The 114,152-nt window shown below is 68.8% G+C and carries 103 protein-coding genes and 6 pseudogenes (1 of these 109 running past the window's edge); 56 read left to right on the top strand and 53 right to left on the bottom strand.

Annotated features, from left to right (window positions below):
* Together DKT68_RS19365 and DKT68_RS19370 are read left to right on the top strand one after the other, a co-directional pair.
* A pseudogene (locus DKT68_RS19365) lies at positions 1-211 on the top strand (integrase core domain-containing protein); the annotation flags it as partial.
* Entirely contained in the window at positions 194-841 is a 648-nt protein-coding gene (locus tag DKT68_RS19370) for an AfsR/SARP family transcriptional regulator (RefSeq protein WP_236646989.1), read from the top strand. The pseudogene DKT68_RS19365 and the gene DKT68_RS19370, both read left to right, overlap by 18 nt.
* A gap of 465 nt (positions 842-1,306) precedes the next feature.
* On the opposite strand, the gene DKT68_RS19375 is transcribed toward DKT68_RS19370, so the two are convergent.
* From DKT68_RS19375 to DKT68_RS19395, 5 genes and pseudogenes are all read right to left on the bottom strand, one after another.
* Positions 1,307-2,149: a DUF4253 domain-containing protein gene (locus DKT68_RS19375; RefSeq protein ID WP_109818826.1), complete on the bottom strand. Its 843-nt coding sequence runs from the start codon at positions 2,147-2,149 to the stop codon at positions 1,307-1,309.
* A gap of 131 nt (positions 2,150-2,280) precedes the next feature.
* On the bottom strand, positions 2,281-2,493 hold the full coding sequence (locus DKT68_RS19380) for a hypothetical protein (protein WP_109818827.1): 213 nt from the start codon (positions 2,491-2,493) through the stop codon (positions 2,281-2,283).
* A gap of 120 nt (positions 2,494-2,613) precedes the next feature.
* A complete protein-coding gene (locus DKT68_RS19385) occupies positions 2,614-3,192 on the bottom strand; it encodes a hypothetical protein (protein WP_109818828.1) in 579 nt (192 codons plus the stop codon).
* A 113-nt stretch (positions 3,193-3,305) separates the two neighbouring features.
* Positions 3,306-3,596 (bottom strand): annotated as a pseudogene (locus DKT68_RS19390) (cyclic-phosphate processing receiver domain-containing protein); the annotation flags it as partial.
* Positions 3,597-3,697: 101 nt separating this feature from the next.
* Positions 3,698-4,330, bottom strand: a complete 633-nt coding sequence (locus DKT68_RS19395; protein ID WP_109818829.1) for a hypothetical protein — start codon at positions 4,328-4,330, stop codon at positions 3,698-3,700.
* A gap of 622 nt (positions 4,331-4,952) precedes the next feature.
* On the opposite strand from DKT68_RS19395, the gene DKT68_RS32065 reads away from it, so the two are divergent.
* Both DKT68_RS32065 and DKT68_RS19410 read left to right on the top strand, forming a co-directional pair.
* Positions 4,953-5,159 (top strand): HNH/endonuclease VII fold putative polymorphic toxin, encoded by a 207-nt coding sequence (locus DKT68_RS32065; RefSeq protein WP_269089863.1) that lies wholly within the window; start codon positions 4,953-4,955, stop codon positions 5,157-5,159.
* A 9-nt stretch (positions 5,160-5,168) separates the two neighbouring features.
* The gene (locus DKT68_RS19410; RefSeq protein WP_236646987.1) at positions 5,169-5,597 is read left to right on the top strand and encodes an Imm50 family immunity protein; all 429 of its coding nucleotides are present in this window, start codon (positions 5,169-5,171) and stop codon (positions 5,595-5,597) included.
* Between the two features lie 1,009 nt (positions 5,598-6,606).
* Here the strand turns inward: DKT68_RS19410 and DKT68_RS19415 are convergent.
* Entirely contained in the window at positions 6,607-7,245 is a 639-nt protein-coding gene (locus tag DKT68_RS19415; protein ID WP_236646969.1) for a class I SAM-dependent methyltransferase family protein, read from the bottom strand.
* 351 nt (positions 7,246-7,596) lie between these two features.
* Here DKT68_RS19415 and DKT68_RS19420 point away from each other — a divergent pair, with 351 nt between their 5' ends.
* Together DKT68_RS19420 and DKT68_RS19425 are read left to right on the top strand one after the other, a co-directional pair.
* Complete coding sequence (locus DKT68_RS19420) at positions 7,597-8,145, top strand: RNA polymerase sigma factor (protein ID WP_109818917.1); 549 nt, start codon at positions 7,597-7,599, stop codon at positions 8,143-8,145.
* A gap of 1 nt (position 8,146) precedes the next feature.
* Entirely contained in the window at positions 8,147-9,184 is a 1,038-nt protein-coding gene (locus DKT68_RS19425) for a CU044_5270 family protein (protein WP_109818833.1), read from the top strand.
* A 161-nt stretch (positions 9,185-9,345) separates the two neighbouring features.
* On the opposite strand, the pseudogene DKT68_RS19430 reads toward DKT68_RS19425, so the two are convergent.
* From DKT68_RS19430 to DKT68_RS19445, 4 genes and pseudogenes are all read right to left on the bottom strand, one after another.
* A pseudogene (locus DKT68_RS19430) lies at positions 9,346-9,526 on the bottom strand (mycothiol transferase); the annotation flags it as partial.
* An 80-nt stretch (positions 9,527-9,606) separates the two neighbouring features.
* Positions 9,607-9,921: an ATP-dependent DNA ligase gene (locus tag DKT68_RS19435; RefSeq protein ID WP_109818834.1), complete on the bottom strand. Its 315-nt coding sequence runs from the start codon at positions 9,919-9,921 to the stop codon at positions 9,607-9,609.
* Between the two features lie 140 nt (positions 9,922-10,061).
* On the bottom strand, positions 10,062-10,400 hold the full coding sequence (locus DKT68_RS32555) for an SbtR family transcriptional regulator (protein ID WP_330848944.1): 339 nt from the start codon (positions 10,398-10,400) through the stop codon (positions 10,062-10,064).
* A complete protein-coding gene (locus tag DKT68_RS19445) occupies positions 10,282-10,758 on the bottom strand; it encodes a MerR family transcriptional regulator (protein ID WP_109818835.1) in 477 nt (158 codons plus the stop codon). Before DKT68_RS19445 ends, DKT68_RS32555 begins: the two co-directional genes overlap by 119 nt.
* 115 nt (positions 10,759-10,873) lie before the next feature.
* Between DKT68_RS19445 and DKT68_RS19450 the strand changes: the two genes are divergently transcribed.
* Complete coding sequence (locus DKT68_RS19450; protein ID WP_109818836.1) at positions 10,874-11,923, top strand: aldo/keto reductase; 1,050 nt, start codon at positions 10,874-10,876, stop codon at positions 11,921-11,923.
* 176 nt (positions 11,924-12,099) lie between these two features.
* The gene (locus DKT68_RS19455) at positions 12,100-12,597 is read left to right on the top strand and encodes an MFS transporter (RefSeq protein ID WP_109818837.1); all 498 of its coding nucleotides are present in this window, start codon (positions 12,100-12,102) and stop codon (positions 12,595-12,597) included.
* Positions 12,598-13,301: 704 nt separating this feature from the next.
* On the opposite strand, the gene DKT68_RS19460 is transcribed toward DKT68_RS19455, so the two are convergent.
* The 5 genes from DKT68_RS19460 to DKT68_RS19480 form a co-directional block, all read right to left on the bottom strand.
* Positions 13,302-14,939, bottom strand: coding sequence for an ABC transporter permease (locus tag DKT68_RS19460; RefSeq protein ID WP_109818838.1), 1,638 nt, complete (start codon positions 14,937-14,939; stop codon positions 13,302-13,304).
* Positions 14,936-15,826, bottom strand: a complete 891-nt coding sequence (locus DKT68_RS19465) for an ABC transporter ATP-binding protein (RefSeq protein ID WP_201749105.1) — start codon at positions 15,824-15,826, stop codon at positions 14,936-14,938. The genes DKT68_RS19460 and DKT68_RS19465 overlap by 4 nt, the downstream gene beginning before the upstream one ends.
* Positions 15,827-15,939: 113 nt before the next feature.
* Positions 15,940-17,247, bottom strand: coding sequence for a Na+/H+ antiporter NhaA (gene nhaA / locus DKT68_RS19470; protein WP_109818840.1), 1,308 nt, complete (start codon positions 17,245-17,247; stop codon positions 15,940-15,942).
* 402 nt (positions 17,248-17,649) lie between these two features.
* A complete protein-coding gene (locus tag DKT68_RS31515) occupies positions 17,650-17,817 on the bottom strand; it encodes a hypothetical protein (RefSeq protein ID WP_201749106.1) in 168 nt (55 codons plus the stop codon).
* A complete protein-coding gene (locus tag DKT68_RS19480) occupies positions 17,814-18,632 on the bottom strand; it encodes a hypothetical protein (protein WP_109818841.1) in 819 nt (272 codons plus the stop codon). Before DKT68_RS19480 ends, DKT68_RS31515 begins: the two co-directional genes overlap by 4 nt.
* Positions 18,633-18,811: 179 nt before the next feature.
* Here DKT68_RS19480 and DKT68_RS19485 point away from each other — a divergent pair, with 179 nt between their 5' ends.
* From DKT68_RS19485 to DKT68_RS19505, 5 genes are all read left to right on the top strand, one after another.
* Positions 18,812-19,600 carry a hypothetical protein gene (locus tag DKT68_RS19485; RefSeq protein ID WP_109818842.1) on the top strand — a complete coding sequence of 263 codons (789 nt, stop codon included), beginning with the start codon at positions 18,812-18,814 and terminating at the stop codon, positions 19,598-19,600.
* Complete coding sequence (locus tag DKT68_RS19490) at positions 19,533-20,303, top strand: class F sortase (RefSeq protein ID WP_236646971.1); 771 nt, start codon at positions 19,533-19,535, stop codon at positions 20,301-20,303. Before DKT68_RS19485 ends, DKT68_RS19490 begins: the two co-directional genes overlap by 68 nt.
* 54 nt (positions 20,304-20,357) lie before the next feature.
* Positions 20,358-20,984 (top strand): sigma-70 family RNA polymerase sigma factor, encoded by a 627-nt coding sequence (locus DKT68_RS19495; RefSeq protein ID WP_236646972.1) that lies wholly within the window; start codon positions 20,358-20,360, stop codon positions 20,982-20,984.
* Entirely contained in the window at positions 20,981-21,712 is a 732-nt protein-coding gene (locus DKT68_RS19500) for an anti-sigma factor (protein WP_109818920.1), read from the top strand. Before DKT68_RS19495 ends, DKT68_RS19500 begins: the two co-directional genes overlap by 4 nt.
* Positions 21,713-21,840: 128 nt before the next feature.
* Positions 21,841-23,511, top strand: a complete 1,671-nt coding sequence (locus DKT68_RS19505) for a serine/threonine-protein kinase (RefSeq protein WP_109818843.1) — start codon at positions 21,841-21,843, stop codon at positions 23,509-23,511.
* A 235-nt stretch (positions 23,512-23,746) separates the two neighbouring features.
* Here the strand turns inward: DKT68_RS19505 and DKT68_RS19510 are convergent, their stop codons facing one another.
* The 4 genes from DKT68_RS19510 to DKT68_RS19525 form a co-directional block, all read right to left on the bottom strand.
* Positions 23,747-24,568, bottom strand: a complete 822-nt coding sequence (locus DKT68_RS19510) for a hypothetical protein (RefSeq protein WP_236646973.1) — start codon at positions 24,566-24,568, stop codon at positions 23,747-23,749.
* Positions 24,569-24,803: 235 nt separating this feature from the next.
* Positions 24,804-25,235 carry a hypothetical protein gene (locus tag DKT68_RS19515; RefSeq protein WP_109818844.1) on the bottom strand — a complete coding sequence of 144 codons (432 nt, stop codon included), beginning with the start codon at positions 25,233-25,235 and terminating at the stop codon, positions 24,804-24,806.
* A 34-nt stretch (positions 25,236-25,269) separates the two neighbouring features.
* Positions 25,270-26,034, bottom strand: coding sequence for an SDR family oxidoreductase (locus DKT68_RS19520; protein WP_109818845.1), 765 nt, complete (start codon positions 26,032-26,034; stop codon positions 25,270-25,272).
* A 99-nt stretch (positions 26,035-26,133) separates the two neighbouring features.
* A complete protein-coding gene (locus tag DKT68_RS19525; RefSeq protein WP_161556680.1) occupies positions 26,134-26,700 on the bottom strand; it encodes a copper resistance CopC family protein in 567 nt (188 codons plus the stop codon).
* A 167-nt stretch (positions 26,701-26,867) separates the two neighbouring features.
* On the opposite strand from DKT68_RS19525, the gene DKT68_RS19530 reads away from it, so the two are divergent.
* Positions 26,868-27,317, top strand: a complete 450-nt coding sequence (locus DKT68_RS19530) for a hypothetical protein (RefSeq protein WP_109818847.1) — start codon at positions 26,868-26,870, stop codon at positions 27,315-27,317.
* Positions 27,314-29,602, top strand: coding sequence for an RNA polymerase sigma factor SigJ (sigJ, locus tag DKT68_RS19535; protein WP_109818848.1), 2,289 nt, complete (start codon positions 27,314-27,316; stop codon positions 29,600-29,602). Before DKT68_RS19530 ends, sigJ begins: the two co-directional genes overlap by 4 nt.
* Positions 29,603-30,278: 676 nt before the next feature.
* Here sigJ and DKT68_RS19550 read toward each other — a convergent pair.
* The gene (locus tag DKT68_RS19550) at positions 30,279-30,893 is read right to left on the bottom strand and encodes a TetR/AcrR family transcriptional regulator (RefSeq protein ID WP_109818850.1); all 615 of its coding nucleotides are present in this window, start codon (positions 30,891-30,893) and stop codon (positions 30,279-30,281) included.
* A 138-nt stretch (positions 30,894-31,031) separates the two neighbouring features.
* Between DKT68_RS19550 and DKT68_RS19555 the strand changes: the two genes are divergently transcribed.
* Entirely contained in the window at positions 31,032-31,895 is an 864-nt protein-coding gene (locus DKT68_RS19555) for an NAD(P)H-binding protein (protein ID WP_109818851.1), read from the top strand.
* 199 nt (positions 31,896-32,094) lie between these two features.
* On the opposite strand, the gene DKT68_RS19560 is transcribed toward DKT68_RS19555, so the two are convergent.
* Complete coding sequence (locus DKT68_RS19560; protein WP_109818921.1) at positions 32,095-33,000, bottom strand: LysR family transcriptional regulator; 906 nt, start codon at positions 32,998-33,000, stop codon at positions 32,095-32,097.
* Positions 33,001-33,167: 167 nt separating this feature from the next.
* On the opposite strand from DKT68_RS19560, the gene DKT68_RS19565 reads away from it, so the two are divergent.
* The 3 genes from DKT68_RS19565 to DKT68_RS19575 are packed head-to-tail and all read left to right on the top strand — an operon-like array spanning position 33,168 to position 34,979.
* A complete protein-coding gene (locus DKT68_RS19565) occupies positions 33,168-33,386 on the top strand; it encodes an alpha/beta fold hydrolase (RefSeq protein ID WP_236646974.1) in 219 nt (72 codons plus the stop codon).
* A complete protein-coding gene (locus tag DKT68_RS32070) occupies positions 33,383-34,195 on the top strand; it encodes an LLM class flavin-dependent oxidoreductase (protein ID WP_109818853.1) in 813 nt (270 codons plus the stop codon). The genes DKT68_RS19565 and DKT68_RS32070 overlap by 4 nt, the downstream gene beginning before the upstream one ends.
* A 13-nt stretch (positions 34,196-34,208) precedes the next feature.
* Positions 34,209-34,979: a class I SAM-dependent methyltransferase gene (locus tag DKT68_RS19575; RefSeq protein WP_109818922.1), complete on the top strand. Its 771-nt coding sequence runs from the start codon at positions 34,209-34,211 to the stop codon at positions 34,977-34,979.
* A 219-nt stretch (positions 34,980-35,198) separates the two neighbouring features.
* Here the strand turns inward: DKT68_RS19575 and DKT68_RS19580 are convergent, their stop codons facing one another.
* The 3 genes from DKT68_RS19580 to DKT68_RS19590 all read right to left on the bottom strand — a co-directional run bounded on the left by DKT68_RS19580 (position 35,199) and on the right by DKT68_RS19590 (position 37,077).
* Positions 35,199-35,738, bottom strand: coding sequence for a GNAT family N-acetyltransferase (locus tag DKT68_RS19580; protein WP_109818854.1), 540 nt, complete (start codon positions 35,736-35,738; stop codon positions 35,199-35,201).
* A 266-nt stretch (positions 35,739-36,004) separates the two neighbouring features.
* The gene (locus DKT68_RS19585) at positions 36,005-36,421 is read right to left on the bottom strand and encodes a YeeE/YedE thiosulfate transporter family protein (protein WP_109818855.1); all 417 of its coding nucleotides are present in this window, start codon (positions 36,419-36,421) and stop codon (positions 36,005-36,007) included.
* Positions 36,421-37,077 (bottom strand): YeeE/YedE family protein, encoded by a 657-nt coding sequence (locus DKT68_RS19590; protein ID WP_109818856.1) that lies wholly within the window; start codon positions 37,075-37,077, stop codon positions 36,421-36,423. The genes DKT68_RS19585 and DKT68_RS19590 overlap by 1 nt, the downstream gene beginning before the upstream one ends.
* A 724-nt stretch (positions 37,078-37,801) precedes the next feature.
* Here DKT68_RS19590 and DKT68_RS32715 point away from each other — a divergent pair.
* Positions 37,802-38,143 (top strand): integrase core domain-containing protein, encoded by a 342-nt coding sequence (locus DKT68_RS32715; RefSeq protein ID WP_407940768.1) that lies wholly within the window; start codon positions 37,802-37,804, stop codon positions 38,141-38,143.
* Here the strand turns inward: DKT68_RS32715 and DKT68_RS31190 are convergent.
* A complete protein-coding gene (locus DKT68_RS31190) occupies positions 38,085-38,645 on the bottom strand; it encodes a hypothetical protein (RefSeq protein ID WP_161556681.1) in 561 nt (186 codons plus the stop codon). The genes DKT68_RS32715 and DKT68_RS31190 overlap by 59 nt on opposite strands.
* Before the next feature lie 777 nt (positions 38,646-39,422).
* Between DKT68_RS31190 and DKT68_RS19615 the strand changes: the two genes are divergently transcribed.
* From DKT68_RS19615 to DKT68_RS19625, 3 genes are all read left to right on the top strand, one after another.
* A complete protein-coding gene (locus DKT68_RS19615) occupies positions 39,423-39,725 on the top strand; it encodes a hypothetical protein (protein ID WP_109818861.1) in 303 nt (100 codons plus the stop codon).
* Entirely contained in the window at positions 39,722-41,362 is a 1,641-nt protein-coding gene (locus DKT68_RS19620; RefSeq protein WP_201749109.1) for an amidase, read from the top strand. The genes DKT68_RS19615 and DKT68_RS19620 overlap by 4 nt, the downstream gene beginning before the upstream one ends.
* A gap of 256 nt (positions 41,363-41,618) precedes the next feature.
* A complete protein-coding gene (locus DKT68_RS19625; protein WP_109818863.1) occupies positions 41,619-44,141 on the top strand; it encodes a M14 family metallopeptidase in 2,523 nt (840 codons plus the stop codon).
* A gap of 247 nt (positions 44,142-44,388) precedes the next feature.
* On the opposite strand, the gene DKT68_RS19630 is transcribed toward DKT68_RS19625, so the two are convergent.
* Positions 44,389-46,284, bottom strand: a complete 1,896-nt coding sequence (locus DKT68_RS19630) for a M14 family metallopeptidase (RefSeq protein WP_201749110.1) — start codon at positions 46,282-46,284, stop codon at positions 44,389-44,391.
* Positions 46,285-46,603: 319 nt separating this feature from the next.
* On the opposite strand from DKT68_RS19630, the pseudogene DKT68_RS32075 reads away from it, so the two are divergent.
* Together DKT68_RS32075 and DKT68_RS19640 are read left to right on the top strand one after the other, a co-directional pair.
* Positions 46,604-46,720, top strand: a pseudogene (locus DKT68_RS32075) (LD-carboxypeptidase); the annotation flags it as partial.
* Positions 46,721-47,010: 290 nt separating this feature from the next.
* Positions 47,011-49,539, top strand: a complete 2,529-nt coding sequence (locus DKT68_RS19640) for a LamG-like jellyroll fold domain-containing protein (protein WP_109818864.1) — start codon at positions 47,011-47,013, stop codon at positions 49,537-49,539.
* A gap of 273 nt (positions 49,540-49,812) precedes the next feature.
* Here the strand turns inward: DKT68_RS19640 and DKT68_RS19645 are convergent, their stop codons facing one another.
* Positions 49,813-50,544 carry an FkbM family methyltransferase gene (locus tag DKT68_RS19645; RefSeq protein ID WP_109818924.1) on the bottom strand — a complete coding sequence of 244 codons (732 nt, stop codon included), beginning with the start codon at positions 50,542-50,544 and terminating at the stop codon, positions 49,813-49,815.
* 791 nt (positions 50,545-51,335) lie between these two features.
* On the opposite strand from DKT68_RS19645, the gene DKT68_RS19650 reads away from it, so the two are divergent.
* The 7 genes from DKT68_RS19650 (at position 51,336) to DKT68_RS19680 (ending at position 59,301) form a co-directional block, all read left to right on the top strand.
* The gene (locus DKT68_RS19650; protein WP_146218398.1) at positions 51,336-52,499 is read left to right on the top strand and encodes a S8 family peptidase; all 1,164 of its coding nucleotides are present in this window, start codon (positions 51,336-51,338) and stop codon (positions 52,497-52,499) included.
* 4 nt (positions 52,500-52,503) lie between these two features.
* The gene (locus tag DKT68_RS19655; RefSeq protein ID WP_109818866.1) at positions 52,504-53,106 is read left to right on the top strand and encodes an RNA polymerase sigma factor; all 603 of its coding nucleotides are present in this window, start codon (positions 52,504-52,506) and stop codon (positions 53,104-53,106) included.
* The gene (locus DKT68_RS19660; RefSeq protein WP_109818867.1) at positions 53,103-53,591 is read left to right on the top strand and encodes a peptidase associated/transthyretin-like domain-containing protein; all 489 of its coding nucleotides are present in this window, start codon (positions 53,103-53,105) and stop codon (positions 53,589-53,591) included. The genes DKT68_RS19655 and DKT68_RS19660 overlap by 4 nt, the downstream gene beginning before the upstream one ends.
* Positions 53,548-56,124 carry a CHAT domain-containing protein gene (locus tag DKT68_RS19665; protein ID WP_146218399.1) on the top strand — a complete coding sequence of 859 codons (2,577 nt, stop codon included), beginning with the start codon at positions 53,548-53,550 and terminating at the stop codon, positions 56,122-56,124. The genes DKT68_RS19660 and DKT68_RS19665 overlap by 44 nt, the downstream gene beginning before the upstream one ends.
* Before the next feature lie 65 nt (positions 56,125-56,189).
* On the top strand, positions 56,190-57,143 hold the full coding sequence (locus DKT68_RS19670) for an SH3 domain-containing protein (protein ID WP_109818869.1): 954 nt from the start codon (positions 56,190-56,192) through the stop codon (positions 57,141-57,143).
* Positions 57,144-57,792: 649 nt separating this feature from the next.
* A complete protein-coding gene (locus tag DKT68_RS19675; RefSeq protein ID WP_109818870.1) occupies positions 57,793-58,023 on the top strand; it encodes a hypothetical protein in 231 nt (76 codons plus the stop codon).
* A 93-nt stretch (positions 58,024-58,116) separates the two neighbouring features.
* Positions 58,117-59,301, top strand: coding sequence for a radical SAM protein (locus DKT68_RS19680; RefSeq protein ID WP_109818871.1), 1,185 nt, complete (start codon positions 58,117-58,119; stop codon positions 59,299-59,301).
* Positions 59,302-59,409: 108 nt separating this feature from the next.
* Here DKT68_RS19680 and DKT68_RS31195 read toward each other — a convergent pair whose 3' ends face one another.
* Positions 59,410-59,592 carry a hypothetical protein gene (locus tag DKT68_RS31195; protein ID WP_161556682.1) on the bottom strand — a complete coding sequence of 61 codons (183 nt, stop codon included), beginning with the start codon at positions 59,590-59,592 and terminating at the stop codon, positions 59,410-59,412.
* Between the two features lie 153 nt (positions 59,593-59,745).
* Between DKT68_RS31195 and DKT68_RS19685 the strand changes: the two genes are divergently transcribed.
* The 9 genes and pseudogenes from DKT68_RS19685 (at position 59,746) to DKT68_RS19730 (ending at position 67,992) form a co-directional block, all read left to right on the top strand.
* Positions 59,746-60,309 carry an RICIN domain-containing protein gene (locus tag DKT68_RS19685; RefSeq protein ID WP_161556683.1) on the top strand — a complete coding sequence of 188 codons (564 nt, stop codon included), beginning with the start codon at positions 59,746-59,748 and terminating at the stop codon, positions 60,307-60,309.
* A gap of 132 nt (positions 60,310-60,441) precedes the next feature.
* Positions 60,442-61,737, top strand: coding sequence for a trypsin-like serine peptidase (locus tag DKT68_RS19690; protein WP_236646975.1), 1,296 nt, complete (start codon positions 60,442-60,444; stop codon positions 61,735-61,737).
* A 731-nt stretch (positions 61,738-62,468) separates the two neighbouring features.
* Complete coding sequence (locus DKT68_RS32080) at positions 62,469-62,882, top strand: hypothetical protein (protein WP_236646976.1); 414 nt, start codon at positions 62,469-62,471, stop codon at positions 62,880-62,882.
* A 143-nt stretch (positions 62,883-63,025) separates the two neighbouring features.
* A pseudogene (locus DKT68_RS32560) lies at positions 63,026-63,070 on the top strand (hypothetical protein); the annotation flags it as partial.
* Positions 63,071-63,254: 184 nt separating this feature from the next.
* Positions 63,255-63,779: a SigE family RNA polymerase sigma factor gene (locus tag DKT68_RS19705; protein WP_109818874.1), complete on the top strand. Its 525-nt coding sequence runs from the start codon at positions 63,255-63,257 to the stop codon at positions 63,777-63,779.
* Entirely contained in the window at positions 63,772-65,049 is a 1,278-nt protein-coding gene (locus tag DKT68_RS19710; RefSeq protein WP_109818875.1) for a WD40/YVTN/BNR-like repeat-containing protein, read from the top strand. The genes DKT68_RS19705 and DKT68_RS19710 overlap by 8 nt, the downstream gene beginning before the upstream one ends.
* A 241-nt stretch (positions 65,050-65,290) precedes the next feature.
* On the top strand, positions 65,291-65,815 hold the full coding sequence (locus DKT68_RS19715) for a SigE family RNA polymerase sigma factor (RefSeq protein ID WP_109818876.1): 525 nt from the start codon (positions 65,291-65,293) through the stop codon (positions 65,813-65,815).
* The gene (locus DKT68_RS19720; RefSeq protein ID WP_161556684.1) at positions 65,812-67,104 is read left to right on the top strand and encodes a hypothetical protein; all 1,293 of its coding nucleotides are present in this window, start codon (positions 65,812-65,814) and stop codon (positions 67,102-67,104) included. Before DKT68_RS19715 ends, DKT68_RS19720 begins: the two co-directional genes overlap by 4 nt.
* A gap of 417 nt (positions 67,105-67,521) precedes the next feature.
* Entirely contained in the window at positions 67,522-67,992 is a 471-nt protein-coding gene (locus DKT68_RS19730; RefSeq protein WP_236646977.1) for a uridine kinase family protein, read from the top strand.
* Here the strand turns inward: DKT68_RS19730 and DKT68_RS19735 are convergent.
* The 4 genes from DKT68_RS19735 to DKT68_RS19755 all read right to left on the bottom strand — a co-directional run bounded on the left by DKT68_RS19735 (position 67,987) and on the right by DKT68_RS19755 (position 71,169).
* Positions 67,987-68,721, bottom strand: a complete 735-nt coding sequence (locus DKT68_RS19735) for a hypothetical protein (protein WP_146218402.1) — start codon at positions 68,719-68,721, stop codon at positions 67,987-67,989. The genes DKT68_RS19730 and DKT68_RS19735 overlap by 6 nt on opposite strands.
* A gap of 845 nt (positions 68,722-69,566) precedes the next feature.
* Positions 69,567-70,133 (bottom strand): YceI family protein, encoded by a 567-nt coding sequence (locus tag DKT68_RS19745; RefSeq protein WP_109818879.1) that lies wholly within the window; start codon positions 70,131-70,133, stop codon positions 69,567-69,569.
* Complete coding sequence (locus tag DKT68_RS19750; protein WP_109818880.1) at positions 70,130-70,720, bottom strand: dihydrofolate reductase family protein; 591 nt, start codon at positions 70,718-70,720, stop codon at positions 70,130-70,132. The genes DKT68_RS19745 and DKT68_RS19750 overlap by 4 nt, the downstream gene beginning before the upstream one ends.
* A gap of 2 nt (positions 70,721-70,722) precedes the next feature.
* Positions 70,723-71,169 carry a VOC family protein gene (locus tag DKT68_RS19755; RefSeq protein ID WP_236646978.1) on the bottom strand — a complete coding sequence of 149 codons (447 nt, stop codon included), beginning with the start codon at positions 71,167-71,169 and terminating at the stop codon, positions 70,723-70,725.
* Between the two features lie 60 nt (positions 71,170-71,229).
* Here DKT68_RS19755 and DKT68_RS19760 point away from each other — a divergent pair, with 60 nt between their 5' ends.
* The gene (locus DKT68_RS19760) at positions 71,230-72,381 is read left to right on the top strand and encodes a helix-turn-helix transcriptional regulator (protein ID WP_109818882.1); all 1,152 of its coding nucleotides are present in this window, start codon (positions 71,230-71,232) and stop codon (positions 72,379-72,381) included.
* 357 nt (positions 72,382-72,738) lie between these two features.
* On the opposite strand, the gene DKT68_RS19765 is transcribed toward DKT68_RS19760, so the two are convergent.
* Positions 72,739-74,004: a prolyl oligopeptidase family serine peptidase gene (locus DKT68_RS19765; RefSeq protein ID WP_109818883.1), complete on the bottom strand. Its 1,266-nt coding sequence runs from the start codon at positions 74,002-74,004 to the stop codon at positions 72,739-72,741.
* A 467-nt stretch (positions 74,005-74,471) separates the two neighbouring features.
* Between DKT68_RS19765 and DKT68_RS19770 the strand changes: the two genes are divergently transcribed.
* Entirely contained in the window at positions 74,472-77,657 is a 3,186-nt protein-coding gene (locus tag DKT68_RS19770) for a penicillin acylase family protein (protein ID WP_109818884.1), read from the top strand.
* A gap of 78 nt (positions 77,658-77,735) precedes the next feature.
* Here DKT68_RS19770 and DKT68_RS19775 read toward each other — a convergent pair whose 3' ends face one another.
* Positions 77,736-78,392: a TetR/AcrR family transcriptional regulator gene (locus DKT68_RS19775; protein WP_109818885.1), complete on the bottom strand. Its 657-nt coding sequence runs from the start codon at positions 78,390-78,392 to the stop codon at positions 77,736-77,738.
* A 311-nt stretch (positions 78,393-78,703) separates the two neighbouring features.
* Positions 78,704-79,210, bottom strand: a complete 507-nt coding sequence (msrA, locus tag DKT68_RS19780; protein ID WP_109818886.1) for a peptide-methionine (S)-S-oxide reductase MsrA — start codon at positions 79,208-79,210, stop codon at positions 78,704-78,706.
* Between the two features lie 467 nt (positions 79,211-79,677).
* Between msrA and DKT68_RS19785 the strand changes: the two genes are divergently transcribed.
* Positions 79,678-80,595 (top strand): NADP-dependent oxidoreductase, encoded by a 918-nt coding sequence (locus tag DKT68_RS19785; protein ID WP_109818887.1) that lies wholly within the window; start codon positions 79,678-79,680, stop codon positions 80,593-80,595.
* Positions 80,596-80,725: 130 nt separating this feature from the next.
* On the opposite strand, the gene DKT68_RS32090 is transcribed toward DKT68_RS19785, so the two are convergent.
* Entirely contained in the window at positions 80,726-83,146 is a 2,421-nt protein-coding gene (locus DKT68_RS32090) for a malectin domain-containing carbohydrate-binding protein (RefSeq protein WP_236646988.1), read from the bottom strand.
* A 4-nt stretch (positions 83,147-83,150) separates the two neighbouring features.
* Positions 83,151-86,906, bottom strand: coding sequence for a S8 family serine peptidase (locus DKT68_RS32095; RefSeq protein WP_236646979.1), 3,756 nt, complete (start codon positions 86,904-86,906; stop codon positions 83,151-83,153).
* Positions 86,907-86,941: 35 nt separating this feature from the next.
* On the opposite strand from DKT68_RS32095, the gene DKT68_RS19795 reads away from it, so the two are divergent.
* Entirely contained in the window at positions 86,942-87,124 is a 183-nt protein-coding gene (locus DKT68_RS19795; RefSeq protein ID WP_109818888.1) for a hypothetical protein, read from the top strand.
* A 29-nt stretch (positions 87,125-87,153) separates the two neighbouring features.
* Here DKT68_RS19795 and DKT68_RS19800 read toward each other — a convergent pair whose 3' ends face one another.
* A complete protein-coding gene (locus DKT68_RS19800) occupies positions 87,154-90,108 on the bottom strand; it encodes an ATP-binding protein (RefSeq protein WP_109818889.1) in 2,955 nt (984 codons plus the stop codon).
* 419 nt (positions 90,109-90,527) lie between these two features.
* Between DKT68_RS19800 and DKT68_RS19805 the strand changes: the two genes are divergently transcribed.
* Both DKT68_RS19805 and DKT68_RS19810 read left to right on the top strand, forming a co-directional pair.
* Complete coding sequence (locus DKT68_RS19805) at positions 90,528-90,797, top strand: hypothetical protein (protein WP_109818890.1); 270 nt, start codon at positions 90,528-90,530, stop codon at positions 90,795-90,797.
* A 394-nt stretch (positions 90,798-91,191) separates the two neighbouring features.
* Entirely contained in the window at positions 91,192-92,025 is an 834-nt protein-coding gene (locus tag DKT68_RS19810; protein ID WP_236646980.1) for an MBL fold metallo-hydrolase, read from the top strand.
* Positions 92,026-92,119: 94 nt separating this feature from the next.
* Here DKT68_RS19810 and DKT68_RS19815 read toward each other — a convergent pair whose 3' ends face one another.
* On the bottom strand, positions 92,120-92,662 hold the full coding sequence (locus DKT68_RS19815; RefSeq protein ID WP_109818891.1) for a dihydrofolate reductase family protein: 543 nt from the start codon (positions 92,660-92,662) through the stop codon (positions 92,120-92,122).
* Positions 92,663-93,427: 765 nt separating this feature from the next.
* Positions 93,428-94,092 (bottom strand): annotated as a pseudogene (locus DKT68_RS32100) (IS5 family transposase); the annotation flags it as partial.
* A gap of 404 nt (positions 94,093-94,496) precedes the next feature.
* Between DKT68_RS32100 and DKT68_RS19830 the strand changes: the two are divergent.
* Together DKT68_RS19830 and DKT68_RS19835 are read left to right on the top strand one after the other, a co-directional pair.
* Complete coding sequence (locus DKT68_RS19830; protein WP_109818894.1) at positions 94,497-95,075, top strand: hypothetical protein; 579 nt, start codon at positions 94,497-94,499, stop codon at positions 95,073-95,075.
* Positions 95,076-95,479: 404 nt separating this feature from the next.
* Positions 95,480-96,061 carry a lytic polysaccharide monooxygenase gene (locus DKT68_RS19835; RefSeq protein WP_236646981.1) on the top strand — a complete coding sequence of 194 codons (582 nt, stop codon included), beginning with the start codon at positions 95,480-95,482 and terminating at the stop codon, positions 96,059-96,061.
* A 140-nt stretch (positions 96,062-96,201) separates the two neighbouring features.
* Here the strand turns inward: DKT68_RS19835 and DKT68_RS19840 are convergent, their stop codons facing one another.
* Positions 96,202-96,741, bottom strand: coding sequence for a hypothetical protein (locus DKT68_RS19840; protein WP_146218403.1), 540 nt, complete (start codon positions 96,739-96,741; stop codon positions 96,202-96,204).
* A gap of 84 nt (positions 96,742-96,825) precedes the next feature.
* Positions 96,826-97,851 (bottom strand): AraC-like ligand-binding domain-containing protein, encoded by a 1,026-nt coding sequence (locus DKT68_RS19845; RefSeq protein ID WP_109818896.1) that lies wholly within the window; start codon positions 97,849-97,851, stop codon positions 96,826-96,828.
* 757 nt (positions 97,852-98,608) lie between these two features.
* Here DKT68_RS19845 and DKT68_RS19850 point away from each other — a divergent pair.
* Positions 98,609-99,295: a cytidylate kinase family protein gene (locus DKT68_RS19850; RefSeq protein WP_109818927.1), complete on the top strand. Its 687-nt coding sequence runs from the start codon at positions 98,609-98,611 to the stop codon at positions 99,293-99,295.
* A 413-nt stretch (positions 99,296-99,708) separates the two neighbouring features.
* On the opposite strand, the gene DKT68_RS32440 is transcribed toward DKT68_RS19850, so the two are convergent.
* Positions 99,709-99,834 (bottom strand): hypothetical protein, encoded by a 126-nt coding sequence (locus DKT68_RS32440; protein WP_269089862.1) that lies wholly within the window; start codon positions 99,832-99,834, stop codon positions 99,709-99,711.
* A 245-nt stretch (positions 99,835-100,079) separates the two neighbouring features.
* On the opposite strand from DKT68_RS32440, the gene DKT68_RS19860 reads away from it, so the two are divergent.
* The 4 genes from DKT68_RS19860 to DKT68_RS31520 all read left to right on the top strand — a co-directional run bounded on the left by DKT68_RS19860 (position 100,080) and on the right by DKT68_RS31520 (position 104,282).
* Positions 100,080-101,219, top strand: a complete 1,140-nt coding sequence (locus tag DKT68_RS19860) for an MFS transporter (RefSeq protein ID WP_161556685.1) — start codon at positions 100,080-100,082, stop codon at positions 101,217-101,219.
* A 285-nt stretch (positions 101,220-101,504) separates the two neighbouring features.
* Complete coding sequence (locus tag DKT68_RS19865; RefSeq protein WP_109818898.1) at positions 101,505-102,266, top strand: cyclase family protein; 762 nt, start codon at positions 101,505-101,507, stop codon at positions 102,264-102,266.
* Between the two features lie 13 nt (positions 102,267-102,279).
* Positions 102,280-103,938 carry a thiamine pyrophosphate-binding protein gene (locus DKT68_RS19870; RefSeq protein WP_109818899.1) on the top strand — a complete coding sequence of 553 codons (1,659 nt, stop codon included), beginning with the start codon at positions 102,280-102,282 and terminating at the stop codon, positions 103,936-103,938.
* 107 nt (positions 103,939-104,045) lie between these two features.
* On the top strand, positions 104,046-104,282 hold the full coding sequence (locus DKT68_RS31520; protein WP_201749116.1) for a hypothetical protein: 237 nt from the start codon (positions 104,046-104,048) through the stop codon (positions 104,280-104,282).
* Here DKT68_RS31520 and DKT68_RS32720 read toward each other — a convergent pair.
* The 5 genes from DKT68_RS32720 to DKT68_RS19895 all read right to left on the bottom strand — a co-directional run bounded on the left by DKT68_RS32720 (position 104,180) and on the right by DKT68_RS19895 (position 109,248).
* Complete coding sequence (locus DKT68_RS32720; RefSeq protein WP_201749112.1) at positions 104,180-104,437, bottom strand: NAD(P)-binding domain-containing protein; 258 nt, start codon at positions 104,435-104,437, stop codon at positions 104,180-104,182. The two genes, DKT68_RS31520 and DKT68_RS32720, sit on opposite strands and share 103 nt — an antisense overlap.
* 37 nt (positions 104,438-104,474) lie before the next feature.
* On the bottom strand, positions 104,475-105,338 hold the full coding sequence (locus tag DKT68_RS19880; RefSeq protein WP_109818900.1) for an LLM class F420-dependent oxidoreductase: 864 nt from the start codon (positions 105,336-105,338) through the stop codon (positions 104,475-104,477).
* A 171-nt stretch (positions 105,339-105,509) separates the two neighbouring features.
* Positions 105,510-106,358 carry an ATP-grasp domain-containing protein gene (locus tag DKT68_RS19885; RefSeq protein ID WP_109818901.1) on the bottom strand — a complete coding sequence of 283 codons (849 nt, stop codon included), beginning with the start codon at positions 106,356-106,358 and terminating at the stop codon, positions 105,510-105,512.
* A 230-nt stretch (positions 106,359-106,588) separates the two neighbouring features.
* Positions 106,589-107,692, bottom strand: a complete 1,104-nt coding sequence (locus tag DKT68_RS19890) for an esterase/lipase family protein (protein ID WP_146218404.1) — start codon at positions 107,690-107,692, stop codon at positions 106,589-106,591.
* A 110-nt stretch (positions 107,693-107,802) separates the two neighbouring features.
* The gene (locus DKT68_RS19895) at positions 107,803-109,248 is read right to left on the bottom strand and encodes a glycosyltransferase family 39 protein (RefSeq protein WP_109818903.1); all 1,446 of its coding nucleotides are present in this window, start codon (positions 109,246-109,248) and stop codon (positions 107,803-107,805) included.
* A gap of 174 nt (positions 109,249-109,422) precedes the next feature.
* On the opposite strand from DKT68_RS19895, the gene DKT68_RS32105 reads away from it, so the two are divergent.
* Entirely contained in the window at positions 109,423-109,737 is a 315-nt protein-coding gene (locus DKT68_RS32105; RefSeq protein ID WP_236646982.1) for a hypothetical protein, read from the top strand.
* A 21-nt stretch (positions 109,738-109,758) separates the two neighbouring features.
* Here DKT68_RS32105 and DKT68_RS19905 read toward each other — a convergent pair whose 3' ends face one another.
* From DKT68_RS19905 to DKT68_RS19930, 4 genes are all read right to left on the bottom strand, one after another.
* The gene (locus DKT68_RS19905; protein WP_236646983.1) at positions 109,759-110,040 is read right to left on the bottom strand and encodes a hypothetical protein; all 282 of its coding nucleotides are present in this window, start codon (positions 110,038-110,040) and stop codon (positions 109,759-109,761) included.
* Between the two features lie 416 nt (positions 110,041-110,456).
* On the bottom strand, positions 110,457-110,660 hold the full coding sequence (cspE, locus tag DKT68_RS19910; protein WP_013283833.1) for a transcription antiterminator/RNA stability regulator CspE: 204 nt from the start codon (positions 110,658-110,660) through the stop codon (positions 110,457-110,459).
* Between the two features lie 803 nt (positions 110,661-111,463).
* Positions 111,464-112,630, bottom strand: coding sequence for an epoxide hydrolase family protein (locus DKT68_RS19925; RefSeq protein WP_109818905.1), 1,167 nt, complete (start codon positions 112,628-112,630; stop codon positions 111,464-111,466).
* A gap of 193 nt (positions 112,631-112,823) precedes the next feature.
* A complete protein-coding gene (locus DKT68_RS19930) occupies positions 112,824-113,483 on the bottom strand; it encodes an MSMEG_1061 family FMN-dependent PPOX-type flavoprotein (RefSeq protein ID WP_109818906.1) in 660 nt (219 codons plus the stop codon).
* A gap of 149 nt (positions 113,484-113,632) precedes the next feature.
* Here DKT68_RS19930 and DKT68_RS31200 point away from each other — a divergent pair, with 149 nt between their 5' ends.
* A complete protein-coding gene (locus DKT68_RS31200) occupies positions 113,633-113,794 on the top strand; it encodes a hypothetical protein (protein ID WP_161556686.1) in 162 nt (53 codons plus the stop codon).
* Between the two features lie 56 nt (positions 113,795-113,850).
* Here the strand turns inward: DKT68_RS31200 and DKT68_RS19935 are convergent, their stop codons facing one another.
* A protein-coding gene (locus tag DKT68_RS19935; RefSeq protein ID WP_109818907.1) for a DUF642 domain-containing protein crosses the window boundary here: on the bottom strand, positions 113,851-114,152 show its 3' end. The gene runs 325 nt beyond the window's last position; 302 of the gene's 627 nt are visible here — the last part of the coding sequence; the start codon falls outside the window, past its right edge — the gene reads right to left on this strand; the stop codon is at positions 113,851-113,853.

A 114,152-nucleotide genomic window follows, 5' to 3' on the forward strand; every position in this document is an offset into this window, starting at 1 on the left:
AACGCACCCGCCCCTACCGGCCACAGACCAACGGCAAAATCGAACGCTTCCACCGCACCATGGCCGACGGCTGGGCATTCAAACGGATGTACTCCAGCGAGTCAGCCCGCCGAAACGCCCTACCCGCGGGCTCCACGAGTACAACCACCACAGGCCCCACACCGCGATCGGCAAACGCCCACCCATCAGCCGCTTGACCAACCTCCCTGGCAGTACATCTAGCACCCGCGACATCGGCGAATACCTCGAACCCAACGCCCGCATCAGCCAAGCCGACCAACGCGTCCACACCAACGCCTCAAACCTGCGGCACGTCCTCGGCCGAACCGGCACCGCAGAGACAAAGAACGCCTACGTCATCAAATCCGCCGGACGGTACCTACTCGACCCCGCCACCGTGGACGTCGACGTATGGACGCTGCGCGACCTGATGCGCAGCGCCACCATCGCCACCGAACCGCGCCGCCGCGAACTCCTCACCGCCGCCTGCGACCTCTACAGCGCACCCCTCGCGAAAGGCAAGGACTACGAGTGGCTGCAGCCCCACCGCGAGACGATCCGCCGCTGGGGAACCGAAGCCCACCTACTGCTCGCCGACGACCTGCTCGACAGCAACCCGCAGGCAGCATCCGACCTACTCGACAAGGCCATCGGACTCGACCGCTACAACGAAGCCCTCTACGTCAAGGCAATGCACGCCCGACACGCACTCGGCGACGCCGACGGCATCCGAACCCTGCTACGCGCCCTGACTAAAGCCCTCGCCGACCTCGACGCCGAACCGCACGAAGACACCATCGCGCTCGCCACACAGCTGCGCAACAGCCCGGACGAGAGCTGACCGTCTCCCGCCAGGCCGCCCCGCGCACGGTTCAACGCCGTCCGCCCGGTCCGTTCGCGGCACGTACTGCCAGCGCATCGGCACGCCCACGTAAACCCTCGAAACCGCTACCGCTGGCGGCCGCCCTCCTGCTACCGGGTCGGACGAGCTCGATCTGGCCGCCTTAGCGTGGCGGGCAGCCGGAATGATTGTGCTCGTCCTCGTTGGCCTGGGTGTCATACGACGGCCACCGCGATCGACCTCCGCTACACCGGTCGCGTCGCAGCCGGAGCCCTCCTGCTGCTCAGAAAGTCTCTGGTTGCCGGCGCTGCGCTCGTCCTGGCATTTCCTCATCAGCACCTCGAAGCGGCGACGGAACGCACGTGACCTTCGATGACAGCAGACAGCGTCGCCGGCATCCGCTCATGTCCATGTGCGGACGTCCGTGTAGTGCATTCTTCTGTCCGGCACCGGCAGTGTGACGGCTCAGTCCCACCAGAACGACCACCAGGCCCGGTTCGTGAGGCTCTCGGCGTAACGGATGAGGGTGTCCGTGCTGGACTGCCACACGTTGTCGGGACAGAACGCAAAGTGCTCCGCAGCGACGCGCAGCGCGTGGTCTGCATCGGTGGGCGGAGCAGCGACGCTAAGGTATAGCTCGGCTGGTCCGAGGCCGACGACTCTGGCACCGAAACGCTCTTCCCAGCTGCGCAGTACTGTGCTGAACTGCGCGGTGTCGTTTTCGTAGTTCAACGGCCCACCCCACCCCAGATCGGCCGGGGCATCCGCACCGCGGGAACTGGCACTCAGCCCGAGGCGCGGCGCGGTCAACCACGAGTCGGCCATCAGATGTTCCGCGAACTCAGCAGCCCGAGTCGCGGGATCTCCCTGCAGCGTTCCGGCAGGCGCGAGCCCAGGCCACCGATTGCCAAACGGCGCCGTGACGGCCAGCCGCTCCGGCGCACTGAGCATGTCGTCGTCCTCATCCACCATCGTGTAGACAGACCACCACCCGGCCAGCAATACGTCAGCGTCATGATCGCCCGGCCTGGATTTGATGAGACCCGGGTCGAGTTCACCGGTCGTCCAAGGGCTGCCCGGCTCGTACGAACTCCCTCCGAGTAGCAGTGGCCACAGACCCGTCCAGCCATGGCGCGCCTGAAGTGATCCCCACAGACCCGCGTCGGGACGGGTGTCGCTGACCCACAGGATCGGCTCCTCGAGAACCCCGGCCTCGGTCTCGCGCACGGCTCGCCCTGACGGAAGGTCAAGGCTGAGGGAGCCGCCGCCCGAGTCGTGTCGAAGGTACGTCAACGGATTGCCTGTCATTGGACGCAGGGTACAGACCCGCCATGACAATCAGAGTCACTCGCCTCGTCCACTATCCGCTGCGCGCAGGCGAACTAGATCAAGCAGTCAAAGGGTTGGCGCATCCGTCGAGGGGGCACTCCCAAACCGGGTCAGTTCCAGGGATCGGCGTTCAGATCTTCGCTGAGCAGCCGCGCGCTCTCCCGGCACAGGTCTTCGTCGAACAATTGGTTGCCGCCGGAGTCGGTGCCCCATGTGTCGTCGGCGCAGGCAGCGATGGCGCGCCACGAGTAGCCATCAGCACGCCATTCCCTGACCTGCCGCGCGATGTCCGCGGTCAGGGTCAGTCCCCACGCCTCCAGCACGCGCCGAATCTACGCCGAGCGTCCTGATGTCGTCACCTGTGCGTCCGGATCTGCCGCAGACAATGCGCGCTACGCAGTGCCGCCACAATTCGATCGATCCTGCTTTCGGTCGTGCCGATGTCAGCGCGCATTCGACGCCTCGATGATGATGGCCGTTCCTACTGCGGGCCGGCCCTCGTGCATGGTGATCGTCATGCCCGGCCGCAGGTGCCGCCACAGGGCTGGGGACAGCGGGCCCAGGCGGACCGACCCGGTGGCACCTGGTGGCAACGCTGGCATGGACTCCACCCAGATGCGTGCCACGAGCAGATCGGGGTCGCCCGCGGCCGTACGTCGGCCGAGGTCCCACAGCGGTCGGAGGACGCCCTTGCCCGGGATCGGCGTTCGCCGGCCACCTTCGGTGGGCGACAGGAGTCGCAACTCGGCGCGAACGATCCCATGGATGCTCTCCCACTGACCCCAGTGGCACCACGCGGCGGCGTCGGCGAGCCCCATCAGCTCGGCGCTGTCGATCAGCAGATCCCACCAAGCGGTTGGTGGTCGCCAGCCCGCGTGGAGGTCCGCAAGGAGGTCAAGGGCGATCTCCCACTCGTCGTCGTCGAGGTACTCGCGTACGTCCCTCACGGTCACGCCGGCTTCGTTGACGACATCAGCCGGGACCATGGCCGCAGCCCGAGCGAGTAGATCGGCAACATCCACCCGCGAAGTATTCAACGTCGCCGCAGCATCCGCGCAACGGCTCTCACCGGTGCACGGATTTGCCGCCCAGGGTGTAACAACCGTCGGGCGGCGCGTTGGAGCCGGTCAGCTCATGCGGGGTGGACGTTGATGACGCCGACGTCAAAGGGGCACTTGTCGAAGGCAGCCCGTTCCAGAACCTCCACGACCGGCCAGACCGTGTCGTTCCCACCTAGGTCGTGGTCCAGCCACAGCTCGTCCAGGCGCCGGTCGCGGTACCGATCGAGGAGTTCAACTCCCGCGGCGCTGGTGCGTGCCACCTCGGCGCTACGGCCATCCACGAACGAACGGAGGTCATCGACCAGAGGGATTGTTCGGCGGTCATCCACGCGATGATGATGCCTGGCACCGTCACGATCTGACATCCGGATTTGCCGCAGACCGAGCGTCGCGGTACCTGACGATGTGCGCTGGAACTCGATGCCGGGTCTGCCTGTGAGTGGCTGTCGCCGCTGAACCGGGATCGTCAGGACGGCAGCTGCGCATAGTGCGCGAGGTATGCGGCGAGGCGTGGCGGTAGCGGTCCAGCATCGGGGTCGTGCAGGTGCCGCCAAATCCGGTTCTCGACCCAGAACCGGTAGGCGAACTCCTCGAACGAGGACGCGCACCGGTAGATCACTCCGAAGTCCTCATCGTCGTCATCGTAATCGAGGTCCAGGCCATACGCGTGCACGACGATCGCCGGCTCCCTACGGCGTAGGTACAGGTACCAGGTGACGCAGTCCTGTTGGTCGGACATGAAGCGGACGAGGAACGCGCCGGGCTCGACGGGACTGAACGTGGGCAGCGGACGCAGCCTGGTCCAACACCCGGTCACGGACACGGTGTCCAGCTCGGCTGCCCACCCGTTCCAGGAGTAGAACTGAGCGAAATCGTTCGGCAGCGCCACACCGACGGCGGCCAGGTTCATCTCAAGGCGAGTCAGCAGGTCCACGTTGTCGGCGTTGCGCTGTCCTCGATCGCCCAGCCATCGGAAGCCGCCGAGAGCGTCAAGCACGGACGGCACGCTCTCGAGCGGGTACCGCTCGTAGGTGTACCGGCATGGGCGGTACATCCCGAGATCCGTAGCGCACCATGAAGACGCCAAGTCGACCGCCATGAGGCCACCTTAAAGATCAGATCAGGACGTCCGCGGCCTGCCCCGCCCATGATCCCCGACGACCACATCCTCATCTGCCCCCGAGCGGGGCGTCAGGGGCCGCACCTGCGAGACCGGCGAGTCAGCCGACCGCTCGTGTCGATGTGCGCTCACTCCGGCCGAGGACCGGCTCCTCACAGACACGAGCACGAGACTGACAACAGACGCCGCACCCGCATAAACGTGCACTCGATGATCCGACCTGCATTCCTGGACGTCGCTGAAACCGCCGCAGCCCTGTTGCGTGAACCGATGCTGATCGAGCGATGGTCCACGCCCAGCGCGCTGCCCGACTTCTCCACCGGCGGCCTCGCCCGTCATCTAGCCAACCAGCTCACCCACACCGTGACCTTTCTCGCCGCAGCGCCAGGAGCGTGTTGCCGATATCCACACGTACTACGTGATTGCCGGTGAAACACCTCTCCTTGTCCACAACTGCGGCGGCGCTGTTCTGAGCCACAAGACGTTACCGAGTAGGAGCGCGGCCTTCCGCGAGGCCAAACGAGACCTGGGCATACCGATGAGTCAGCAGCCCTCGGGAACACGGGCAGTACCGATGACCACACGTGAGGGCACCCAGATCATGAACGATAATGGTCGGCCGGTCATGACTCGGGAGTACATCTTCGAGCGAGGCGGCGGCGACCGGGTCGTGATCCAAGACCATTCCTACGGCCATCAATATGGTGAGGGAGGTGTTGGTGATCAAGGATCCCACCTGAACGTCCGGCCTTGGACTAACACTCGAACTGGTAAGGTCCCAGGCACTGCTCAACACTACGAGTATTAGTGGGTGGAGATGGGCTGGATTGATGCAGCAACGAACCCTCAAGGAATTAGGGAAATTTTCGGAGAGGACATTCCGCCCTTGGTTGGGGTTAGCCTGCATGAAGTCACAGTAGGTCGTGATGGGCCAACGCTTCGACTTAGGTTGGATCTGCCAACTTACCCGGCGAGCCCGCCAGTGAAGTGGAAGCGCGGCGGATTTAATGCCGTTCAAGTCGAACTTCTTTTTGGCGGGTTGACCGATCTGTCTTTGCGCGGAATCTCCACTAACATGTTGGTTGACGTTCACATTGAAACCGATGGAGGGCTTACCCTTCAGGTTAAGTCAGAAACGGTGAACATGGCTGCAGTGGCGGCTTCGGTTACTATCTCAAGGATAGAAGCGTATCTGGACAGTGAGCGCGAATCAGCATCGGTCGAAGATGTTCGCGACCAGCTCTAGCTTCCCCTGAAGGTCGGGCACCGCCGCCAGGATGCGGGCGGTCCCCTGGCCGACACAATCCCGATGTGGCAGAGATGTCCCGGTATGTGAGCGGAAATGCAAGTTGGAGATCTCGTCCTCGCCACCGACCCGGAAACAGGCGAAACCGGCGATGAGGAAGCCGATGGACAATATGAACCTGGGCACCGGCGCCGCTCACCGGCATGTCTTGGAAGTTAGGAGTCGGCGCCCGGTTGGCTATGCTGCTGATGGGAATGACCTGCATTCGGTGGCGGTGTGGGTTAAGAATGGTGAAGTGGAAAGTGTCCACCCGCACTGAGGGCTGCTGATGATAAGTATGCAAGTGCGTTCCGAGGGTGGTGATATCGTGACGCGCGGGTCCCGGGGTGTTCGCTGGTCGCCGGCCCTTGCGCAGATCGATCAAGGAAAATTCCCGTACCTCGGCGGACTGCTTCCGTACGCGGATACCGTTTTCAACGAGCGGCAGGTGGGAAGGCTTAGGCTGGAGGTAGCAAGTCAGTCTGTGCGCGACATTTTGGGCGAGGAAACTGCGTCAGAAATTGATGCGCTTTGCCTGCATGTCGAGAATGGATCCAATCTCTATCTATGGTTTCACGGAGACTAGGCGAAACGTCCCGAAGCGGCTTCTTTGGTGCTGCCCTGCGTGTTAACTGAAGCAGATAGCGTAGATATGGATGAGAGCATTATCTTAAAGGGCCGCCAGTAAAGCAGGAAGTTCAGCTAGATGTGGTGACCTGCAGCGGGGTCAACTGTCGGCATGAGACATCCCGCAGGCGCTGCCGCCGCGCGACGGTGTGGCGGTCTGGGTTGCCGTCACACGTGCCGCCACGCGCTGCGCCCTGGGTGTGCCAGCCCGCGGGAAGCTTTCGCACCGCTCGGTGAGCGGTGCAAGGGCATCCTGAACTGCTGGCGTGAGTGCGGCGCGTGACGACAGGGGCACGGGCTCTGCGATCACCGCGCGGTCAAGTGAGCATCGGCCGTCGGCTACTCACGCGGTAAACGTGAAGATTCTGCCGTTCGGTGGTGCCTGCTGAGGTTGTCCGTGGAAGCTATGAACGCCGACAGAGAACAGCATGTCAGAGGGTGCGTGGAACGCCTCCTCGGTGAAGCCGGCGGTGGCGAACCAGCCGCGTATCGCCGGGGTGAGATCGGGATGGCGGCGAGTTCTGGTCCAGATCACGGTTGCATCGGATGCGCACAGCCGAGGCAAGGCGTCGATCGTTGCTCGCGCGTCTGCGTCGCTGATGTTGCCCAGCACCCCAGCGAGAACGACCAAATCGGCAGGGACGGCCGTGCGGTACGGGGCGAAGTCGCCCGCATCGGCTTGGGTGGCGGTGATCCCGTCGAGCCTAGCGGCGGAGATAGCCATCCGGGCGGCGGCCACGTTGCGAGGGTCATACTCGATCAGCTCTGCGCGTACCCGATCAGCGTCCGACCGCGGCGCAAGGGCGCCGATGAGGTCATGCCCTTGTCCCGCGCACACCCTGACGACCCGGAGCGAGGAGTCCGGCCGTTGGTCGAGCCAGTCGTTGATGTGTCGCTGAATGAGCCGAAGCCTCCGCGACAGCGGCGAAGTGTCGTCGTCGTAGGGCAGGTGCCAGTCGTGCCAGTCCGTAGTGGCGGTCACCGAAGCCATGCTGCCATCCGGAGGGGGAGCTGCTTCGCCGGGAGGTCAACGCACTGCGGCGAGGGAGACGACGCGGGCCACGTAGGTTGCCGTGACGCAGATTGGCAGGCATCGACGAACTAAATCCCCCTGACCTTCAAGGCGGCGAGCCGGTGTGGCGTTATCTGCGGTGCCGATCCCACGGGCAATGCTCTGACTAGGTTCTTCGGCTTGCGGACCCTTCAGGCGCGCCGGAAGAGACAGGACGGCCGGGCCTGCCTCGTTGAGGCGGGCGGCGCTAGGTCGAGTGGTTCCTCCGCTGCGAGGTGTGACGTTTTGGCTGGTGCCGGACATAAGCACGTAGGGGGTGTGATGGACGCTGCGAAGGAGCAGTTCACCGAGTTGTACGAGTGCCATCACGGTGATGTGTGGCGGTACGTCGCTCGGCGGGTGGGTGCGTCTGACGTCGGTGATGTTGTCGCGGACGTCTTCCTCGTCGCGTGGCGTCGTCTGGGCGATGTGCCGGCCGGGTCGGCGTTGCCGTGGCTGTACGGAGTGGCGCGTCTGGTGTTGGCCAACGAGGCCAGAGGCCGTCGGCGGTGGCAGGAGCTGACGCTGCGGGTGGCGGCGGAGCCTGATCAGCTGGTAGTGGTGGATCACGCGGACGGTGTTGTCAGTCAGCGTGACGTCGCGGTGGCGTTCGACCGGTTGTCCGCCGTTGACCAGGAGATTCTGCGGCTGGTGGCCTGGGAGCGGCTGGCGTCGGCCGAGGCGGCGGCCGTACTGGGTCAGCCGCGGGCGACATTCGCGATGCGGCTGATGCGAGCCCGTCGTCGGTTAAGAAGGCAGCTCGGCGTGAGCGGGGACGGGGCGGGGCGGACGTCGAGCGCGGCGCCGTCGATGTCGAATTGGGGTGGATGACATGAATGCCGTGGATGAGGTGCGTCAGGTGTTGGGCGGCTTGGACCCGGCCCGCACCGCCCCGCTGTGCGATGACAGTCGTCGCGGGCAGGTGCTGGCTCGTATCCTCGCCGACGACCGCGGAGCAGGAACCGCCAGGCGAACAGTGCCGCGACGTCGGCTCGTCCTGGCTGCGGTCGGTGCGGTGGCCGTGGCGGCGGCCGGTGGTGGGGTAGCGGTTGAGCTGTACCGCCAGCCGGAGCCGGCCTATGCCGCGACCCCGGTGATGCTCACCTACGGGCCGCCGGCGACCGCGGAACCGGCTAGTACCCGGCTTCGACGGCTGGCCGCTGTGGCGGCGCAGCAGCCGATGCCGCCGCGGCCCGCCGGGACGGTGGAGCACCTGGAGTCCACGAACTGGTTTCTGAACTCCTCCATCTCCGGCGGTAGGACCGTATCCGCTGTGGTGCCACAGCGGTGGCGGTCCTGGCGGACCGATGACGACGCGGGCCGCATGGTCAAGAAGGATCTGCCGCCGATGTTCCGTTCAGACGCTGACCGTAGGCAGTGGAAAAAGTGGGGTGGTCGCGTCGAGTCGTCCGAGAAGGTGCACGACTATGCCGCCGGGGAGTTCTACAGCGGCTTCCGCGGTGCGGTCCCGACGGACGCCGCCGCACTGCGCGGCTGGCTGAGGGCAGGCGGGTCCGCGCCGCAGGCGCCGGTGCAGTACCTGGAGGACGCCGCCCAACTCGCCGGGGTACGGCTGCTGAACCCGCCCCAGCGCGCAGCGGCGCTCACACTCCTTGCCGACCTCCCGGGCATCACGGTCACCGGCACCGTCACCGACCGCGCCGGACGCACCGGGGAAGCCTTCTCCATCACCACGAACGCTCACGGCCTGCCCGCCCAATACACCGTGATCGTCGAAGCACGCTCCGGCACGCTGCTGGGATACGAAGAGGTGCTGACCACCACCGCGGGGAAGCTGAACGTGACGATCCCCGCAGTGATCACCTACCGCTCATACCTAGTAGCCGAGTACGCCGCCCCGCCACGCTGACCCCCCGTTGAGCAGCAGCTGGCGCCGCTGCTCCGCCACGCGCATCCAGGCACCAGGCCTGTTCGGGGTTGACACCGACAGCACCCGTTCAACTGCCGAACCGCATACGTCGTCCAACTCAGCTTCCACCTCGTCAAGTGCGTGCCATCCCGGCCAGACGGCTACCCGTGTCGGTCAGCGAGCTTCGTCAGCTTGTGATGTACGCCGGCCAGTCATAGTCGTCGGAGATGTTGGTGTTCGCCCGTCGAAGGCCGATTGCCTTGTCGTGCTGCTCGCGCATGATGTCGACGTGACCGGCGTGACGAGCGAGTCGCAGGGCACGTGGACGATGATCCTGCGCAGTCTTCGCATCGCCGAAGATCTCGCTGGCCCCGGAATTCAGCGGCAAGGCCAGCGGTCAAACGGTCAACCACAAACCCTAACTACAAGACGCCCTCAATGCCCGCGGCGGTCCAGGTGGTCAACCATTCGGCGGCCTGGTCGAGGTCGGTGGTCTGTGGGGACAGGGTGAGTCGGGCAGGTGCGTCGGCGAGCATCTGTGTGAGCAGGGCGCGTCGCTCGTGCAGAGGACGGTCCAGCAGCGGTCGGCACGGCGGGGCGCTGAGCAGGTCGAAGACGACGTAGTGCGCGGGGTGGCGGCGGGCGATGTCCGGGAGCTGCACGCCAGCGGTGACTCGTCGCTGCAGGTGGGCGAAGTTGGTTCGCTCGCCTTCCCACACCACCAGTTCGCCGTTTATCTTGGGTCAGCTGATCGGTTAGTTGGTTCGTCGGCGATGTTGCGTCTTGGACATGTCCATGACGGTGTCTGTCAATATGCTCAATCTGCTGCGGCCGAGGTTTCCGTTCCCATGTGAGCGCCGAGCAGCCGCCAGAGGCGTCAGCAGGTAGCGGCGGTCCGACCCTGTGGTGGGGCGTCAAGGAGCGACCGGTGGCGGGTGGGGCAGTGGGTGGGCACTTCTGGGCGTAGGCCGTCGAAGATGATGGCAAGGTATCGCTGCCACAGGGCGAGGCGTCCGGCACGTAGCTGGTGACGTAGTTGGGCGCGCATCAGCAGGATGACGTCGGCACCGGTGACGTCAGCCCGCAGGGCGCCGTGTTCACGAGCCCGACACCCGCGCGTAGCCGATGCGGATCTCGGTCGGCTGCGCTGGTGCCGAAGGGATCGGAGCGTGACATTGGTGGTCGCCGGCGCTGTCCGGGTCGAGGAGGTCCTCATACACCCCGACCTTGAACCTGATCAGGTCCAGGCACTCGGCGAGTTTGCCGATTTGGGTGGTGACGTGGGCTTGGTGCTCGCGCATAAGCGTGAGTCGTTCTTCCTCGTTTCCGGCTCCTTGCCGGACGAGGTTGGCGTATCGGCGTAGCGCGGGCAGGGGCATGCCGGAGGCGCGCAAGATGATGCAGACGGTGAGCCAGTCCACGTCATCCTGGCTGTAGACGCGGCGCCCGCCAGGTCCGCGCCGCACAGGGTTGACCAAGAGGCCCTCGTGCTCGTAGTAGCGCAGCGCGTGCACGCTCAAGCCGGTGCGTTCGGCGACCTGGCCGATGCTCAGACTCGTGGTGACCTCAGCCATACCGTTCAGGGTAGCGGCTTGACCTAGAGCCGACTCTAGATCCTAGGGTTCCCCGTGCGGTCGACGCTTCTGTCGCTCCGCGTGATCACGGCTGAATCAGTAAGGAAGCGTCACCATGCGCTATCGCACCCTCGGTGGAACCGGTATCGAAGTCAGTGCCTACTGCCTCGGAACCATGATGTTCCAGGACGGCTGCAACTCCGACCACGACGATTGTGTCCGCATCATCCACGCCGCCCTGGACCAGGGGATCAACTTCGTCGACACCGCCGACATGTACGGACAGGGAGAGTCCGAGGAAATCGTGGGCAAGGCGCTGCGGGGGCGCCGTGATGACGTTGTATTGGCCACCAAGGTGCACTTTCAGATGGGCGAGGGCCGCAATCGCAGTGGCAACTCGCGGCGTTGGATCCTCAAGGCGGTTGAGGACAGCCTCAGGCGCCTGAACACCGACTGGATCGACCTCTACCAGGTCCACCGCCCCGACGACTCGACCGACGTCGAGGAGACGCTCTCGGTGCTCAGCGACCTCGTGCGCCAGGGGAAGCTCCGCGCTTTCGGCTGCTCGACGTTCCCGGCTGAGGAGATCGTCGAGGCGCATCACGTCTCCGAGCATCGTGGCCTCGGACGCTTCCGCACCGAGCAGCCGCCGTATTCGATCCTGGCCCGCGGGATCGAGGCCTCGGTCCTGCCCGTCTGCCAGCGCTACGGAATGGGTGTGCTGGTCTGGAGCCCACTGGCTTTCGGGTTCCTCACCGGCAAGTACCGCAAGAACCAGCCCATCGACCTCTCAACCGGCCGTCCCACAATCCGGCCGGAACGATTCGATCCCACGATCGCGGAAAACGCCGCCAAGCTCGACGTCGTCGAGCAGCTCGTCGAGCTCGCGGAAAACATCGGCTGCACCCTCCCGCAGCTCGCCATTGCGTTCACCGTGGCCCACCCGGCCGTCACCTCGGCGATCATCGGACCGCGGACCATGCCGCAGCTGGAGGATCTCCTCAAGGGCGTCGCGCTGACCCTGGACGATGCGGCCCTCGACCGGATCGACGAGATCGTGCCGCCCGGGACCAACCTGTACAACCCCAACGCTCCCTTGCCCCCGCGTTCACTGACCGACACCGCACTGCGTCGCCGCCCACTCACCGACCGCGCCGCGGCCTGAGCGAGCTGATAGTTGGTGGGCCAGATTTTGAATCGAGGGAGACGGGCGTCCCCCCGTCTCCCTCGCGCCTTCCGGGTCTTCTGGTTCGGCGAAGCCGTCAGCCTGTTCGGGACCGCGACCACGGCGACGCTGCTGTCGCTGCTCGCGGCCACGCAGCTGGATGCCGGTCCGGGCTGATGGGAATCTTAGCGGCGGCGAGCTGGTCACCGTGGCTGATCCTCGGTCTGCCAGCCGGTGCGCTCGCCGACCGGTGGTCGCCCCGCACGACGATGATCGTGAGCGATCTGGTCGCGGCCGCCGCTGCCGCGACCGTGCCGCTGCTGTGGGTGACCGGCACGCTGACGCTTGCGGCGCTGATCGCGGTCGCGTTCGTGATCGGCTCGTGTGCCGTGGTCTTCCGAGCCGCGCTGCCCCGACTCGTCATCCGAGTGGTGGATGCCGAGCAGTTCGGGACTGCGAACTCGATGCTGTACGCCACCGAATCAGCCAGCACAATTGTCGGGCCGGGGCTGGCCGGCCTGATCGCACAGGCCGTGTCCGCCGCGCTCGGCGTGCTCCTCGACGCGGTCAGCTTCCTCGTCTCGGCCGTCTGCCTCGCCCGAACGCGTCCCGCGGGCCGGGCATCCGATCATGCCGTGGCCGTGCTGGAAGATTCCTTCCTGCAGCGCATCTGAGCCGGCGTCACCGTCGTCGCCCGCGACCGTTATTTGCGGTACTTCGCCGGCCTGGCCGCGGTGCAGAACTTCGGCCTCACCGGCTTGCTGTCCCTCCAGGTCCTCTTCCTGGTCGACGAGCTCGCCGCATGACCTCTGCCTCGAACTCCTCGTGCGCCGGCTCGCTGCGGGCGCGCCACCGCCGGTGGTGCACCCGGCAGTAGAGCGAGCCGCCTTCCACGGCCAGCGCACAGTTCGGCAGCCGGCAGGTGGACTGGGGGCCGCCGGTAACGACCACGGTGGTAACCCATGTGGCGATCGGCGGGTGTCTCGCCGCCTTCCACTGACGTGAGTGCACCGCGCAGAGTCCGTCCCGAGCGCGGCCACGCCGGCAGGCAGGCACAAGGTAATTGGGAAGGATGTGGTGGTCGCGCAACGCCGATTCGGTCGTTTTGGCGAAAACGTCGAGCTGAGGGCGGCCGAGTCGGTGCCAGCGCAGGACGTGGCCGTTGCACATGCCGTTGTCGATGGCCTCCCGGCGACAGCAAGTCACGGCGCAGACGGCCTCCATGTGTTGCGGCCGGACGTAGATCAGCGGCTCCCAGCGCCACTCCGACGGAACCGCTTCCTCGAGCAGCGCTCGCGCCAGCGCCACACACCCAGGACGCGGGCAGCCGTGCTGTCTAGCGGATCCGGTAGAGCCCTGGGGCCGGTCTTAGGGACCGTCAGTCGCGTAGGTCGCGGTGCTGGTAGCCATGGGCACCGATGATCGTGACCACGGTTGCGATGCCGACCATTCCAGCGATCCCAGCCCAGTCCGGTGGTACGTCTGGGACCGAGGCGAGGTGCGCGAATGGGGATAGCTGGCTGACCCAGTGTGGTGCGCCGGTGCTGTCGACGATGACTTGGAGGAGGAATCCGCCCGCGGCGGGTAGGGCGCCGATGAGCGCGACGGCGCGGGGTAGCCAGCCGAGGGCGAAGATGGCCGCTCCCAGGCAGAGCACAGCTACCGGTACGACGTTCACCGCACCCGCGAGGGCCGCGTCCAGGTGTAGCGGTGCGCCGACGGCGGTTGCCCCCGCCCAGGTGGCGAGTCCAGCGTTGGCGGTGAGTATCACCGCACCGGAGGCCGTGACGGCGGCTTCGGTGGCGAGTAGTCGTAGCCGGGTTACGGGTTGGGCGTAGAGCAGGGTGAGCCGGCGGTCGGTTTCGTCGGCGGCGGTTGCGGCGATGCGTACGGCGGTGAAGATCCCGACGGGGATGGCAAGCAGCCCGAACATCGCCGCCGCGTAGCCCTCGACCGAGCCGAGGCCGGCGAACCCGGCTTGTGCGGCGAGGTCGGCGAATTGTGCGTTGTCGGCGAGGAAGTCGGTCATGGAGACCGCGAGGAGTCCGATGAGCAGGTAGTAGGCGCCGATGCCGGCAGTCCAGCCGGCGAGGGGGCGCAACAGACGCCGGACGGCGAATACGGGTATCGAGCCGAGTAGGGCCAACCGTGGGGCACGACCCGTCCGGGGTGCGAGCCAGCCGCCCCGGATATCGCGGTGACCGGTGGTCGCGGGGATGGTGGCGAGCAGCGCGGACGCGGCCAGGGCCAGCACCACCAGCGGCAGGACCCGGTTGGTGTCGTAGGGGCGGGAGAGCGCCATGAGTCCGAACGGGGACAGCCACCGCAGCCAGCCCAGTGCGTCGATGCCGTCACCGATCATCCGGATGAGGAGCCCTGCGCCGAGCAGCGCGGCAGCGGCGCCGGTCGCAGCGGAGCGGGCGGGGACGATCTGCGCCGCGACGGTCCCGGCGGCGGCGAAGAACACCCCAACCAACGCGACACCCGCACCATGCAGCGCGGCCCCGACCGGTGGGGTGCCGGCAGCGATGAGCGCGCCCGCCGTGGCGAGCCCGGCCAGCAGCACGGCGGCGACAACCGTGGTGACGTGGCGGATTACGATGGTGGTCAGGGGGATCCGTCCGGCCAGCAGCAGGTCCCAGCGACCGGCGTCCTCCTCGCCCCGGGTTATCCGGGTAGCGGTGAGCAGGCCCCATACTCCGACCAGGACGGCGAGGACGGTGCCGGTACGCCAGACCGTGAAACCGCCCGACGTGTTCAGGGCGACAGGTTCGCCGAACAGAGTGCGGATGGCCGGGTTCTCGGCCAGTGCGGCAAGCGCGGCGGCGTCCAATGCGTCGCCGACGGTGCTGGCGTACGTGATGGCGACCATCGCCGACATGCCGGCGACGAGGAGTATCACGATGCCCGCGCCGCGCCGCATCTGACAGACGGCCAGCCAGGTCACCGCGCGACCGGCGGCCGGACGTACGGTGACCGGCGGTACCTGCGGCGCCTGCGTGTCGACGGCGGTCACCGAGACACCTCGTTGTAGTAGTCGAGGAAGATTTCCTCGAGTGTCGGTTCGTGAATCTCCAGGGCTGTCACGTCCGCTGTGGCGAGGGCCCGGAGGACGGGTGCTGGTGGGCCGGTGAGGGTGAACCGCAGCCGCACGGGTCCGACCACCTCGATGGTCTCCACGCCGGGCACCCCGGCCAATTGGGGTGCGGTGCCGGCGAAGGTGACCTCGACCTGGCTGCGGTGCAGCCGCCGCAGGTCCGCGACGTCAGCGATTTCCACGAGCCGGCCGGCGCGCAGGATCGCCACCCGGTCACACACGGCCTCGACCTCGGCGAGCTGATGAGAGCTGAGGAACACCGTCTGTCCCCGATCGCGGGCCTGCGCGACCGCGCGTTGGAACTCCCGTTCCATCAGGGGGTCCAGGCCGCTGGTCGGCTCGTCGAAGACCAGTAGCGGTGCGCGGGTGGCGAACGCGGCGACCAAGGCCACCTTTTGCCGGTTGCCGGTTGAGTACGTTCGGCCGGGTTTCGACAGGTCCAGCGCGAACCTCTCGACCAGGTCGTCGCGGTATTCGCGATCGACGCTGGCGCCGGTGCGACCGAGTAGTTCGAGGGTTTCGGCGCCGGTCAGCCCCGGCCAGAGCGCCACGTCGGCGGGCACGTACGCCAACGACCGGTGCGCTCTGCGCACGTCTTGGGCGTCGGTGTCGAAGATCCGGGCCGAGCCCGTTGTCGGGCGGGCCATGCCGAGTAGCAGCCGGATGGTGGTGGACTTGCCGGCACCGTTCGGGCCGAGGAACCCGAACACCGAGCCGGTCGGCACGGTGAGATCGAGTCCGTCGAGCGCGAGGACCCGCCCGTAGCGCTTGGTGAGTTTTTCGGTGCGAATGGCAAACGTATCCACGGCAGTCCTCTTCGGTCGACGCGACAATGCGACTGCCGACCAGACTTCCCGGCGCTCCACAATGAGCGTACGCCCGAAAAGCCACCGGCAGGAAGGGTCTCGGCGGGCGGCAGTCAGCGCCGCAGGTCGTCCGTCTCGTAGGCGTCCGGTATGCCGTCGGCGTCGGTGTCACGTTCCTCGACCGCGCAGATCCGCTCGTAGTGGCGGTTGCGGACACGTAGCACGACAGTCGCCAGCAGGGCCGCGACCAGTGATCCGAGCAGGACGCCGATCTTGGTGTGCTCGTCCCGCTCGCTGCCTGTGCCGAAGGCAAGCTCGCCGATGAGCAGGGAGACGGTGAACCCGACCCCGGCGAGCAGGGCGAGCCCGAACACATCCCACCAACTCAACCCTTCGGCGAGCCGGGCCCGGGTGAACCGCTGCACCAGCCAGGTCGCCCCGGTGACCCCGATCGCCTTGCCCGCGACGAGTCCCACCGCCACGCCCAGGGCGACCGAGTCGGTCAGGGTCGCGCCGAGACCACCGGCGCCAGCGATCGAGACCCCGGCGGCGAAGAACGCGAAGACCGGTACCGCAACACCGGCCGACAGGGGCCGGAAGCGGTGCTCGAAGTGTTCGGCCAGACCGGGGCCTGGTCCTTCGGCCCGGCGGATCACCGGAACCGTGAACGCGAGCAGGACTCCGGCGACGGTGGCGTGGATGCCGGAGGCGTGGACCAGCGCCCAGGTGAGCGCGGCCAGGGGCAGCAGCAGCCACCATGATCGCACCCGCTTCTGCACCAACACCCCGAACAGGGCGAGGGGGATGAACGCCAGGCCGAGGGGGATCAGGTGCAGTGAGGTGGTGTAGAACAGCGCGATGATCAGGATCGCGATCAGGTCGTCGACCACGGCGAGAGTGAGCAGGAAGGTTCGCATCGCGGCCGGTAGGTGGGTGCTGATCGCCCCGAGGACGGCGAGGGCGAACGCGATGTCGGTGGCGGTCGGGATCGCCCAGCCCGCCACGGCGCCGTCCCCCGTACTCGCGTTGAACGCGACGTAGATCAGGGCGGGCATCGCCATCCCACCGACCGCTGCAGCGACCGGAAGCGCCGCCCGGCGCGGGTCGCGCAGGTCACCCGCGACGAACTCGCGTTTCAGCTCCAGCCCGGCGACGAAGAAGAAGATCGCGAGCAGCCCGTCGGCCGCCCATTGGCTCAGGGTGAGATCCAGGTGTAGCGCGGCGGGACCGACCTGCACGCTGCCGAGGGCGCGGTACGCGTCGCCCCAGGGGGAGTTCGCCCAGATCAGGGCGAGCACCGCGGCCCCGAGGAGTAGCACCCCGCCGACCGTTTCGGTACGGAGGATGTCGCCGACCCGGCGGACCTCCGGCCAGCTCCCACGACCGAACAGGTGCTGGTTGGGGCTACCGGACGTTCCCATACGGCTCCTGAGGGGGTCGGCAAAGACATCGCCGACCAGACTTCCCGGCACACCTGACCCGTACTGTAACGACCGCCCATCAGTCCGACGATCACGGCCCACGCTGGCCGCCCATCGCACGGCCAGCCCGTGAACAGGTGGGCGACCTCAATACCTGATCATGTCCCACGGGTACCCAGGTGGGCGGTCCCGTCCCAGTGAATGCCGCGCCGCTGTCAGCTGCCGGCCAGGCGCCAACATCCGCTCAATCGGAGAATTCTTCTATCGACATTGACATAATGCCATCAATCGGACCCGCAGAGGCCCGCTGCGAAGCGGATTTGGCTACCCCTGCGGGGGGCACGTTGACCGAGCGCGGCGATGGCCGGGCCAGAGTCGGAGAGGTTCCGTCTTGTCCCCTCCTCAACGTCGCGCTCGACCACCGGCGAACGGCAGGGGCGGCTGGCTGAACAGTCGGCCGGTACTACTGTTCGCGTTCGCGTTCGCGGTGATGGCCGACCCGGTCTCCTCGGTGGCGTACGCGATCGAGGCGGCGTTGCGGGCGTTGAACGCCGACCTGTCACTGCTCATCCCGACGATGACCCTCGTCGTGGGCCTGATCGGACTGGTGATCCTGAACTACCACCAACCAACCCGAGACCGTCGAGGCCCGGAAGCCGATGGATGCGCTCGTCGAGTTGGTCGATCACCGTGGCTCCAGCAGGACCGCCGAGCAGGTAGCCGACCAGATGCGTCGTCTCGGCCCGGGGCATCATCCCGGAACCGACCGGCGCCCAGAACCTGCGCAACGCGAATCGGGTCAGCCGCCGGGCACGCGCCGACCGGAGTAGCCGGTCCCGGGCCTGCGTCGCGTAGAGGGCGATGTGCCGCGTCTCCTGCCGCATAAGCCGGCCCAGCACGTCGGTGAGGATCGGATGCTGCTCACGCTCGGCGAGTCGTGAGTACCCGGCATGCGTGGACCACTCGTTGACCGCACCCCAGGCCATGTGAACGGCGACGAAGTCAACGCCGATGAGGTTGGCGGCGAGCGCCTGCTGGATGGGCGCCCAGCGGTCGCGCCAGCCGAGCCCCGCCCGGACGGCGGCGATGTGCGCGTTGCCCGTCGGGATGTCAGGGGCGTCGAGGACCTTCGCCAGCACCTCGCCGTGCAAGTACTCCTCGTACGCCCACATGGTGAGGAACGTGGTGACCCTGGGGTCGGCGTGTGACGGGGTGACGAGCAGGTCCCGCGGGTAGCAGACGGTGTGGCTCTCGATGTCGCACATGTACCGCAGGCAGCGCAGCGCCTCCGGCGACAGCGGCCGGTCCCGGAACCCGCCGTAGTCGACGTCGCGATCATCGATCTTTGCGGCTGCGTGCTTATAGGAGTCAAGCTCGATCGCCATACCTGTTCTTCGGCGCGGACCGGTACGTGGACTGCTCTCGACCGCAGCGGAGGAGTGGCTCGCCGCCCGGGCCGGGAAAGAATCCGGTCCGGCACCAATCCGGCGGGCGACAGGCGACGAATCCCTCCCGACAGCACCTGAGCATCAACGCCGAACCCAGGCGGAGACGGAGATCTGTTGTGAGATTGTCCCGAGCCCTGCTCGCCCTGCCAGCGGCCGCGCTGGTCCTTGCGTTCCCGGCCGTCGCGCACGCCGACGAGAGCGTGCAGGTCCAGTTGCAGGACCTCAACGAAACCGGTGCCACCGGGACCGCGACGCTGACCGCGACCAGCGGCGGCGACCTGAAGGTCATGATCCGGTCGAAGGGCATGACGCCGAACTCGCCGCACGCCCAACACGTGCACGGCGCCGCCAACGGCATGGACTTCCACTGCCCGGACAAGTCCGCCGACACCAACGGCAACGGCTACGTCAGCACCGAAGAGGGCCTGAAGATGTACGGCGACATCTTCATCTCGTTGACTACCACCGGAGACACGACCAAGGCCAGCGGCCTGGCCGTGGACCGGATGCCAACCGCCGACGCGAAGGGCAACCTCAGCTACGAGCGCACCATCCCCGCCGCGGACCTGCCCACGGGCACGATCGAGCACCTGAAGGACCTGCACCTTGTGCAGCACGGCATCGACGCCAACAAGAACGGCAAGTACGACATGGAAGCGCTCGGCGAGTCGACGTTCGCCAAATCCATCGGCGTCAACGGCATCCCCGCCGAGGCCACCGACCCCGCCACCTGCGGCATGGTCAGCGGTGCCGCCGCCGGTTCTGTACCCGCAGGGGGAGTCGCCACCGGCGACGGCAGCACCTCCGGCGGATCCCCGATGATGATGTACACCGTGGGTGGCCTCGCGCTGCTCGGCGCCGCCGGCGCGGTCGTCGCGCGACGCCGATTCGCCGACGAACGCTGAGCCGGAAGCAATCGTGATGGACACCGGCGAGGCACCAGTGCCGGCCGGCCGCCGCCAAGGGCGCTACGCGCTCCTGGCGGTGGCCGGCATCCTCACCGTGACGGCCGCCCTGACGATCGGTCTCGCGGTCGCCGGCCGGGACGGGGACCCGACCCGACCTGACGCATCCGCTGCGGCATCAGCCGCGAACGCATCGCCTGTCCCGGCAACCCGGCCGGGTGAACTGACCTCGGGCCCGCTGATGGCCAGCTCACCGCCGACGCGGGTGTCGATCCCGTCGCTGAAGGCCACCGCGGCCACCGTCGCCCTCGGCCTTCAAACGGACGGTGCGATGCAGGTGCCGGACAGCGCCACCGACGTAGGGTGGTTCACCAAGGCGCCGATGCCCGGCGCGCTCGGCCCGGCCGTGCTGGCCGGCCACGTCAACTGGAAGGGTCGTCGCGGGACGTTCTTCGACCTGGGCAAGCTGGCCGTCGGTGCCGGGATCGCGGTCAATCGTCAAGACGGCAGCACCGCGATGTTCACCGTCACCAAGGTCGAGCAGTATCCCAAGGACCGATTCCCCACCGATGAGGTGTACGGGGCGACCGACCACGCGGCGCTCCGCCTGATCACCTGCGGCGGCGAGTTCGACGACACCACGCAGCACTACCGCGACAATGTCATCGTCTACGCCCGCCTTGCTCACGCTCATCCCGCCTAAGACGCCGAGTACGCGTCGGCGGCGCACCGAGTCGTCGCCAGCACAGGAGAGGACATGCCGAGAATGAGCGGTGACCCGGAACAGGCGCGGCGGTTGCGATCAGTGCCGCCGGACGCCGCGACCCCACCGAACGCCGACGAGCTGTTGCCGCGAGTGGCGCGGGGTGACGAGGCGGCGTTCGCGGCGCTGTACGACGCCGTGGCGGGCAGGGTCCTCGGGCTGGCCCGCCGCGTGGTGCGCGACCCGGCGCAGGCGGAGGAGGTGACGCAGGAGGTGATGGTCGAGGTGTGGCGCACCGCCGGCCGCTTCGACGCCGGCCGCGGGTCGGCCTCGGCGTGGGTCCTCACCATGGCCCACCGCCGGGCGGTGGACAGGGTGCGCTCCGAGCAGGCCCACACCAACCGTGCTTCGCGGGTCAGCGCGAGTGAGACGCACGTTCCCTATGACGAGGTGGTCGAGGACGTCACCGCCCGATTGGAGCGCGAGCAGGTCCGCAGGTGCCTGGGCCGGTTGACGCCGGTCCAGCGGGAGGCGGTGACCCTGGCCTACTACGGCGGCCACACCTACCGCGAGGTCGCCGAGAAATTGCGGACGCCGCTGCCGACGGTAAAGACACGGATGCGCGACGGGCTGATCCGGATGCGCGACTGCTTGGGCATCGAGATGGAGGGAAGGGCATGAACGCCGATGTTCACACCCTCGCTGGTGCGTACGTCCTCGACGCGGTCGACGACCTTGAGAGGGCGGCGTTCGAGCGGCACCTGGCCGAGTGCGAGCCGTGTCGCGTCGAGGTGGCCGAGTTGGGGGAGACCGTTTCACGACTTGCCGACGACACCGTCGTCGAGGCCACACCGCCGGGGTTGCGGGAGCGGACCCTCGCCCAGGCGGCCCGGACCCCGCAGCTGCGCGTCAGCGCCGCAGGTGCCACCGACAGACGGCATGCAGGCAGGTGGCGTCAGCTCACCGTGGCCGCCGCCGCGGCCGTCCTCCTGGCCGGCGGCGCAAGCGCGGTCACCTGGACCGTGAGCAACGATCGGATCAGCGACGAGCAGGCCAGCAGCGACCAGGCCCGGCAGATCGCCGCCGTACTGGACGCCCCGGACGCCCGGGTGTTCGAGCGCCAGCTGCAGCCCGGCGGCGCCGCGACCGTGGTGATTTCCCGCGACCGCGACCGCGGGGTGGTGCTGCTGCGCGACCTGCCCACTCCCGGCCCCGGGCGGATCTACGAGCTGTGGCTCATCCGTGACGCGGAGCCGGCCCGCTCGGTGGGGCGACTCGCCGAGGGGGTCAGGGGGTCGACCACGGTCATCGGTCCGGTCGCGCAGGCGGGCACGTTCGGGGTGTCCAACGAGCCCGTCGGCGGCTCCGTCGCCCCGACGCGAATCGTGGGTACGGTCGAGCTGAGCTGAGCCCTGGCCGGCCACGGTCACACCGTCGGCCGGCCCGGCCCGTTTCGGTACGACACTGCTCAATACGACAGTCGGTGTGCCCCTCATCACCGACCCATCCGTGCGGCGCTCCGCTCCGAATCACTCACATGGATGACGAGCTGCTCGCCGGCCGGTACCGCAAGCTCCTGCTGATGGGGGACGCCGCGACCCTCGGATGCGTCTGGCTGGCACGCGACGAGGTGCTCGACCGGCACGTTGCGCTCCAGCAGATCGCTGTACCGGGATGGGCGAGCGACGCCGAACGGTCACGGTTGCAGGAGCGCACGCTCGGCGAGGTTCGCGGACTGGCCGGTCTGGATCATCCGGGCGTCGTGGGGATGTGGGACGTGCTGAGCACCGACGGTTACCTGTGGCTCGTCATGGAGCACGTACCCTCCCGGGCCCTGTCCGAGGTGGTCACCGCCGACGGCCCGCGCGCACCCGCCGAGGTGACGCGGATCGGCCTGCACCTGCTCGCCGCACTGAGCGCCGCCCATGCGACGGGAGTCGTGCACGGGGAACTGAGCCCCCAGAACGTACTCCTCGCCGACGACGGGCGGGTCATGCTCGGCGGGTTCGGCCTGTCGATATTCGACAGCCGTAGCCCAGCGACCGTCACCGCGCCGACCCTGTCGACGGTCCAGTACGTCGCGCCGGAGCGCGCCCGCGACGGCAGGTCCACCCCCGCCACCGACCTGTGGGCCCTCGGCGCGACGCTCTACCTGGCAGCGGAGGGCCGCCCACCGTGGAGCAGGTCCTCGACCCTGGCCACCCTCGCCGCTCTGGCCACCGAGTCACCCGACCGGATGAGCGTCCTGCCGCTCGAACCCGCGATCACGGGTCTGCTGCTGCGTAACCCCCGTCAGCGTCTGTCCGCTCAGGAGGCACGCGACCAACTTGAGCAGGTTGCCGCGGCGACCGTACCCATCGAGCCTGTGCCGGCGCCCCTGTCGCGCCGCTGGCGGCGCGTGGCCGACACCCTCCGTCGCCGGCCGGGAGCCTCCGCCACCCCGGTCTTGCCGGTCGCGCAGGACGGAATCGACACCACGGTAATTCGGGTCAGGGCGTCAGCCCCTCGCGACCGGACGACCGCCTGGGCGTTCGCTGGCGCCGCTGTGGGCCTGTTGGCGGTCGTGGCCGTTGTCGTCACGGCAGCCGGTGCCGTGATCGGCGGCCTGCGCGGCCAGGACGGCGCGCCAGCCTCCGCACCAGGCGGTGCGGCGGCCGGCGCGATGGAGCCAACCGAGGCGGCACCACCCACCCACCTGTGCCTGAACGACGCCGCCTCCCGCGACGCCGAGCCGCTGCAGGAGCCCACCGCGCCGCTGCCGTACGCCCTGCCAGACGGTTGGGCGTGGCATCAGGACCCGAACGGCTTCCTGGTAGCGGTGCCCGTGGGATGGACCCGGCACACCGAGGGCGAAACGGTCTGCCTCCGCGACCCCGCCGAGGTGCGGGCCATCGCTGTCGACCCGAGCGCCACAGTTTCCTCCATACCGTCGACGCGGTGGGAGGCTGCGGAGCGCGACGTGCTGAAGACTGGGGCACTGCCCGGCTACCGGAAGATCAGCATCGGGCCGGTCATCCGCCCGGGCGGCGCCGCAGAGTGGGAGTACACCTGTGACCAGCCCGGGGGTGAGCGGCTGCACGCCCGCCAGCTGCTGGTCAACGACAGCAAGACCCGCGCCTACAGCCTGTCCTGGATCACCCAGGACAGGCAGTGGAGCGTGACCGAGCCCTTCCAACGACTAGCCTTCGCGAGCTTCCGTCTCGACTGACCCCGCCCGGTGGTCAGCGCCGACGGGCGCTACGTTGTCCTCGCCTCGTGCGCGACCAACCTGGTGAGCGGGCGCCGGAGCCGCTACGACGTCTTCCTTCGTGTATCGCGTCATGGGCAGCACCATTCGTTTGCTGAAGGAGCTCGGGTTCGTGCGTGAAGGACGTTGCGGGAAGTGTGTCGCGAACGGCAACCTCACGTCAGGGTGTGCTGCTCACAGCCGGTCCCATCGACGTCTACTTCACCGCACTGAGGCGCTCAGCCTCGGTATGCCTCGAGCAGTCGCAGCCACACCTCGGTGATCGTCGGGAATGGCGGGACCGCGTGCCACAGTCTGTCGATGGCACCTGGCTGGCGACCGCGATCGTCGCCGAGTGCAGCAGGTCGGCGATACCCGGCCCCACGAAGGTGACGCCAAGCAGGTGCTCGCCGTCCAGGTCGACGACCATCCGGGCGCGGCCCTCGTACCCATCGGCCCAGAGCGCCGCCCCCGGGACCCGGACCATATCGACGTCCACCACCCGGACCCGGTAGCCGGCGCGTTCAGCTTGCTCCGCTGTCATCCCGACCGCACCGACCTCCGGGTCGGTGAAGATGACCTGAGGTACGGCGTACGTGTCGGCGGTGGTCTGATGCGGTCCCCACGCATTGGTGTCCAGGGGACGGCCGGCGGCCCGCGCGGCGATCACGTTGCCGACGATGCGAGCCTGGTACTTGCCCTGGTGAGTGAGCAGCGCGCGGTGGTTGATGTCGCCGATGGCGTAGAGCCAGTCGCCGTCGACCCCGACGACGGCGTGCCAGACAGCGTCGACCGGCTGGGTCGGGACGACTTGGTAGGACTCGCCGGTCGGCAGGAGCATCCCGAAGTCGGTCCTGCCCATGCGATCGGCGTATGCCTTCAGAAAGACGAGGAACTGCCCGACGGCGCGCTCGGCGTAGGTCTGGGATACCTCCTGTCTGGTAGGGAAGTAGCGGGTGATCTTGTTGAAGACTTCGGCTGAGACGAGAGTGCAGGGATCTGCGGCGATCGTGGCCGGCCTGTCTGCGGTGATACTCAAAACCCATCCTTCATCCTGCGCGGATCAGCGGTAGGTGCCATCGCGTCACCTTCGGAGCTAAATTGCGTCGGTCTATTCGCTGTCGTGGAACGATCATGATTCGCTGTGGACTCGCGGCGGGCCGTGCGGAGGTCCCCTCACCCGCCTCCAGTAGCGACAGAGCATGCTCGTCCGGTCCGGTGGCCCGGGTACAGAGGCCGGCGAGCTCTGCTGGGGACTCATCCCGCTGGTCCGCTCAGCCCGCCGTCCGCGCCCGGCGGCTGCGCGCGCGGTGGCGGCCGTCCCGCAGCAGGGTCAGTGCGATCACGAGGAGACCGAGTAGGGCGACGACCGCGTTGGCGGTGGTCAGGTAAATCGCCTCGGTGCGGCTCGCGTGGTCCAGGTGGGTGAGGTGGAAGAAGAAATGCGGAATGGCGAAGGTCGAGAAGGTCAGCGCCGCGGGGATGGTGAACACCGCGCGGGGTACGACGAGGGCGATCCCGAGGACGACCGCGAGGCCGAGGGTGGCTCCGCCGAAGTCGCGGGCGTAGTGCTCGCTGAACGGCGGGGTGAGGGTGACGGTGGGGAAGTGGTCGTAGAAGTTTCTGGGGAAGACCTGGTTCCAGAAGCCCACCACGAGCTCGTCGAGGAAGAGGATCGCCAGGGCGATGCGAATCAGGGCGGTCATCGCGCTCCTCGCTCCCGCCCCTGACTGGTCGCGCTCATCGGCGCGACCTCGCCATGCGCTGGGTGGCCGGACTGGCCAGCCACTGGTCGAAGGTCTGCTCCCCGCGCGGCCCAGGTCCGGAGGGCAGCAGCCCACCCTGGATGAATTCCCGTCCCGTTTGGCCGGGGAGTCGCAACGGCACCACCGGCCGGTGCGATCCACGAGCGCGCAGAAGCCGGCGGACCATGTCCGGCATCCGGCACCGCTCGGGCCCGGCGATCTCCGGGGCCAGACCGACCGGGCCGCCGACCACGAGGTCGACGAGGCACCGTGCGACCTCGTGCGCGGCCACGGGTTGGCTGATCATCTCCGGGACGACGGCGACCGGCCAGCGGTGGTGGATCAGCTGTGCCGCGAACTCGTGGAACTGGGTGGAGCGCAGCACGGTCCACGGGATGGGCCCACTGCGGACCAGTTGCTCATGCCGCCGTTTGCCGGCGTAATAGCCGAAATCTATCCGGTCACTTCCGACAATCGACAGGGCGACGTGATGGCGGACCCCGGCGCGCTCCTCCGCAGCCAGCAGGTTGCGGGTAGCGGTCCCGAAGAACGCCTCGGATCTCTTGCGCCGGGTCGTGGGAGCGTTGCTCACGTCGATCACGGCGGACTCACTGGTCAGGGCGTCGTCCAAGCCGGTCCCGCGTACGAGGTCCACACCCTGCGAACGAGCGAGCACGACCGGCTCATGACCGGCATCCTGGACGGCGTCGACCACCAGCCGGCCGATCCACCCGGTGCCACCGGCCACAGCGATGCGCATGATTCCACCTCTCTGAGGGGCGATCGTCGGTATCACTGCGGCGACGCCAGAACCATCGTATTTCGGCTCAAACCCGGGCAACTGAGACATTATTGGGGTTCAATGTGCTGAACCTTCGCGGTGGTTGTCGGCGCGCCCGTACAGACCCCGCGCCTGCACGACAATCGCGAGAAGAAGGCCGATCACAACGGCGGCGGAAGTGGCGTAGAAGACGGCCACTCCAGCGGGTGTGACACGTAGCGCGAACGGGTTCCGGGCACCCGTGGCGGTCGCTCCCACGGAGAACTCCGCTGAACCGGTGGCCGGATGCCCGTCCGTGAAGGTCACCCGCCAACGCATCACATACGTGCCCTGCGGCATGCCCGGCTGTAGCCGCCGGCTCAGCGTCCGGCCCTCGATCCGGGCCGGGACCTGCCCCCAGTCCCGCCCCGAACGATCGACAATCACCATCTCGCCGACCGTGGTGATGTCGGCCGGAAGTACCACCTGAACATGCTCCGGTGAGGTGTCGAGCATCGCTCCGTCCCGCGGCGTGGCCGCGCTCCCCGTTCCGCCGTGCGCCGATGCGGGCGCGGGCGCCGCAAACAGCGATCCGGCGACGAACAGGAACAAAAGGGCCAGTCCGAACGTCCAGCCCGCTGACCAGGCTCGGGCTCTGCTGTTCATCCGTACGCCTTCCGGGTTCATCGGCCAGCTCGCTCGCCGGCCCACCAACGAGGACCAGGTGACTCGCGAATTCGTGACAGCTCAGGCGGGCTCAGGTCGTGTCACGAACGGCGTGGCTGCTCGGTCCTAGCTGCGGCTGGGCGACGACCGGAGCAAAGGAGAGTGCTGTGACCCTCACCGTCCGAATCTTCCTGGCGATCCTCTTCCTGGACTCCCTGGTTGTGGGGGCCTGGAATGCGATCTCGCCGGCGAGCTTCTACCAATACTTCCCAACGGTGGATCTCACCCCGCCGTTCAGTAAGCACTACGCGCGGGACTTCGGGGGCGCCACGCTCGCCATCGCACTCTTGCTGGGCATCGGCGTGGCGATGCCCAGGGCGCATTTCGTCATTCCGGCGGCACTGGCCTACTCGACCTTCTCCGTGCCGCACTTCTTCTACCACCTCGCGAACCTGGAGAACGCCACCCTCGGCGAAGCCATCCTCCTCACCACGGGCAACGCCGCCGTGGCGCTGCTCGGGCTCGTCATCGTTCTGCTCATCGTGCTGCGCGACCGCCGAGCACACCACGGCGGCCTCCGGCCATCCCTCATCACAGCCGGAGGCAGGAAGCCATGACCAGCACGCGACCCTCGAAGGTCCTGGTGCTCGGCGGCGGATACGCCGGCATCATGAGCGCCAACCGGCTGGCCGGCAGCCGCGGCGCCAAGGCCGAGATCACACTGGTGACCCCCCTGCCGCACTTCGTCGAACGCATCCGGCTGCATGAGGTCGCCGCCCGACCCGGCTCCGAGTCAGCGACCCGATTCAGCGTCCGATCTCTCCTGCACCCCTCGGTCCGGCTGCGCCTCGGCACCGCCACCCGGATCCACCCGGCGCAGCATCAGGTCGACATCCTCGACACGACATCCGGCACCTCCTGGGTCGAGGCGTACGACAAGCTCATTTACGCGGTCGGCAGCGGGGAGACCTCCGACAACCTGCCGGGTGTGAGCGAACACGCCTACACGATCTCCAGCATCGAGCGCGCGCACGCGCTCCGGTACCGCCTCGACGCGCTTTCAGCCGGTGCTTCGGTCCTGGTCGTCGGCGGCGGAGCCACCGCGATCGAACTCGTCACGGAGATCGCCGTCGCCCGGCCGTCACTGCGGCTGGCGATCGTCACGTCCTCCGTGATCGGCCCGACCCTGTCGCCGATGGCCCGCGCGTACCTGCGACGGGCGCGGGCCATGCGCACCGTCGAGATCGTCGAAAACACCCCGGTCGCCGAAGTGACCGCCACCGGCGTCACTACCCGCGCCGGAGAAGAAATGGCCGCTGACTGTGTGGTCTGGGCAGCCTCGTTCGGCGTCCCCAGCCTGGCACGGCACAGCGGCCTCGACGTCGACGTCGCCGGCCGGCTCACGGTGAATGCAATGCTACGCAGCCCCGCCCATTGGGACATCGTCGGCGCGGGTGACGCCTGCGTCATCACCGACACCAATGGCGCCAACCTTCGCATGGCCTGCGCTACCGCCGCACCACAGGGAGCCCACGCGGCCGCCGTCGTCACCGCAGCGCTGAAGGGACGTACGCCGGAGCCGTTCGCGCTGGCGTATCTGGTCCTTGCCCTGAGCCTCGGCCCGGGGGATGGGCTTGTCCAGCGCACCGGCCCGACGACACGCCCCGCGACACGATCCTGCGGGGGCGGGCAGGTGCCTGGTTCAACGAGCTCAACAACCGCTACGCACGCCTCATCCTCGGTTGGGAACGGATGCGAGCAGGCACCTACCACTGGGCGAAGCCGTCCCGGTTCCGTCGACGGCCGGTCGGAATTGATGGTTGATCACGATCCGCCGCCACCACCATCCCCTGGCGCGGATCCGGGTCGTCTTCGAACGCGCGGAGAGGGTATGCAACTGCGGTGCCCGAAGGAGGTCCGGGCGTGCTGGCGCCCGGACTCCCGGCAAGGATCCGGGCAAAGGAGACGCCAACAACCACAAGGAGGAGAAGGGACTTTGCCTATGGGCGATGACATATCGGTCGATGACGCCGTACGGGCTTTCGACGCGGCCCGGCCACGGCTGTTCGGCATCGCCTATCGAATGCTCGGTAGTGTCGGTGACGCCGAGGACATCGTCCAGGATGCGTGGTTGCGCTGGCAGCAGACGGACCGGAATGTTGTACGGGATCCGACCGCGTTCCTCGCGACCACGACGACGCGGCTCGCCGTTACCGCCGCGACGTCGGCCCGCGCCCGGCATGAGTCCTACGTCGGCCCGTGGCTGCCCGAACCCGTACACATCTCGGCCGATCCGGCGGCACGAGCCGTGCAAGGCGAAGAACTAGGGCTCGCGCTGGTCCTCCTCCTACAACGGCTGACCCCGACCGAGCGTGCCGTATACGTTCTGCGTGAGGCGTTCGATTACCCCTTCCGCCAGATCGCCGAGGTTCTCGGCCTCACCGAGGCGAACGCCCGGCAACTCGGCCGGCGGGCACGTATGCACCTGATTGAGGAACGGCACGAGCCCGTCGCTCCCGCCGACCACAGCCGACTCCTCCACACCTTCCTCGCCGCGGCACGCTCCGGTAACCTCGCCCAGTTGGAGAAGCTCCTCGCCGAAGATGTCGTCTCCTACGCCGACGGTGGCGGAATCATCAGGGCGGCCCGAGCGCCAATCATCGGCAGGACCAGCGTTGCCCGCTACATCGCGGGTGTGGTGACGAAATTCGGTAGGGACGTGTCGCTGGGCTTCGTCGAGTCGAACGGCGAGGAAGCCGTCCTCGCATCCCGGGCGGGCTCGGGGGTCGCCCTGTGCACGATCGACGCGTCGGCCACCGGGATCGAGCGCGTCCTGATCATCCTCAACCCAACCAAACTCGCGCGACTGGCAACGTCCTGGCTCCCGACTCCTGCTCGCTGACCCTGGATGGCAGCGGCGCGACCGACGCCGGTGCGACGTAACGATGGACATACCGCCGCCCCTCGGCCGGTGTCGTCATCACAAGGCCCGCTGTCCGGCCGGCCGCGGTGATCAGCCAGGTGTGGCGCTGCGGGTCGACACCGGCGAGAAACCGGTCGAGCGGCCGGTTGTTGAACGTGCCGTCGTCGTTCGGGAGATGACCGTGGGCCTCCGAAGTTCATGGCGATACAACTGACCAAGATTGCCGAGCGCCGCGCTGTCCCCGTAAGGCGGTACAGAGAGGGCGTCGGGACCCAGCGAAGTGCGGTCAATCGACCCGCTGAGCCAGTACCTGCCCCGGCCACACTCCAGCTAGGAAGGTTTCGGTGGAAGTGAACCCGTGGCGCTCGTAGAACGCCATCAACTCGCCACCGCCGCCCGCCCAGCAGTCGACCCGCCTAGTTTCGTGCAAGCCTCAGAGTCGCGCTGAGCGTCATCGGCGGTGGGGCAATGGGTCGTGTCGCCTCTCGGACACAAACCAAAACCCCACGGTGCGCGCTGAGATCCACTGCGGCGCGCACCGTTTGCGTTTCTGTCTGGTAGGTCAGCCGGAGCCCCAGCTGCCGGTAGACCTCGGCTTTGTCGTCGGGGTCGGCGTCGCGTAGCACGGTGGCGATGTCGCCTCCGGTCAGCCGGGCTAGGAGCTGCCCGTTCCAAGGCGCAGTTGGGCGAAGGCCTGGTCTGCGTCGTCGACCGCCTCGGGTTGGACATCGCGGGCGGTCCGCCCGTTGGCGATCTTCTGCCAGTTGGCCCGGGCCAGTACGCGTTGAACCGCGATCACCTGGGCGGCTTGCAGCCGGGCCCCGATGCCCGGGCCGAGGACGGCGGCTAGCGCGTCCTCATCGTCGAGCATGTACTGCGTGAGCCGTCCCGCCAGGCTGGGTGTGGTGAACACCAGCCGATGAAATTCCACCACCTCGGGATGATCGTTGAGGCCGGTGACCGGCTCGAAGCGATCGAGACCGGCCCGGAAATGCCGGTGCAGCGCCGTGATCGGCGCGATGTCGGACCGACGGTCGCGTACCACACGTGCGGCCTCACCGTGGTGGTCCGCGAACCGGTGCAGGACCAGGTCTTCCTTTGTCGCGAAGTAGCGGAACAGTGTCGGTTTCGACACCTCGGCCGTCGCGGCGATGTCGGACACCGACACCTGGTCAAACCCGCGCGCCAGGAACAGCGAGATCGCCGCATCAGCGATCACGTCCCGGGTTCGTACCTTCTTGCGGGCCCGCAGCCCGACCGGCTCGGTCACCCTCTCAGGGTAACATTCGTTACGAGGTTGCCTTTTTAACCAAGTAACGTTTTCATGGGAACCATGGAACAGACAAACACGCGCCGCACTCCGTCGACGACGGCGAGGCTGCCAGGTACGCCCAGAGGAGGATCTCCGGTGCTCGTCACCGGGGCGACCGGCCGGATCGGACGCGCCGTGATCGACCTGCTGACCGACGCGGGCGTGCCGGTCCGCGCCCTCGTGCGCCGCTCCGACTCGGGGGCAACACTGCCCACCCACGTCGAGATCGTCACCGGCGATCTCACCGTGCCCGAATCGCTCGACGCCGCGCTGCACGCCATCAGCACGGTCTTCCTGGTCTGGACCGCCCCGCCGCAGACCGCGGCGGCCGTCGTCGACCGGTTGGCCGCCCACACACGGCGGGTCGTCTACCTGTCCGCACCACATCGGACCCCGCACCCGTTCTTCCAGCAGCCGAACCCGATGGCGGCGCTGCACGCCGAGATTGAGCGGCTCATCGCGACCACCGGACTCGACTCGACGATCATCCGGCCGGGGATGTTCGCGTCGAACGCCCTGCTCTGGTGGGCCGCCGCGATCCGTGGCGAAGGCGTGGTCCGGTGGCCGTACGGCGCGGCCGAGACGGCCCCCGTCGACGATCGAGACTTGGCCGCGGTCGTCGCGCGGACCCTGTACGAGGACGGGCACGCCGGCGGCGACTACGTCCTGACCGGCCCTGAGTCACTCAGTCAGGCCGAACAGGTAAGCATCATCGGTGACGCCGTGGGCCGCTCGATCACGTTCGAGGACCTGCCGCCCGACGAGTTCCGGCGCGAGACCCCGGAAGCCTCGCGGCCGGCAGTGGACATGCTCCTGGCCGCATGGAACGCCACGATGGGACAGCCGGCATACGTCACCTCCACGGTGTCCGACATCCTCGGAACGCCACCGCGAACGTTCCGCCAGTGGGCCGCCGACCACGCCACCGCGTTCACCGAGGGCCCCCATCCGACGAATTGACCACTCCCACGGGGTCGCAGCAATCGAGGACGACGGCGGCCGGGCTGGCGTTTCTTACCGGCGCCTCGGGAGGCCCGTGGGTTCAGGGGGAACTCGTTGGGTTGTGCTGCTCGGCGAAGGCGCACAACTGGTCGGTGCGGCGGTACCTCGTAGGTTGGACGGCAAATCTTCTCTTCAAGCCGGGAGGTGCCGCCACGCGTCAAGCACCGGCTGGCGGCGGCGAGAGTTCTGCCGCGACCTCGGCGGCGATCTCGATGGCTCGGCTGACAAGTGGTGAGTGCGTACGTCCGGCCTGCCAGTGCAGGTAGATCTCCCGCGGTGGCGGGGATGGCCGTAGCTCGTGGACGCGGAGCCTGTCGTCGGACGAGATGCCGGCGCCGCGGATGGCGAGCCAGGGCAGCACCGCCGATCCCAGGCCGGCTCGCACCATCGACGACAGGGTGTCGTTGACCGCGGTGCGGAACACGATCTGCGGCCGGGCGCCGCTGCGGGCGAGTTCCTGCTCCATCGCGGGCTGGTCGCAGGTCAGCGGCCAGGCCACCATGGGTGCGCCGTCGAGCAGGTCCAGCGGGACCGGACCGTCGGGGAAGGTGTCGACGTTGGCCACCAGCAGGTACGGATCGTCGAGCAGCTTGAGGTGCTCGACGTCGCCGGCGATGCGGCCGTCGTAGAACAACAGGTCAAGGTCACCGATTTGCGGCTGGTCGGGTTCCTCCTCGGACAACCTGATGTCGCAGCCGGGGTGCTCGTCGCGCAGCCGCCGTACAACCGACGGCAGGATCACGTTGGACACGCTCTGGAGCGTGCCGATGTCGATCCGGCCCTCTCCCGCCTTGAACCGGTCCACGGCGTCGGCCATCGCCTCCACCTTCGCCAGCAGCTCGCGACCGTGGTTGAGGACCACGGTGCCGAGTGGGGTGAGCCGTACCGGCTTGGGGCCGCCGGGCCGGTCGAACACCAGACCGCCGACGGCCCTCTCCAACGCCGCGATCTGTTGGCTCACCGTCGACTGGGTGTAACCGAGACGGGCGGCCGCCCGACCGAACGAGCCCTCCTCGGCGATGGCGGCCATCGCCGCCAGGTGGCGAAGCTCGACGTCGGTCATGGGTTCCAGCATGCATTGGTATAAGCGATCGAATCAATCGTAAATCATCGCTTTTGCGATTGAGTCGCGAAGCTTAGCGTGACAGAACCAACGCCGGGCAGGTCGCCATGACGTACGGGCCAGCGGGTGGTGGTGGCGTTTGGCGGACGACACGAAGGAGGACCGACATGGCCGGGACGCTCACTCACGGCGAACAGCTCCTAACGCTCGTGGTCCACGGCGACCACGACCCAGTCCTGCCGCTGCCGCACGGCAAGGCGCTGCACGACGCGATCCCGCGTGCGCGGCTGCTGGTCCTGGAGGGAACCGGACACGGCCCGCCCGAGCCAGTGTCGGAGGACTGCGTATCGACCCTGGTACGGCACACGGAAGGAGACCGCCCATGAACCGGCTACGGTCCGCACCCTGGCTCCCGCTCTTCGACGACCTCGCCGACCCGCGGGTGGTCGCGCGCGTCGCCGCGGACGCGGAGGAAGCCGGATGGGATGGCTTCTTCCTGTGGGATCAACTGTGCTGGCGGGCGCCGATCCGGCAGGTCGCCGACCCGTGGATCGCGCTGGCGGCGATCGCGACCGCGACCGAGCGGCTGCGGCTCGGCCCGATGGTGTCGGTGCTTCCCCGCCGACGGCCGGCCAAGATGGCGCGGGAGACTGCGACGCTGGATCGGCTCAGCGACGGCCGCCTCACTCTCGGCGTCGGCCTCGGCAGCGACCGGTTCGCCGGCGAGCTGTCCAAGACCGGCGAGCAACTCGACGACCGGCGGCGCGGGCGGATGCTCGACGAGTCCTTGGCGATCCTGGCCGCCGCCTGGTCCGGTGAACCGGTGCACCATCGCGGCGAGCACTACACCGTCGACGACATCGCGTTCCTACCGCGGCCGGTTCAGCGGCCCGGCGTGCCGGTGTGGGCAGCCGGATTCCCGGGCAACGTCAAGCCGGTCCGCCGGGCCGCCCGACTCGATGGCTTCTTCCCGGCCAACCTGGAGCACCCGGACCAGCTCGCCGAGGTCGTCGGCACCCTCACCGAACTGCGCCATGGAGACATGGCCTCCTACGACATCGCCGTCGGTCTGCCGCTCGGTGTCGACCCCGAGCCGTACGCGCGGGCCGGCGCGACATGGTGGCTGCCGGAGTTCGAACCGGGTGTACGGCTCGACACCGTGCGCGGCGTACTCCGCGACGGCCCAGCGGCATAAGGAGGCGATCGCATTGTTCGACTACGACGCGGAGCTCGTCCGCTATCACGAGCGGCTGTGGGAGACCCTCGACATCCGCCCCGGCGATCGTGTCCTCGACATCGGCTGCGGCACCGGCCAGACCACCCGCGACGCGGCCCGAGCCGCGTCGCCGGGTACCGCGCTCGGCATCGACGTCTCGGGCCCGATGCTGGCGCGGGCCCGCCGACAGGCCGAGACAGAAGGGCTCCGCAATGTCAGCTTCGTGCAGGCCGATGCCCAGACCCATGCTTTCCCGTCGGAGCATTTCAGTCTGGGCATCAGCCGGTTCGGCACAATGTTCTTCGCGGACCCGGTCGCCGCGTTCGCCAACATCGGGCGAGCCCTGCGTCCGGGTGCGCGCTTCGTGCAGCTGGTCTGGCAGCCCGGCGAACATCAAGAGTGGCGTGCCACCATCCGGGCGGCGCTCTCCGGCGGGCACGCGTCATCGACATCGCCTGGAGCGGCCGACGCCGCCTTCACGTTGGCCGATCCGGAGGTCGTGGTCAGCGCCTTGACCGCAGCTGGCTTCACCGCAGTGGACGTCGTGGACGTACGCGAGCCCGTCTACTACGGCCCGGACGCCGACCGCGCGTGTGCTGCCGTACTCCAACTGTGGATGGCGAAGGAGTTGGTCACCGATCCGGATGCCGCGTCCACCGAGCGCGCACTCGACCGGCTTCGGGCGGCGCTCGACGAGTACGACACGGGCGACGGCCTATGGTTCGACTCCCGCGCCTGGCTGGTCATCGCGCGCCGACGTTGACCACCTGCGAGGGGCGGCTGAGAGGCCGGGAAGAACTGGCGAGTGCGATACAAGAAGGCCGGACAACACATTTGGGCCCGAGACCAAGGCGGCCGTGAGCGCTGCAGGCAGGACAGGAGGCCTGATGACGTCATCCGGGCTGAGATCCGGGCAATGATCGATTCATAGCGAAGCGCACGCAACTCGCCAGGTCAACCAGCGGTGTTTTCAGTCCGATCGCTACGGCGTCCAGTCGCGTCGGAGCAGACCGTAGATCACCATGTCTACGAAGCCGTCGCCGTCGTACTCGCGCTCCCGCTGCGTTCCTTCGTGCGTGAAGCCGCATGTCTCCGCGGTCCGCCGCATGGCCGTGTTGCTGGCCAGCGTCTCCAATTCCAGGCGGCGTAGGTTGCGGTTGCGGAAGCCGTACCGGCAGAGCAGCCGGATCACTTCTGTCCCGTACCCGTGGCCACGCGCCTCCGGTAGCAGTGAGATGCCGAGGTGGGCGTACTGATTGAACGCGTTGATCCCCCACAGCACGCCGCCACCGAGGAAAGAGCCGTCGGCCACGGTTTCGGCCAGCAGCGACACCGTGGTCTGGCCGTCGGGCGGCTCGGTGACCTGTTTCTCTAGCCGGGCCCGGACTTGGCCGACGTGGCGCGGCAGGAACGGCTCGCCATCTGTGATCAGGTGCAACTCAGGATCGCCGTACAGGCGGAACATGTTCGGCGCGTCGTCGGGCGTGGGCGGGCGTAGTCGGACCCGGTCGGTGGCGAACATGCCGCGACGCTAACAGCCGGTATGGAGATCCACGACCCGGTTAAACCGGGGCACCCGGACCGCGCGGCGTGCCAGACTCCGCCGCGATGACGACGGACGTGCGTATTGATGCCGAACGCTACGGCCGACCAATGCGTGCGGTCACCAAGGTCGAGCCGGCCGCCGTACCGGGGCATCACGACAACACGACGCTGACCGCACCGCCAACCGGGCACCATCGGAGTTCGCCATCGCGGAGACGTGTCGTCCGAGTCGCTCGCGTTCGGCTACCGCTGGCAGGATCCGCTGTCGAGGTGGAAGTACCTCGTGTTGGCCCAGCGGCAGAGCCGGATGCCGACGACTATGCCGGCGATCGTGACCAAGGCGGGGAGGTACCCGCTGGCGACCTGCACGATGGGGATCGCCGGGCAGCCACCCGAGATCGCCCAGCCCGAGCCAAACAAGATTGCGCCGGGGATTACGCCGGCGTGGATGCGACCTGGGGTGCGGCGGACGCGCAATACGGCGAATACCACGACGATGATCGCTACGGCGCCGGCGAAGGCCAGGAGCATGCGAAGGTCCTGGAAGGTGAACATACGGTTCAGTTCGGCGTAGTCACCGAATCCGATGTTGGCGACGCTGTAGCCGAGAGCCAGCCCAGCGATGACGTTAGCGACGAGTATCCCGCCCCGGGTACGCATCAGATCACCTTCCACAGCAGGAACGACACGAGGACGCCGGTGCCGAAGAAGATGGCAGTCGCGACGATGCTGACCGGCTGTAGCCGCCCACAGCCATTGAGTCCGTGACCGCTGCTGCACCCTCCGGCGAGACGGGTGCCGAAGCCGACGAGTACACCGCCGATGAAGAGCGCGCCGATCATTGCGATCGGTTTGTCGGTCACGATCTGGCCGAAGGCGTCGCCCATGTCGAGGCGGAGCTGGAATCGGCCGGCGGTAACCGCCGCGACCCACCCGCCGACGAAAATCGACAGGAGCAGGGCGACCTGGCTGATCAAGGGCGCCGGGAGCAGGCTCGCCAGTGACAAGCTCGGCGCGGCAGGTGGTGGCCCGTCCTGTCGCGGTGCCCGCGCGTCGCCGTGCGGGGTGGGATGCGCAGCAGGCGCAGCCGAACCGGCTCCGAACTGGTCGGCAGTAGCTGCGGCGATAGCCGCGGTGAGGACACGTTCGTCAGCGAACCGGGCGTTCAGGCGTTCGACACGGCGTTCGGCGCGCCAGTGCAGCACGCGGTCCCACGCACCGGACACGCCGAAGGATCGATCGGTCGTGACGGCGTAGTTGATGGTGGTGAGGGCGAGCCCGGCAGCCCCCGCCCACCAGGGCCAGTATTCAGTCATGGGGGACCTGCAATCCACTCTGCGAGTCGGGTCCACCACCGGGCCCCTGCTGGGCTCGATGGGGTTCTGGAGGGAGGCGGACCCTGTGCGGGTGGCCGGGTGTTGAAGCCTTGGGCGGGTGCCGGTACCGGGTTGAGCTCCCGGGCCGGCACCGGCTCGAACCGCTGCGACGACCCCGAGCGAGCCGTGACGGGGGTGTCTGGCGTGCGGTGTCTGACCCCACACCGGCGGGTAGGCGCCCCAGATATAGCGCGTTGGCTCCGTAGTGGTTACGCCAGTCGCGCAAACTTGCGTTGAGCAGGGGGAAGAGGGGGCAGTCCTGAGCGTGTGAGCAGCCCATGTCACTCCGATCTGGCCAGCGTCACCCGGCGAATGGGTGGATGGCATGAGTTGGAGGGGCAGGTCTCGGTCAGCAAGCATACATACCATATGGACGGCTGGCGATCGAGCAGCGATCATGTCGGCCGCCGCTTTGATCGACGGCCCGGTCACGCCTACGACGGCCTGGTCGCGGTCGTACGGCCGTTGCCCGTGGCCGATGACGCGTCCACGTCGGCCGTCTGGTTCGTCCGACTAGAGCGGGGCCAGCCCCGCGCCCCGGTCGGCGCCGCGCCGAGCCGTCGCGCTGCGCGGCCGGCGAATTCACGCTGACCGGCGATGTGGACGCGAAGTTCCCGCCTTGCTTCGATGAGGCGTTCGCCGCCGACGGCGTTGACTGGCGAGGATCCCTCCCCGAGCCCCCCGGGCGAACTGCTACGCAGAACGGTTCATCCGCAGCGTCCCGAACGGGTTCACCGACAGACTCCTGATGTACAACGAACGTCACTCCCGCGCCGTGCTCGACGGATACGCCGCCCGCTTAAGCGGGCATCGTCCACACCAGAGCCTCGCCCAGCACTCACCGAACCCACGACCCGGCCGTCGTCCTTCAGATCAACGCGCCGATACGACGCCTCCGGGTCTTCAGCGGCGTCATCAACGCCGGGTAAGGGGGCGGCATCGGTCTGTCACTCGAGCAGTGGTACCCATGCGGCGGCAATGGTTCCGTCGCGTCGCGCCTCGGTGAGCCGTTGAGCGGGAGGCGGCTCGGGGTGCACTGCCTGCTGCAGGGGACCAACTCCGTAGACGACGGCGACGGCGCCCAGCGCCCTTGCGGCGGTCGTCCAAGTGGACGGTATCCCGGCGACGCCGTAGGCGAAAACATGACCGGTCGGGTCATGCAACGCGAGACCTGTAGCGCCCAGGCCCACACCCCAGGTGGTCACCCTCGCCGGAGGTGTCGCCGATGGCCAGCGCGGCAGGCCCAACAAGATCGCCGCCTCCACCTGCGCCTCGCACCGCAAGCCAGTGAGGGTTTCCGTCCACGCGGCGCTGGCTGGCTCGAACCAGGCGACGGCGACCACCGCCGGTCCGTCGGCGTGCGAAGGCTCCCCTGGCTGCCGGATGGGAAAAGGAGCAGCCCACGGCTTCTCCTGGCTCGTCACCCACACGTGCAGCCGTTCACCGCCGCGGGATTTCGCATCATCGGCGACGGCAAGCACCCATGCATCGCTGACCTTGTCTCGCACGCCTGAGCGATCCGGGTGGTTTACCGGTGGAGTCAGCTCCGCAGCACCTCCGCTTTCCGCAGCCGGTAATCTATCCGATTCCTCTCGCGATGTTGCTGACGTCCACGGGCGGCGTGCGTTCACCGGTTGATTGGACCTGGGTACTGCCGCAGGTACGGGCCTGAACGCGTCGACTCCATTCGGCAGGAGCGTGATTGGCACGAGCTGGCCTGTCCTGTACAGCTGGTACCGAGCACATGTCAGCCAGCCCTGCTCGCTGTCGCAGTAGTGGTTACGCCAGTCGCGCAAGCTTGCGTTGAGCAGGGGGAAGAGGGGGCAGTCCTGAGCGTGTGAGCAGCCCATGTCACTCCGATCTGGCCAGCCTCACCCGGCGAATGGGTGGATGGCATGAGTTGAACGGGCAGGTCTCGGTCAGCAAGCATACACACCATATGGACGACTGGCGATCGAAGAGCGATCATGCCGAACGCGATCAACAGCCTGGTCACGCCCTACTACGGCCTGGTCGGCGACAAGTCCGGCGGTGATCGCCGTCGGCTCGTCGTGGGGCTCCCGGAACCCTCCGAGCTGGTATCTCTCCGACAGTCCAGCCGTGCCCGAGTATTGACGCTGCACTCCCGCCGACTTGACTCCCTCCTTCAGCCAGCCAGCCTCATCCCCTGGTGATCGGCAAACTCAAATGTTGCTCAACTTGTGCCCGCAGCGGGCTGTCGCGAATGGCGCCCGGCCTACGGTCAGCTCACCTCTACCGGATCACGCAACGCCCCTGGGAGTGTCATGGCACCTACTCCGCCGACGGATGCTGAGCTGAACGTTCTGATCCGCGCCCGGCTCGCCGCGCTCGGCATCGACCTCGACCAACTTCCGCCCGGGACCACCCCCGACCCCGAAACCGGCTCGCCCGGCCGGGACTCCGTGCTCGCCTCCCTGCGCTCCTTCGTGCGGGGGACCGTGGCGACGCTCGCCGCATACCAGCTACCCGCACCCGTTGGCACCGATCCCGAGGTCGCAAACGCGCTGTCGCAGCAGCACGTGCCGGTCCTGTACCCCTCCAACAGCACGGAATGGCGGAAGGCATGACGTCCGAACCGTTCGATCGCACGGTCGACCGCCGGGCATTTCTGGCCCGCGCTGCCGCGCTGGCCACCGCCTCAGCCGTGGGCGCCACCGTCGGACTGCCCTCGGTGGCGCTGGCGAGCAGCAGCCTGTCCACCAACACCGGGCCGGGAACGAGGAGACGGCCGCTGGACCAGCCCAACGCCTACACCGAGCCCCGGCCGGCGGCGCTGGCCGAGCCGACCGAGCTGACCATCGCCGAGGCAGGCTGGCTCATCCGCGCCGGCAGACTGACCCCGGAGCAGTTGGTCGAGGCGTACCTGGCCCGCATCTCCCGGTACGACGGCAGCTACCAGGCGTTCAACCTGGTGCTCGCCGACGCCGCCATCGCGGCGGCGAGAGCTGCCGCACGCCGGCCCCGAGACGGCGTGCTGCACGGCATCCCGTTGGCCATCAAGGACAACTACTACACCGAAGGAGTCCCCACCACCGCCAACTCCTTCCTGTTCCAGGACTTCGTGCCGCCGTACGACGCGACCGCGGTGGCCCGGCTGAAGGCAAGCGGTGCGATCGTGCTCGGCAAGACCCAGATGGGCCCGCTGGCGACCACCCGCGCCACCACGCCGGCCGGTGTGGTCACCACGGTGAACGCCTGGGCGCCGACCAACCGTGGCATCGACCCGGGTGGGTCGTCCACCGGCACCGCCACCGCGGTCGCCGGCCGGATGGCCACCTCCGGCATCGGCACGCAGACCGGCGGCTCGATCACCGCCCCGTCCAACGCGCAGAACCTGACCGGCCTCAAGCCGACTATGGGTCGGGTCTCGGCGGCCGGCATCATCCCGCTCACCTACACCCGCGACCATCCGGGACCGCTGGCTCGGGACGCCAAGGACGCCGCGATCATGCTGACCGCGATGGCCGGCGAGGACTCCATGGACCCGCGCAGCCAGGGCCTGCCCCAGGTGCCCGACCTGATCGACGCGGCCAGCCCGGTCTATCACCGCCGCCGCGTCAAGCTGCGCTGGAACACCCGGATCGGGGTGCTGCCGGGCTTCGCCGACGGCACCTCGCCCACCGCACTGGCCCGTGCGGCGTACCTGGCGCAGCTCGCCGCGATCCCTGGCGCCACCCTGGTGGACGTGCCGCTGCCGGACGAGTGGAGCCTGTTGACCGGCAGCACCTTCAACAACGCCCGGCTGCCCGAGCGCACCGAGCCGTTCATGCCCTACCTGCGCACCGACCTGCGCGGCTTCGGGGTGTCGGTGACCAGCTGGCTGCAGGGAGCGCTGCTGGGTGGCAACGAGTTCATCACCACTCAGCGGGCCAAGCTGCTGCTGATGGACCGGGTGCTCAACGAGCTCTTCGACGGCTGCGACGTGGTGGTGCAGACCGACCCGGTGCCCTTTGACATCCTGGGCCTGCCCGAGATCGCCTTCCCGATCGGAGCCACCGCCGCCGGGCTGCCGATCGGCACCATCCTGGGCGGCCTCCCGTACGCCGAGGACCGGCTGTTGTCGGTGGTGGCCGCCTACCAGGCGGCGACGGACTGGCATCTGCGGCGGCCGGCCGACCCGCCGACCGACGCCGGCGCGCGTGGTGCGGCTCCGGCCCAAGAGCTCCGCCTGACGGCTGAGGAGGTCGCCGAGCTCAGCCAGTAACGTGCGAACGGCGGGCAGTCGATGCCCGCCGTTCGTTTTTCCTCATTGCCGGTGGCGAGGCTCAAGATTTCCTCAATTGCCACCCTGAGCGCTCCAGACATCGATCGAAGCCTGTTGAATCAAGTCATCCGAGTTGGCGCGGCCGCCCCTGCCGGACCCTTTTCCGTCCTGTACTGCGAAGGGGTGTCAGGTGAAACAAAGATTGTCTCGGACGGCGCTGCCGGTCGTATGCGCGCTGGCTCTGATCGGTACGCCGGTGTTGACATCGGCGAACACCGCTACCGCCTCGAACCGGGTACCGAAGCCGGAGTCGGTGATCGGCTGGACGCCGTGTGCCGACTACAAGCTGGCCACCTACGAGCAGATCGCCGACTACTACCGCAAGCTCGACAAGGCCAGCGACCGGATGAAGCTGGTGGAGATCGGCAAGACCAGCGAGGGACGGCCGCAGCTGATGGCCATCGTCTCGTCGGAGAAGAACCTCAAGGACGCCAACCTCAAGCGCTACCGGGAAACCTCGGTACGCCTCTCGCAGGGCGACTCGCTATCCGAGTCGGAGGCGCGCGCGCTGGCGAAGGGCGGCAAGGCCATCGCCTGGGTCGACTTCGGCATCCACTCCACCGAGGTGGCTGGGCACCAGACCGCCCCGCAGTTCGCGTACGACCTGGTGACCAGCGAGACGTCCGAGGCGCGAGAGATCCGGGACAACCTCATCACCCTGCTGGTGCCGAACGTGAACCCGGACGGCGGGACGAAGGTTGCCGAGTGGTACCGGCAGAACCTGGGCGGGCCCTACCAGGACGCCGGCTATCCCGAGCTGTACCAGAAGTACGCCGGACACGACAACAACCGTGACTGGTACATGTTCAACCTGCAGGAGACGCAGAACGTCGGGCGCCAACTGTTCCACGAGTGGATCCCGCAGGTCATGCACAACGTCCACCAGACCGCGGTCTTCCCCGCCCGGATCAGCATCCCGCCGTACGAGGACCCGCTGAACCCGAACATCCACCCCCAGGTGGTCCGGGGCGTCAACATCGTCGGTGACGCGATGGGCCAGCGGCTGGAACGCGAGGGCAAGGGCGGCGCGCTGGCCCGCCAGTCGTACGACATCTGGTGGAACGGCGGCGCCCGGACCGCGCCGTACTACCACAACCAGATCGGCATCCTGACCGAGACCGCGCACGCCTCCGCGACGCCGCGGTTCTACGACCCGGCGACCTTCCCGAAGACCTTCGCGGACGGCACCTCCACCAGCGAGCCCTCGGTCTTCTACCCGAGCCCCTGGAAGGGCGGCGAGTGGCACCTGTCGCAGAGCTGCGACTACATCAAGACCGCCTCGTGGGCGATGCTTCGCGTGGCCAGTGACGACCGCGAGGCCCTGCTCTACGGCGCGGCGCAGATGGCCCGGGACGGGGGGCGCAACGGCGCCTCGACCACCTACGTGATCCCCGCGGATCAGGCGGACTTCCCGACCGCCACGAAGCTGGTGGACAAGCTGCGCTGGAACAACATCCGGGTCGAGCGCGCGGTGAAGCCGTTCACGGTGGGGGACCGCAGGTACCCGGCCGGCAGCTACCTCGTCCGGGAGGCGCAGCCGTACCGGGCGGCGGTGCTGGACCTGCTCAACCCGCAGGTCTACCCGGATCGCCGGCTCTACCCCGGCGGCCCGCTCGAGCCGCCGTACGACATCACCGGATACACGCTCTCGTTCCAGATGGGCGTCACCGTCAACAAGCTCGATCAGGCCGTGCGGGCCGAGACCGTCGCGGTCGACTGGCCGACGGCGCCGACCGGCGCGGTGGCCGGTGCGCCGAAGTACGCGTACGCCCTCGACCCCCGGGTCAACGACAGCTCGGCCGCCGTGAACGCCCTGCTCGCGGCGGGGGACAAGGTCTTCCACAGCAGCGCTGAGGTGACCACCCGCACTGGCAAGCTGCCGGCTGGCACGTTCCTGGTCACACCGCGTCCGGGCACCGACGCGCGGGTGACGCGGCTCGCCACCCAGTTCGGGCTCAGCATCGCCGCGGTGGACGCGAAACCGGCGAAGGTGACCGAACTCGTCGCGCCTCGGATCGGACTGTACGACGGCTTCAACAACTACGACGAGGGTTGGACCCGGCTTATCCTGGACCAGTTCGGCTTCCAGTACGAGAAGCTGACGAACGCGTCGGTCCGGGCCGGTGACCTGCGGGCGAAGTTCGACACGATCGTGCTGCCCGACGCCACCTACAACTCGATGCGCAACGGCCGGGCGGCCGGCTCGCTGCCACCGGAGTACACCGGCGGAATGACCGATGCGGGTGTGGCCAACCTGAAGGCGTTCGTCGAGGCGGGCGGCACGGTGGTGACCCTGAACAAGGCCGCCCAACTGCCGATCAAGGCGTTCGGCGTACCGGTCAAGGACGTCACCGAAGGGGTACCGGAGACCACCTACAACATCCCGGGGTCGGTGCTGAACCTCAACCTCGACGCCAGTGACCCGGTCGCCGCCGGGTTCGGCCCGAACGCGTCGGCGTTCGTCGCCAACGGCCCGGCGTTCGAGGTCGACGAGGGCGCCGAGGGTGTCACGGTGGCGGCCACCTGGCCGAAGACGAAGCTTTTGAAGAGCGGCTTCCTCCTCGGCGAGGACGTCATCGGCGGCAAGGCGGCCGTGGTGACCGCGAAGGTGGGCGACGGCCAGGTGGTGATGATCGGCTTCAAGCCGCAGCACCGGGCCCAGTCGCACGGCACCTACCGGCTGCTGTTCAACGCGATGTACGTGGGGGGTCAGCGCTGACCTGACGTGGGTCGTGGTGGCCGAGCGCGCTCCTGCGCTCGGCCACCGCACGCGCGTAGGACGATCGTCCCGCGTCCACGATCAGTCCCGCCGAGCAGCCCGGTGCACCGGAGTCGTCCACCGCGCGGCTGCGCTCCTCGTCGACTCGCAGAAGGCCGACCGGATCCTCGCCGGACACCGGCAGCCGGTGTGGGACGACATGGCGAGGTCCCCGCCCCACACTGCGGGACGGGGACCTCTCGAGCGATCAGTTCAGCCGCGCCGACGCGGAGTCCAGGCCTCCCCGGACGCTGACAGCCTTCACCGTGATGGTGTCGGTGGCGGCCTTGACGACCCGCAGGCGGACCTTCTGCCGGTCACCCCCGTCCAGATAGAACTGGGGTGCGGTTCCGACGGCGCGGGCGCCCTCCACCTTCACGGTGTCCGGAGCGACGATCTTGATTTCCTTCGCCTGCTCGAGAGCGGTCGGGATGCGGCCGGTGTTCCGGACCGATGCCGTGATCTCGTGCGTCGCGCCGTCACCCTGAGCGCCCTTGAGCTTCTTGACCTTCACGTCGCTGAGGTCGACCTGCGGCAGGGACTCGGTCAGATACAGGTTGAACCGGGCCTGGTTGGTGGCCCACCCGCCGATCAGATCGGCCGAAGGGTTCTGCGACCAGAACTTCGGGTTGATGCCGCCGATCTCGACCGCCCCCAGCTTCGGGTGCTCCACCTTCGTCCACGGCAGGAAGCAGTTCGTCCGCCCGTTCTCGGCGCACCACCGCGACCGCTCCCAGTCGGCGTACCTGCCGTCCTTGTCGTAGTCGGTGAAGTCACCACCGTTCCAGATCTCGTCGCCGTACCAGATGGCGCCGTACTGGAAGTAACCGAAGTCGGGGCCGTGCCCGAACAGCGGCGTCGGCTGGCCACCGTTGCGGGTGGCGTAGTCGATGTAGACGCTCCCGGCATGCCGATAGCCGGTGAACGAGACCCCCGCCTTGTCGAAGTGCTCGTAGAGCTTGCGGTCGGTCGAGTACATGCACTCGACGGGATCGCAGGTCGAGGGCCCCCGCAGATGCATGGGCACCCGGGTGTCCATGCTGTTGACGGCGCCGATGTTGGTGTGCGACATCAGCCAGGTGTAGACGTGCCGGGTCTCCGGCTCGGACAACGGGTACTCGCCGGCGCCGCCCTGGGTCAGGTTCCGGTCGGTGGCGTCGTCCTCCGGCATGACGTGCCAGTTGTACGGGTAGTTGCGGTGCAGGTCCAGGCCGCCGACACCGTCCTCGTCGTGGCGACCGTCGCCGTCGTTGTCCGTACCCTCGGAGAACAGCAGGTAGTCGCCCTTGCCCGCGCCGACGTTGAGCATGGCGTTCCTGGCCGGGTCCCGCTCGTCGACGACGTGCGTCCCCTTGCCGGCGCCGACGTACTGGCGCATCTGGCTCAGGTACCCGTCACCGTTGAGGTCCTCACCCGGATCCTCGTCGCGCTTGCCGTCCCCGTCGTTGTCGTACGGCCGCACCGTCGACCGGTTGGTCTGGGCGGTGTACAGGTACATGTCGTGCCCGTCCGGGTTGTTGACCGGACGGATGTACACGGTCTTCTCGTCGAGCAGTTTGTCGACCTTCTGGTCGCGGCCGGCCTGCGTGATGAGGTGGTGCGCCAGCCACAGCGAGCTCTCGGCCGACGAGACCTCGCCGGAGTGCCGGTTTCCCTCGAAGTAGGCCGCCGGCTTGTCGGTGTCCGCGCCGGTGGACTTGTCCGTGATGGTCACCTGGTAGATCGGCTGGCCGCTGAAGCTCTCCCCGACGATGTGCAGGTCGACGATGTCGGGACGTTCGTGTGCCCACTTCCGCAGCCACCATTGGATCTCGATGCCGGTGTGGTAGTGGTCGAAGTCCATCTGGCCGGGGTTTTTCGGCTGCACCTGGTCGTACTTGACGACCTTGAACGTGCTTTCGCCGTCTCGTTGGCCGGCGATGGTGATGGTGGGGGACGTGGGGGTCACGCTGCCGGGGAACGGCCCCGGATCCTGCGGCGGCTGCAGGCCGACGGTGTAGGTGGGGGTCGAGGAGAGGGCCGCGCTGTCGAGGAGGTCCGTGCGGTCCGACCCCCAGAGGGGCGTGGCGCCGAGGAGGAGGGCCCCCGCTGCCAGGGCCGCCACCATGAAGAGCGGGCGCGGGCGTCGGCGGAGGTACTTGCTCCTCAGCGACCGCTCGACGGCGGCAGAGTGAGAGGAGGCTGGCGACTGACCGGATGAGGGCTGTCGAACGTCGGAACCCAAGGCAATCTCCCGTGTCACGTGGTGCGTGCCCGCGCGTAGGCAGGGGCAGCTACGTTCTGTGAGGGTTGCAACCCACTGGGTACTCGAGTTGGGATCACCGTAATCGGTCGGCACATAGATGTAAATGCCTGCATGCCGTTGGCTCCTTACCTCCGGCGGCATCGGAGCAGCGTGACGGCGGCTGTCCCGTCCACGGTGGGCAGTCATCTGCGTCGGCATCCCCTTCGGCCACACCCGACCGCAATGGATCCTTCCCCACGGCGGAGCCATCACCGTTGATGCCGTGGAACGTCGAATTTTCGACGACTATCGATAGGACCCTCCAATGAGCCCGGCGGCCGAGTTTCCGCCCGGCCCGTCAGCGCCAGGGATGCCCGCTGTTCGAGCGTGTTCGGTGGTGGCCGAATCGGCTCAGTCTTGTCGATATCTATTGACATCGCTGCCGGAGCAACGTTGGAATGTGTTCAGCCGTGACCTGCGCGTGGTGGGACCTGGCAGCGGGCACGTCCCGCCCCGGGAACATCGACCAGTGACCCGACCGCCCACCCTCGGAGCGCACCACTGGCAGCCGCCGCCCCCCGTCCGCACTCCCGAAGGGCCGACCGCATGACCCGACGCGCCTTCAGCCGACGCTGGCCATTCCTCGCCTTCGCCACCGCGGCCGTCCTGGTCGCGACCACAGCGCCGACCGCCGCGACCGCCGCGCCCCAACCCGGCGCCGACACCGGTTGGACGAAGGGAACACCGCCGCTCTCCACGCCATGGACGGATGACGTCTCACCCACCAACGCGCTGCCCGAATATCCGCGGCCGCAGCTGACCCGGTCCCGCTGGCAGAACCTCAACGGCGTGTGGGAGTTCGCCGGTGCGGCCGCCGGCGAGGCTCCGCCGGTCGGCGAGCAGCTGGCCGAGCGGGTGTTGGTGCCCTACCCCATCGAGTCGGCCCTCTCCGGCATCCAACGGCACGAGGACCGGATGTGGTACCGCCGAACCTTCACCGTGCCCGAGCGGTGGCAGGTCGGCCGGGGCCAGCGCCTGGTGCTGCACTTCGGCGCGGTCGACTACGACTCGAAGGTGTGGGTCAACGGCCACCAGGTGGCGACGCACCGGGGCGGCTACGACGGCTTCGACGCCGATGTCACCGACGCACTGCGGCCAGGCGGGCAGCAGGAGCTGATCGTCTGGGCCGAGGACCTGACCGACGCGACGTTCCAGCCGATCGGCAAACAGCGCCGGGTCGGCGACCGGGGCATCTTCTACCAGGGCAGTTCCGGCATCTGGCAGACGGTCTGGATGGAGCCCGTCTCGGCCAGGGGTGCCATCGACTCGCTGAACCTGACGCCCGACCTGGGCGACAAGTCCCTGCGGTTGCGCGCGAACCCCACATCCGGGGCCGAGGGCCTCACCGTCGAGGCCGTGGCGTACGACGGACGCAAGGCCGTCGCGCGCGTCTCCGGTCCGGCCGGGACCGACCTGACGATACCCATCGCCAAGCCCAAGCTGTGGTCACCCGACTCGCCTTTCCTCTACGACCTCCGGGTACGCCTGTTCGACGGCCGCAAGCGGGTCGACGAGGTCGGCTCCTACTTCGGGATGCGCGAGATCGGCAAGGCGAAGGGCGCCGACGGCAAGCTTCGCATGACGTTGAACGGCAAGATCCTGTTCCACATGTCCACCCTCGACCAGGGCTTCTGGCCCGACGGGTTGAACACCGCACCGACGGACGACGCGTTGCGCTTCGACCTGGAGCAGCACAAGGTGCTCGGCTTCAACACCGTCCGCAAGCACATCAAGGTCGAGCCCGGCCGCTGGTACTACTGGGCGGACCGGCTGGGGCTGATGGTGTGGCAGGACATGCCCGCGACGAAGCCCGGCCGCCCGACGGTCGAGTGGCAGCGGCAGTGGGAATCCGAGCTCGGCGAGATGATCCGGGAACACGCCGCGCATCCGTCGATCGTGGTGTGGGTGCCGTTCAACGAGGGCTGGGGTGAGTGGGACCGGGGCGCCACCGGCCGCATCGCCGACTCGGTGAAGCAGCAGGACCCGACCCGGCTCGTCAACGCGCACAGCGGCGTGAACTGCTGCGACTCCCTCGGTGACTCCGGACGCGGGGACATCATCGACCACCACCAGTACCTCGGTCCGGCGTCGCCACTGCCCACCGAAGGCCGGGTGGCCGTCGACGGAGAGCACGGGGGGATGGGCCTCGAGGTCGACGGTCACATGTGGTTCGGCGAGGGCGGCGCGTACTGGATGGCGCCGGACTCCGAAACGCTGACCCGACGGTACGTGGAGAACCAGCGCGACCTGCTGCGCATAGCGAACACCTGCGGGGTCTCGGCCGGCGTCTACACCCAGATCACCGACGTCGAGCACGAGGTCAACGGCTTCTTCACCTACGACCGCCGCGTCGAGAAGATGGACTTCGACCAGGTGCGCGCGGTGAACGAGGCGGTCATCCGCTCGGCCGACGGTACCGGCGCGAACGTTCCTCCGCCGCCGCCCGGCACGCCCGGGCTCACCGGAGTCGGCTACTGGCCGCTGGACGAGAACGCCGGCGACACGGCCAACGACGAGGCGGGCAACAATGACGGCCGGCTGGTCGCCGGGCCCACCTGGACGGCCGGCAAGACGGGTTCGGGCCTGCTGTTCAACGGCAGCAACCAGTACGTCGACACCGGCACGACCATCCTCGACACCACCGCCAGCTACTCGGCCTCGGCGTGGGTGCGGCTCGACAGCGCGGGTGGCGCCTTCCAGACGGTGGTGAGCCAGGACGGCGCCTCGAACAGCGCCTTCTTCCTGCAGTACTCGGGCGCTGACCGACGGTTCGCGATGAGCTTCGCCGGGGTGCGGGCCCTCGCGCCGACCACCCCGGTCGCCGGGCAGTGGTACCACCTCGTCGGTGTCCGGGACGCGGCGACGGGCCAGCTGCGCCTCTACGTCGACGGGCAACTCGCCGGGCAGGCGAGCGCCTGCCTCGGCGACGGTTCCACCGGGCCCCTGGTCATCGGCCGCGGCAAGTTCGGCGGCAACCCCGTCGACTACTTCGACGGCACGATCGACCAGGTGCACGTCTACGACCGCGCGCTGAGCGCCGCCGAAGTGACGGCGCTCTACGAGTCCGGAAAGTAGCACCGCGGGTTTCCCGGGAGGGGGCGACGACGCCCCCTCCCGGCCCGTGCCGGCGAACGGCCGGAAAGGACCATCCCGACGAGGACTCCGCCGCCGACGGCGATCTGCGGATCGGGTACGCCTCGAACCGATCACCCGGTGAGGCGCCCACTCTGAGCACCGCTTTTTTCGATGCCTACCGTGCCATTAGGGAACCAGCGCCACCGCGAAATCCTTCACGAGTACGAACATGCCGCGTGACCTGGGCCGACGAGGTTTCCGGCAAGGGCAGGGTCAGGCGGGCCGGGCGCGGGCGTAGACGTCGCCCGAGTTGGCCTCGTGGGGCAGCGCCCGCAGGTACGCCGCCACCTCGCCCGCCGGCCGCCAGCCATCAAGGGCGAACGCCATCTCGTCGCCGAGCGCCACGGTGAACGTGGTGAAGCCCAGCCGGGTGAGCCGGTCCAGGCAGTGCGCGGCCAGGTCCCGTTCGATGGTGGTGAACTCGAAGGACAGCGCCGGCAGGGGGCGGCTCAATCCGGCCAGCACGGCGTCCTCGAACCCCTCCACGTCGATCTTTACGAAGCCCGGCACGCCGTGCGCCGCGACCAGGGTGTCGAGGGTGGTTCCGGCCACCTCGATCTCGGCGTCCCAGATCTCGTCCTCCCAGCCGCCGGCCCCACCGGCGGCCTGCAGGAAGCCCGCCGACGCCGTGGAGATCGTCGGGTTCGCCGAGTTGACGTGCAGCCGCACCGGCCCGGTACACGCCCCGCACGCCGCCTCCACCACGGTCACCCGGCCGTCGTCCGCGTAGAGGGCGCGCAGCGCCCGGGTGCAGAGCGGTTGCGGCTCGACGGCCACCACGCGGGCGCCCAGCCGCCGGAAGCTGCCGAGCCGGTCGCCCACGTGCGCGCCGACGTCGAAGACCAGGTCCCCTGGGCGGACCAGGGGCGCGTAGAACGCGTCCATCGCCGCCTCGCGGGCCGGGTCGCCGTAGTACGCCTCCAGTGAGCGGCGCAACCCGGACATGGTCGGGTCCGCCTTGAGTGCCTCCACCGCGCTGAGGTCATCGACCACTGGTCTGACCGTAGTCGCGTCCGGAGCAACGCGAGGGCGGTTCGCGTCCATTTGCCGGGCACCCCTGGACACCAGCCTCCTAGGATGGCGTAGGCGGGGATCGTGGCCATCGTTTGGCGACGGCGAGTGCGCGACGTCCAGCGACGCTGCGGCCGTGGCAGCTTCAGCGGCGATACCCGGGTGCTCATGGCCGATGGCAGCACCACACCGATCAGCGAACTCAAGGTCGGTGGCGAGGTGCAGGCTGCCAATCCGGAGACGGGGGAGAGGCAACCGCAGGGTCACCCATCTCTGGATCCACCAGGACGACCTGCGCGCCTTCAGGTTGCGTCGTCAGCCGTACCGCGGTGGGCTCGTCGTCCGGCAGCGCCGCCGCCTCTGTCGACGTCGACTGCTGCCTGTGACTCAGGAAGGGCGGTGCCGTGCCCCGGATCGGGGAGCAGATGGGAAGCAACAGGCGCACCTTCACTGCTCAGCTTCAGCCCAGCAGGTACATCCTGTGTCGACGCCGAAGGTGGAGGCACAAGCCGTGGGGGCGGGTCCATCTGCAGTAAGGGAGCCGACAGACCCCTGAGATACACATCGGATGGCTATCGTCGATGCGCCGGCCGGGCCATTGGCGGCGGCAGCGGAACGTGCTGTGCTGGTGACCACCGACCCGCGCCGGGCGCGGGGCGGTCCTGAGTGAATCGCCCGTACTACCGGGAGGTCAGGTGTCCCGCCCCCCTTACCGTCCTGACGTCGTGCTCACGCCTGCGTGGGTGGCGGAGCGTCCGGAGACGGTCGAGCGGCTCAACGGGCTGCTGGCCGAGGCCGGTCTTGGCCGGCCGTTGTCCCCGCCGGCCGCCCCCGCACCGCCCGCCGTCGAACTGGTCGAACTGCCCGTCCAGGGTGACCCGGTGGCCGTGGCTCGGGCCAGCCGCCGGCTGGCCGGCCGATCCGACGGCGACGTGCCGGAGTGCCTGCCCGACTACGAGTGCATGGCCGCCACCGTGGAGGACGACGCCCGGCTGGAGGGGAGTCTCTACCCGTACTTCCGGGCCAGCGGCTGCAAGAGCGGGCATGGCACCATCGCCTGGCTTCCGGCGCCCGACTACGTGATGCTGCCAAAGCCCCTACGGCGCCCGGCCAGCCAGTTCCCGGCCGGGCGGCCCGTGGTGGCACTGCTCGACACCGGGGTGCGAGAGCACGACTGGTTGGTGGAGACCGACGGCGAGCCGTACTGGGAGGAGGCGCAGGGATGGACGCCGCTGCGCACCATTCCGGAGGTCGCCGGCCAGGAGAGCCACGGCGAGGAGACAGACGTGCCGGACTTCGGTAGTCATTGGGGGCACGGCACCTTCCTCGCCGGACTGGTCCGCCTTGAGGCGCCCGACGCGCGGATCCTCTCGTTGCGGGTGATGAGCGACGCGGGCCGGGTCAGCGACCTGAACGCGGCACACGCGCTGAACTGGCTGGCGGACCGGGTCAGCGACGGCCACCGGGTCGACGTCGTGCTGACCGCGTTCGGCCGCCCGGGGGTCGGCGAGGAAGAAGAGATGAAGCCGGTCCGGGAGGCGCTCAAACGCCTGGCGGACCGGGGCGTTCCGGTGGTCGCCTCGGCCGGAAACGGCGGTACGGACAGCCCGGTCTATCCGGCAGCCTTCGCGGTCGACCCGACGCTTACGGTGATCAGCGTTGGGGCCTGCGCCTCGCCGACCGCCCGGGCGCCATACAGCAATCACGGGGTGTGGGTGCGCCAGTGGCACGAGGGCACCAACGCGGTGAGCGTCATGCCATTGTCCACGGCACCGGTCACCCTGCTGGGCGCGTACGCCTACTGGAGCGGCACCTCGTTCGCGGCTGCCCGGTACGCGGGCCGGCTCGCCCAGGGGCTGGTGCCGGCATCCGTGCGGCTACCGGACTGACGCCATGTCCAATGTGCCGGTGGACCGCGCGGGCGCATCGCTCGACCGCGCGGCACGCCTCGGCGAGCGCCTCGAGCGGGCCAGGGCGGGCGACCGGGATGCCCTCGACGAGGTGGTCCGGGAACTCAACCCGCTGCTGTGGCGCGTCGCCCGGGCACAGGGCCTCGCCGCCGAGGAGGCCGCCGATGTCGTCCAGACGACCTGGCTGGAGCTGGTACGCGGACTGCACACCATACGGTCCTCGAGCGCGCTCACCGCGTGGCTGGTGACCACCACCCGCCGGGAATCCTGGCGGGTACGTGGGCTCGCACAGCGGCAGACGCCGCATGATGCGGCGACGCTGGAGTCCTCGCCCGACCCGGATCCCGGCCCGGCCGACCAGCTGCTGTCCGAGGAACGTGACCGGGCGCTGTGGCAGCACGTCGCGCGGCTGCCGGAGCGGTGCCGGGCGCTGCTGCGGATCGTCGCGCACGTCGACCGCCCCGACTACACGGTGGTGGCCGAGGCGCTGGGCATGCCGCGCGGCAGCATCGGGCCGACCCGTGGCCGGTGCCTGGCGAAGCTGCGGGAGATGCTGGCCGCCGACTCGACGTGGAGCCCGACATGACCGCCCCGTACTCCGCCGACCAGCCGCTCGACGACCTGGACCAGGCGATCCTGGACCAGCTGGCCGCGGTGCTCACCCGGCTCGACCCGCCGCCCGCCGACCTCGACGACCGGGTACGCCTTGTGCTGGCACTCGACGACGTTGACCGGGACGTCGCCCGGCTGCGCGAAGAGCATCTCGTCGGCGCGGTGCGTGGCACGGAACGGACCCGCACCCTGACTTTCGACGCGGAGAGCCGAACCGTGATGATCACGATCGTGGACCGGCCCGACGGCCTGGTCCGGATCGACGGCTGGCTCGCGCCTGGCGCCGCCGTACGGGTCGAGCTGCGGCACCCCGCGCCGGACCCGTCCCAGACGGTGGAGTCCGACGCGTCCGGCCGGTTCGTGCTGGACGGCGTGCCGCACGGCCTGGCGCAGGTGGTCGTGCACCCGGCGCGGGGTGAGCACGCACCGCAGGTGGTCACGCCGGCCCTCGCTCTGTGACGTGGACCCGGCCGCGCTCGCTCGCCGGGCCACCCGCTGGCACGCGGCGGGCCTGGCGTCCAGCGACGCCGGCCAGCCGGGGCGGGCCGCCCGGGAACTGCGGGCGGGCCTGCGGCTGGCAAAGCGCCACCCCGCCCTGCGCGACATCCACGCCCGCCTGCTGATCAGCCTCGCCTGGGCCGAGTCCGAGCGAGGCCGGGTGGAGCTGGGCTTCCGGCTGCTGGACGAGGCCGAGGCACTCGTGGCTCCGCCGCAGCGGCCGATCCTGCTCGGCCAGCGGGCCCTGCTGCTCAAACGCAGCGGCCGCAACGCGGAGGCGCTGCGCCAGTACGACGAGTCCATTGGCCTGTTGAGCGACCTGACGCACCCGCCCGATCTGGTTAAGGCGCTCAACAATCGCAGCCTCGTGCACCTGGAGGCGGGCAACGTCCGGCTCGCCCGGGCCGACCTGCGGCGCTGCGCCGAGGTCGCCGCCCGGCACGGGCTCGGCCTGCATGTGGCCATGGCGCGGACGAACCTGGGTTGTCTCGACGTGATCGCCGGTGACCTGCCCGCCGCGCTGCGTGCCTTCGCCCGGTCCGACGCCGACTACCGGGTGCTCGCGCCGGGTCGGCTCGCCAACCTGGCCGTGGAACGGGCCCGCGCGCTGGTCGCGGCCGGGCTGTACCGCGAGGCCGAACGGCAACTCGCCAGCGCGGTGGAGCGGGCGACGCAGCAGCAGCTCGGACACACGTACGCGGATGCTCTCCAGGTTCGCGCGGAGGCGGCCCTGCTTGCCGGCGAGCCGGTCGCTGCCGCGCGGTGGGCCCGACGCGCCCGTGCCGCGTTCCTCGGCCGTACCAACGTCCGCCGTGCGGCCCTGGCTGCCCTGCTCGAGCTGCGCGCCGACCAGGCGGTCGGCGAGGTCGACCAGGCGACGGTGGCCCGGCGCGCCGGGGTGCTGGCCGGCCGGTTGGCCCGGCTCGGGCTGCCCGAGGACGCCCGGGTCGCCGGTATGGTCAGGGCCCGGGCGCTGGTGGCCGCGGGACGACCCCGCCGGGCGGCGGAGCTGATCGGGCGACAGGCCGGACCACGGCGGACCGATCGGCTCGACACGCGCCTGCTCTGGCACATGGCCCGCGCGGAGGTGGCGGCCTCGGCCGGCCGGTCGGCCGAGGCCCGGCGGAGTCTGCTGGCCGGAATGACCGCCCTGCACCGGCACCGCGCCCGGTTCGGCTGCGCCGACCTGCAGACCGGGGCCGCAGTGCACGGCCGCGACCTGGCCCGGGCGGGGCTCGCCGCGGCGCTGGCGGAGGGCTCCGCCAACGCCGTCTACCGGTGGTCCGAGCGGGCCCGGGCCCAGGCGCTGCTGCTGCCACCGGTGCGGCCACCCGACGACCCGGTCGCCGCCGAGGCGCTGGAGGAGCTGCGCCAGCTACAGCACCGCGTCCGGCAGGCGGAACTCGCGGGCCGCCCGACCCTGGCCTTCCACAGTCGGTTGGAGGCGCTCCAGCGGGTGATCCGGGAGCGCGCCTGGGCGACGCCGGGTCCCCGGGACGCGGCGCCGCCGACGCCGGCGCCGCTGAGCGCCGTGACGGCGCAGCTGGCCGGCGCGGCGCTCGTGGTGTACGTGGCCGCCGGGGACGTCCTGCGCGCGCTGGTGGTCACTGATCGGGCGACCTCGGTGGTGGTGCTCGGCGACCGCGGCACGGCCGAGGAGGCGGTACGACGGTTGCGCGCCGACCTGGACGGGCAGGCGGGCCGTGCCATGCCCGCCCGGCTGGCGGCGGTGGTCCGCGCCGCGACGCGGCAGGACGCCGACCGAGTGGGCTCGATGGTGCTCGATCCGGTGCTTCCGCTGGTCGGCGACCGGGACCTGGTGGTGGTCCCGACCGGGCTGTTGCTGACCACGCCGTGGCACGCCCTGCCCGCGTGCGCGTCCCGGCCGGTCACGGTGGCGCCGTCGGTCGGGGTCTGGCTTGCCGCCCGGCGCCGCCTGAACGCCGGCAGGCCCGCCGCCGAGTCGGCGGCGGTGACGGTGGTGGCGGGACCGGGAATCCCCCGGGGTGAGGCGGAGGCCCGGGCCGTCGCGTCGCTGCACCAAGGTGCCGTGGTGCTCACCGGGCCGGAGGCGACCCCGGCGGCGGCACTCGCGGCGATGGCCGGCGCCGGCCTCGCCCATATCGCCGCGCATGGGCAGCACCAGACCGAGAACCCGCTGTTCTCCACCCTGGAGCTGGCCGGCGGCCCGCTGATGGGATATGACGTGCAGGAGCTGCGGACCGCGCCGCGTACCGTGGTCTTGTCCTGCTGTGACCTGGGCCTGACCGACGTGCGGCATGGCGACGAGGCGCTCGGCATGCCGACCGCCCTGCTCGCCGCAGGCACCGCCACGGTCGTCGCTAGCGTCAGCCGGGTCGCCGACGAGGCGGCCACGGAGATCATGGTGGCCTATCACCGGGCGGTCGTCGCGGGCCGGCCGCCGGCGGCAGCACTGGCGGAGGCCGTACGCGGCAACCAGCCCCCGAGCTTCGTCTGTTTCGGCGCCGGCTGAACCGACAGCACCAGAGTCCTGCCGACAGCAGGTATCCAGGATGCCGCCCGGCCCCCCATCCAGGCATGACTGACCACAATGCGAGGAAGCTCCGCCGCCGGGCGGGTCTCGCCGCCGGCCTCACCGTGCTCGCCCTGGCAGCCGGTCTCCTGCCGGGGTGCCGCACGAACGGCGGCGCGGCCAGCGGCGGTGCCGAAAACCGCCCCGACACGGCCAACGGCCTCGCGAAGATCGCCGGAGGCGGCTGCCCGGTGGCCGGCACCCGGAGCGGCGGACTGCTCCCGAAACTGGACGAGGAAAGCTACACCTCGATCGAAAACCCCTGCCTGCCGTACGTCGACCTGGTAAGCGAGGTGACCCAACGGATCGCTCCTGGGCAGCGGCCCCGGGTCGACCAGTTCCTCGACAACCTCGGCCGCTTTGCCGACCGGCTCGGGCAGGTCAACGACGCCGTCCAATGCGCCTACCAGACGGACCGGCTGGCGGTGCGGATCTACCAGAGTCGGCGCGACTCGTGGGCGGTCGGCGTTGTAGCGGTCCTCCGTGGCCGCCTCGGCGCGGTCGCCAACACCACCGCCTGCTTCCTGATCAAGCAGATCCCGCTCTTGGATCTGGCCACTCAGGGCATCGGACCGGAGCAGGACAACCCGGCGTACTGCTTCGACACCAGCCACCAACAACGCGACGGCGAGGACTACACCATCATGTGGATTGGCTCGTCGGCGTTCACCTGCCGGGGACTCCAGGACGGGCTGGTTCCCGGCAACGGCCGGCTTGTCGCGGTGAAGGCCCGGCCCACCGTGTCGCTGCGCGCCGGCCCCACCATGGGCGACCAGGTGCTGCGGAAGGTGCCCGACGGCACGCTGGGCCGGGTGACCTGCTACCGCACCGGGGAAGCCGTCAAGGACGACGACGTTTGGGCCCGGACGACCGTCCTCGGCGACACCGGCTGGATCGCAGCGGCCTACCTGGACAGCGCTCTGCCGATCCGCGGCACCGGGTTGTGCCCGGACAACTGAGACGGCACCGTGCGCGCTGGCGGGCGATCCCACGGGCGGCCGGCTCACCACCGGCCACGTACAGAACGGTGACGGTGAACGTCAGCGCAGCGCTCGTCGCGCCGCACTGCGCATGCGGAGGACGCCGGGCTGACGCCGACCGGTCCGCCCACCCATCGACCAGCAGGCCGCCGCGACCCGGTCGATCCGCGGCCCCGCCCGGCGAGCAGTGGCAGGAAGTCGCCGACGAAATGCCCCCGGCGCTGCACCCACCCCACATTCGCCGCCGAGTTGCCCACCGCAGAGCGGTTTCATAGCGAGTGGCTTGCGCCAGGCCGACACGTGGGCTCTCGGCAGCGAAGGGCGGCCTGTTCCAGTCCGCCACTTCTCGCTCCACAACAAAGCTACCGCCCAGCAACAGGCGTCGGGAACGTTGTGGAAGCACGGCACCCACGCGCGCCGCCGACAAGTCCGAAAGCCGGGCGGCCTGCGGACGCTGAAACGCCTGCACCGAACGTCCGCAGACCTCCATAGCGGACATCGCCGCTGACCGGTGCGGGGGCACCCGGTTGGGGAGAACCCGACAGATCGGTATCTGCTACCGGCCCTCCCGCCACGTATCCAGAAGACCGGCGGGAAGTCGTTCCGGCCGGAGAAGGGAGCAGGACAGATGTGCGGTATTCAGATCGGTGCTGAAGAGCTGGAGAACATCCTCGTCAACCGAGGGCCGGGCGCCTCCGGTGAAGAGGCCGTCGCCTGCGGCGTCCAGATCGGGGCGCCGGAGGTGAGCCGGGTTCTCGCCAACCGCAGCTCCGCACAGCTCGAGGACGCCGCCTGCGGGATCCAAATCGGCGCGCCGGAAAACGCCACGCTGCAGCACAACGCCGGCCCGAACGCCTAGAAGGGTGCATTACCGCGGGGCCCGTTGGCGGCTGCGACCGGCCGACGGGCCCCGCTGACCCGACACTCAGGACCATTGATGGAAGGAAGAGCCATGATCGGCACCCGCCTGGACGACATCGACGCGCCGCGCCTGATCCGCAGTGAACACGGCTGGTGGTTCATCGGGAACCAGACCTGGACCCTGCTGCGCCCCGAGTGTGTGGGGCCCGACGGCACGGTGGACGACGCCACCACTGGCTTCCTTCGCCGCATCGGGGCGTTCCAGCCGCGTATGCCGGCCTCGTTCTCGCTGACCGTGCTCACCACGACCACCTGCAACCTCGGCTGTGGCTACTGCTTCCAGAACACCGGGCTGGACAACACAGGCGGCGCACGGCCGCCGCGGATCCGGCGGGCCTGGCTGGACACCGGCATCGTCGAGCGCATCATCACATTTGCCCGCGACCGGATGCGTCGGTGCGAGCTGGATCGCCTTTACCTGCTGCTATTCGGGGGTGAGCCGCTGCTCAACCCGCGTGGCTGCCTCACCCTGCTGGACCGAGCCCGCGTGATCGGGCTCGACCAGTGCGCCATGACCACGAACGGCGTTCTGCTGAGCCCGAGGCTGGCCCGCGAGCTGTACGCGGCAGGTCTCAACGGCGTGCAGGTGACGTTCGACGGCAGCCGGGCGGACCATGACCAGATCCGGGTCAAGCGGTCTGGAGCGCCGACCTTCGACACCATCCTGCGCAACGTGGCTCGCGCGACTGAGGTCACCGGGCTGAACTGGAATCTGCGGGTGAACGTGTCGCACCACAACTTCGACCGGATCGCCGACCTCGTCGGGGAACTGGCCGCCGGCCTCAGCCCCGACCGGTGCACAGTGACGTTCGCCTGGGTGGGCGACGCGGGCTTCGGGTACCGCAACACCATGCGGCACATCGATGATGTGAGCGATGCGTTCGTGAGCTGGAGCATCGCGGCATTGGAAGCGGGCTTCCGGATGGTCCGACCCAGCATGAGAACCACCTGCCACATCTGCTCGGTGCCCGGAGGTCGGTACGGCGCCGTGGTCAACGCCGACGGTCAACTCTTCAGCTGCTGGCAGTCGGCCGGAAAGCCCGGCTTCGAGGTGGGCAGCATCGACGAGGGGTACCTGGACGTGGCCAGCGTCCCGGAACGCTGGGTGCGCTGCGGTTACGAGTACGAACAACCGAAACCGGCGCTGGCCGACACCTTCCAGGACCGGGTGGACGGCCGGTTGCTGGACTACCTCTACACCAGCGGCCGCCTGTAACCCTGTCGATAAGACAACGCCGATCAGCACGTCAGCACCCGACCTGCTTCGACGGCCCGCGCCGGAGTTGAGTCGAGCAATGCTGGAACCCGCTTCCGAAGCTTGCCATCACCTGCGCCAGCCCGCGGCCCGCGCCGGGGTCAAGTTTGCGGCGAACGCGCGCTGCGGGGTGCGCAGCGCGGCGGCGAGGGCGGGTACGTCGTTGACGCCATCGCAGCAGGCGTGCCGATGCCGGTCCACGTCGAGATCGCGACGATCAACACCCTTGCCCGCACGGAACCGCACCGCCATGCCGAGTCCCGGCTTCCGCCGATATCCACGACGGCGCCTTCCACTCGCACACCATCGCGAAGCCGATCCTCGCCCGCGCCCGACGCGGACGTATCTGGCGCCAACCGGCTACCCCTCTATGGATATCGCCAACTTTCATTGGAAGGAACGGTCATGAATATCCTCAGCCGGACGTCCATGGTGCTCGCGGTGTGCGCCGGACTCGTAGCCGCCAGCCTGGTGGTCGCCTCGCCTGCCAGCGCCGCCACCGAGTACTCATTCAGATCCCAGAGTTCCGCCACCAGCGAGCACCCCTTCGGCAGCCTGTGTATCGACGTGTCGTACGCCAACACCGCCAACGGCACGGCCATCAAGCAGTGGCCCTGCGACGGAGGCCCGGCCCAGAAATGGACCATGGTCTACGAGGGAAGGTGGGACGGCGTCGTCTACTACCAGCTTGTCAGCTCCCTCTGGTCGCCAGACGGACCCAAGTGCCTCGACCTGCCCTGGGGCAACCCGGCAGCCGGTCAGACGCTACAACTGTGGGACTGCCTGGGTGTCGCCCGACAGCTCTGGTCCGTCACGCAGGTACCCGGCGCGAATGGCTACGCGCTGCGCAACCTCCAGACCGGGCAATGCGTCGATGTCCCCTGGGGCGACCCCATCGCGGGCAACGCCGTGTGGCAGTGGACCTGCAACAACACCGCCGCCCAGCAGTGGGTCTTGCGCGCCTGGTAGACGGGCCGCCGCCTGATCAACCGCTCGGTTGATCAGGCGGCGGCCTGGAATACCGACCTGGTGTTCTCGCCGCCCTATGGTTCGCTGGCCAGGCACAGAACGGCAGCTATGACATAGATGGGATTACATGTCTTGCGTGATCTCAGGTATGAAGGCCGAAGGCACGTCTCGGTGCTGATTCCTGAGAAGGAGCGACAGATGAAACATGCCCTGCGCCGCCTACGAACGGGGGCGGTCGCGCTTGCTGCCTGCTCACTTGGGCTGAGCCTACTGTCGGTGCCCGCCGCCGAGGCGTACTCGGTTGCCCCTCTCGCGCCACAATCCGAGCGGGCACCGGAATCGAATCAGTTTTCGGCAGAGGGTGTGACCACGATCGGTGAACTCCGCACCGTCGACAGCTCCCTGTCCTACGCCCCCAACGGCGCGACACAGATCATTCAGCACCCCGGTGCCACCTACGTCAAGGTGCACTTCAGCTCACTGCGACTGGCCCAAGGCGACTACGTCACCGTGTCGAGCCGCGACGGCAAGGAGAGCCACCGGTACGACCGCCACCTGAACCGGGCGACCGGTTCGGACTACACCACCGACGGACAGCCGGGTTTCTGGGCGATGTCGGTGGAGGGCGACACCGCCGTGGTGACGCTGCACAGCAGCCGCCCCTCACGTGGCAGCGCCGCCACCATTGACCGGTTCTGGCGCGGATACGACCGCACGGAGATCGCCGCGCACAACTTCTCCACCCAGTCCGTGTGCAGCACCGACGCCCGCCGGGACGTGGTCTGCTACCAGAACAGCCACCCCACCGAGTACGCGCGCGGCAGGGCGGTGGCGCGGCTGCTGATCAGCGGCGGTGGACTGTGCACCACGTGGCGGGTCGGCAACACCAACCGGATGCTGACGAACAAGCACTGCTTCTCGACGCAGTCCGCCGTGAGTGGCAGCGAGATGCAGTTCAACTACCAGTGCGCCACCTGCGGCGGCGCGAATCCCGGCGCCGGCACCAAGGTCAGCGGTGCCACCCTCTACAGGGTGAGCAGCGGCGGCTCCAACCAGCTGGATTACACCCTGTTCTCGGTCAACAACTTCGCCGCCATCCAGGGATTCGGCACGCTGTACCTGGCAACTTCCGCCACCAGCAACGGCACCCGGATCTATGTCCCCGGGCACGGCGACGGCAGCGCGAAGCGGCTGTCGATCTACGAGGACACCCAGAACGGCGCGACCTGCGCCGTCCGGAACGCGAACTACAACACCTGGAACATCAGTTACAGCTGTGACACCTCCGGCGGCAACTCGGGTTCACCCGTGCTGAACGCCAGCCACCGTGTGATCGCCCTGCACCACCTCGGCGGTTGTCCGTCGAACCAGGGCGCGAAGGCGCACCTGATCTACAACGAGATCGCCAGCCTGATCGACAACGGCTGAGACGGTGGGCCGCCGATGCGCGCACTGCGCCTTGGCGGCCCACCGGCATCCTCGCCGCTCGACCTCGGCGACGGCGTCGCCGGACGGCGCCGCGCGTCGATGAGGTCAAACACGGGCTTAAGCTGGCCGTTTTTCCACTTGCCACGTAGCTCTGTACAGCAGCGAAGTACAGCAACAGCTCATTGATCGAGGCTTCGCCGAGCTTCCGCAGGGCTTCACGCGTGACCTTGGACGAGACCTGGCTGTAGATCTCCATCGTGATCGGGAAGTCCGCGTGTCGCAGGACCGCCATCGCGATCCGCGGATCCGCGTCCAGGTCGACCAGTAGGGAATCGCAGGTGCGCCGGGCGTCATGGACGGTGATCTTCGGAACCCCGCGCTGCCGATCCGGCTGTCGTAAGAGCGGTTGAAGCTCTGCGGCTCGACCGGCAGCCGGTCGCGGGTCGTGAAGACCATGCCGGTGTCGTGCCACGCCTCGCCGGCTTTCTCTCTGGCCGCCTCCTGTTGGCGGTGGCGGCGCAGCGCGGTGACGCAGATGGCCGGCAGCGGCAGGGAGCGTCGAAGTTTCGTGCGGGCTGCCGACGGAATCAGGCCTGGTCGCTCAGCTTAGCCGGTCAGCGATCGTTTGCCGATGTTCGCCGCCTACCAGCGGGCCGGGTGGCACCCTGGGCACGTGGACTGGGCAGGGAGCTGGGGAAAGGCGGCATCGGGATCACGGTGAAGGGCCTCTGATGCGTACCGCGTTGATCGTAGTAGCCGCGCTGGCGGCGGCGGTGGTCGTGGACCTGATCTCCGGCTTGCTGGTCCGCCGGGTAGCCCGCGGCCGCTACAGGTGGCTGCTGGAGCCCCTGCGGCAAGCCTGCCGCCGCCCGGCGGCAGCGGTCCTGCTGGTCGGGGCGCTGTACTACACGCTGCCGTTCGGGCCGGCCGGGTGGCAGCGGAGCCTGCGGCACGTCGCCCTGCTGGTCCTGGTCGTCTTCGGCGCGTGGCTAGTGATCAGGGCGTTGCACGCCGCCGAAGCGGTCGCGTTCAGCCGACTGCCGGGCGATGTGGTCACCAGCCGGCGGATCCGGCGGGCCCGACCCAGATCCGCCCGGTGCGGCGGCTCACCGTCGCCGTGGTCACGATCGTCGCGATCGGCCTGATCCTGATCACCTTCCCCCCGGTGCGTCTCTTCGGCATCTCCGTGCTGACGTCGGCGGGAGTGGTAGGCGCAGTGATCGGGCTGTCCGCCCGAACCGCGCTCGGCAACGCGTTCGCCGGCATCCAGGTCGCCTTCGCCGACGGGATGCACGTCGGCGACGTGCTGGTGGTCGACGGCGAATGGGGCCGAGTCGAAGAGGTGAAGCTGACCAACGTGGTGATCCGGCTCTGGGACGAGCGGATGCTCATCCTGCTGCAACATCATCCAGCTGTGCCGGATCGAGGGCAGGCGACAGGCCAACGGCATCGGGTGCAGCGGATGGGCCGAGTCGCACGTGACAGTGACGAGACCCCGCCCGACACCGAGGACCGACATGACCGTAGGGCACCGACCGGGGGCACCCGGTGCACCACCGCCACTGGAGTTCACAAGCTTCTACGAAGCGCACTTCCACCGCTTGGCCGTGCAGCTCTACGCGTACCTGGGGGACCACGCCGAGGCGCAGGACCTCACCCAGGAAGCGTTCTGCCGGGTGCTGGAGCGGTGGGACCGCATCAGCACGTACGACGACCCGTCCGCCTGGGTGCGGCGCGTCGCCTGGAACCTGGCCGCCAGCCGGCTGCGCCGGGTGCGCACCGCCGTCCGGCACCTCGCCCGGCAGCGGGAGGAGCACGTACCCGGCCCGGAACCTGACCGGGTGGCGCTCACCGCCGCGCTGGCCGCCCTGCCCGCGAACCAGCGCCGGGCCGTCGTCCTGCACCACCTGGCCCAGCTCAGCGTCGCCGAGATCGCCGACCATCTGGGCGCGCCCGAGGGCACGGTCCGGTCCTGGCTCAGCCGGGGCCGGGCGGCGCTGGCCAGCCACCTCACCGACCGGCAGGAGGCCCACCATGCGTGAGACCGACCTGGACGACGTGTTCGCCGAGTTCGAGCGACAGACCGCGCCGACCTTCCGCCCGCCCGGCCTCGCGGCAGCGGGACGCCGGGTCCGGGAGCGCCGCGTCCGCCGGCGTGGCCTGCTGGCCGGCGTGGCGGCTCTGTTGCTGGTCGGCCCCGGTGGCGCGTACGCGCTGGCCGGGCGCAACGACGACGGCAACCCGCCGACCCCGGCACCGAGCCCCACCGCGTCGCAGCCCGACGACCGACCCGCGCCGGTGCAGCGGAGGACGGTGACGGTGCCCGGAGTCCCCGGCGAGCTCCGCCAGCTCAAGTTCGTCGACGCCAGGCACGGCTGGGCGTTCTTCGACACCTGCGACCCCGAAGACGTCGGGTCCACCGACTGCCGGCGTGACCTCGCACGCACGGCCGACGGCGGTGTCACGTGGCGGAGGACGGCGCTCCCGGCGGTGGTGAACGAGCCGACAACGCCGGGCGGCCTGGGTTTGCTGCCCGTGGACGACCAGCAGCTCACTGTCACCAACGGCATCCGGTACCTGGTCACCACGGATGGCGGCGCATCCTTCACCGAACACCCGATCGACGCCCCGCCGCGGGTGACTCGGCTGGCCGTCGCGAGCCGCGACGGTTACCTGCTGCGCTGCCCGGGCGATGACGGGATGTCGAAGCGCTCCTCGTGCACCCGTCAGCAGCTGGTCCGGGTCGACGGGGTGGCGGTCCCGGCGCAACCGCCGGTCGACCTGACGAGGAACGCGGGCAAGTGGCTCATCGAGGGTGGCGACGACCGGCTGTGGGTGGCCGTCCGCAACGGCGACAGGATGACCGTCGCGGTCAGCGACGACCGGGCGGTCACCTGGCGGACGCTGCCCGCGGTGGCGGGCGCCGCGGGCCTGCTGGTCTCTCCCGACGGCACCGATGCCTGGCTGGTCGGTATGAATCCGGAGGGCGGGTCCAGCGCGGCGAGCTCGAGACGGGTGTGGGCGTTGACGGGCAACCGCTGGCAGGAGCAGCCCGGCCTGCCCGACGAAACCTTCGCGGCCGTCGCCGCGAACGACGGGGTGTTGGCGGTGACCGGCGTCCACGGCGGTGGCGGTTACTGGGTCGACGGGCGGTACGTCGACGAGCCCGCCCTCGGTGGGCGGCGGCGGGACGGCGGTGAGGCCTTCATCGTGCGGGTGCTCCCAGACGACACCATCGCCATGGAGTACCCGACGGGAACATTCCTCGGCACCGGCTCCGGCGTCGACCGCTCCTGGTCGCGGGTCTCCTGAGCCGCTGCTGACACGCGGCCGGTTCATCACACGGGGGTGATGAACCGGCACGCGTCGTTGGTGGGTTCGGGCGCGCCGGTGGAAGAGCCAGCCGGCCAGAACGGTCAACAGGCAGAGGCCAGGCCTTCCTCAGCCGCACATTCGACGGCGGCACCGTCAGCGCGATGAAGTTCTGTCGGGGACCGGTAAACCCTGAGGCCGGGTGCGGTGTCTTGGTAACCGACGGGGACCTGGAGGGCAGATGCGAGATTCGCGTGGTGCGGAGTTCGACGATTTCGTTCGTGCGAGATCGGTGGCCCTGTTGCGGGTTGCCTATCTGCTGACGGGTGATCGGCACGCGGCGGAAGACCTGCTTCAGGAGGTGTTGGAGCAGGTGTACGTGCGCTGGCGTCAGGTGCGGACCACGCCGGAGGGCTACGCCAGGCGGGCGTTGGTCAACCGGGCCGCCAACCGGTGGCGGCGGCGCGCCCGGCGGCCTGAACAGACGCTGGGCGACATGGACCGCGTCGAACAGGACCACGCCGATGACGTGGCGCTCCGCGGGGCGGTCATTGCGGCGCTGCTTACTCTGCCGCCTCGGCAGCGTGCCGCGGTCGTTCTCCGATACCTGGAGGACCTGTCCGTCGCCGACGTCGCCGCCGCGCTCGCCTGTTCCGAAGGCGCGGTGAAAAGCCAGGCGTCGCGGGGCCTCGCTCGTCTGCGGGAGGCGTTCGCCGGATCCGACCTCGTCATGTCCTTCGCCAACATCTCCCGGAGCTCGCGATGACTATGCATGACAGTGACGTGCGCGCCATCCTGCACCGCGCGACGGATCATGTGACCGGCCCTCCGGGCCTTCTCGACGAGGTGCGCCGAGGTGGGCGACGCCGGATCATGCGTCGCCGGGCCGTCCTGGCCGTCGCTCTCGCCGTTGTCGTGGCGGCCCCTGTGGTCGGCGCACTCCAATTCCCTGGTACCAGGGACCGGGGCGAGGTCGCCTCGCCGATCTTCGGCCAACCGACACGTGGAGACCTGGCTGGCGACAAGGGTTACCTGCGGCAGGTCCGCGAGAGGTGGCTGCGCCGCTTCGAAGAAAACGCTCTGGACGAAGGTCTGCGCGGCGAGCCGCACGTGGTCTGGGCGGGACGTACGCCGGCCGGCCCCGCCGCCTACGTTGCCCAACGCACCGCCAACAATCCGGTGGTGAGTGATCCGCAGGGCGACCGCATGGTCGCGGTGGCGGCGTTCGTCGAGCCCACCGCCGACGGGCCACGTGTCATGGCCCCGGAATCGGTTACCGACGCCGGCACCCACGGCAACTCGCAGGCCGCCCTGCTGGGTCCCGATCGAAACGTGCTGCTCGTGCTCGACGCCGGAGCGCCGGTGGAGTTCTCGCCGGAATTGCGGTACACGGCCGACGGCAGGATCGACCGCACCTTCCAGCCGGTCGCGTTCCGGGATGGCGCCGCCGTACTGCAGGTGCCGCCGCAGCGCACGAAGATCACGGTCGCTCTCGCCAGGACACCGGTCAGCATGGCAAACCAGGTCCACATCACCAATGCCACGGACATTCTCTTCCCGGACGGCGAGGACCTGCCGCAACCGACCTTCAGCCACACGCTGGCCGGTGCGGAAGAAGTGTGGGGAGACAAGGACGTCTCTGAGGTGCCGGCATTCGACGCCTACTACGACGCGGGCGGTGCCCACACCCATGACAGATCCCCCCTCCTGTACATCAAAGGTGCCACCCCGGACGGCCGACGGCTGCTGCTCCAAACCATTCAGTACGACGACGACCCGGCCCGCGTGATCGTGCTACTCGCACGCGACAACGGTCCCTTCACGGTTGCGGCCAGCGGGTTGGTGGACTGGAAAGCGCCACTGCCGGTGCAGCTGCGGCTGCCCGACGAGCAGGGCATCCTGGTCGCCGCCGAGGGCGCAGCGCTCAACTATCGGATCGGCGCCGGGAAATGGCACGACGCCGGCCGAGACGCAGCCCTGCTACCCGACAACGCCACCGAGGTCCGCGTCACCCCCGCCAACGGCAACGCCAGCACCATGACCACCGCGCCCTAACCGCCGGGCCACCCAACGGGCAGATCGCAGCCCGCAACGTCGATCCACGTCACAACCACGCGCTACGGCCGCGACCCCTCCGCTGGCGATGACCGCAGGCAAGGGCCTGCCGGGATTGCGCGATTCTCCCAGTGGGCGGAGACGACGGTCCCCCTGGGCTTTGGGACTGCCTGTCCCCAGTTGAACAGGTCGTCGAGCCATTGCGGGTCGTCGAGGGTAAACGGGGCACCGTGGCCCCTAGCTAGGTAGAACACCAATGAAACAAGTAGCCGAGATCAGTGCTTTGTTGATGCATTGCTTCTCAGTTCTCCCACACCCTTTCGGGTGGCTCAGCGCCGCATCATCAGCAGGCGTTGGGGGTACGGGCGGTCGATGCGCTTACATCCCGGTGAGACCGAAGCTGTTGGCTGGCGGCTGGTGACCGTGTTCGACGCCGTCCGGCAGCTACGCGATGCATCACCGGACGTCACCGGACGTCCGCGGGTGATCGCGATCGATGGCCGGGGTGGTGCAGGCAAGACGACTCTGGCTGAGAGGCTGCGCAAGGTGGAGCCCAACTCCGCCATCGTGCACACCGACGACGTTGCCTGGAACCACGCCTATTTCGACTGGGGCGACGTACTCGCCGAGAACATCCTGCAACCCCTGCATCGAGGGAAGCCGGTGGACTTCCGTCCCGATGCCTGGGTCAGTCACGATCGAGCCGGATCGATCACCGTCCCTGCCGGCGCTGACTTCGTCTGGGTCGAGGGCACCGGCATCATCCGGGAAGAACTTGGCCCGTGGTTGGACGCCTCCGTGTACATGCAGGGCGATCCTGATGAACAAGAGCGCTTGCTGGTCGCTCGCGACGGCGAACCCGAGTTCGCTCCGCGCGGGCGGCTATGAGCCAGGTTCTCGGAACGCGGAGATGGCATGGTCACGGTGGACCGCCTCGACGGGAAGCAGGGTGAGCGCCGCGGCGACGACGAGCCCGAGCTGGATGCCGCCGATCGTGGCGGAGTCCGCCGCGATGCCAGGCAGGTAGGGCAGGCTGCCGGCGAGGGCCAGCAGCGACGCCGTCGCGCCGACCTTGCGGCCCACCCTGGCCAGCGTGCTCGGTGACCGCTCGGCGGAATTCTCTTGGCGTACGGCGGCCCAGGTTCCCCGCGCGACATCCGCCACCAGTGTGGCGACCTCGGTGCGGACCTGCTGGTACGCGTCCACGCCCGGCTCGTGTAGCAGCCGGGTCCGCAGGACGCCAAGCCGCGCGGCGAGGTCACCCGCCCGCTGCTCGGCCTCCGCCACGACTGCCCGGCCGAGGCCGAGGTGCCGGGCGGTTGCCGGCAGTTCCTGCTCGATGGAGGTGATCAGGACGTTCATCCAGCGGATGAAGTTCCGGCGGTAGCGTGGATGCCGGTTGGTAGGGGCCGCTCCCTGCAGCGCGTCAACGAGCAGCAACAGGCGGACGGCGGCGAGTTGGGATGGCAGCAGGAACCCACCCCGCCGCATCGCGAGCGGCACGAAGAGACGCTCCCGGAGCGTGATCAACCCGGCGAGCCGGACGACGGTCAGAGCCGCGGTGGCTGCTGCCGCAGCGAGCGCCGGCTGGACGGTGCTGCGCGCGCGCCCAGTCAAGGAGGTCCCGCCACGGCGCGAACACCCACCAACCGGCCAGGAGCACGGCGGCTGCCAGGACGACGAGCCCGAGCTGGATTACCGTCACCGCATGCTGCTGGCGGCCGTACACGACCGCGATGCAGGCCAGCAGCACGGCGTACAGAATGGCGCTCGCCGCCCGCTCAGCGGCCAGGTCGTCCGTGGTCACCGAGACAAGGACCCAGGCCGGAACGCCGTGGCAGACCAGCGCCGTCAGGGCGCGAGCGCCGGTGTACACGTGCCACCATCTCGACCCCTCCGCCGCCACCCGCTGCGCCGCGAACTGCAGGAGCACCGGCCGCAACAACGCTCGGGTCTCCTCAGCTAGATCTACAAAATTGCTAGCTCTCGAACGGCGTCCTGATAGGACAACCGGACGTCGACAAGCGTCCGGGACAGCCAACGACGCCGGTACGTGGCGCGCAGCCAACTGGACGGCGATGCGAAGCTCGGCACGTTTCACCTTGTATCGCACCGTGTCCACCCTGCCGCACCGGCGCGCTTGCGGTTTCTCGGGACTGACGACGTGGGTACCGGTCGCCCATGAGCAAACCGGCCGCCTGGCCAGCGTGATCCACGGCCCGAACGTCGCCGGCGCCGCTCAGCCACCACCGCCGCCCAGATCTGCCAAGGTCAGGTATTCAGATCTGGCACCCCTCTGTGTCACGGGGGTAATGGTGCCGTCGGGTTCGATCTGAAGGATCCGGGCGTGTGGGACGGCCAGCAGGATGGGGGAGTGGGTGGCGATGACGAACTGTGCGCCGGCCCGCGCGTCGCCGACGTGGGTGTTGTGTGCCCAGACCACCGCTTTCGCGCTGTCAGGGTCAGGATTCGAGCACGGCCTGGATGTCCAGCTGGATGGTGATCTTGTCGCCGACGACGATCTTCTGGCCTTCGCCAGCGCCGGCGCCGACGCCGTAGTCCGATCGCCGGATCGTCGTGGTTGCCGAGATCCCGATCCGTTGCTCGCCCTGCAACCCGGTCTCGTCGAGGCCGAGGAACTCGACTTCCATGGCGACGTCGCGCGTGATGCTCCGGATCGTCAGCTTTCCAGGCAGTTCGAGCAGCCCGTCGTGCACGGTGAGGCCGGTGCTCTCGAAGGTCATATCAGGATGGCGGTCGACGTCGAAGAAGTTGACGGACCGTAGGTCGTCGTCGCGCATTCGGTTTGCGGTGTTTACCGAGCGCATGGAGATCGTCGCGGTGGCGGAGCAGTCGGTTGGCTCTTTGGTGGTCGTCACGTGACCGGTGAATTCCTCGAAGGTTCCGCGGACCTTGCCCATCAGGTGGCGAACCGAGAACCCGATGGAACTATGCGCCGGATCGATGGTCCAGGTGCCCACGGGGACCCTGACGTCGAGAGCGTCGATTGTCAGCGATGCGGCAGTCATGGCTGCTTCCCTTCTTGATGGACTATGCGGTAACGCAGGTGTGTGGCGTTGCGGCCTTCGAGCCGGCGGACGAGCTCCAGTTCGATGTGGCCGTGCCCGGTTGGCTCGAACAGCCGCCGTCCGTCACCCAGCAGTACGGGGACGAGGTGCAGTTCGAGTTCGTCGAGCTGGTCGGCTGCCAGCAACGCCTGCGCCGCACTCGCGCCGTGGACCATCACGGCTCGATCTCCCGCTGCTTCTCGGGCCTCGGTGGCACACGCGTTGACGTCGGTGTAGTACTTCGCGCTGCCCGGTAGCTCGTCGGCCGGGTCGATGTGGTGTGTGAGCACGTGGATCGGCACTCCGTCGTGGTGGTTGCCCTGCCATCGACCGGCCAGCTCGAACGTGCGGCGTCCGGATATCACGGCCCCGGTCAACATGGCCTCGGCGTACACCTGCCCGTTGATCCCTTCGGACATCCGGTCGTCGAGCCAGTTGAACAGCCGTCCTCCGTTGCGGCCGAGTTCCTGGCCCGGCCGGTCGTCCGGCCCGGCGATGTACCCGTCGACCGACATGGACATGTAAAGCCGGAGTGGTGTCCTACCCATCGTCAATCCCCTTCCTTTGGCCAGTCGGCGGCGGTGATGCCGTCGGTGTGGCCTGCGGGCCACTGGACGAGTTCGATCCGGCGACCGTCCGGGTCGGCGATGAACGTCGTCTTCAGGCCATCATCGCTTTCCTGCCCCGGGGCGACCGGCTCGATCCCGTGGTCGGCCAGCACGTCGAGCGTGTCGGCCATCGACTCGACCTGCACGACGAAGTGACTTACGTCGGTGCCACGGTCGACCGGGTTGCCGTCGTGAACCAGCTCGACGGTGACGAACTCATCGTCGGGGAGCTTGAGCATGATCAGATGCCCGATCGACGTCTCGGGCACGCTACCGACGACCTCGTAGCCGATAGCTGTGTAGAACGCCAGCGACCGCCCGAGATTGGTCACCCGTAATCCGACGTGCAACGTTCTCATCCCAGTACCTCCATTGCGTGCATCGATCATGCTGCGACCTGGGTTCTCGCGGCTATCCCACATTTCTGGGGGGTTGGGCTAGGTTGAGGCATGGCCACCGCCCAGCCAGTGCGCGACCGGCTCCGTGACACCATCTCGCGGCTGGTCCACCGCGGGCTTGGTGTGGAGGACTACTGGCGCGCGGTGAGCGATGCGCTGGATGGCGCGGTGCCGTCGGAGGGCTCCTGCCTGATGACGATGGACCCGGCCACCCTGCTGCCGACCGCGGAGTTCGTCGAGAACGGGATGCCCGCGCACGCGATCAGCCGGCTCGTTGAGATCGAGTTACGCGAACCCGACTACACCAAGTGGGTCGACATGGCGCGAGCGGGCAGAACCGCAGCGAGCCTCAGCGACGCCACAGCGGGCGAGCTCGACCTCAGCCGGCGTCACCGGGAGGTCCGACGCCCCGGGGGCTACTCCGACGAACTCCGAGTCGTCCTGTCCAGCAGCACCGGCACTTGGGGCGCGCTCACCGTGTTCCGCGAAGAGGATCGCCCGTACTTCTCGCCCTCTGAGGTACGGCTCGTCACATCGCTGACCGGTTTGATCTCGGAGGGGCTGCGCCGGTCGCTGCTACTGGACGACGCCTGCGCCGACCGCCACGACACCGGAATGCTCGTCCTGGATCCCGATGACGGCGTCGACCTCGCCAATCAGGTGGCCGAGAAATGGATCGACGAACTTGGCATCGGCACAAGAGCAGGCACAACGCTCCCACTGGTGATCCGTGCGGTCGCCAGACAGGCCCGTGCCATCGGCGGCCGGGGGGAGGGGCAAGGGGACGAAGCGAGCACGAGACTAGCCAGAGCGCGCGTGCGCACCAGGGCAGGGCGTTGGGTGATAGTCCGGGCATCGCTATTGGGTGAGGGCACGACGGCACCGGTCGCGGTCCTGCTCGAAGCAGCTCGCCCGGCGGAGATGGCACCATTGCTGGCCGACGTGTACGGCCTCACCCCCCAGGAGCGACGGGTCACCGAATGTGTCGCACAAGGCCTGCCGACCAGAGAGATCGCCAACCAGCTTCGGATGTCGACCTACACCGTCCAGGACCATCTGAAATCGATCTTCTCTAAGACTGGCACCGGCACCCGCGGCGACCTCGTCGCCCGCCTGTTCTTCGATCAGCGTGCCATGCAACTAACAGCTCCGCCGGCAATTCCAGACCAGTTGCGCGGCGTTTCGGTAACGGCACGTCTCTAACGTCTTGTCATGCCGCTGACAGGGCGTGGCTGCAGGTCGTGCGTCCGAGTGGCAATCTCAGACAATGGCAAGGAGTACCCCCTGGTCCTGGGCGGCGGCTGAGCGGTAGAAGCGGCAGAGGTCGGCGAAGGCGCGCGAGGAAGCTGTCGAAGTCGTCGACGCCGCGAACCCACCCATCCGGGTAAATGCCGGCGGCCGCTAGAGCGTCTGCGTCGAAGCGGGCGCGCCGGAACCGGCCGCTCAGGCCCGGAGTGGTCACGACGATTCGGGCAGTCCCGGCGCCACGTGGCGGGCCTGACGAGACCTGAATGGGGCGCTGACCGCCGCGCGAGAGTCAGCGTATGCGGACACGGCGGATCACCGACGACGGCGGGCCATCCACTGCCAGATGTGGGTGCCGTTGCGGCTCGGGTCGTTGCGGGCCACGTAGATCCAGGACCAGTGACCGGGGAACTGGTAGCCGTTCCAGACGACATGGTCGTACAGGGTGATCAGTGATCCCGGGATGAGGTCGTGGGCGTGGATCGTGTTGGTCTCGGGTGGCACGGTGTCGTCGTCGCGCGAGGTGACCAGCCAGGTTGGCGTGTGAATCTTCGCCAGCTCCGCGTCGGTGATCAGCGGCGGGCCCTCCCCGCCGAGCGGCTCGATAACGCCGCAGATCGGTACCGACGCGGCGAACAGGTCGGGATAAGCAACGGTCATCTCCAGGGACATGTAGCCGCCGTTGCTGCAACCGGCCACGTAGATCCGGTCGGGGTCCACACGCTTGCGGCGTACGAGGTCCTGGACGATCTCGCGGATCAGCGGGGCGAACCGGGGGCCGTCCTCCATCCAGTAGGAGGTGCTCTGCGGGGCGACGACGTACGCGCCGGAGAAGATCCGTTGAGCCTCCGGGGTGGCGAAGCCCAGCGCGCCGCGGTTGGCGCGCAGCGTGGTCTCGTTGTCGTAGTAGTCGTCGGGCAGTGAGGCACCCTCGCCGCCGCCGTGCAGCCAGAGGATCAGCGGCAGCCGACCGTGGCGGGGCGAACGCTCCGGGGAGTACAACCGGTACTTCAGGCCCGAGCCCGAGACGTGGTGGGTGAAGGCGTCCACCTCGGGGTTCGACAGCCGCCCCTGCACGAAGCGCGTGATGGTGACCGGCGGGCCGTGGCGCCGGGCGAGCGGGGTGTTCTGCCTGATGGTGTAGACGAGGTCCAGCCGGACGTTGCGGCCCCTGCTCACGATGTAGCCGAGGGTGCCACCGCCGAGTTGACCTTCGGCGTGGCTCAGCTCCAGGACGATGTTTCCGTGCCGGTCGAGCCGGGCCGCGGTCACCGTGCGGTCCAGGTCGTACTCGCTGAAGATCAGATCGCCGGGAGCGATCGGGATCGGGCTGGTGGCCTTGGCATGCACGGTGAACGTGCCGGGGGTGAGCCCGGCGGTGTCGATCGGCCCGAGCCGGCTGGTGTCGAGGGTGACCGAGGTGACCTGCTCACCGCCGTCGAGCGTTCTCGCGTCGAGGGTGAAGCTCACGCTGGTGGGGTGGTGGCCACCGGCGTGGGCGGCGGGGCCGGGCAGCGCCAGGCCGATGGCGGCACCGGCGCCACCGGCCAGGACGCTGCGGCGAGTGACAGACGTGGACATGCGAGCCCCCGTACCTTGCGATGTAGATGTTCATCGATGACCTTCAACCTAGCGCCGCAGAGATCCGCGGGCAAGCGGTGCCGCCAGGGGTGATCAGTGCGCCCGAGGTTGTCATATCCGCCCATCAAATCGGGATGGGCGACTTGCTTCGGCATGCGCGAGGCCAGCCATCAATACGTCATCGACGACGCTGGACACGACCGAGCCGCGATCGCCTCGGAAACCTGCAGGGTGACCGAGCCACCCACCGTTCCCGTTCCCGATGCGAAAGACGGCGAAACGTCGGCATTGGCGCGTGGTGAACGACGGGTATCCCGGACGGCGGTCCTGCGTCGATCATTGCCCAGAGATAGACATGAGTCACTCTCACCTTCGGGTGGAACGCCCGGGCGCGGAGGGCGAGACGTCGGCACCGGAAGCCGGGCGTGACCGAACAAAGCCCGACTCCGCGTCCCCGGAGGATCGCCATGCCCCGTCCCGCTCTCCGTACCCGGCTCGCGGCGCTCACCGCCGCCGCCCTGACCGCGAGCGTCCTGACGGTGACCCCGCCGTCACCGGCGCTGGCCGCCAGCACGTTCGCCGCCAACGACTACTGCCTCGGCCAGTGCGCCGACATCCTGCCCCCCGGCCAGAACGGCAACGCCACGCTGGTCGCCATCCTGGCGCACCAGGCGCTCGGCACCCGCCCGGCGCACTCCAGCGACCAGCTCGACGAGTACGCGAACCTGGTCTACAACTACGCCGGGCTGACCGACGAGCAGATCGCCCACTTCTACAACGACGCCTCGTTCGGCGTCCCGGCCGCGCAGGTCGAGAGCACCGTCTCGCCGCGCGCGGACGTCACCATCGTGCGCGACAAGGCCACCGGCGTCCCGCACGTCACCGGCACCACCCGCGCCGGCACGATGTTCGGCGCCGGCTACGCCGGGGCCCAGGACCGGCTCTGGGTGATGGACCTGCTGCGGCACGCCGGTCGCGGCACGCTCACCTCGTTCGCCGGCGGCGCGCCGGGCAACCGTGAGCTGGAGCAGAGCATCTGGGCAAACTCGCCCTACTCCGAGGCAGACCTGCAGGCCCAGGTGGACGCGCTGCGCCTCAAGGGCACCCGGGGCCAGCAGCTCTACACCGACGTGGTCGACTACATCGCCGGCATCAACGCCTACATCGACACGTCGATCGCCGAGGACAACTACCCGGGTGAGTACGTGCTCGCGGGCGCCGGCAAGCCGAAGCACTTCACCATGACCGACCTCATCGCCACCGCCGGCGTCGTCGGCGGGCTCTTCGGCGGGGGCGGCGGCAGCGAGATCCAGTCCGCGCTGGTCCGGGTGGCCGCCCGCGCCAAGTACGGCGCCACCGAGGGCGACCGGGTCTGGGCGGCGTTCCGCTCGCAGAACGACCCGGAGACCGTGCTCACCCTGCACGACGGGCAGAGCTTCCCGTACGGGGCGACGCCGCCGGGCGCGACCAGCGCGGTGCTCCCCGACGCTGGCTCGGTGCTCGCCGAGCCCCTCGCCTACGACGCCAGCGGCGGGGCCGCCGCCCGCACCGGCGCCAGCACCGCCACCCAGGGGCTGCTCGGCGGCCTGGCCAACCTGCGCGCGCACGGCATGTCCAACGCGGTCGTGGTCTCCGGACGGCACACCACCACCGGCAACCCGATCGCCGTGTTCGGGCCGCAGACCGGCTACTTCGCGCCGCAGTTGCTGATGCTCCAGGAACTCCAGGGGCCGGGGATCAGCGCTCGCGGCGCGGCGTTCGCCGGGCTGAACCTCTACGTGCTGCTCGGCCGGGGCCAGGACTACGCGTGGAGCGCGACCTCCGCCTCCCAGGACCTCACCGATACGTACGCGGTGCCGCTGTGCACCACCGACGGCAGCGCCCCGACGCTGCACACCAACCGCTACCTCTACCACGGGCAGTGCCTCGCCATGGAGGCGCTGGAGCAGCGCAACTCCTGGTCGCCAACGCTGGCCGACTCCACCCCGGCCGGCTCGTACACGCTGCGGGCGCTGCGCACCAAGTACGGGCTGGTGGCCTACCGGGGCCTGGTGAACGGGCAGCCGACCGCGTTCACCAAGCTGCGCTCGACCTACCGGCACGAGGCTGACTCGGCGATCGGCTTCCAGGCCTACAACGACCCGTCCGCGATGGGCAGTGCCGCGGCCTTCCAGGCGTCCGCGACCAACGTCGGGTACGCGTTCAACTGGTTCTACGTCAACTCGACCGAGGCGGCGTACTTCAACTCCGGCTCGAACCCGGTCCGTCCGCCCACCGCCGACCCGAACCTACCCACAAGGGCCGATCCGGCGTACGAGTGGGCCGGCTGGAACCCGGACACCAACGACGCCACCTACACCCCGGCGTTAGCGCATCCGCAGTCGGTCAACCAGGACTACTACATCAGCTGGAACAACAAGCAGGCGCGGGACTTCGGGGCCGCGGACGGCAACTTCAGCTTCGGCTCCGTACACCGGGGTCAGCTGCTCGACGGCCCGGTGCGCGCCGCGATCGCCCAGCGCAAGCTCGGCCGCGCCGACGTCGTCAAGATTATGGCGGACGCGGCGGTGACCGACCTGCGCGGCCAGCAGGTTCTCGGCGACCTGCTGCGGGTGCTGGACAGCACGCCGGTCACGGATCCGGCGCTGGCCGACGCGGTGGGCAAGCTGCGTGCCTGGCAGCAGGCCGGGGCCCGCCGTGTGGAGACGTCCCCCGGCTCCAAGGTCTACCAGCACGCCGACGCCATCCGGATCTTCGACGCCTGGTGGCCGCTGCTGGCCTCGGCGCAGTTCCGCCCCGGCCTCGGGCCGGACCTTTACGCCGCGCTGGTCGACGCCATCGAGGTGAACGAGGCGCCGTCGGGCGGCCAGAACGGGGGACGCGACGGCGCCGCGAGCTGGGCGTTGCAGGGGCAGGCGCACAAGGGCTCGTCGTTCCAGTACGGCTGGTGGGGCTACGTCGACAAGGACCTGCGCACCGTGCTCGGCGACCCGGTGGCCGGTGGGCTGGGCCGCGCGTACTGCGGCGACGGCAACCTCGGCGCGTGCCGGCAGTCCCTGCTCGACACGCTCGGCCAGGCCGCCGCGGTGCCGGCCACCACGGTCTACCCCGGAGACAAGTCCTGCGGGGCCGGCGACCAGTGGTGCGCCGACTCGATCGCCCAATCCGGGCTCGGCGGCATCACCCATCCGCTGATCGCCTGGCAGAACCGCCCCACCTACCAGCAGGTCGTCTCATTCCCGGCGCGTCGGGGCGACGACGTCACCAACCTGGCGCAGGGTCGTCCGACCACCGCGTCGAGCACCCAGTTCCTGACCAGCTACACCCCGGACAAGGCGGTCGACGGCAGTCTCGGCAGCCGGTGGGCCAGCAGTTACAACGACAACCAGTGGATCCGGGTCGACCTCGGCGCGGCCCGGAGCGTCAGCCGGGTGGTGCTGCGCTGGGAGGCCGCGTACGGCACCTCGTACCGGGTCGAGGTCTCCGGCGACGGCAGTTCCTGGACGCCGGTGTTCACCACCACTACCGGCAACGGCGGCGTCGACAACGCCACCTTCGCCCCGGTCACCGCCCGCTACGTGCGGGTGTACGGGGTCAAGCGGGCCACCTCGTACGGGTTCTCGCTCTACGAATTCGAGCTGTACGGAAAGTGACCTTGCCCGGAGGGGTTGGCGGGAATCACTCGCCAGCCCCTCCGATGCGCGGTGCGTCGCGGCCGAGGCGGGGCCCAGTTAACGGGTCGGCTCCTCGGACGGCTGTACGAGGAACGATTTGATGTGTTCCAGCGCCATGTCCAATGCGACTTCCATGGGTGCGACGTCGTGCGCGGCGTTTGCCAGCAGGTAGCCGCCCTGCAAAGCGGCCATCAATCCCGTGGCCAACTTCTCCGGGTCGGCATCCTGGCGCAGTAGCCCGCCGTCGCGCATCCGGTGCAGGCCATCACTGATCAGCCTTTCCCATGCCGCGAACGTCTCCGACAGGGCAGATCGAGCCTGCTCATCCTGATCAGACAGTTCGAGAGTCATCGACCCGAGGCCGCACCCGTATTTGCCGTTGTTCAGCGAGTTGGCCTGGACCAGAGCGTTACGCCACCGGACGAGTCCTGAGAACGATCTCAGTCGTTCGAGCCCTGCGCGTTCACGCTGAAGCACAAGCGCGCCTCGATATCTGACCAAGGCGCGCACGAGTTCCTGCTTGTCGGCGAAGTGGTGGTAGAGCTGAGACTTGCTCGTCTGGCTTGCCTCGCGGATGTCGTCAAGGGTCGTCGCGTTCACTCCGCGCACGAGCATCAGCCGGTTCGCTGCCTCGAGGATCCGGTCTCGCGTTGCGATGCCCCGTTGACTGATCCTCCGCCTATTCGTCGGCGCAGCCACCTGCTCCTCGCTCATCTGTCAAGTGTATCCAGCGCACCAGATTGTCCAGGGGGAACGGGACCTTGGAGTCCATCCGGCGTCATGGCGTTTCACGTGATTGGTTAGGACACACGTACGCGCCGTCGGATCGGTGAACGGCTACCACCATCGCTGCATCATCGTTAGTGCGAGCTTGCCTGGACCATGTGGTCCTAAGCACCCAAGTGGGCCACGCGTCGTGATCGGCCCTTCGGCGAGAGCCCGCACCCATCCGGCGGGACCACTCGTTCGGGCGGGCCACCTCGGCCCGGACCGGCGCGCGGACCCGGGTCCGCGCGCCGGAGGTGTCAGGCCGTCGCCCGCTTCGGAAGCTTCCACCCGGGGCGGGGGAAGTGGCAGGTGTATCCGTCGGGGTAGGTCTGCAGGTAGTTCTGGTGCTCAGGCTCGGCTTCCCAGAAGTCGCCTGCCGCGGTGACCTCGGTGACGACCTTGCCGGGCCACAGACCCGAGGCGTCGACGTCGGCGATGGTGTCCTCGGCGACCCGCTTCTGCTCGTCGTTGGTGTAGAAGATCGCCGAGCGGTAGCTGATGCCGATGTCGTTACCTTGGCGGTTCTTGGTCGAAGGGTCGTGGATCTGGAAGAAGAACTCGAGCAGCGCGCGGAAGTCGGTCTTGTCGGTGTCGTAGACGACCTCGATCGACTCCGCGTGGGTGCCGTGGTTGCGGTAGGTGGCGTTCGGGACGTCGCCACCGCTGTAGCCGACGCGCGTGGACACCACGCCGGGTTGGCGGCGGAACAACTCCTCCATGCCCCAGAAACAGCCGCCGGCGAGGATTGCCTTCTCGGTGTTCACGTCGTCTCCTTGTCTGTCGTCGTGCCAGCCCAACTGGACACGCAGGTGCAGACACTCTCTGGGTCGGCTATATTCCCGCAGCCTTCACCTTACCTGGACCCCGGAGTCCAGAAGGCATGTCTAGGCGGTGGCATGCGCCTGCCCCTGCTGATGAGGCAGAACTGGCACTTCCCCCTGGCCACAGCAGCAACCACGTGACCGAATAGTGGACTTGACAGACCAGTTTTACCGTAGCTAGGTTCGGGATGTCCGGCGGGGTGCCTCCGGTAGCGACGAGGTGCCCGACTTGCCCGTCGGCGTCGAGTTCGACAGACGTCCCCGCCACTCTCGGCGACATCCTCGCGCCCCAACCGCTACCGATCAGCGTGGTGTGGCACGGCGCCGAGGCTTGGCGTCGCCAATGCTGGGAAACGGAAATGTGCTCCTCGTGCCAGTGCAGACGAGGGCTGGATACAAGGAGGTATCTGATGAAGGCGATCGTGGTGACGGACGAGGCTGCGGGAACGGCCGGAATGACGCTGATGGAGCGGCCTGAGCCGGAACCGGCCCTCAACGACGTCGTCGTTCAGGTTCATGCGTCGGGCTTCGTCCCGACCGAGTTGGCGTGGCCCTCGACCTGGACCGATCGCCTCGGCCGTGACCGGACGCCGTCGATCCCTGGGCACGAGTTGGCCGGAGTGGTCAGCGCTCTGGGGTATGGCACGACGGGGCTGTCGGTGGGGCAGCGGGTGTTCGGCCTCACGGATTGGACCCGCGACGGCACCCTGGCGGAGTATGTGGCCGTCGAGGCGCGCAACCTTGCGCCGCTGCCCGGCGACGTCGACTTCGCGGTGGGCGCGAGCCTGCCGATCTCTGGCCTGACCGCCTGGCAGGGACTGTTCGACCACGGCCGCCTTCGGACGGGGCAGAGCGTCCTCGTGCACGGCGCGGCCGGCGCAGTGGGGTCGATGGTGACGCAGCTCGCACGTGAGTTCGGCGCCTACGTCATCGGCACCGGACGCGCTGCCGACCGTCAGGCCGCGCTCGACTTCGGCGCACACGAGTTCGTCGACCTCGGCAGCGAGGCCCTGGAAGACGTCGGCGGAGTCGATCTGGTTTTCGACGTCATCGGCGGTGACATCGGGAAGCGGTCGGCAGGCCTGATTCGAGCCGGAGGAACACTGGTTTCCGTTGTCGGGCCGTCCGAGGCGCGGCCCGCGGACGGCCTGGCGATAGATTTCGTCGTGATGCCTGATCGCATCCAACTGGGTGAAATCGTACAGAGGGTGCGGGACGGGCGACTGCGGACGAACATCGGCAACGTCGCAGACCTCGACGACGCCGTCGCCGCTCTCAACCCAACCAAGCGGATCACCGGAAAGACGATCATCCGCGCCCGCTCCTGAGGATTCGGGGGCAGCCACCAGGCGCGTGAGTACGGTCTGAAACCACAAACTCGACAGCAGTGGTCAGAGCCTCCACGGCGAAACTTTCCGTGGAGGCTCTGACCACTTGTTGGCGAATCGGTTGGCTAAGTCAGAGGCGCGGGTCCTGCTGGACCTTCAGGGCGTTGAGGATCGGGTCGCTCTCGCCGATCTCGCGGCGAAGCTCGACCTTCAGATCGCCACCGGTGTGCTCGACGGTGACCGTGTTCACGTCCGCGGTCAGCGCACCCACCTTCGCCTGCACGTCGTGGTCGTGGAGCACGGCTTTGCCGTCGACCAGCACATCGAAGGCACGCTTGCCGACCTTGACCTTCTCGATCTCGGCGAAGTCGAGGCCGATCCGGTACGTCCCGGCGGGGGCGTTCTTGAACACGTAGCTGAACGTCTCGCCGGTCCGCTGGGTGCGGAACAGCGCGTCGTCCTCGGTGCCGGCGATGTCGGCCTTGGTGGCACGCGCCTTGCCGCCGACGTAGCCCCACGGCCGCGAGCCGACCTCCTGGTCGGGCGACCAGACGAAGCCGTCGGTACCGACGTGCCCGGACCCGCCGACGTCGACGCCCTTCCAGTAGGCCGAGGTCGCCAGGCGGACCGGCTTGAGCTGGGCCTCGCCCTTGCCGGCGTTCGACGCCACGAGCACGTCCCCGACGAGCACGCCGGGCTCGACGTCGGCGTTGTCGGCCGTCGCCGTGACCGTGGTGGACTCGCCGCCCGCGAGCGTGACCGTGCCGGTTGCGGCCGCGCCCGTGAGGGTCAGCCACGGAAGGTCGGCGGCCTCGTGCCCACCGTCGCTGGTGCGCTTCTGCTCGCTGATCCGCACCTCGAGCGGCGCGGAGCCGGTGTTGGTCACCGTCATGTCGCCCGTCGCCTTCTGGTCCGGGCCGACGAGCCAGTCGAGGTCGCCTCCGGTGACGGTGGCGACGCCCGTGGTCAACGCCGTGTCGACCACCTCGGCCTGATCCTTCTTGGCGATGGTCACGGGGTGGCTGGCGGTGACGTAGTTCGGCGCCTCGACCTGCACGGTGTTCTCGCCGACCAGCGCCTGAGCCTTCCACCGGCCCTTGGCGTCGGCGGTGATGACCCGCTCACCGTTCGGCCCCTTGAGCGTGACGATCGCGCCCTCGATCGGCTTGCCGTCGTTCTTGTCGGTGACCGTGCCCTCGATCGTTCCCGCGGCCGGGAGCGTGTACTCCAGCGCCAGGCCGGCCTTCAGGACGGGCTGGTCGAAGGAGTACTGGCTCGCGGGGTTGCGCGTGAGGCTCTCCACGCCGACGGTCGCCGACGACCCTCGGGTGAGCGGGTTGTCGCCGCCGACGCCGTCGCCGTACCCGATCTGGATACGTCCGTCAGCGATCAGGGTGACCGAGAAGCTCACGCGAGCCGTCCGGTCGTTGTAGAAGGCGGCGTTGCGCCACTCGATGACCTCAGCGGCCAGGCCGTCCACCTCGGTGGTGCCGAAGTAGATGCCCGCCTCGTCGTCGACGACCAGGTCGTCCCAGAGCGGATAGATCGCGTCGAACGCGTATGGCGACGGCAGCTCCGTGTTGTTCCCCACGGCGCTGGCCTGGTCGAAGATCAGCTGGCCGTTCGTCGTCACGCACACGCCGTCCCAGGCCGTGTCGTAGAACGGGAACAGGAAGCTGGAGTCGAACCACAGCACGCCGCAGACGTCATCGCCGTGCCACCCGGACTCCTCCGTGCCCTGGCGGTAGAGCCCGTCGGTCACCTTCATCGAGTACGAGCGACCGGCGGGGGCCACCGGCACGGGGCCCGGCTCCGGCTGCTCGGGCTGGGGCTCCGGCTCCGCGGTGTCTGCGCGTGGGTCGAGCGTCACCCGCAGCGCGGCAATGGTCGGGGCCTGTAGGCCCTTCGAGCCCCGCAGCTCCACGGTCAGCGGACCGCCCTCGTGCTTCACGACGGCGGTGCGCCAGTCGGCGGCGTTCGGCCCCACGGCCGCGGCCGCGTCGTACGCGTAGTCCGTCAGCGTGCCGTCCACGAGGACGTCGAACACCCGCTTGCCCTTGGCCACCTTCTCGATCTCGGCGAACCCGAAGTCGATCGTGTAGGTGCCCTTGGGCGCGTCGGGGAAGCGGTAGAACAGCTCCTTCTGCGGCGTGGTGCGCTGCGACTGGAACAGGGCGTCGTCCGTCGTGCCTGCGATCCCGGCCTTCGTGGAGGCGACCTTCGTCTTCCCCTCGTAGCCCCACTTTCCGTTGCCGGCGGCCTGGTCGGCGGACCAGGTGTAGCCGGAGCCGTCGGTGAACGAAGGGCCGCCGGTGTTGACGCCGACCTGGTACTTCGTGGTGGTGAGCGTCACGGGGACGTAGGTCTTGGATTGGCGTCCGGAGTCGGACCGGACCACGATGTTCGCGCCGACGACTCCTGGCTTGGCGTCCTTCGAGGAGATCGAGACCTTGACGGTCGTCGACTCGCCCGGGGCAAGGGTGCCGCCGGTCGAGGAGAGCGACAGCCACGGCAGGTCGGTGAGCAGGTCGTCCTCGACGTCGACCAGCACGACGTCATCGGCGACCTGGTCCGCCGCCCACAGCGCCCCGGTCGAGTCGGTTTCGAGGCCGCCGCCCTGGGTCGCCTTCTGGCCCGGGAACCACCACGCGTTGACCAGCGAGCAGTCGGCGGGGTCGACCTGCAGCAGGCGGGTGGGCCTGTTCGAGGTGAGGTCGGTGTACCAGACGGTGTTGGACGCCTGGTTGTAGGCCAGGCCCATGACCTCGGGCAGCGGCGGCGCGCAGAACGACAGCAGTGCACCCGTGCGACGTCCCGGCGACGGTTCCGATCATGCCGTTCGCCCGGCCACCGACGTAGAACACGTCCTCCGTCGGGTTGTAGGCGAGTCCGGTCAGCTGCAACGTGGACCAGTCACCCTTGATCTGCCGGGTCTCCTTCCCGGTTTTCCGGTCGAAGCAGTGGATGTAGCTGGCCGGGCTGTCCTCCATCTGGCACATGTCACCGGTCTTGGTGTCGAGCGCCATGTCGAACGCCCGGTACGTGGGGTTCCACGACGCGTCGAAGACCTTCCCGGTCGGCTTGCCCGTCACCGTGTAGGCGGTGTTGGTCCGCGCGTTGTAGTCGTGGACCCAGACGTCGCCGTCGAACCCGATGCCGGTGGGCTCCTTTTCCGCGATCGTGCCCGGGATGGGGATCCGGGTGATGACATCCCCGCCGGAGGTCGGGCCGACCTTGCCGGCCGCCTGTGCTTCCGCCTTGGTCGCCGTCGCAGCCTTGCCGTCGGCGTTCGACGGCTTCATGCCGCTCGCACCGGCCTTCCACGCGGTGAGGTCGATCGTGCTGTTCGCACCCTTCCCGGTGCGCGCGGTGGCGCCGGCGGCGTCAAGGTCGGGGTGGCGCGCGGCCTCGCCCAGGTTGTACGTGAGTGGGGCGGAACCGTTGTTGGTCAGCGTCAGCGAGCCCACGCCGTTCTGGTCGGTACCCAACAGCGCGTCGAGGCCGTCGGCCTTCAGGCCGGCGACACCCGTGGTCAGACGCGCGTCGATCTTGGCATTCGCGTAGAGCTTGTCGAGGGAGAAGGGGTATGCCGCGGTCGTGTAGTTCGGCGCGTCGACCGTCATGGTGTAGTCGCCGACCGGAAGCTGGCGATGCACGATGCCCGTTCCGTTGGTCGTGACGGTCTCGACGAGCCCATCCTTGTTCGTGAACGAGACCTTAGCCCCGGCCACCGGCAGCCCGTCGTTCTTGTCGACGACGGTCGCGTCGAGGTACCCGAAGTCAGGCATGTCGTAGGTGACGATCATTCCGTCGCGCAGCACCGGGGCGCTGTCGGAGAACCGGATGCCGTCGACGCCGGCCCAGCCCTGGATGCCGCTGATGGCGTGCGCGCCGGCGGTCACCGGGTCGTCGGTCCCGATGCCGTCGCCGTACCCGAAGATCACGGTGCCCGAGCGGGTGAGCGTGGCCGAATAGCTGACCGGCTCCGTGTACTCCGACCGGGTCGGATAGGCCCAGAGCTTGGCGTTGCGGAACTCGACGACGAACGCGTCCTCGCCGTTGACCTTGGTGGCTGCCGTGAAGACGCCCCCGCCGGGGGCGAACTCGACGGGGGTCTGGACGTAGAACGGGAAGATGCCCGCACCGCCGCTGCCGGGTCCGGTGCCCTCGTCCGGGGTGATCACGCCGCGCAGGCTGATACCGAGGGTGTCGTGGCTGCCGTTGTAGAGCGCGACCGGGAACGGCAGCTTCACCGTCGCCCACACGCCGCTCGGGAACGCGACCGGGTCGGCGCCTCGCAGGTACTCGCCGTCGGAGACGGCGCAGCTGTAGCCGCCCTTGTCGACGACGAGCCCGACCGGGATCTCGCGCGACTCGTTCTGCGCGCCGACGGTCAGCGGGACCGTCGTGGGCGAGAAACAGGCGTTGGGCTTGACGGTCAGCGTGTACCCGCCCTCGGGGACAGCGCTGATCGTGAACGCACCGTCGGCATCCGTGCGTACCGGCTTCAGCGGCGTGTCCTTGACGGAGACGTCGGCGTTCGGGACGGGCCGTTTCTTGTCGTCGACGACCCTGCCGCTGATGTCGTGCTTCGCGGCGGCCGTGAGCGGCAGCTTGACGGAGGTGTCCTGGCCGAGGGAGATCGTGACGTTGGTGGTCGCGGTCAGGTAACCGAAGACCTTGGTGCTGAGCTGGTAGTCGCCGACCGGGAGGTTCGTGGTGAACCGGCCGTCCTTGTCGGTTCCGATCGACCGGCTGAACGGACCGCTGATCGTCACCTCGGCGGCGGGGACCGGGGCGCCGTTGGCGGTGACGACACCGGTGAGGGTGCCGCCCTTGCGGGGCGCGAGCTCGAGCAGGCGGACGAGGTCGAGCCGGCCCTCGCCGTACTTGTTGTTGACCTCGGCGGTGCCGCCGCACTCGGTGTCGTCGACGTCGACGGCCGACTCGCCGAGCAGGCGGCGGGTCTCCTCGACCTGCCCGACGAGGGTCGGGTCGTAGCTCCACAGCGCCGCGACGGCGCCGGCGACGTGGGGGGCCGCCATCGAGGTGCCGGACATCTCGGTGTAGCTGTTGCCCGGGTAGGACGACCGGACGGCGACGCCCGGAGCGGAGACCTCGGGCTTGATCCGGCCACCTTCACCCTCGCCCTTGCGCGAGAACGACGCGAGCGTGCCGTCCGACCCGTAGGCGCCGACGGAGTAGGCACTCTCGGCGGAGCCGGGCGAGGAGACGGTGTCGCAGGCCGCGTACGGCGTGGTGTTGCCCGATGACCAGACGCTGAAGATGCCCGCGGCGCTCCAGGCCTCGTCGATGGCCCGGAAGAAGTCGTCGAAGCTGTGCTCGACGGTTTGGCCCCACGAGTTGTTGATGACGTGGGGGCGCTTGGACGGGTCAGGGCTGTTCCCGTGGACGTCGGTCGGGGCGAGCAGCCACCAGCCGGACTGGAGCAGCGACTCGACGCCGGTGCTGTCGCAGCAGCCGTTCGTCGCGATCCACTGCGCGTCCGGGGCGACGCCGACGTGGTTGGTGCCGTCGTCGCCGACCATGGTGCCCATGGTGTGCGTGCCGTGTCCGTTGTCGTCGCACGGTGTGCCCGTGCACGTGCCCCGGGTGGCCATCCAGTTGTAGTTGTGGTCGATGGTGCCGTCGGGCTTCGTGCCGCGGTACTGATGCACCAGGGCGGGGTGGTCGAACTGGACGCCCGAGTCGAGGTTGGACACGGTGATGCCCGCACCGGTGGCGCCCATGGCCCACGCCTGGGGGGCGTGGATGGCGTCCAGACCCCACGAGACGGTGCCTGCCTCGGCGGCGGCCTTCGGGGCGGTGGGGCGGGCAGCCTGGTCAGCAGGGATCTTCTCGTCCACGGGCTCGACCAGCGCGACCTGCGGCGTCGCGTGGATCTCGGCGACCTGCGCCATTGAGGCCACGTCGAGGGCGAGCTTCTCGTTGCCCCCCTTGACGAGCACTGTGTTGGCGATCGGGTAGGAGGTGTACTTGACGCCTGCCCGGTCGAGTTCGGTGGAGACGGATGCCAGGGAGTCCTTCGCCGCCGCGGTCAGCGCGTCGTAGACGAACTGACCACGAGCGGTCCAGTCGGCGATCTTCTTCGCCGGCCCGAGGTCGGCAGCGGTCTCGAACGTGATCCAGAAGTCGGAAGCCGGAGAGGTGCGGAAGCGGTCCTTCAGGCTTAAGGCGATCTTGTTGGCGGCGGGGCCGGGATCCGGCTCAGCGGCAGACGCCGGTGGAGCCTGGATCATGCTCAGGCCGACCGCTGCGGCGAGCGAAGCCGCGAGGGCTTTGAGTCTCATGAGAGTCCTTCGACCTACAGGGGTTGGTAGGGGTCGTGGTTTTTGTGGTCGTCGGCACCGTCAACGTCACGGGCGTCGGGGGCGCCGACGTCCGGCTCGCGGGGCAGCTCGGATGGTGGCGGGTGCTCGACGGCGTCGTCGTCACCCGCGACAGGTCGCTCAGGCATGCATTGCCCAACGGCTATGAATCATCCAGTCATGCTCGGCGGGACGAGTGACCGTCGCTATCCAGCGGATACGTCAATTTTCACGACGCGTCGTGGAGGGAGTCCTCTTCTGCGAACACTCCGGCCTCCACTGCCTTGACCGCGAGCGCGGTCCGGGAGCTCACCTTCAGCTTGCGCATCGCCGCACGCAGCTGTTGATCCACTGTGGCCGGCGACTTGGCCAGGATCCGGCTGATCTCCCGGTTCGTCTTGCCGGCGACGACCAGTTGGACCACGTCGAGCTCGCGAGGTGAGAGCTGGTCGCCGTACCCGCGTCGGCCGCCGCGCCACAGTCGCGGGACCTCGGCGCCGTGTTCACGAAGCCGCTGTGCGACACGGTCTGCATCGCCGCGGGCTCCAAGCCTGAACAGCTGCTCGTACTGTGCCGCCAGCAGCTTCCGGCCTCGTTCGATCTGGCCTTGCGCGATGAGCGCCTCGGCTTGACGCTCGCGGGCGAGCATGGCGTCGTAGGGGCGCGGCAACGCGCTCCAGGCGCGCGCCGCCCGATCGTATGCCGTCGCCGCGCGGGCGTGATCTCCGGCTGCCGCGAGCAGCAGGGCACGGCATACGGTGAGCGCGGCGCGAGGCGCAGGCGCCGTACGGCCACGCAGTCCTCTGGCGAACTGGTCGCCCAGGCGTGTCGCGGCCTTCAGATCGCCCGCGGCGAGGTGCGCCTCGATCCGGGCGGGGACGAGGTCCGTCGCCCAGACCCAGATGCCTTTTCTCCGGACGGTGTCGATCGGCTCGTTCGTGACCTGCAGCGCCCGGCCGCTGTTTCCGTCCGTCAGCCACAGTCTGGCCAGCGCAGCGGCGGCCTCCATCGTGTCGTCGGCTGCGCCGAGACGGGCAGACTCCTCGAGGACCAGCCGGAACTGCTCCTCCGCAGCGCGCCGCCGTCCGGCTGCGGCTGCCAGCCGGGCCGCGAGGCGAATGCTGCCGAGGTAGTGCGCCGGCCGGTCCCGGTCGGCATCGGCGAGTGCCGCGCTTCGCTCCGCGAGACCCTCCCACCGGCCGGTGAGCCACGCCAGGTTGGCCTGTTCGAGTCGGACGTTGTGGTGCAACCGGGACGCCTGCTCGGCCTCGGCAAGGCGCATGGCCACGGCGAGGTGTTCCTCCGCGTCGGCGTACCGACCCCAGATCAGGGCGCCGGTCCCGACATTTGCGTGGATGCGGGCCACGTCGAGACGCTCCGCCGAGGTCACGCCGTCGATGGGCAGGCCGGCGACGACGTCCCAGGCCTCCTCTTCGCCGAGCATGAGCAACGCCGCGGCTCGGTTGCCGGCCAGGTTCAGCCGGTCTGCGGGAGAATCGAATTCGGCGGTGAGCTCAGCGGCGCGATCCAGCCAACGCCGATGGGTCGACGCCGGCCACGGCCCCGCATAGGCCCATCCAAGGTAGGTCATTGCCCGAGCCGCCTCGACCGGGTCATGGTCGAGGTTGGCCACCGCCTGCTCCAGCTCGCTGAGTGCGGCCTGCGCCTCACCCCCGGTGATCAGGAGCCGACCCAGGGGGTTGCGGATCTCGGCCTGCTGGCGGGCGGAGAGACCGGGGGTCTCCAGCACCGAGCGCAAGGTACGGATCACGCGGTGGTAGACCTCGTCGACCGGTTCACGACGGCCCAGTGCGGCAACTCCGGCGATGCGCGCGACCCGTGCCCTATCCACCGGCGGCAGCACGGCCCACGACAACAGATCGACCAGCAAGTCGACCGCCTTGGTGTGGTCACCCGAGGCCATGGCCAGCTCGGCACCCTGCTCGGCGTACCGCGCCCAGGACTGCGTCTCGCCCGCCTCACGGAAGTGGTGGGCAAGGCGTGCGACAGGCGGCGGCTGGATGTCCTCCAAGGCCCGGCCGGCCAGCAGGTGGAAGTGCCTGCGGTCGGTCAACGGGATCGCTTCGTAGACAGCCGTGGCGGCCAGCACATGCCGGAATCGCCACTGGTCGCGGTCGTCTCCGTCCAGGACGCCAGCGTTGGCCGCCTCCGCGACAGCGCCTCGACACGCAGCTGGTGACAGACCGGCGGTCACCGCGATCGTGGCCACCGATGACCGCTCAGCCAACGTCGCCGCGGCTCGCAACACCTGCTGCGCCGTCGGCGACAGACGGCCCACCCGCTCCCGGGTGGAGTCGCGCACCGTTGGCGGCACCTGTAGCTCGCGCAGCTTCAGCCGGACCCACTGTCCGTCGCGGAAGACGAGGTCGGCGCGGTCGCACATGAGGCGAACCGACTCCTCCAGCGCCAGAGGAACGCCACCGGTCCGCTCGTGCATGAACGTCGTGAACTCCTGCGATATCGGGTTGCCGTCCAGCATCGAGGACACCAGCGCAGCCGTGTCGTCGGGTCGCATCGGCGCAAGGGCGATCCTCAGCTGGGTCACGCCGGCAGGCAACCGGGACGTCAGCCGCAGCAACAGCGATCCGACGTCCACCTCCTCCGGCCGATAGGAGATCACGAGGCTCGGCCCGTCCGATTGCTGTCGGGAGGTGACGAACAGCAGGAACTCCAAGGTCACCTCGTCGGCCCAGTGAGCGTCCTCGAGCACGAGAACGTCGACACGCAGAGCCCGCAGCAGCTCGTCCAGGGCGCGGAACAGGCGATGCGGTGCCGCCTTCGCATCGTCCAACGGCTGCAGTGCGGGCGGCAGGTCCGAGGACCATTCAGGGAACAGGGGCCGTAACGCACCCGCAAGCTCGGTGAGCCGCAATCGCGACACCGGGCGGTCGATCCCACGGAACGCGTCGACGATCGGCCCCAACGTCAGCGACTCGCGAAGCGGTGGGCACACCGAGACCAAGGCGGTGCGCTGGTCCGGCGCGGCCAACCACTCTCGCAGCAGTCGGCTCTTCCCGATCCCCGCCTCGCCCTCTACCAGCACGATCGCCGGTGGCCGGGCCAAGGCGCCCCGAAGCGCCGCCATCTCCCGATCACGACCCACGAAATGCGGCGTAGAAACCGTCGGTGAAGTCCCGTCGTCCTCGGGCGAGGGGTCGAGCATGCGTGATGATCTCGCTTTTCGATGCTCGGGCACAAGTACCATCGCGGCGACTCGCGTTGCGGGATCCTCATCGCAGGACGCCCGGCCCCGATCGGCGAGGGGCCGGCAGTACGGGCAGCTGATCAAGGGCGGCCTGGATCGGCTGACTCAGCAGCTGACCTCCAGGTGGACGCGCGCCGCCAATGATCAGCCGGCAGCCGGCGGCGTAACCGGACAATGCCCTGGATCGCGGGCCGGACGAAGGGCAGCGGTCCGCCACTCGGTTCGTCCAACATCTGCGGTACGTCCTCAGCGGCGTGTTCGCCTGCCGCCCCGTACACGACGGCGGGGACCACTGGGGGCGGACACCTGGTGGGCGGTGGGATGACATCCGGGATCTGTGGGGAGCGGGCGGCCCGCGGTACGCGGACAATGGGGGAATGAAGCGAGAGGTACGCCTGATGCGGTTGACCGGGACGCGCGCTAACGGCGCGGTGGCGACGGGCGCGGCGGCTACAGGCGCGCGGGCTGCCGGGGCGGCCTCGCTCGGCGCCCTCGCCGTGGGGGCGCTGGCCGTCGGGGCCGTCGCCGTCGGAGCGCTGGTCATCGGGCGGCTGACGATCCGCCGGGCGGTCGTGCGGGAGCTGCGCGTCGGCCGGTTGGAGATCGACGAGCTGGTGGTGCACAGCCGACCCACTGCTGAGGGATAGCCCACTCCGGCGGCGGGCGAGATCGTCGTTGGCGCTGCGCGGGGACGGCGCCGGTAGGCATGGCACCACGAACGTCGCGAGTTGCTCAGGGGCGCCGGCGAGGTCGGCGCCCTACGCACCCGAACCACAGTCGACCGCTGCCGCGGCGTTTTGGGCGTACTTTGCGGGGAATGATCGCGGTTGGTCGGTAGCAGGATCACCATGTCCTGCGCGGGAACCCCGCGACTGGCGTAGCGGCGGCGGGCTGGTGCCGGTGGGCGTCGAGGCAGCGACGGTCGCACGTCGCTGGCCTCCCGCCTCACATGGGGTCGATCTCACAGTCCTGGCGCTGCCTTCATTCCTTCTCAGGGTGCTAACTTCGGTCAAGAGAAGTTAGATGGGAGTGTGAGAGAACGTGACGCTCAGGTACGAGGTGTTCGTTGCCGATCCACTGCCGCTCGCGGTGAGCGAGCCGGTGCCCAATGGTGACCGCCGGATGTTCTCGCCCTTGTCGGTCACCCTGATCTCGGGCAGCCGGGACGCCGTGCTCGTCGACCCGCCGCTCACCCGGGCGCAGGCGGATCAGGTCGCCGCGTGGGTCGCAGCGAGCGGCCGGCGGTTGACCCACATCTTCGCCACGCATGGTCACGGCGATCACTGGTTCACAGCCGGGCTGCTCGCCGAGCGGTTCGGGGCCGAGGTGGTCGCCTCGGCCGGCACGATCGAGCAGATGCACCGCAACGTGGCCATCCGGCCGGTCTTCTGGGACAAGCTAGTGCCCGGCCAGATCCCCGACGCGCCGGTCACGGCGACCACCCCGCCGGGCAACCGCGTGGAGTTGGAGGGCCACGAGTTGGTCATCGTGGAGGTGGGCCACAGCGACACCGACGAGACCAGCGTGTTACACGTGCCTGGCCTCGACCTGGTGGTGGCCGGCGATGTCATCTACAACGGCGTGCACCAGTTTTTGGTTGAGTCCGGCGACGGCGGACGTGACGCGTGGCGCAAGGCCATCGACGCCGTCGAGGCGCTGCGCCCCCGGTTCATCGTGGCCGGGCACAAGGACAAGGGCCTCGACGATGACGCGGCGCGCACTGTCGCGCAGACTCGCGAGTACCTGGACGCGGTCGACGAACTGCTGGCCAGACACACGACCGCGCTGGGGTTCTTCGACGGCATGTTGGAGCGGTTCCCCGCCCGGCTCAACCCGGGCGCCCTGTGGGGCGGCGCCGTCGCCCTATACGCCTGACCCCGGCAACAAGGACACCGCCCACGCCGCCCGCTACAACCACGCCCTGGCCAACATCTCCCAGGGACACGCTGTAGCCGTTGGAGGGCTGCGCCTACTTTCGCACGCGGAAGCGGAGCATGGTGACGGCGCCCGACTGGGTATTGCTGAAAGGTTCCAGGTCGATCCTGCCAAGGCCTGGAGGCGAGAAACGGACACCGTCGCCGAGCAGCAGCGGTAGGACGTACACCAGGATCTCGTCGACGAGCCCGCGCTGCAGACACTGGGCGGCCACATCGGCACCGAGGATCTCCAGGTTCTTGCCGCCCGCGGCGCTGCGTGCCGTGGCAACGGCTTCCTCAAGTCCACAGCTGAGGAATGTGACGGCAGGGTCCGGCTCGGCGGGAGGATTGTGGGTGAGGACGAACTGTGCTCCCCCGTCGTAGCTGGTGTCCTGGTCGGCCATACGCTTGCCGACCTCGTAAGTACCCCGGCCGATGAGCATGGCGCCCGTGGCCGCCATGACCTCCGGGACCGTATCCGCAGTCAGGTACTCGAAGATCCAGTCCATCGCGTGGCCAGGACCGGCGATGAAACCGTCCAGCGACATCACCCTGTTCACGACCACCTTGCCAGTGAAGGTGCCTACATCACTCATACGCTTCTCCAAGGATCTTGGAAACCGAGGTCGGACCCTGGTTCGGCCCGGCGGGGAGGGCAAGGGCGGCCCGCGACGCACCGCATGCCGCGACTGCGCAAAAATAGCAGCGGTCGCCACCCGCGTTGGGCCTACGGACCGTCGATCGGCGTTGCGATACCGTCAAGGTGCCCCCACCGGCGTCGAGCAGTCCGCGTCCACCGGCTGGCGACGGTCCGCAGGGCACCCCACGAAACAAGGGAGATACCGATGCTGGAGCCTGAGCCGGCTCAAGACGCCCACGCCGAGGATGCCGACGAGCCAACCACGGCCGAGACCGAGACCGGCGAGGTCGAGGTTTACGAAAATCGGGCTGCCCGACGCGGGAAGGGCAAGGTGGCCTCGCCTCAACCGGATGGAAAGGGTCAGCGATCCGGCGGCCGGGGTTCGGTCCAGAGCCCGCGCCAGTGGGGTAACCGCCGAAGCGGTTGATCCCTTGGTGGAGCGTTCGTTGGGTGAGGGAGCTTCGGCTGGTCATGTCCGTCCGGTCCGGGTGAAGACCAACAGTTCCACGCAGGATCTGGCTGCTTACGTCGGCGCCTGTCGGGGTCTTCGGGACGGGCGAGTTCCCAGGAGTAGGCGGGCGCTCGTCCTGACCGACGGTCTCGGCGGTGTCGGTGTCGGCGCTGCTGCGAAGGAGGTTGCGGACCCAGGCGCAGGTGTCCGCGCGGTGGTCGACGAGAGTCTTGCCGGACCAGCTACGGGAGACGACGATGGGTCGGCCGCCGTGATGCCCTTGTCGCGTAGGTGGCGGCGGTAGCGGTCGTAGTCGTAGCCCCGGTCTGCGTATGGTCGTTGCCGGGGCCGGCCGCGGATGCCCTTGATTCAGGGGATCTTGTCGACCAGGGGCATGAGCTGGGTGACGTCGTGGCAGTTTCCGCCGATGAGGCTCACGGCGAGGGGATGCCGCCCGCCTCGGTGATGACGTGGTGTTCGAGCCTGGCTTGCGGCGGTCGAGCGGGCTTGGACCGGTTTCGGGTCGCCCTTCAGCGCCCGGACGCCGGAGCCGTCGATCAGCGCCCGGACGCCGGAGCCGTCGATCAGCGCCCGGACGCCGGAGCCGTCGATCAGCGCCCGGACGTGGGAGCCGTCGATCACCGCCCGGGACATGTCGAGCTGATTGTTGATCCGGAGCTTTCCGAGCAGAACCTCGTGCAGTCGTTGCCACACCCCGGCGTCGTTCCAGTCCCGCAACCTGCGCGAGCAGGTCATGCTGAGCCGAACCCCAGTTCCTGGGGCAGGTGCTCCCACGGGATCGCGGTGTAGAGCACGAACAGGATCCCGCACAACACCTTGCGGTCGTCGAGGGCTTACGGCCCGGAAACCGGTGCCGCCGTGGGGCGGGGTGGCAACAGCGGCGCGATCTCGGCCCACAGGTCGTCCGAGACCATCCACGGCGGCTGCTCACCCCTCCTCGCGTTCAGACAGAACCCATCCTCTCGTCCGGAGAGGGCGGCCGGGCCGGATATACGCTGATGCTCGTCGATGTTGCCAGAGCGGATCCGGGCGTGTTGGAATGGCTCACATCGCCGCAGCGCGGGGGCAACCGTGCTGGGAACGGCCAGCACGGGAGCATCGCAGTGCCGGCAGCGCGCCGCTTTGGCAGACGCTCGCATGCCGCATCGCCGGGCCATCTCTGTGACGACGGGCATTTTGCCGGGCAGGCATCCTCGCCCGCCGTACGTATCCCCGGGTACGTGTCCCCGACGGCCGACGCGCTCGACGACTGACACGCCGGGGGCGTCCGATTCGGTCTGCCAGCGCACCAGAACCGGCGACGAGGTGAGAAGCAATCATGATTTCCCGAGAGAGTTTCGCGGGGTGGTACCGAAACCGCCTGGTGTGGGTGGCGGTGATCCTGCTGGCGGTGTCGGCCGGCACGGTCGTACTGGTCAACCAGGCCGGCCCGGAGGCGGAGCCGGCGGATCTGCAAGCGCAGATCATGACCCGGATGCGCACCACGCTCGAACAGGCGGACCCGGGGCAGCACAACCACGCCGGACACAGTGTTCAGCAGGTGGCCACCGAGGAGAAGCCGGCGGTGATCTGCGGGGTCCGCGTCTACGGCTACGAGCCGGCCGAGGTCACCGCGCTCGCCGACGTGCAGACGGTCTACGGCTTCCACCTCTGCGGGGTCGCCGAGCAGAAGCGCCCCTGGGACGTTGCGGTCAAGCTGGCCGGCCCTGTGATCATGGACATGTCCACCGAGCCTCCGGGCATCCAGGTGGTCGAGGCGACCGCCGACGTCATGTTCGTCGACCGGCTGCGGGAGATGTTCCCGGCCAAGTACGCGGAGTTGGCGCTCAAGGAGGCGCTGGCCGACTCGGAAATGGCCGACCAGCGCCGCCGGTACGACGCCGCAGCCGGGCTTTGACCACGCCGGGCGGCCGGGCGGGGTGGTCGTGCCCGCACCCACCCGGCCGCCGGATCCGAACTGCGAAACCAGAGGCTGGACAGCGCCTTCACCGGGCCCTCCGGTAGCTGTGAACCGTCCGTGTACCGCAGTGGATGCCGTTGCGGGCGATCCGTACGGCGATGCCGCGGCTGCGGACCTCGGTGCGCAGACCCGTCGTTCCGGCTCTAAATCGATAAGCATTGATATTTAGGCTCATAGATGTAACAGTTGGTGTGGGAGCGTTCCCACGCTGATCTCTAGTACCGAAGAACGGAGGATGAACAGTGCGTTCACACAAGTCCGATCAATCCGACGGACGGTCCCGGTCAACCGTCCGTCAGTCCCTCCGAGTGCTCGTCCCGCTGTTCGCCATGGTGGTCGCTATGCTGCCCTGGACCGGCGCAGCCCAGGCGCACGGCACCGTCATCAACCCGGCGAGTCGCGCCTACCAGTGCTGGAAGACCTGGGGCAACCAACACACGAACCCAGCCATGCAGCAACAAGACCCCATGTGCTGGCGGGCGTTCCAGGCCAACCCCGACACCATGTGGAACTGGATGAGCCAGCTGCGGGACGGCCTCGCCGGCCAGTACCAAGCCCGCACCCCGGACGGACAGCTGTGCAGCAACGCCCTCTCCAGGAACGACACCGTGAACCAGCCCGGAGCATGGAAGGCGACCACCGTCAGCCGCAGCTTCACGGTCCAGATGTACGACCAGGCCAGCCATGGTGCTGACTACTTCCGGGTCTACGTCACCAAGCAGGGATTCAACCCGGCCACCCAGCGGGTCGGGTGGGGCAACCTCGACTTGATCACGACGACCGGGCGCTACGCGCCAGCGCAGAACATCTCGTTCAACGTCTCGGTCTCTGGACGCACCGGAAACCACGTCCTGTTCGTGATCTGGAAGGCGTCACACATGGACCAGACCTACATGTGGTGCAGCGACATCAACATCGCCTGATCGGCAAGATTGACAGCCGCGGCACTACTCCGGCCCAGGACGTTGGCGTCCTGGGCCGGATTGTTCTTCGTAGTGCCCTACCTGTGGGTGCCGAACAACACCGGCGCACTGCTGAAACTGGCCGACCCGGCCTCAATCCGTCAACATGGATCGATGTAATAGACGGGGTCCCAGTCGACTCGTACTGGATCGTTGCCCGGTCCAATGACCCTCTCGGTCGACTTGTCCTGTCGCTTCAAGATCGCGCGCGGACCCGGATTGCCGGTCTGGCTGTTGGCGACGGCACCGTCGCCGATGAAGTTGGACAACGAACGTTCCGAGCAGGCGTAGAGATAGTAGACAGTGTGCAGGCCGTTACCCTCACCGGCGGCGAGGCACAGGAACCCGCTCGGGCAGTTGTTGATGAGGCGGTTCCGGTCGTCCAGGCGCTGACCGCCGTACCGGAGTTCCCTGTTGTCGGGAAACCATGGCTCGACCCATGGCGCCCAGGCCATCGCCGCAGCGACGGGTCTGCTCGACCGCTCCTGGGCGGTCCTTTCCGTTGCCTGCGCCGCCGGAGCGGTCATCGAGAAGGCCGAGAGCAGAACGATGATCGCCGCGACGACGGTCAGCGCCCGATAGCGCGGTCGTGCGGATTCGCCAGGACGCTCGCCGGGTAGATTTCCCCGTGGTGCACGCATGTGTTCCCCCACTCCTCTTGGCGCCTGTGCGGGTGTCGGCGTAGCCGCCGCACGGCGTGGTCTTGCGCTCCTTCCTCAGAGGATTCAGGGAGTGTTCAAGCTCGTCCATGCGGCTGTGTGCACACCTGTTCGTTCTGCGTGCACTGCCATGTTCTGGCGGCGGAACTGGAGCGGGGAGAGTCCGTAGGCGCTGCGAAACGCTTGGCTGAAGTGCGTCGGGTTGCGAAAACCCCACTGGCCCCCGATCGCCTGGATCGAGCGACCGGCCAGTCCGGGCTCGGCGAGGTCGCGCCGGCACTGCTCCAGGCGGCGCTCGCGGATCCAGCCGGCGACGGTGTGCTCCTCCTCCTGGAAGAGCTTGTGCAGGTAGCGCAGAGAGATGTGGTGCGCCGCGGCGATCGACTCCGGGTTCAGGTCCGCGTCGCCCAAGTGCTCCCGGATGTACGCGTGAATCTGGGCCATCAACGCTCGCCGTCTGCTGTGCTGCGGCACCACGGCCTGCGCATCCAGCGCGTCGGCCAGCGCCACGGTCAACAGATCGAGCGTCAGAGTGGACAGCCGGGTGGTGTCGGCCGGGCTCAGCTCGCCCATGCTCCGCGCGAGCTGAAGCAGGAACTGCGAAGACAGCGCGGCGACGCCGCCCGCGGCCGGCAGGCGCACCGCGCCCAGTTTCCGCAGGTCCCGGGAAGGCAGCGGCAGCAGCGTGCGCGGGAAGCGCAACAGGAGCAGCTGGCTCACCGGGACGTGCGGGTGCAACTCGGCCACATAGGGCCGCGAGGTATCGAACAGCATCAGTTCTCCGACGCCGAAATCCGCGTGCCGGCGATCCTGCGCGATCATGCCGGTACCGCGCACCATGCAGCCCAGTTTGAACACCTCCGGATCGGCCTGGCGAATGAGCTTCGGCGTGCGATGCACCGAGTGCGGCATGCTGGTGATCAGCGCGGCCTGCACGCCGCCGAACCCACCGACATCAATCCGACCCTGGAATTCGCGCTCCAACTGCGGATCGCAGCGCAGGTCGTAGGGGACAAAGACCTCCGCGCTCACATCGCGCCAGAAGTCGAACCGCTCTCCCGGCGGCAGATTATCCGTGCTGATCACATCCATGACGCCGCCAACCGGTTGTCCTCATGGATAAATCTACCTATGTGGCTTACGTTACCGAGAGCATCAGGCCAGCGACAGGGTTTGAAGCGCAGGGGCATCCTCCTCGATTGCCGTGTCAAGGTCGTTTTCCTCCGCCCCCACCGGCCCGGCCGCGGCGGAGGTGCCGCCTCAGGCGACCGGATCCTGAGCTCCGAACGGTGCGTACCCAGCGACCGTCGCGGAGGTGAGCGCTCCAGCCGCCTGCCCCGCGGCTTCATGCCACCACCACGACTACCCGGCGACCAGCAGGCACGGCGCTGAGGCGGACAGGTTGTCGCGCACGCGACCGAGATCAGCGCCGGCATCAGGACGCTGATCGCCGCCCCGGTAGGGGTACCGCGAAGGGATCGGCGGGAGGGACGCAGCCGTAACCCTGCAGGGCGCCGCGATCAGGAGCTGATCCGGGTCGCCCTTCCGCCGCCATCGAGGTCCTGGAAGTGGTGCTCGTGACGGAGGGCGCTGAAGGGACCCCGTGTCTGCTCGTCGACAAAGCGGTGTGGGCGTTCGTAGACGGTGATACGGCTGGTCATGCACCAGCGCAGATCCGAAATGACGCGCGCGGAAAGGTAACCTCGTCCGCGAGGGGGAGGCGGCGCTGAACTGTGCTGGTTGCGGCCGTTTCCTGGCTGCCCTGTGGGGATGCGGCGTGAACGAGGTGGTCGTCGGGCTCCAACTCGGCGCAGGCCGGTGCGCTAGGCGCACGGAGAGGGGGCAGACGATGGAACACGGCACCCGCGACGATCTCCTCGGCCGGCTGGCCGAGGAGATCGGGTCCGTTACGACCACGCACCCGCTACGGGTCGCCATCGACGGGCCGCCTGCCGCCGGCAAGACCACGCTGGCCGACGAACTCGAAGTCGTCCTCCACGCGGAGGGTCGCGAAGTCATCCGCGCGACGATCGACGACTTCCTGTTCCCCCGGGCACAGCGCTATCGACGCGGCCAGTTCTCGGCCGAGGGCTGCTACTTCGACGCCCACGACCGCGACGCGATGTGTCGGGTTCTGCTCGATCCGCTGGGCCCGGACGGGGACCGAAGGTTCCGGACAGCGGTCTACCACCGGGAAACGGACACCACGCTGCCCCTCCCGGTCGCGACGGCCCCTGCGGACGCCGTGCTGCTCTTCGACGGCGTCTTCCTCCTACGCCCAGAGCTGATCAACCGGTGGGACCTGAGCGTCTTCATGTCCGTCACGTTCGATCGGACGTTGGATCGCGCCCAGGCCCGAGGCACGGCACTCGCCGGACTTACCGCCGACGCAACCGAGATCGAGCGGTCCTGGCGCAACCGCTACATCCCCTCCCAGCAGCTCTACTTCACTGAGGCCCGCCCGACCGACCACGCCGACATCATCGTGAACAACGACGAGCTCCAGCAGCCCGCCTGGGAAGTCAGACCGCACTGATCGGCACACAGGATTTGACCGGGCTGCCGACCACGATCCGGGCCACCACGGCACGAACGCTCGCGACGTTCCCGGTCGGGTCTCCGGCGCTGGTCGTCCACCGCTACCCCGCCGAGCAGCCAGACGGCCACCGCGACGACGAGGTAGACACTTGCCGCGATTTCCAGCCCGCTCCGCATCGTGCATCGAGCGAGGTTCAATTCGCCGGCGCCGCCCGGCCAAAATGTGATCGCGATCGTCGCGGTTGATAGTCGAATTCTCGTTAGTCGACGCACGGAATCGCGAGGACGATCTGCGACAACGTCAACATCCGTCAGCGTCGCGATGCGGCAGCTGATCGCTGCCCGGGACTGGGTGCACGTGATCCGGCTGCCGGCTTGCGTACCCGATCTCAACCCACCGAAGCCGTCTGGTCACACCTGAATCGCAGCGTCGGCAACCTCGCCGTGCATGGCGTCGACCATCTCCAGGCGATCATCAAGCACCGGCTCAAGCGGATCCAGTACCGGCCCGACCTTGTCGACGGCTTCCTCGCCCACGCCGGCCTCACCCTCGAACCCGACTCGACGGCCAAGACCGGATGGTCCACCGGCTCGGGAGCTGGGGGCCCCGGCGTCGTGGAAGATGGCTCATACTCGCCCAGGTGTATCGATACACCGGAAAGGACGGTCCTGCGTCGTCGCCTGATGCGACCAGGGCAAGCGGTCCGGATAACGCACAAGAGGCTCTTGTCGAGCCCCCACGACTCGCCGAACCGCCCGGGTCGACCCTGACCGATCCGTTCGTGCGGGACGCGCCGACAGTGCTCTCGTACGCCGCGCTCGGTTGCTTCACCTTCTGGCTCTACGCGTTCGGGCCGGCGGTCACCCTGCTCCGCGAGGAGCTCGGGTTCTCCTACTCGGTGCTCGGTGTCTACCAGGTGTTCTGGGCCGGTGGCGCCGCCTTGGCCGGGGCTACGTTCGCGTGGGCTGCCCGCCGCTTTGCCAGGGGCACGCTGTTGTGGGCCTCGGCGCTGGCCACCGCCATCGGGGCGGGCCTGTTCACCCTCGGCAGCGGTGTGCTGGCCACCCTGATCGGCGCCGTAGCGTTCGGCATGGCCGGAACGATGCTGCTCACCGTGATCCAGGCGATCCTGTCCGACCGCCACGGCAACCGACGCGACCGAGCCCTGACCGAGGCCAACGTCGGCGCCGGCGCGTCCGCCGTGTTCGCCCCGATGGTCCTGGGTGCGCTGGCGGCCACCGTGCTGGGCTGGCGTGCCACGTTCGGGCTGCCGGCCGTCGTGCTCGTCCTGCTCTACCTACGCTACCGCCGCCAGCCGCTGCCGGAACGGCCCCAGCACCACACCGAGGAGCAGCGTGGACGGCTGCCGTTGGCCTGCTGGCTGTTCGCGATCCTGACGGCGGTCAGTTCGGCGATCGAGTTCAGCCTGGTGTTCTTCGGGCCCCAGATGCTCATCAACCTCGGCTGGTCCGCCGCCGCTGCCAGCACCGCGATGAGCAGCAACCTCGCTGGGATCCTTGCCGGGCGCCTGCTCGGCGCCGGGCTCACCCGCCGAGCGGGCCGCACCGCCACCCTCCTGTACGCCTCCCTGGCGCTCACCTTCGCCAGCATTGTCGTGTTCTGGGTGACCGGTCAGCCGGTCGTCGCCGTCGTGGCGCTGTTCCTGTCCGGAGTGGGCATCGCGAACCTCTATCCCCTCGCGCTCGCCCTCACCCTCGAAGCGGCCGACGGGCAGGAGGACCACGCCAACGCCCGCTCGCAGGTGGTCCTCGGCGTGCTCGCGGCAGTCTTCCCGTTCCTCCTCGGTAGCCTGGCGGACCAGTACGGGCTGACGGCCGGCTTCGCGCTCGAACCCGTCCTGATCGGCCTCTGTGTGCTCATGCTCTGGTGTGGCCTTCGTGCTGGCCACCGCACCGCCTAGCCGAACGAACCCTCGCGCCTGCACGACAGCCGAAGGAGAGGAAGGTGTCATGTCGGTGACCGTGCTGGACATCGGTGGCACACACGTGCGCTGAGCCCGGTGGTCCCCAGAGCACGGGCTTGGTGAGATGCCGTCGCGGGGGCCCTGGCCGACACTGAATCATCGCTGCGGGGGACAACCACAGCCTCAGGCACCCCGGTCCACGAGCCGCGGGGCGGGCAGCGCCGCTGACATGCCCCGTTGAAGAGTCCATCGTGGAGCGGGAGCACGGTGTACCGTCGCCGCATGACGGTGCTGCAGGAGTTTGTCGCCGCTCTTTCCAGCGGCCGGATCCAGGTTGTCGACCTCACCGCTCCGCTCTCGGACCAGACCCCGATCCTGGGTCTGCCCGAGCAGTTCGGCCAGACCTGGCCGTTCCGGCTCAGCGAGATCAGCCGGTACGACGACCGTGGTCCGGCCTGGTACTGGAACAACTTCTCCACCGGCGAGCACACCGGCACCCACTTCGACGCCCCGGTGCACTGGGTCACCGGTCAACAGGGCGCGGACGTGTCGCAGGTCCCGGTGAGCCAGTTGATCGCCCCGGCGGTGGTGATCGACCACGCCGCCGACGCCGCCGACGACCCTGACTTCCTGCTCGAGGTCGAGCACATCAAGGCGTGGGAGGCGGAGCACGGTGCCCTGCCCACCGGTGGCTGGCTGCTCTACCGCACCGGCTGGGACGCGTACGGCGACGACCCGGAGCGGTACGCCAACGCTGGGCGTACCCCGGGAATCTCCGTCGAGTGCGCCCGCTGGCTGGCCGAGGAGTCGCCGATCCAGGGCGTCGGGGTGGAGACGGTCGGCACCGACGCGGGCGCCGCGCATTCGTTCGACCCGCCGTTCCCGTGCCACTCGTTCCTGCTCGGCCAGGAGAAGTACGGCCTGACCCAGCTACGTAACCTGGCGCAGTTGCCGGCGACCGGCGCGGTGGTGATCGCCGGACCACTGCCGATCGTCTCCGGGTCCGGCAGCCCGTGCCGGGTCCTCGCGTTGGTCGAACGGTAGGACCGGGCCACAGATGCGGGTAGCCGAGGTGGTCGGGCGGGTTCTGTACGGACACGGCGCACGGCACGTCTTCGGGGTGGTCGGCAGCGGCAACTTCCATGTCACGAACGCGCTTGTGGCGGCCGGCGCCCGGTTCGTGGCGGCGGCCCACGAGGGCGGCGCGGCGAGCATGGCGGACGGGTACGCCCGCACCTCCGGGACGGTGGGGCTGCTCTCGGTGCACCAGGGTCCGGGCGTCACCAACGCGCTGACCGGCCTCACCGAGGCCGCGAAGAGCCGTACCCCGATGGTGGTCCTGGCCCCGGAGGCGACCGCGCCCCGGTCGAACTTCTTCATCGACCTGCCGTCGCTCGCCGCCTCGGTCGGGGCCGACTTCCACCGGGTACGCGCGACGCACGCGGCCGAGGACGCGGGCGCGGCGTACCGGGCCGCCGCCCGGGGCGCGACGGTGGTGCTGGGCCTCCCGTTGGAGGTGCAGCGCACCGTGACCGAACCGTGGTCCGGCCCGGTCCCTGCGGTCGCGCCGACCCCGGCCACCGCCCCGCAGGTCGAGCCGTTGCTGGCCCCGCTCCAGGCCGCACGTCGACCGGTCTTCATCGCGGGTCGGGGCGCCCGGGCGGCCCGGGAACCGCTGACCCGGCTCGCCGACGCGTGCGGCGCGCTGCTCGCGGTCTCGGCTGCGGCGAAGGGACTGTTCGCCGGGAACCGGTGGAACATCGACGTGGCCGGCGGCTTCGCCACCCCGCTCGCCGCCGAGCTGATCGGCGCGGCGGACCTGGTCGTCGCGTGGGGCAGCACGCTGAACATGTGGACCACCCGGCACGGCGAACTGATCCCGCCCTCCGCCGTCGTCGTCCAGGTGGACCACGACCCGGCCGCGTTCGGGGTGAACCGCCCGGTTGACGTGACGGTGACCGGCGAGGTGGCGGCGGTCGCCGAGGCGGTGCTCGGTCGGCTGGGCGCCGGCTCCACGGGGCCCGCGGACGCCGGGACCGGCGGCTGGCGTACGCCGGAGCTGGCACAACGGATTCGCGACCACGGCCGGTGGCGGACGGTCCCGTACCGGGACGAGGGTGCGTCGGCGCGGGCCGGCGCCCCGGCGACGATCGACCCGAGGACGCTCTCGGCCGCCCTGGACGACCTGCTGCCGCCCGACCGGACGGTGGTGGTCGACTCCGGCAACTTCATGGGCTACCCGTCGATGTGGCTCGACGTGCCGGACGTGGCCGGATTCTGTTTCACCCAGGCGTTCCAGTCGGTCGGGCTCGGCCTGGCCAGTGCGCTCGGCGCGGCGGTCGCCCGGCCGGACCGGCTCACCGTCGCCGCGGTCGGCGACGGTGGCTTCGTCATGTCCGCGACCGAACTGGTCACCGCCGTCCGGCTGGCGCTACCCCTCCTCGTGGTGATCTACGACGACGCGGCGTACGGCGCCGAGGTGCACCACTTCGGCCCGGACGGGCACCCGTTGGAGACGGTCACCTTCCCCGAGACCGACCTGGCCGCGATCGCCCGTGGTTACGGCTGCGACGGGTTGACCGTCCGGACCGTCGACGATCTCGGGCCGGTACGCCGCTGGCTCGCTGGTCCGCGTACCCGGCCGCTGGTGGTCGACGCCAAGGTCTGCGCCGCGCGCGGCTCATGGTGGCTGGAGGAGGCGTTCCGTGGCCACTGAGCCGCCGCCGTGCGTACGGCGACGGCTTCGGGATGGTTGCTCGAGACGGCCAACGCCCTGCGGTCGGGTGCGCCGGCGGGTCGACCGAGCCGCAACACGCTCGGAGCTTGGATGTGGGTGAACGCCTTGGCTACCTTCCAGGTTGGCAGATGTTGCTGCCGCAACTCGTGAACGGTCTTGGCGCCCGAGTCGATCTCGGGGATGTGACCGTCGCGCCAGGCCATGTAGTTGTTCGTGTCGATCACGATCTTGCTGGCCAACGCCTCGACCGGCATGTCGTTGACGACCTTGAGGGGCACGGCGACGACCGCGAAGTCGCCGGCGGCGCGGCCTCGGCAGCGTAGGCGGCGCGCGCGGCCGGTCCGAGGTCGGCGATGAGGCTGTCCAGCGTCTCCGGTGTCCGCGAGTTGGCGATGACGACGGTGTCCCCGTTGGCGACCGCTGCACGGGCGATCTGGCTACCGACCTGGCCCGCGCCGACGATCCCGGTGGTCGTCACGAGTGCCTCACGACCTCGTGGTCCTTCGCACCTGAAGTCAGATCAAGACCGCGGCGAGAGCGCGGAACGCGTCGGCGGGGAATGTCGTGGCGTCGCCGCCGTTGAGTACCTGGACCGCTACCTCGTCCGCGCCGGCCTGGTAGTGCTTCTCCAGCCCGGCCGCGACCTTTTCGGCCGTGCCCCAGGGGATCAGGGCGTCGACGAGGCGGTCGCTGCCGCCCCCAGCGAAGTCCTCGTCGGTCCAGCCGAATCGCCGCAGGTTGTTGGTGTAGTTCGGCAGTGCCAGGTATCCGCTCGTGTACTGCCGGGCCGTGACGCGCGCGGTGGTGGCGTCTGCGTCGAGGACCACCGCGACCTCGGGGGCGAGCAGCCGGTCAGGCCCGAGTGCCGCCCGGGCCTCGGCGGTGTGCTCGGCAGGGACGAAGTACGGGTGCGCTCCGGCTGAACGGTCGCGCGAGAGCTCGAGCATCCGCGTGCCGAGTGCGGCCAGGATCCGCCGCTCGGGAGGGAGCCCGGCCGCGTCGAGACCGTCGAGGTACTCCACCATCTTCGAATACGGCTTGCGGTAGGTTGTGCCGCTGCCTTCCACCAGCACAGCGTGGCTGGCGCCGAGACCGAGCAGGAACCGGCCGGGATGGGCCCGCTCCGCGTCCTGGGCGAACGCCGCCACCTCTGGGGGCGACGAGTGCCAGATGCTCACAATCCCCGACGCGACCCCGATGCGCTTGGTCCCGTCCAGGATCTCCCGGAAGCGTGGGGCGACGTTCTCCTCGAAACCGCCGGAGAACCAGAGCCGTGAATAGCCAAGATCCTCCAACTCGGTCGCGGCATCGATGGCCGCGCCCTGACTCTCGCTAGCAAGGAAGAACGGTTGCCATACGCTGACGAGTCGTTGTGCCATACCGGAACACTACGCATCGGCTCCGGCAGGAGCGCGACGCCGCACCACCACATCGGTACCTTCCTGGCTCGTGGAGGCGCAGCGAGAGCGCGGTCCGCAGGACGTGCTCGCATCCCGTCACCGTGGTCCCGGGTGAAGCCATCACCGGACGGTGCTGAGGGACCCTGCCGTTCATGGGACCCCCGCACCTAGCGCAGCGAGGAAGTCGTGGGGGCTGATGGTGGTGGGTCGGTCGCTGACCTGGCCGTCGCCGAGTTCGATGACGCGCCAGATGCCGTCGTCGCGCTTCGCGAGGTCGATGGTGACGAAGGGTAGGTCGAGGGCGGCGACCAGCGGTGTGAGCGTGCTGAGGTCGAGGCCTGCGGGTGGGAGGTCATCGGGGGTGTCGGAATGCGCGCCGACGAGTGCACAGGCGCCGTTGATCCACCAGGTGCGTACCTCGGCGGTGGTGAAGCGCTCGAAGGCGCGCAGGACGAAGCCGCCGGTGAAGTCGTCGGCGCGGAGTTCCAGGAAGCGGGCGGCGACCTGCCAGGCGGCGGTCGGGTCGGTGAGGTCGGGGATGAAGGCGGCCTCGTGCCAGTGGTGTTTCATCGACTTCGTGTAGTCGCGCAGCACGGCGGCGCCGGTACCGAGCTGCATCCGGGCCTGGTCGAACGCCGTCCGCTCCGCGCTGGTCGTCCAGGCGGAGGTCGGGGTGACGGGGGCGAGGCGGTGGTACCAGCCGGGGAGTTCGTGGGCGCGGCGGTACTGGTTGGCGCTGGTGCGGAGGGTAACGCCACGGGCGGCGAGGGCGTCGGAGAAGGCCCCGTACTGGTCGCTGTGGAGCATCCACCCGCGGTAGACCGCGATGCCGCCGGCGGGCACGGCCGTGACTGCGCGCTGTGGGTCGTCGCGGGTCAGCGCGTCGTGGTCGACCACCGCGACGTCGATGCCGGCGGCGCGGGCCGCGTGGGCTTCGGGCGCGAAGTGGTCGTCGGGCCGGCGTGGCCGTAGGGGGTTCGCGGGGACCAGCAGCATCATCCCGGGCATCGTGCCGGAGGTACGACGAGTGCTCCACCTGATATTCCGATCGGCCCTGTCGCCCTGAGTTGCCCCGATTGTCGTGGGGAGGTGGCACGTTCCGGCAACGAGAGCGTCGCCGGGCTGAGGATCTTGGTGGCGTCTTCTCCGACTGGCTTCAGGGCGTGTTGGCGTACTGCGGCGTGTTGTGCTGGTGCGGGGCGGATGAACACGGCGAGGATCCGCGATGGTCAGCTGTGGGATGACGTGCGGACGGCGGACAGAATGTAGCGGATGACCTGATCATCGTTGTAGAGGCTGGAGTGCGCGAATCCTTTCCGGGTGGGGGTGGCGCGCGGCTCGAGCTGCAGCAGCGTCGCCGTGCCCGGCGGTGCGGCCTCGGCCGAGCAGGACGCGACCAGACCCGCGAACGGCCCGTCGATGCCAAATACCACCGCTGACCCAGCCATCGCCGCTGCCACCGCTACCACCACCAGGCCTGGCGCGGCAAACCCGTAGACCAGCAGGTCGAACGCCAACTGCCCGCCGTGGCCGACGAAACCGGCCACCACGAACGCGAGCTGCGGCAGCCCGATGAGGATGGTCCAGAACCACAAATTGGTCAGCAGCCGGGTCGCCGCTGCGCTCAGCCAGCCGACGAACTGGCCGGCCGCGAGCAACCCCGACGCCTCATCCCCGGCTGCCCGGATAACAACGGTCTCGCCAGGTCGGGCGGCGGGTGCGTGAATAGCGCCGATGAGTCGGCTCCGCCAGCCCGGCCCCAGCGATCGCCGGTGCAGGACCGCGCCAACGGCGCACAGCGCCAGTATGGCCGCGAATACACCGCCACCGATGACCAGCACCGCGTCAGCGGACGAGTGCGGGCCAGTCACAGCTGTCGCGGAAGCCGACCCGAGCAGCAGCACGCTGAACAGCACGATGATGAACAGCGGCCAACCGGTGATGCTCCGAGGCCGCGCGTGCAGGAAAGGCGTCGCCAGTGCCACTGTCGTAACCCGCGCTGCGCGGCCCCGCTCCGTACGCAGCTGGTCAGCGGCGTGCAGCGCGACGTTCCCGCCGTGGCTGTGCGCGATCACCCAGTGCCTGGCGAGAGGATGTTCGGTGAGCTGCCGCTGCAGATGCTCGGTCAGGCCCTCTGCGGCGTCCGAACGCGCCCGATGAGAATTTCGACCCGACCACGCGAACCGGGTCACGTGGCAGCCCGCCCGCTGCAGCGACGTACTCAATGCGCTGTCCGGTCGGGTCCACGGGGCGTCGCGCGCGAACGTGCCGTGGACCAACGTGATCACGGAGGCGCGGTCACCGGTCATGGATCGGGTCGGGCGTTTACCCATCGACGTACCTTACTGAGAGCGCCCGCCGCTGGCGACAACAGACACTCAACGAAGAGCGCGGCACCCGCACAGCGCGGAACCGGGCCTCCCAAGGCGTCGACGACTCAGGATCAAGTCGGCATGCGCTCCATGAGGCTGATGCCTAACAGTGGAGACTGCCAACGCTGTATGGACCGGTAGTCCTTCCGGATCCGTTGCTGCTTGCCGGGTGCCATGTCCTTCAGTGGGTCGGTCGCGTTGTCGACGCGGACGACCCAGAGGCGGGGCGGGGTGCCGAGGCAGACGGCGTCCGGGCATTCCATGGCGAGGAACCGGCCGTTGGTTCGCTGTGGGGCGGTGCGCAGCACATCAGGCGGGCGAGGGGTAGGCAGGTAGCGCTCGTAGATGTCCCGGGGGGACCAGGGGATGCTCGGGTGGGTGTCGGGAAAGACGACGACGTCGCCAGGGCGGTATCGGGGGCCGATGACTGCCGCGATGCGGAACGAGTCCTGGCTGTGGCCAGCCTGGGCGCGGATGGTGACCTGTGCGGGGTAGGCGAGGATTGTGGCCAGGCAGACCGCAACGATGGCATGCGCCCGGCCGATCCGGGTCAGGGCGGACGCGGCGAGGACGGCCATTGCCGGCAGCACCACCAGGACGTACCGGGCTACCCAGACCTGGAGGTGGGTGCCGACGAGGAACAGCAGGACGACCGGAACGAACGCCGCAGCGGCCAGGCAGACGTGCGCCGCGCCGCGGCGTACGCCGAGAACCGCTAGGACGAGAATGAACCCGCCGACGGCCGCGGAGTGGAAGAGCCGTTCGGGGAAAGCCTGCAGGGCGCTGAGGTTCACCAGGGCGATCCAGGAGACCTGCGCTGTCTGCCCGGAACCCCATACAGACAGCCCAAGGGCTGGCAGTGCGCCGACGAGGGCCGCGGCCGCCCACCGCCGCGTTGTTCGCCAGCCGTCGGTGTGGTGTCCGAGCTGCCACCAGCCGACGGCCGTAGCGTGCCCGACGAGCATGAGCAGGCCGTTGAGCGGATGCAGCATGCCGGCGAAACCGACCGCGGCGGCGTATCCGATGAGCCGAGCAGGCGTGGGACGCTCCAGCGCCAGGACCAGGAGCAGTAAGGCGAGCGCGGCACCAAGGATCACTGCGGCGTACGACCGTGCTTCCTGTGCGTAGCGCGACGTCACTGGAAGAGTCGCGAAGATCAGCCCGGCCAGTAGGCCCATCCCGGTCCCGCCCACCCGCCGACCGAGCACGGTCACCACCAACGTGGCAAGCGTGATCGCGACGACGGAGGGCATCCGCAGAGCGAGGGTAGAGGTGCCCGCCACGGCTGTGTATGCCTTCATGAGCCCGTAATACGGGGTGAGCACCGCGTCCACCGACCCGGAGAGCTGCCACAGCTGCGACCACGACAGTCGCACAGCACCCCAGGTGGCGAGCTCGTCAGCCCACAACGCCGAACCCGTCAAACGCCACAAACCCAGCGCTGCCGCAACCAGTCCTGGCAGCGCGAAACTCGCCACCCAGACCGCCGGACGGGCTCGCAGGCTCTGGTCCACCACGTCCGCCGCCCCGGGCGGCTGCGCTTCCTCGGCTGCTTGAGGCAGGTCTGGCGGGGCAGCGATGGTGCCGGTGCGGTGCAGCGGCCAACTTGCAGTGATGACGGTTCTCCCTCAAGGCCGGTCCTGGCCGCGCGAATGCTAGCCACGGTTCAAGAGCGCAAGATGTCGCCCGGCATGACGGATGGTGAACGGCAGCCCACCATGGCGCCGACGCCGATGAGGGTCGGGACCGGCCAGGCGGGGATGCGGGCGGCGGGCGCTGGCGCGACGTTTCGTCTCCCGCCAGAGGTGCTGATCCTGCCCGGCGTCGACGAGCCGTTACTGGCCGCGCCCGCCTCGCTGGCGCTGGCGTGGAAGCTGCTGTGGCTGGCCACCGACATGTACCCGCAAGGCAAGGACCTCTACGGCGCGTTCCTGCTCGGCGAACACACCGCCGTTGACCAAGCCCTCGTCCGCCAGCTCATGCCACGGGAACTCGAGGGGATGTAGCGGCGGCCGTGCGGCGCACGATCAGAAGGGTGCGGGTCCGCGGCCTGCCAACGACATCAACACCTGCGTGGCGAGCAGCCTGCGGATGCCGGTGACGGCGACTGTCCCCATCCGATCGTAGGGCAGTTCCAATTGCAGCCCTTCGACCGCGTTGCGAAGGTCTGTCGTGATCTCGTCCGGACGGAATGTGCCGCCCCAGCCGTTGATTCCTCCGCGCTGGTTGGTACTGAGGGAAGCCATGCCGGATATGCATGCGCCGTCGACCAGGATCAGCCTCGCAGGACCCGAGTAGGTCGTCGTCATAGTCATCAACCCTTCAGGATGTAACGCCGTGCACCCCGGGTCCCGGCTGTCTGACAGTCATCAGGAGGCGAGGCGTCGAGTCCGACCACGGTGTGGACCGCGACCGTACGTGCCTCAACCGTCGGGGTGGCGGCGATGCGGAATTCGGTTCGCTAGCGATAAGGGTCGATGTCTGCGTCTGTCTGGCTCAGGAGCCAGAGGCGCGCTCTGGGCGAGCTGCCAGTTGGCCTGGGCAGACTAGCGCCCGAGGTTCGAATCGATCCAGAGAAGAGAACACGGGGGACTGGTGACCGGGCTCCACACCGAGATGGCCAAACTTCTGCCGATCAGACGATTTTCGCGATGTCGCGGTGAGCGCATGAAACGCCGAACGGCGGCCCGCTGAACCAGTCGGGCCGCCGTTCGTGAAGTGTGGATCAAAGCGGGCGGATGTTCTCCGCCTGCGGGCCCTTCTGGCCCTGGGTGATGTCGAACTCCACCTTCTGGTTCTCGTCAAGGCTGCGGAAGCCGCTCGCCGAGATCGCGGAGAAGTGGGCGAAGACGTCGGCGCCGCCGTCGTCCGGGCTGATGAAGCCGAAGCCCTTGTCGGCGTTGAACCACTTCACGGTGCCTGTAGTCATGTCTGCTCCTTCGCAGGCTGTTAGAGGCCGCACTGTGCGGACCCTGACGCCGCCGCGTTGATCACCCGCATCGAAACGACACGAAAAACGAAAGGCGCCTGGATGGGTTTCAGATGCCCCATCAGGCGCCGGAAAACGTCTACGGAAATCAAAACTGCAACTAGGTCACCGTAGCACATGATCCATGGTCGATCCCATGGCGGTGAGTGGGCTGGTCGTCGTGCCCACCGTGCGTGGGCGCGGTTGGGGTGTGCTCCGGCGTCGACAAGCTGGTATCCGTAGGGTGGCTGGCCGCCGAGGTAGCGGCCCTGCTCGCGGGTCTGTGCCTGCATCGCCACAGTGGTGCGCAAGCGCGTTGCCCTCCCGCTTGGCCTGTGCCCCGAGCAGCATCAACAGCGCCTGCTGAGTGACGTCCTGAAAGTCGCCGGCCCGTCCGTCTCGGCGCCACAGTTGCACGCCGTGCCGCTGCAACAGAGCGGCCCTCGCTTGGCGGAATCACCGGCTACGACGTTCAGGCGCGCGCTGCCGGGTGTGCTCGCGATGTCGGGCATGGTGTCGTACCGGCGCTGGTGGATCTCAGCGAGCTTCACGCCGATCTCCGGGTCCGGGTCGTCCGTGGCGTCGAACGGCACGAATGTGTCTACCAGCGGCAGTCCACCATGGCCGATGGGGAGGTGCCAGGCGGACCATGTACTCGGCACAGCCTTGACGTGTTGACGGCCGGTGCCACGGGCGGGAACGCCAGGTGCGGTGCGGTCCGAACTCCTTGCCGGCGTCGAGGTCCGCGCGCTGGTTCTAACGACCTACCGGCAGGTGGGCGACCCTGCTCGCCGGTAGGGCCGGAAGAATTCGCGCAGTTCCTCGGCGTACGACCGCGGCTGCTCGAACGGGGCGAAGTGCCCGCCGCGGACGTGTTCGGTCACTCGCACGGTGTTGGCGATCCGATCGAGCCAGGCCCGTGGCGGTCGTACAAGATCGGCGGGAAACAGCGAGAAGCCTGACGGTACGTCGACGCGGCGGGCGTGCTGTGCGGGCGGGATGGCGCTGTTGGCGCGGTACATCCGCATGGCCGAGCCGATCGTGCCGGTGAGCCAGTAGATGGTGATGTTGGTGAGAATCTCGTCACGGGTGAAGGCGCGTTCGACGTCGCCGCCGCAGTCGCTCCACGTACGCAGCTTCTCCACGATCCAGGCGGCGAGCCCGGCGGGTGAGTCGTTCAGCCCGATGGCTGCGGTCTGCGGCTTGGTGCGGTGCATGGCGGCGTAGGCACCCTCGGCCGTGGCCCAGTCGGTGGCGCTGTTGAGGAAGTCACGCTCCTCGGGCGCCAGGTCGGCGCGGTCGCCGAGATAGACGGGCAGGCCCGCGTCCATGCGGTGCACGCCGACGACTCGGTCGGGATGGTCAAGGGCGAGGTAGCGGCTGATCCCGCTGCCGATGTCGCCGCCGGCCGCGCCGAAGCGTTCGTAGCCGAGGCGGTCCATGAGTTCGGCCCACAGCCCTGCGACCGCAATGGTGTCCGGGGGTGTTCCGGTGGGCCGGTCGGAGTAGCCGTAGCCAGGCATGTCCGGCGCAACGACGTCGAACGCGTCGGCAGGATCTGCGCCATGTGCGCCGGGATCCGTCAGCAGCGGGATGACCTTGGTGTATCGCCAGAAGGAGTCGGGCCAGCCGTGGCTCAGTATCAGCGGCAGTGCCGTCCCGGCTGGCGCTTTGGCGCGGGCATGGACGAAGTGGACGCGATGCCCACCGAGCGTCGTCCGGTAGCGGGGCAACCGATTGAGCGCCGCCTCCTGCGCCGGCCAGTCGAACCCGTCGGCCCAGTAGTCGGCGAGCTCGCGTAGGTACGCCACGTCGACGCCCTGTGACCATCCCGCGTCCTCGGGCGCGTCGGGCCACCGCGTTGCCCGAAGCCGTGCGCGGAGGTCGTCGAGAGCGGCAGGACTCGTGCTCGTGGTGAACGGCTCGGTCATGATGGAACGGTACGAGATGATCGGCCCGCGTTGACGTCTGCCGCATGACGAGCAGTTCGTGTCGGTCGGCACACCCGCTCCGGCCCCTCGTCATGGTCCGCCAGTCGATCTCACACGTATCGCGGCTGATCAGTACGCCGCCGCTGCGGCGGGTCGTCTGACGACCGGCTGCGTCGGCTCGGTGACGTGCCCGTCATTCGTACCGGTACCTCAGCGAGTCCGCCTCCGCCTGCTCGATGTCAGCGATCGTCAGCTCCGGCATCCGCAGCTGGGCCAGCGTCACCTCGGCCGAGGTCGGCTGGGCGTCCGCCGGCAGCCACTGCTCCGGCTTCCAGGCCCCGCTGCGCAGCAGCGCCTTGGGGCAGTGCGGGTAGACCTCCTCGATCCCCAGCACCAGCGCACTGGCCGGCGGCTTGCCCACGGCGGTCAGCTGCGACAGCAGGTCGGGGCGAGTGGAGACGCAGGCCCGGCCGTTCACCCTGAGCGTCGTGGTGCGCCCCGGGATGACGAACAGCAGCCCGGCCCGCCCGGTGGTGACGACGTTCTGCAGGCTGTCCAGACGCTTGTTGCCGGTCGCGTCCGGTATCGCCACCGTCCGTGCGTCCAGGACGGCGACGAACCCGGCGGGGCCGCCGCGCGGGGAGAGGTCACAGTTACCCTCGGCGTCCACGCTGGCGACCAGGACCAGCGACGAGCACGCGATCAACCGCCGGGTCTGCTCGGTGAGTTCGGTCATCTGCTTCCGCACGGCCGCGTCGCTGGGGAGTTCGTAGGCCCGGCGCAGCGCCTCCTGGTCGGGCACGGCGTCGAGGCGCAGCGAGTCGAAGGCACTGGCGGCAGGCGCTGGCGTCATGCCGCCGACCCTAATGGACCGACCTGGCCGACGACCTGACCGGAACACTTACCTGCCAGAACCAATGGACCGACCTGGCCGACGACCTGACCGGAACACTTACCTGCCAGAACCTTGGCGCAGGTCGCGACGCAGTGGTGTCGAAACTCGTGGACACGACGTTCACCGACGATCAAGCGGTGTCAGAAGCGACGTACTCCCTGCTGAGCCGCGTCGGTTCTCTCGAACCGCTGCTGCTCCACCCCGAGGTGCAGCACCTCGTCACCGCACGCCTGGGCAAGGTCTACCAGCTCGGTGTCGGCAATCCCTGACCGTTCGTCCGGGACGAACAGGTTCGCCTGGGGTTGGTTCGTCGCTTTCCGGCTATCTAGGCGACTCGGGCGGCCGTGGCCGTGCCGGCGGGGCAGATGACGAGCAGGCAGCTCTCGACCCGTACGTCGTCGATGACCGGGCCGAAGGCGCCCACCGTGGTGCTGGCGAACCGCAGGACCGTGGTGGCGGACAGGACGTTGGTGAAATAGAACGTCCGGTACACGTACCCCATGGCGGATGGCGTGTGGCCGGCGGTGTCGAAGGAGAAACTGTCGACGGTCTGGCCGTTGGCCGTGACCTTGCCCGTCGCGACGAGGGGGCCGTTGTCGGGGTTGCCGGCGAGGGCGTAGCTCACTC

It is taken from the genome of Micromonospora acroterricola (assembly GCF_003172955.1).
GTDB classification, from domain to species: domain Bacteria; phylum Actinomycetota; class Actinomycetes; order Mycobacteriales; family Micromonosporaceae; genus Micromonospora; species Micromonospora acroterricola.

Bases quoted from the DNA above. Each gene is read 5' to 3' on its own strand.
- DKT68_RS19925 (WP_109818905.1), bottom strand. From the start codon at position 112,630: ATGACCGAGCCGTTCACCACGAGCACGAGTCCTGCCGCTCTCGACGAC.
- DKT68_RS32105 (WP_236646982.1), top strand. From the start codon at position 109,423: ATGACGGATGGTGAACGGCAGCCCACCATGGCGCCGACGCCGATGAGG.
- DKT68_RS19765 (WP_109818883.1), bottom strand. From the start codon at position 74,004: ATGTCCACGTCTGTCACTCGCCGCAGCGTCCTGGCCGGTGGCGCCGGT.
- DKT68_RS19655 (WP_109818866.1), top strand. From the start codon at position 52,504: ATGTCCAATGTGCCGGTGGACCGCGCGGGCGCATCGCTCGACCGCGCG.
- DKT68_RS32555 (WP_330848944.1), bottom strand. From the start codon at position 10,400: ATGAGGACCTCCTCGACCCGGACAGCGCCGGCGACCACCAATGTCACG.
- DKT68_RS19905 (WP_236646983.1), bottom strand. From the start codon at position 110,040: ATGACGACGACCTACTCGGGTCCTGCGAGGCTGATCCTGGTCGACGGC.
- DKT68_RS19455 (WP_109818837.1), top strand. From the start codon at position 12,100: ATGGGAATCTTAGCGGCGGCGAGCTGGTCACCGTGGCTGATCCTCGGT.
- DKT68_RS19500 (WP_109818920.1), top strand. From the start codon at position 20,981: ATGAACGCCGATGTTCACACCCTCGCTGGTGCGTACGTCCTCGACGCG.
- DKT68_RS19395 (WP_109818829.1), bottom strand. From the start codon at position 4,330: ATGGCGGTCGACTTGGCGTCTTCATGGTGCGCTACGGATCTCGGGATG.
- DKT68_RS32080 (WP_236646976.1), top strand. From the start codon at position 62,469: ATGCGTACCGCGTTGATCGTAGTAGCCGCGCTGGCGGCGGCGGTGGTC.
- DKT68_RS19620 (WP_201749109.1), top strand. From the start codon at position 39,722: ATGACGTCCGAACCGTTCGATCGCACGGTCGACCGCCGGGCATTTCTG.
- DKT68_RS19870 (WP_109818899.1), top strand. From the start codon at position 102,280: ATGCGGGTAGCCGAGGTGGTCGGGCGGGTTCTGTACGGACACGGCGCA.
- DKT68_RS19830 (WP_109818894.1), top strand. From the start codon at position 94,497: ATGATTTCCCGAGAGAGTTTCGCGGGGTGGTACCGAAACCGCCTGGTG.
- DKT68_RS19755 (WP_236646978.1), bottom strand. From the start codon at position 71,169: ATGATCGATGCACGCAATGGAGGTACTGGGATGAGAACGTTGCACGTC.
- DKT68_RS19750 (WP_109818880.1), bottom strand. From the start codon at position 70,720: ATGGGTAGGACACCACTCCGGCTTTACATGTCCATGTCGGTCGACGGG.
- DKT68_RS19505 (WP_109818843.1), top strand. From the start codon at position 21,841: ATGGATGACGAGCTGCTCGCCGGCCGGTACCGCAAGCTCCTGCTGATG.
- DKT68_RS19425 (WP_109818833.1), top strand. From the start codon at position 8,147: ATGAATGCCGTGGATGAGGTGCGTCAGGTGTTGGGCGGCTTGGACCCG.
- DKT68_RS19815 (WP_109818891.1), bottom strand. From the start codon at position 92,662: ATGAGTGATGTAGGCACCTTCACTGGCAAGGTGGTCGTGAACAGGGTG.
- DKT68_RS19800 (WP_109818889.1), bottom strand. From the start codon at position 90,108: ATGCTCGACCCCTCGCCCGAGGACGACGGGACTTCACCGACGGTTTCT.
- DKT68_RS19580 (WP_109818854.1), bottom strand. From the start codon at position 35,738: ATGTTCGCCACCGACCGGGTCCGACTACGCCCGCCCACGCCCGACGAC.
- DKT68_RS19640 (WP_109818864.1), top strand. From the start codon at position 47,011: ATGACCCGACGCGCCTTCAGCCGACGCTGGCCATTCCTCGCCTTCGCC.
- DKT68_RS19880 (WP_109818900.1), bottom strand. From the start codon at position 105,338: ATGGCACAACGACTCGTCAGCGTATGGCAACCGTTCTTCCTTGCTAGC.
- DKT68_RS32065 (WP_269089863.1), top strand. From the start codon at position 4,953: ATGAACGATAATGGTCGGCCGGTCATGACTCGGGAGTACATCTTCGAG.
- DKT68_RS19705 (WP_109818874.1), top strand. From the start codon at position 63,255: ATGACCGTAGGGCACCGACCGGGGGCACCCGGTGCACCACCGCCACTG.
- sigJ (WP_109818848.1), top strand. From the start codon at position 27,314: ATGACCAGCACGCGACCCTCGAAGGTCCTGGTGCTCGGCGGCGGATAC.
- DKT68_RS19645 (WP_109818924.1), bottom strand. From the start codon at position 50,544: ATGTCCGGGTTGCGCCGCTCACTGGAGGCGTACTACGGCGACCCGGCC.
- DKT68_RS19835 (WP_236646981.1), top strand. From the start codon at position 95,480: ATGCTGCCCTGGACCGGCGCAGCCCAGGCGCACGGCACCGTCATCAAC.
- DKT68_RS19710 (WP_109818875.1), top strand. From the start codon at position 63,772: ATGCGTGAGACCGACCTGGACGACGTGTTCGCCGAGTTCGAGCGACAG.
- DKT68_RS19525 (WP_161556680.1), bottom strand. From the start codon at position 26,700: ATGAACAGCAGAGCCCGAGCCTGGTCAGCGGGCTGGACGTTCGGACTG.
- DKT68_RS19720 (WP_161556684.1), top strand. From the start codon at position 65,812: ATGACTATGCATGACAGTGACGTGCGCGCCATCCTGCACCGCGCGACG.
- DKT68_RS31195 (WP_161556682.1), bottom strand. From the start codon at position 59,592: ATGGCGGTGCGGTTCCGTGCGGGCAAGGGTGTTGATCGTCGCGATCTC.
- DKT68_RS19885 (WP_109818901.1), bottom strand. From the start codon at position 106,358: ATGATGCTGCTGGTCCCCGCGAACCCCCTACGGCCACGCCGGCCCGAC.
- DKT68_RS19375 (WP_109818826.1), bottom strand. From the start codon at position 2,149: ATGACAGGCAATCCGTTGACGTACCTTCGACACGACTCGGGCGGCGGC.
- DKT68_RS19840 (WP_146218403.1), bottom strand. From the start codon at position 96,741: ATGCGTGCACCACGGGGAAATCTACCCGGCGAGCGTCCTGGCGAATCC.
- DKT68_RS19745 (WP_109818879.1), bottom strand. From the start codon at position 70,133: ATGACTGCCGCATCGCTGACAATCGACGCTCTCGACGTCAGGGTCCCC.
- DKT68_RS19450 (WP_109818836.1), top strand. From the start codon at position 10,874: ATGCGCTATCGCACCCTCGGTGGAACCGGTATCGAAGTCAGTGCCTAC.
- DKT68_RS19660 (WP_109818867.1), top strand. From the start codon at position 53,103: ATGACCGCCCCGTACTCCGCCGACCAGCCGCTCGACGACCTGGACCAG.
- DKT68_RS19930 (WP_109818906.1), bottom strand. From the start codon at position 113,483: ATGACGCCAGCGCCTGCCGCCAGTGCCTTCGACTCGCTGCGCCTCGAC.
- DKT68_RS32095 (WP_236646979.1), bottom strand. From the start codon at position 86,906: ATGAGACTCAAAGCCCTCGCGGCTTCGCTCGCCGCAGCGGTCGGCCTG.
- DKT68_RS19480 (WP_109818841.1), bottom strand. From the start codon at position 18,632: ATGGCGATCGAGCTTGACTCCTATAAGCACGCAGCCGCAAAGATCGAT.
- DKT68_RS19775 (WP_109818885.1), bottom strand. From the start codon at position 78,392: ATGAGCGAGGAGCAGGTGGCTGCGCCGACGAATAGGCGGAGGATCAGT.
- DKT68_RS19445 (WP_109818835.1), bottom strand. From the start codon at position 10,758: ATGGCTGAGGTCACCACGAGTCTGAGCATCGGCCAGGTCGCCGAACGC.
- DKT68_RS19785 (WP_109818887.1), top strand. From the start codon at position 79,678: ATGAAGGCGATCGTGGTGACGGACGAGGCTGCGGGAACGGCCGGAATG.
- DKT68_RS19675 (WP_109818870.1), top strand. From the start codon at position 57,793: ATGTGCGGTATTCAGATCGGTGCTGAAGAGCTGGAGAACATCCTCGTC.
- DKT68_RS19805 (WP_109818890.1), top strand. From the start codon at position 90,528: ATGAAGCGAGAGGTACGCCTGATGCGGTTGACCGGGACGCGCGCTAAC.
- DKT68_RS19585 (WP_109818855.1), bottom strand. From the start codon at position 36,421: ATGCGTACCCGGGGCGGGATACTCGTCGCTAACGTCATCGCTGGGCTG.
- DKT68_RS19560 (WP_109818921.1), bottom strand. From the start codon at position 33,000: ATGACCGACGTCGAGCTTCGCCACCTGGCGGCGATGGCCGCCATCGCC.
- DKT68_RS19420 (WP_109818917.1), top strand. From the start codon at position 7,597: ATGGACGCTGCGAAGGAGCAGTTCACCGAGTTGTACGAGTGCCATCAC.
- DKT68_RS19850 (WP_109818927.1), top strand. From the start codon at position 98,609: ATGGAACACGGCACCCGCGACGATCTCCTCGGCCGGCTGGCCGAGGAG.
- DKT68_RS19495 (WP_236646972.1), top strand. From the start codon at position 20,358: ATGCCGAGAATGAGCGGTGACCCGGAACAGGCGCGGCGGTTGCGATCA.
- DKT68_RS19520 (WP_109818845.1), bottom strand. From the start codon at position 26,034: ATGCGCATCGCTGTGGCCGGTGGCACCGGGTGGATCGGCCGGCTGGTG.
- DKT68_RS19410 (WP_236646987.1), top strand. From the start codon at position 5,169: ATGGGCTGGATTGATGCAGCAACGAACCCTCAAGGAATTAGGGAAATT.
- DKT68_RS19715 (WP_109818876.1), top strand. From the start codon at position 65,291: ATGCGAGATTCGCGTGGTGCGGAGTTCGACGATTTCGTTCGTGCGAGA.
- DKT68_RS19865 (WP_109818898.1), top strand. From the start codon at position 101,505: ATGACGGTGCTGCAGGAGTTTGTCGCCGCTCTTTCCAGCGGCCGGATC.
- DKT68_RS19615 (WP_109818861.1), top strand. From the start codon at position 39,423: ATGGCACCTACTCCGCCGACGGATGCTGAGCTGAACGTTCTGATCCGC.
- DKT68_RS19670 (WP_109818869.1), top strand. From the start codon at position 56,190: ATGACTGACCACAATGCGAGGAAGCTCCGCCGCCGGGCGGGTCTCGCC.
- DKT68_RS19760 (WP_109818882.1), top strand. From the start codon at position 71,230: ATGGCCACCGCCCAGCCAGTGCGCGACCGGCTCCGTGACACCATCTCG.
- DKT68_RS19680 (WP_109818871.1), top strand. From the start codon at position 58,117: ATGATCGGCACCCGCCTGGACGACATCGACGCGCCGCGCCTGATCCGC.
- DKT68_RS19845 (WP_109818896.1), bottom strand. From the start codon at position 97,851: ATGGATGTGATCAGCACGGATAATCTGCCGCCGGGAGAGCGGTTCGAC.
- DKT68_RS19515 (WP_109818844.1), bottom strand. From the start codon at position 25,235: ATGACCGCCCTGATTCGCATCGCCCTGGCGATCCTCTTCCTCGACGAG.
- nhaA (WP_109818840.1), bottom strand. From the start codon at position 17,247: ATGGGAACGTCCGGTAGCCCCAACCAGCACCTGTTCGGTCGTGGGAGC.
- DKT68_RS31515 (WP_201749106.1), bottom strand. From the start codon at position 17,817: ATGAGCAGTGACAGGTCGGCGTTCAACGCCCGCAACGCCGCCTCGATC.
- DKT68_RS19770 (WP_109818884.1), top strand. From the start codon at position 74,472: ATGCCCCGTCCCGCTCTCCGTACCCGGCTCGCGGCGCTCACCGCCGCC.
- DKT68_RS32070 (WP_109818853.1), top strand. From the start codon at position 33,383: ATGAACCGGCTACGGTCCGCACCCTGGCTCCCGCTCTTCGACGACCTC.
- DKT68_RS19565 (WP_236646974.1), top strand. From the start codon at position 33,168: ATGGCCGGGACGCTCACTCACGGCGAACAGCTCCTAACGCTCGTGGTC.
- DKT68_RS19685 (WP_161556683.1), top strand. From the start codon at position 59,746: ATGAATATCCTCAGCCGGACGTCCATGGTGCTCGCGGTGTGCGCCGGA.
- DKT68_RS19590 (WP_109818856.1), bottom strand. From the start codon at position 37,077: ATGACTGAATACTGGCCCTGGTGGGCGGGGGCTGCCGGGCTCGCCCTC.
- cspE (WP_013283833.1), bottom strand. From the start codon at position 110,660: ATGACTACAGGCACCGTGAAGTGGTTCAACGCCGACAAGGGCTTCGGC.
- DKT68_RS19890 (WP_146218404.1), bottom strand. From the start codon at position 107,692: ATGGGTAAACGCCCGACCCGATCCATGACCGGTGACCGCGCCTCCGTG.